The organism is Micromonospora sp. RP3T, assembly GCF_003027925.1.
GTDB lineage: Bacteria > Actinomycetota > Actinomycetes > Mycobacteriales > Micromonosporaceae > Micromonospora.
In genome coordinates this window covers 55164-164708 of sequence record NZ_PYPS01000005.1, presented here as the reverse complement: position 1 = coordinate 164708, position 109545 = coordinate 55164, and the positions used below count along the sequence as shown (strand labels likewise).

Sequence of the window (109545 nt, the reverse complement as noted above, 5' to 3'; positions counted from 1 at the left end):
CCCAGCTCGACGACGTGCAGTCCCGGCTGCGCTCGGCGATGAGCGAGCTGCCCAACCTGCCCGCCGACGACGTGGTCGCCGGTGGCAAGGAGGCCAACCGGGTGGTGCGGACGTTCGGCGAGGCGCCGGCCATCGAGCGGGTGCGCGACCACGTGGAGCTGAGCCGCGCGCTGGGTCTGGTCGACCACGAGCGGGGCGTGAAGCTGGGCGGCTCCGGCTTCTGGATGTACACCGGCGTGGGCGCCCGGTTGGAGTGGGCGCTGGTCAACTGGCTGATCGAGCGGAACATCGAGGCCGGCTACGAGTTCCTGCTGCCGCCGCACCTGCTGCTGGACACTGCCGGCTTCGCGTCCGGGCAGTTCCCGAAGTTCTACGACGACGTCTACCGCATGGACAAGCAGTCCGCCCCGCGCGGCCAGTTCCTGCTGCCCACCGCGGAGACGGCCATCCTCGGCGCCTACCAGGACGAGATCCTGGAGACGCCGAAGCTGCCGCTGAAGGCGTTCGCCTACACGCCGTGCTACCGGCGCGAGGCGGCCGGCTCGCACTCCGACGAGCGCGGCACGGTGCGCGGCCACCAGTTCAACAAGGTGGAGATCTTCCAGTTCACGCTGCCGGAGCAGGCCGGCGCCGCGCTCCGGGCGATGGTGGGTCACGTCGAGGGGCTGGTCGAGCAGCTCGGCCTGCACTTCCAGACCAGCCTGCTCGCCGCCGGCGACGCCAGCGCCTCGATGAAGAAGACGCTCGACATCGAGGTGTGGATGCCGAGCACCGGGAAGTACAAGGAGGTGTCGTCGGTCTCCTGGGCCGGCGACTACCAGGCCCGCCGCGCGGCCATCCGCTACCGGGAGCCGGGCGGCAAGCAGACCCGCTTCGTGCACACGCTCAACGGCTCGGCGCTGGCCACCAGCCGGCTGTTCCCGGCCATCCTGGAGCAGTGCCAGCAGCCCGACGGCTCGGTGGTGGTCCCCGAGGTGCTGCGCGACAAGCTCGGCACCGACCGCCTCACCCCGACTCGCTGACCGCCTTCCGCGCTGCGGCGTCGCTGCTCGCTGCGGCCACGCCGCTCGCGGGGGCCACGCCGCTCGCTGCGGCCACGCCGCTCGCTGCGGCCACGCTGTTAAGCGGGGCCCCCGCCTCTACCGGAGGCGTTAACAGGGGGCCCCGCCTTACCAGCAACCCCACCGCGAGCAGGGTGAGGGCCAGGGCGGCCAGGGGGGCGGGGCCAGCGCCGTCCAGGGTGCGCACCAGGGTCTGCTGCACGCGGGCGGCGGCTGTCACCACCGGGTCGCCGAACGCGTCGTGGCGGCCCAGGGCCAGCCGCACCTCGTACCAGCCGTACCAGGCGACGTAGCCGCCGGCGACCAGCAGCACCAGGCCGCTCAACCGGGACACCCACGCGCCGGCGCCGCGCAGCCCCGCCACCACCCGCCCGCGCAGCAGCGCCACGGCGAGCGCGGCCACGCCGACCACAAGCGCCATCCCGAGCGCGTACGCGCCGAACAGCGCCAGCCCGCGCAGCGGCGAGCCGGCCCGCAGGCTGGTCACCACGATCGCCAGGAACGGCGCGATCGCGCAGGTCAGTGACGTGAGCGCGTACGCCGCGCCGAACAGCGCCATGGACGGCCAGGTGCGGACGAGCCGGGGCGCGGTGCGCCACGGGCGGGGCGTGGGCAGCCGCCGGCCGGCGAGCAGCCACAGGCCGGCCAGTGCCAGCAGCACGCCGAGCGTCACGGTCAGCCAGGGCAGCCGGGGGCGCAGCCAGTCCGCCGCCGGCGCCACGGCCAGCCCGAACGCGCCGAAGACGGCCGCGTACCCGAGCGTCAGCCCGGCCGTCGCGGTGAGCGCGCGGCCGACCGCGCCGCGCCCGTCGCCGGGGCCGGCCACCAGTACCGACAGGTACGCGGGCAGCATCGCGAAGCCGCACGGGTTGACCGCGCCGAGCATGCCGGCGGTCAACGCGAGCAGCAGCGCGCCGGTCATCCCCGGGCCAGCGTCTCGACCTGCCGGGTCAGCGCCTCGCCGTCGAGGAAGCCCTGGTGGACGACCGTGCCGTCCCGGTCGACGATGACGAACGTGCTCTGCTCGGTCACCTTGAACCGGCGCCACAACGTGCCGGCGCGGTCGTCGAGCTGCGGCGTGCCGGCCAGGTCGAACTCGGCGACGAAATCCGTCATGGCCCGTTGCTGGCCGAGGCCGGCGACGCCGACGATCGGCACGGTGTCCCGGTAGGTCGGGGCGATCTCGGCGACCGTCCACGCCTGGCTGGCGCAGGTGGCGCACCAGGGGGCCCAGAACCACAGCACGACCGGTCGCCCGGCGAGGGCGGCGCCGGAGAACGCCGTACCGTCGAGTGTCTTCGCGGTGAACGCCAGCGTCCGCGGCACCCGGGCCGGCGGCGGCGACGGCGCACCGGTGGACGTGGTCGGGGCGGGCGCGGTCGGTGCGGCGGTGGACCCGGCGGTCGCCGCGCCGGCCGGCGTGGCCCGCTCGGGGCCGACCGCGCAGGCGGCCGGGCCGGCGAGCGTGGCGGCCAGCACGGCGGCGACGCCGAGACGGTGGACGGTACGGGGTGGCATCGGCGCCTCCTGGGTGGGACGGCTACTCGGCCTTGACCAGCCGGAGCGCGAGTTCGGGGCAGACCTTGACCGCCTTGAGCGCGCCCTCCCGCAGCCAGGTCGGCACCGGGGTGGGCGGGAAGGCCGGGTACCCGTTGCCGTCGAGCCGGATGAAGTCCGGCACCACGTGCGCGCAGAGCCCGTGCCCGTCGCAGCGGGACCAGTCCAGGGTGAGTTTCTGCGGGTTGCCGTCGGGCGCGCCGGGCAGGCCCATGGTGCCCTTGACGCGTTTGCCGCAGCCCTCCCCGGTGGCGTGCAGCCGCAGGTCGTCGGCGAACACCTCCATGGCGGACAGCGCGAACCGGGCGGTGCCGTCCGGGTGGCTGCACGCGCCGCGTCCCTTCACGTCGCCGGCCGCGGCCCGGACCAGCTCGATCGGCGCGCTGCCGGAGACCGCGAGGTCGACGGAGCGGGCCAGGTCGGGCAGGCCCATCTTGCACGGGCCGCACTGGCCGGCGGACTCCCCGGCCAGGTAGCGGACCACCTGGGCGGCCTCGCCGAGCGGGCAGGTGTCGGTGCCGAGCGGCACGATGATGCCGGCGCCGAGCGTGCCGCCGACCGCGGCCAGCCCCTTGCGGGAGACCTCGGCCCGCTCCGCCGCCTCGGCGGTGATCCACTTGCCGTGGTAGCCGCCCATCAGGATGCCCGGCCCGGGGGGCACCTCGCACAGGTCGAGGATCTCGCGCAGCGGGGTGCCGGCGGCACACTCCACCACGGCCGGCCGCTTCGCCGACCCGGTGACGGTGAGCAGCACGGTGCCCGGCTCGTCGTCGGTGCCCAGCGCCGCGTACTCGTACGGGCCGATCCGGGCGGCGACCGCGAGCTGGGCGTACGTCTCGGCGTTGGAGAGCAGGGTGGGCAGCCCGTTGACGCCGGAGTCGCTTGACCGTTTCTTGGTGCCGGGTGGGATGTGCGGCAGCCCGTTGATGCCGTTGACGAGCGCGCCGCCCTCGCCGGAGATGAACCGGTGCGGCACGGTCACGATGGTGGTCGGCACCGGCATCCGCCGTTCCTGCAACGCCTCGGTCAGTGAGGGCCGGCCCACGTCGTCGTCGGCCACCCCGATCACGATCTCCTCGGCGTCCAGCGCGAACGCGGCGAGCGCGGCGCCGTCCAGGACGAGGTGCGGGGCCCGGGTGAGCAGCACCTTGTCCTTCCAGCTCGCCGGCTCGCCCTCGGTGGCGTTGACCACCACCACGGCGGCGAGGTCCTGCCGTTCGGCGGACTCCAGCACGGCGCGCATCTTGCGGGCGAACGGGAAGCCCGCCCCGCCCTTGCCCTTGAGGTCGATCGCCTCGGCGAGCCGGAGCAGCGCGGCCGGCTCCATCGGGCCGATCGGGCCGTGCACCTCCTCGTGGGCGAGCAGGTCGAGCCGGCCGAACTCGGCGAACCCGGCGGTGAGCCGGGGCTCCCCGACGCAGGCGACCGGGGGGATGGCCGTCCGCTTCACCGGGCCTCACCCCGCAGCCCGGCCCAGTACGCCCCGTCGACCGCGTCCGCGTCGGCCTTGCGCCGGCGGCTGGGACGGCTGTCCTTGGTGGCCCGCATCGCCCGGCGGGAGGCGAGGTCGACGAGCGTGGGCGTGTCGTCGACGAACGCGTCGTCGTCGGCGGTGTAGCGGGCCGGCGGGCGCCAGTAGTCGGGCTCCTCCGGCACGTCCTCCTCGTCCCGGTAGCGTCGCCCGGTCCCGCTGCGCGGCTCCGCCGAGAGCGGGGTGCCGGAGATCGGGCCGGCCGAGACCGGACCGGCCGAGATCGGCTCGCTCGCCCAGCGGCGCGGGCTGTCCCACGGCTCCTCGGCCTCGTCGGTCGCGCGGGGCGGGGCGGAGTAGCGGGCCACCTCGGCGGGGGTGGCGTACCGGCTGCTGTCCGGCGGGGCGGAGTGTCGGCCCCCGGTGTCCGGCGGCGCGGAGTGCCGGCCGCCGTTCTCCGGCGGCGCGGAGTACTGGGCGGCGACCTCCTCGTCGACCCGGGACCGGCGGCTGACCCGTTCCTCGGTGTCGCGGCGGCGCCGACGGGACCGTTCCCCGTCGCGCCGGCCGGCGACCGGCTCCAGTTCCTCATCCCGGCTGGGACGCACCGGCTCGCGTTCGGAGTCGCGGACCCGGGTGGAGGTGGTCACCCGCTCGGTGTCCCGGCTCCGGGTGGACCGCCGGGCGGCCGGGACCTCCTGCGTGCGGGCGCGCCGCGCCGGCTCGGCCGGCTCCTCGGCGCGCCGCCGGGCGGCGGCGGCGCGGACCGGTTCCCGCAGCGATCCGGGCTCCGGCACCACCGGTACGGCGAACCGCTCCGGGTCCCGTTGCCGGGCGGTGCCGGCGGGCGCGGTCCAGGTGGCGGTGGCCTCGGCCCAGCGTCCGCCCCGACCCCGGCCGGTGGCGGTCTCGTCCTTGTCCGCGGTCTTCTTGCGGGCCAGCGCCGCGAACATGCCGGTACGCTCCTCGCCCTTGCCGGCCATCGCCTTGTTCAGCGCGGCGGCCTGGTGCTGCTCGCGGCTGCGTTTGCCGATGTGGACGGAGAGGCGCACCAGCAGCGCCATCACCACGAGCAGCACGCAGGCGAGGTAGCTGAGCACCACCCAGCTCTTCGCGGCCCGGCCGGCGTTGAGGCCGTGGAACAGCGCGAACGGCCAGGACACGTACGCCATGGAGTGCAGCGCGCGCCAGAACCACTTGGGACCGACGCCGGCGAACCGGACCCGGATCAGCCCGGTCCAGAGCACGCCCACCATGAGCAGCGCGGCGACGGTGCCCAGCCCGACGTAGAGACCGCTGCCGCCGAGGAACGGCACCACCGCGTCGGTCGGCCCGGCCCGGCCGATCGCGATCTTGGTGATGACGTGGAAGACCAGCCCGACCACGCCGAGCACGCCGGTGGCGCGGTGCGCGGACTGGAGCAGCACCCGGTGCCGGATGAGCAGCACCAGCCGGTCGGTGGCGAGCAGCCCCAGCATCACGGTGAGGCTGAGCGAGACCAGGGTGACCACCCCGGCGAAGAACTCGGTGAAGAAGAATCCGTACGCGTACATGGCGCCACCGGCGCCGGCCAGCTCCACACCTGCCCACGCGAGGCCGAGTGCGGAGGCGGTGAGTGCCACCATCGCGGACTTCGACACGGTCCGGACACCACGGCTGCTGGTGGTGGTCCGGACGGTCGTCGCCTTCTCGTTCTGCTGTGCCCGGGCCATCTGCTCCTCGATCGTCTCGCGGCGGCGCCCCCACCGGCCGACCCTGCTCCCACCTCAGGTACGGAGCGACGGCCCGGACGGATCACCTCCGGTGGCGAATTTCTCGACCGGTTCCTCGAACCATCCGGGCCCGACGCGCGTTATAGCGCCCCACACAACGACGGATGCCCATGCGTTGACATTTCTTGCAACATGCTCGTAACCTTGCGGAAAATTTCAGTACCGGCTGCAAGAAGCCGGCACTGAAGCCCTCCCCAGGCTCCACTCCCCCACATCCCCCGTCCCGTAGGAGTCCTGATGCAACGACGTCGACGCCGCGCCGCGGCGCTCGTCCTCGGCCTCGCCGCCGGCCTGCTCGTCCCGACCACGGTGGCGGCACCCCCGGCCGTCGCCGCCACGCCCGGCAGCAAGAAGGTCATCGTCCAGCTCTTCGAGTGGAACTGGACGTCGGTGGCGAGCGAGTGCACCAGCACGCTCGGCCCGAAGGGCTACGGCTACGTCCAGGTGTCCCCGCCGCAGGAGCACGTCAACAGCAGCCCCTGGTGGGTGTCCTACCAGCCGGTCAGCTACCGGATCGAGTCCCGCAAGGGCACCCGCGCCCAGTTCCAGTCCATGGTGAACACCTGCCACAACGCCGGCGTCAAGGTGATCGTCGACGCGGTGGTCAACCACATGTCCGGCCAGGAGAACGGCGGCACCGGTTGGGCCGGCACGTCGTACGGCCACTACAACTACCCGGGCACCTACTCCTCGGCGGACTTCCACTACTGCGGTCGCAACGGCAACAACGACATCGCCAACTACAACGACCGGTACGAGGTGCAGAACTGCGAGCTGGTCAACCTGGCCGACCTCAAGACCGAGTCGGACTACGTGCGCACCCGGCTCGCGACGTACCTCAACGACCTGCTCTCGCTCGGCGTGGACGGGTTCCGGCTGGACGGCAGCAAGCACATGCCGGCCGCCGACATCGCCGCGATCAAGGCCAAGCTGTCCCGGCCGGCGTACCTCGTGCAGGAGGTCATCTACGGCGCGGGTGAGCCGGTCCAGCCGACCGAGTACACCGGCAACGGCGACGTGCACGAGTTCCGGTACGGCAAGGACCTGGCCCGGATGTTCAACAACGAGCGGCTGGCGTACCTGAAGAACTTCGGCGAGTCCTGGGGCTACCTGCCGGGCGGCTCGGCGGTGGTCTTCACCGACAACCACGACACCCAGCGCGACGGCGGCGTGCTCACCTACCGCGACCGCGGCGAGTACGCGCTGGCCAACGCGTTCATGCTGGCCTGGCCGTACGGCACCCCGGCGGTGATGTCGAGCTTCACGTTCAGCAACAAGGACCAGGCCCCGCCCTCGGACGGCAGCAACAAGATCACCAACACCACCTGCTACTCGGGCTGGGAGTGCGAGCACCGCTGGGCGGCCATCGCCAACATGGTCGGCTTCCGCAACGCCACCGAGGGCGCCGCGGTCGCCAACTGGTACGACAACGGCTACCAGCACATCGCGTTCAGCCGGGCCGGCAAGGGCTACCTGACGATCAACGACGAGGACTCCGCGGTGAGCGGGCGGTCCTACTACACCGGGCTGCCGGCCGGCCGCTACTGCGACGTCATCCACGGCACGTTCAGCAACGGGTCGTGCAGCGGTCCGGTGATCACGGTGGACTCGTCGGGTTGGTTCGCCGCGACCGTCAACGCGCACGACGCCATCGCCATCCACGTCGGAGCGAAGGTGAGCTGACCTCGCCCGTACCGCCGAGTGAAGCCCCCGTGCCGGCAGTTTCCGGCGCGGGGGCTTCGTCTCGGTTAGAGTCGCTTTCGTGCACTATGACCATGTCACCGGGCGGCGGATCCCCGGCTGGTTGTTCGCCGCGCTCGGCGTACCGCTGCTGTTGGCCACCGCGCTGCTGGTCGGTCACGCGCTCACCGGCACGCCGGCGCCCACACCGGTCGGCGCCGGACCGGCCCCGACCGGGCCGGCGTCACCGCGGCCGTCGCCTGTGGAGTCCGTGCCGCCCGCCGCGCCCGCGCCCGCCGACCTGCCGGTGGTCACCTACGACCCGGCGCCGCGCGGCTTCCCCGCCGACCCGACGCCGGCCGACACCCGGCAGCTCCGCGAGGGCGCGCGGCCGGACCGGAAGATCCCCGCGTACGACGCGCCCGGCGGCCGTCCCCGGGCCTTCCTCGCGCCGACGATCAACGACGTCCCGCTGACCGTGCCGATCGTCGAGCGCCGCGCCGGGTGGACCGCGGTGCTGCTCCCCTCCGCGAACCGCACCGTCGCCTGGCTGCCGGAAGGCGGCTGGACCACGGTCGCGCTGCGCGACCAGATCGTGGTGGAACGCCGCACGCACCGGCTCACCTGGCTGCGGGACGGGCGCGCGGTGCACACCTGGCCGGTCAGCCTCGGCATGCCCGGACAGCTCACCCCGCTCGGGCGCACGTTCATCCTGGGCCGCACCCCGCCGCCGCAGGACGTCTACGGCGGCGTCGACATCTTCGCGCTCGGCGCGATCCCCGACGACCCGGACGCGGTGCCGACCGGCCTGCGCGGCGCGCACATCGGGCTGCACACCTGGTACAACGACGACACGCTCGGCAAGAACGTCACCAACGGCTGCATCCGGCTGACCCGCGCCGCCCAACGCCAACTCCTCGCCGAGCTGTCCCCCGGCACCGGCTTCGTGGTCGTCGACCGTCTCCCCTGACCGCCCCGCCGCCCGCTTGCCCGCTCGCCCGCTCGCCCGCTTGTTAGGCGGGGGCCCCGCTTAACACGTGGGTGTTAAGCGGGGCCCCCGCCTCTACCGAATGCGTTAAGCGGGGCCCCCGCCTTTCACCCCAGCAGCCAGCCGTTGGCTTCGGCCAGGCGTACCGCGTCGGCGCGGTTGCGGGCGCCGGTCTTGCCGATGGCCGACGAGAGATGGTTGCGGACGGTGCCCTCGGACAGGTGCAGCGTCGCCGCCAGCTCGGCCACCGTGCCGCCGCCCCGGGCCGTCCGCAGCACCTCGGTCTCCCGCTCGGTGAGCGGGCTCGCGCCGGTGGCCAGCGTCTCGGCGGCCAGCGTCGGGTCGACCACCCGCAGGCCGGCGTGCACCCGGCGGACCGCGTCGGCGAGCTGGCGGGCCGGGGTGTCCTTGACCACGAAGCCGTTCGCGCCCGCCTCCATCGCCCGACGCAGGTAGCCGGGCCGACCGAACGTGGTCACCACCAGCACCCGGCACCCGGGCAGCGCCGCCCGCAGCGCCGCCGCGGCGGCCACCCCGTCCAGGCCGGGCATCTCCACGTCGAGCAGCGCCACGTCCGGGTGGGTACGCAGCGCCTCCGGCACCACCTCGTCACCGCGGCTCACCTCCGCCACCACGGTCAGGTCCGGTTCCAGCGACAGCAGCGCGGCCAACGCACCCCGGACCAGCGCCTGGTCGTCGGCGAGCAGCAGCCTGATCGGCGTGGTCATCCGGGTGTCCTTCCGTCGGGGCCCGGCACCGTGACCCGGAGCAGGAAACCGCGCCCGCCGGCCGCCCGCGCCACCGTCACGGTGGCGTCCAACCGGGCCGCCCGTTCCCGCAGCCCGACCAGCCCGTGCCCGGCGCCCGCCGACTCGCCGGCCGGTCCCCGGCCGTCGTCGCGGACCTCCACCCCCGCCGGGTCCACCCGGATCACGCAGCGCCGCGCGCCGCTGTGTCGCACCACGTTCGTCACCCCTTCGCGGACCGCCCAGCCGAACAGTTCGTCCCGGTCCGCCGGCAGCTCCGGCACCGACTTCGGCAGCTCCGCGACGATGCCCGCGGCGGCCAGCGCCGACCGGGCGCCGGCCACCTCGGACGCCAGATCCACCCCGCGGTACGCCCCGACGGTGCCCCGCACGTCGGCCAGCGCCTCCCGGGCCAGCCGCTCCACGTCGGCGATCTCGACGGCCGCCCGCGCCGGGTCCAGCTCCAGCAGCCGGCCGGCAAGCTCGGCCTTCACCGCCACCACGGTCAGCGAGTGCCCGAGGATGTCGTGCAGGTCCCGGGCGGTGCGGGCGCGCTCCTCGGCCACCGCGAGCCGGCGGATCTCGGCCTGCGCGGCCTGGAGTTCGCCGTTGCGCTGGGCCAGCCGGCTCACCCCGAACATGGCGAACGAGGCGAGCAGCACCGCGAAGACGACAGTGCTCTCCGACTCCCAGCCGGGCACCAGGCGCGACGTAACCGGCGGGGTCGCCGCGGCCAGCACCACCACGACCAGCGCCTCCACCGACGGCAGCAGGAACACCGCGGCGGCGGCCACGAAGACCAGTGTGGTCAGCCAGTCGCCGCCGGTGCCCGGGATGCCGGCCAGGCCGATCGCGAGCAGCACCGCGATCAGCAGCCGGGCCCGGTCGGCCGGGATCGGGCGGTGCTGCTGCCGGCGGGCCCGACCCCACTCGAAGATCAGCACGTACGCCACGGCGAACACGATCACCGAGGCGAGCCCGAGCAGCCGCCGCCACAGCTCCGGCTGGTGCAGGGCGGTGACGAACGGGATGTTGAGGAAGAACAGCCAGACCGCCGCCAGCAGCCAGCCGGTGAACCGCCAGTGGCGGTTCACCGGCCGGGCCGGGGCGGTCGGCAACGTCACGCCCACCACGCTAGTGCCCGCCGCCCCGGTCAGACCCGGGTGGTGTCGCGGCGGAACAGGCGGGCCGCGCCGAGACCGAAGAACGCGGTCCAGGCGGCCACGTTGCCGACCGCCGCCCAGTCCACCCCGGTGCCGGTCAGCGGCGCGCGAGCGAGCTGACCGACCCCGTACACCGGGGTGAACTTGGCGATCTGCCGCATCACGTCGGGCAGCAGATCGAGCGGAACGAACAGGCCGCCCAGCATGGCCAGGATGGCCAGCGCCGGGCCCATGAACTGCATGACGTTCTCGGCCGGGGCGAGGTAGCCGACGAACAGACCGAACGCGGCGAAGACCAGCGAGCCGATCCACGCGGTCAGGCCGGACTCCAGCCACACGTGGACCGGCAACCGCACCCCGGAGGCGGCGCCGACGCCGAACTCGACGAGCACGCCGAGCAGCCCGAGCACCATCGCGGTGGCCACCTTCGTCGCCACGTACGCGGCCGGGCGCAGCGGGGTCAGCCGCAACTGCCGGCTCCAGCCCAGCGCACGCTCGGTGGCGACGGCCGCGCCGGCGCTGGTGGTGGCCACCATGGCCGCGTACACGGCCAGGCTGATCATGATCCAGCCGGTGACCGGCAGGCCGTTGTCGAGCGTGTCGCCGCGCGACGGCAGTCCGAACAGGAGGAAGAAGACCGCCGGCATGACCAGGATGAACATCAGCGTGCGACGGTTGCGCAGCACCCGGCGGATCTCGATGGCGAGCACAGCGGCGGAGAAGCCACCGAGGGCGGGCGGCCGGCGGTCGGCCCGGCGCGTGCCGGTGGTGGTGTCGGGTGAGGTGGTGGCGGTCATGCGAGGCTCCCGGGTAGGTCGGTCAGGCGGCGGTCAGGGCGAGGAACGCGTCCTCGAGGTTGCGTGAGGTGATCTCCAGGTCCCGGGCGTCGGTGCGGGTCAGCAGGTGCCGGGCGACGACGTCGGAGTCCTCGCTGTGCACGAGGATCGCGTCGCCGCGTACCTCGACGGAGCGGACGCCGGGCAGCGCGGCGAGCGCGGCCTGGTCGGCGCCGGGCAACGTGGCCCGCACCACCCGGCCGGCGGCCAGGTTCTTGATCTCGGCGGTGGTGCCGTCGGCGACCACCCGGCCGGCCCGGACCAGCACGATCCGGTCCGCGTACGCGTCGGCCTCGTCCAGGTAGTGGGTGGCGAACAGGACGGTCCGGCCGGAGCGGGCGTCGGCCCGGATCGCCTGCCAGAAGTCGCGCCGGCCCTCGACGTCCATGCCGGTGGTCGGCTCGTCCAGCACCATCAGGTCCGGGTCGGGCAGCAACGCCAGGGCGAACCGCAGCCGCTGCTGCTGGCCGCCGGAGCACTTGCCCACCGGCCGGTCGGCGATCTCGGCGATGCCGGCGCGCTCCAGCACCTCGGCCACCGGCCGGGTGTGGCCGTAGAAGTGCGCGGTCATCCGTACCGTCTCGGCGACGGTGAGGTCCTTGAGCAGCCCGCCGGTCTGCATCACGGCGGCGACCCGGCCGTGCCGGACGGCGTCGATCGGGCTGCCGCCGAAGAGCCGGACCGTGCCGGCGTCCGGTCGGGCCAGCCCGAGCAGCATGTCCACGGTGGTGGTCTTGCCGGCGCCGTTGGGGCCGAGGAAGGCCACCACCTCACCGGCTGTGATCCGCAGGCTGAGCCCGTCCACGGCGGTCACCGGGCCGTAGGTCTTGGTGAGTCCGGCCAGTTCCACGGCCGGTGCGGTGTCGGTCATACCCATGATGCTCCGACCCGCGACGCCCCGGCCCCCGGAGCGCCCGTCACCTCTCGCCCGTGACATTTGTCAGGTGTAAGCAGGGGCCCCCTGTTAACGCCTCCGGTATAGAAGGGGCCCCCTCTTGACGAGCCGCGTCGGGAGTGAGGGGCGCCGGGCCGGGTAACCCGCGGCATGGGCGTACCGACCGGACGCGTCGACACGATCGTGCTCATCCACGGGCTTTGGATGACGTCGCGAAGTTGGGAGCGCTGGGCCGACCGCTACACGGCGCGCGGCTTCCGGGTGCTCACGCCGGCCTGGCCCGGCATGGACCGCGAGGTCGAAGACCTGCGGGCCGACCCCACGCCGATCGCCGGCCAGCGGATCGCCACCATCGTCGACCACTACGCGACGATCATCCGGGAGCTGCCCCGACCGCCGATCGTCATGGGGCACTCGTTCGGCGGTCTGATCGCCCAACTGCTGCTGGACCGTCGGCTCGGCGCCGCCGTCGTCGGCGTACACCCCGCGCCGGTCAAGGGCGTGCTCAAGCTGCCGCTGAGCACGTTGCGCTCCGGGTTCTCCATCCTGCACAACCCGGCCAACCGGCACCGCGCGGTCCCGTTCACCGCCGAGGACTTCCGGTACGCCTTCGGCAACACGCTCACCCGGGCGGAGTCCGACGCGGCCTGGCAGCGGTACGCCGTACCCGGCGCCGGGCACGTGCTGTTCGAGGGCTCGTTCGCCAACCTGGACCCGGACTCGGCCACCGAGATCGACAAGAAGCGCAGCGACCGGGCACCGCTGCTGATCACCGCCGGTGGCGAGGACCACGTGATCCCGCCGTCGCTGGCCAGCAGTCTCGCCAACCTCTACCGCGCTTCCACCGCGATCACGGGCTACCGGGAGTTCCCGGGCAGGTCGCACTTCGTCGGCGGCGAACCGGGCTGGGAGGCGGAGGCCGACCACGCGCTGGAGTGGGCGGTCGAGGCGGCCAACGAGTTCTCCCCGACCGTGGTGAGTGAGGCACCCCGGCGCAACCGGGCCGGGTAGCGGTCACCGGGTGACCGCCACCCGGGGCAAGCTCACGCCATGAGTCTTGATCGCTCCGGGTCCAGAATCGACCACCTCAACGTCGCCGTGCCCGACCTCGCCGCCGCGGTGGCCTTCTACGAGCCCGTGCTGGCCAGCATCGGGATCAGCAAGATGCTCCAGATCCCGCCGAACGCGACCCCGAACCAGCCGACCGCCATGACCGGCTTCGGGCTGGCCGGGGTGAAGCCGTACTTCTGGCTCATCGACGGCGGCACGGTCGGCACGAACATGCACCTGGCCTTCACCGTCGACACCCGCGAGGACGTCGCCAGCTTCCACCGCGCCGCGCTCGACGCCGGCGCCACGTCACTGCTGACGCCCGCCGTGCATCCCGAGTACCACGACGACTACTACGGCGCCTTCGTGCGGGACCCGCACGGCATCAACCTGGAGGCGGTCTGCCACCGCTAGGACTCCCAGGAGTCGGAAATGTCGAGGAGTTCCAGGTCGGGTGGGGCCACCGCAGCCACCGTCGAGGCGTCCCGAGTCACCAGGTAACAGCGGTAGAGGACGGCGGTGGCGACGGCGTGGGCCACGTCGAGGGGCACCTTGCAGCTCGCCGCGATCCGGGCCACCCGCCGACTGGTCGGGCCGTCGTAGACCGCGACCTGGATGTCCCGGTCGGTGTCCAGAAGCAGATCGAGCAGGTCGGTCGCCGGCGTCCCGGCGAGCTGGAGCTGCGCCTGGCCCAGGCACAGCGCGGGGATCCACACGTCCTGCGTCGGGTCCTCCTGCGCGAGGGTCAACAGCGCCCCGGGCTCGACGCTGTCCCCGGAGGCGTAGGCGAGCAGGGCGGAGGTGTCCAGGACGAGCCCGTTCACGCCGCCGCACTTCCCTCGTCGTCGCCGAACTGGCGGAGCCACCGCATGTTCCGGTCGTGCTGCTCATCGGTGATGGGCGGTAGTTCCGCCAGCCGGCGGCGGGCGCGCTCGACGTCCGCGTCGGTCACCACGTAGCCGTGCTCGGCCCACCGGGCCCGCAGCCCGTCGGCACGCATCTTCCGCCGCAGCACGTCCGCGATGAACCCGGACGTCGTGCCCTGCGAACGCTCGACGTACTCGGCGACGTCGTCGGGCAGGCTGATCGTGATACGGCGCGTCATACTCTCAGCATAGTCGGCGCATACTCCGTTACCGGAGCGGCGCGCTGGGTAAGACGGAGCGATGAGGGCGAGTTTCCGGCTCGGCCGGGTCGCGGGCGTACCCGTCGGCGTCAACTGGAGTGTCCTGGTCATCTTCGTGCTGATCGCCTGGACGCTGTCGGCCAGCCTGTTCCCGCGCTCGTACCCCGGCCACTCCACGATCGCCTACGTCGCGGCCGGCCTGGCCGCCGCGGTGGTCTTCTTCCTCGGCCTGCTCGCCCACGAGGTGTCGCACGCGGTGGTGGCCAAGCGCAACGGCATCGAGGTCGAGGGCATCACGCTCTGGCTCTTCGGCGGCGTCGCCGAGCTGAAGGGCGAGGCGAGGGATCCCGGCGCCGAGCTGCGGATCGCCGGCGTCGGGCCGCTGGTCAGCCTGATCATCGGCGTGGTGTTCGGCGCGATCGCGGTAGCCGTCGCGGTGGCCGGCGGGCACGGTCTGCTGCTCGGCGCGCTTTCCTGGCTGGCCGGCATCAACGTGCTGCTGGCGCTCTTCAACGTGCTGCCGGCCGCGCCGCTGGACGGCGGCCGGTTGCTGCGGGCGGCGGTGTGGAAGGCCACCGGCGACCGGACCCGCGCCTCGGTGGTGGCCGCCGGCGCCGGCCGGGTGCTGGGCATCGTGCTGATCGGGCTCGGGCTGTGGCGGTTCCTCAGCGGCGCCGGTTTCGGTGGGCTCTGGCTGGCGCTGATCGGTTGGTTCCTGATCGGCGCGGCCGGGCAGGAGGAGCGGCAGGCGCGGGTCGGCGACGCGCTGCGCGGCGTCCGGGTCGGCGACGTCATGACGCCGCAGCCGCAGACCGCGTCCGGTGACCTGACAGTGGCCGACTTCGTCGACCACTACCTGTTCGCGTACCGGCACTCGGCGCTGCCGCTGACCGCCGACGGCCGACCGGTCGGTCTGGTCACCCTCGACCGGGTACGCGGCACCGCGCCGGACCGCCGCGCGTCCACCACGCTGGCCGAGGTGTCCTGCCGGGCCGACGAGCTGGTGCTCGCCCGCCCGGAGGAGCAGCTCACCGACCTGCTCCCCCGGCTCAACGAGTGCACCGACGGCCGGGCGCTGGTGGTGATCGACGACCAGTTGGTCGGGATCGTCTCGCCCAGCGACATCAGCCGCGCGGTGCAGCGCGGCAGCCTGCGTCAGCAGACGTCCACCGGTCGCTGACCGCCGCGCCGTGGGCCGTCAGTCGCGGGGGAAGTAGCGGTCCAGCTCCGCGGTGCGGAACTTCCCGGCCGGGTCGAACTCGCGCAGCAGCGCGACGAAGTCGGCGTGCCGGGGGTACGCGGCGGCCGGGTCCCGGTCGAACAGCTTGCCCCAGTGCGGGCGCGGCGCGAACGGGGCGAGCCGCTGCTCCACCTCGGCCAGCACCGGCGCGACCGCCGCCGGGTCGCCGATCCAGGTGAAGTGCAGCGCCAGCGTGTCCCGGCGGAAGTTCGGGCTCAGCCACAGTTCGTCGGCGGCCACCGTACGCAGCTCGCAGATCTGGAGCACGGCGGCGATCCGCTCGGCGACCGGGTCGAGCGCGGCGAGCGCCGCCGCCGCGTCGGCGCGGGCCACGTGCCACTCGGACTGCAACTCGTCGCCGCTGCTCGGGGTGAAGCCGAGCCGGAAGTGCGGCAGCCGCTCGTGCCACGGGCCGGGCTCGCCGAACTGGGCGGTGCAGTGCTCGGGTGACATGCCGGGCACCGGGTGCTGCGGCGTCTCGGCCGCCGCCGTGTCCAGCCAGTCGGCCGGCGGCGGCGCCTGGTCGGCGAGCTGCTTGATCCACACCTGGTCGAAGCGCGCCGACCGCCAGCCGGTGAACACGCTGACGCTGTACGCGGCGTCCAGCGCCTCGTCGAGCGCGGCGCGGGGCAGGCCGAGCCGGACGTACTGCCGCACCGTGAACGTTCCGACCACGTCGAGCGTGAGCCGGGTGACCACGCCCAGCGCGCCGAGGTTGACCACCAGGCCGGCGAACCGGCTGTCGGTCCGGTCGACGGTGAGCAGGTCGCCGTCGGCGGTGACCAGTTCGACCGCGGCGACGGCGGCGGCCAGGTTGCGGTTGGCGACACCGGAGCCGTGGGTGGCGGTGGCGACCGAGCCGGCCACCGAGATGTGCGGCAGCGAGGCGAGGTTCGCCAGCGCGTACCCCTGGGCGTGCAGTGTGGTGGCCAGGTCGCCGTGGCGCAGGCCGGCGGCGACCGTGACGGTGCCGCGGTCAGGGTCGAGCGCGACGGTGGGCGGCAACCCGTCCAGCGCGACCTGGACGCCCGTGGTGTCGCCCAGCCGGTTGAACGAGTGGCCGGTGCCGACGGCCCGGACCCGGTCCGCCCCGGCGACCAGCCGGCGCAGTTCGTCGAGGGAGGTCGGCCGGTGCCGGGTCCGGGCCGACCAACGGACGTTGCCGGCCCAGTTGGTGTCGGTCATGCGCTGCATCATCCGCCATCCGGCGCGGGCAGGGTTGCTTCGGGGTCGCAGCGGGAATCCTGGACGGATGAGCAGCTACCGCGACCCGAGCCTCCGCGGCGACGTGTACCCGTCGGAGGAGGAGATCGACCCGACCGGCGTCGGCCCCGACCCGACCGAGGCCGGTCCGGACCTGACCGCGCCGGTGCCGACGCCGGAACCCGAGCCGGACCCGGTGCCCCACCCGGGGCCACCGCCACGCGAGGGGCCGGGCCGGTCGATCATGACCCGGCATCTGGACGGCTCCGTCGAGGTGGCCATCGACCTGGACGGCGACGGCGTGGCCGACGTGGTGCAGGTCGACCTGGACGGCGACGGCGTCCCGGACCTGACGTACCTGGACAGCGACCGCGACGGCCGGCTCGACACGATCCGGCGGGCGCCGGCGGGCTGACGCCCTGCGGCCCTGGTCGCGGGTCCGCGCTCAGAGCTGCGGCATCACCTCGGCGGCGACCAGTTCCAGGTGGTCCAGGTCGGCCAGGTCGAGCACCTGGAGGTAGATCCGGCTGCTGCCCGTCCCGGCGTACCGGCCGAGCGTGTCGACCACCTCGGCGGGCGTGCCCGCCGCGCCGTTCGCGCGCAGTTCGGCGGGCTCCCGGCCGATCGCCTCGGCGCGCCGGGCCACCTCGGCGTCGTTCCGGCCGCAGCAGAGCACCAGCGCGTTGGACCAGGTCATCGTGGCCGGGTCCCGGTCGATCTCGGCGCAGGCGTCCCGCACCCGCCGGAACTGGGCCGTCGTGTCGTCGACCGAGGCGAACGGCATGTTGAACTCGTCGGCGTACCGGGCGGCCAGACCGGGCGTGCGCTTCGGGCCGCGACCGCCGAGCAGGACCGGCGGGCGGGGTCGCTGCACCGGCTTGGGCAGCGCCGGCGAGTCGGTGACCGGGTAGTACGTGCCGGGGAAGTCGAACGTGGCACCGGCCGGGGTGGACCAGAGACCGGTGATGATCGCGAGTTGCTCCTCCAGTCGGTCGAACCGCTCGCCCACCGGCGGGAACGGGATGCCGTAGGCGGCGTGCTCCTCGGCGTACCAGCCGGCGCCGATGCCCAGCTCGACCCGGCCGCCGCTCATCTGGTCGACCTGAGCCACGGTGATGGCGAGCGGGCCGGGCAGCCGGAACGTGGCGGCGCTCATCAGCGTGCCGAGCCGGATCCGGGTGGTGTCACGGGCCAGGCCGGCGAGCGTGGTCCAGGCGTCGGTCGGTCCGGGATCGCCGCTCACCGAGCCCATTTTCAGGTAGTGGTCGGAGCGGAAGAACGCGGCGAAGCCGGTCTCCTCCGCGCGTCGCGCCACGGCGAGCAACTGGTCGTAGCTGGCCCCCTGCTGGGGTTCGGTGAAGATCCGCAGTTCCATGCCCCGAGCATAGGGACACCCTTCATGCCCCCACAGACATATAACCGGTGTGGCATATTGGACGGGTGCCCGTGGACACCTTCGCCGTACTGGCCGAGCCCGCCCGCCGCCGCATCCTCGACCGGCTGCGCCGGGCGGAGAGCAGCGTCGGCGACCTGGTGGGCGCGCTGGGCATGAGCCAGCCGACCGTCTCCAAACACCTCCGGGTGCTGCGCGAGGCGGGCCTGGTCACCTGCCGCAGCGCGGCCCAACGGCGGATCTACCGGGTCGACACCGGGCCGCTGCGGGCGGTGGACGACTGGCTCGGGCCGTACCGGCTGATGTGGACCGAACACCTCGACGCCCTGGAGCGCCATCTCGACCGTCAGGAGTGACGATGCAACGTGACAGCTTCCGCCCCGGCCCGCTCGCCGACGTCGACCGGGTTCCGGTCGACGACCGGTGGGACCTGGTCCTCGTCCGCGGCCTGCGGCACCCGCCCGAACGGGTCTGGACCGCGCTGACCGACCCGGCGCAGCTCGCCGAGTGGGCCCCGTTCCTGGCCGACCGCGACCTGGGCAGCCCCGGCGAGACCACACTCCGCACGGTCGACGGCGACCGGGCGCACCCGGCGCCGGCCACGGTCCTGCGCGCGGACCCCCCGCGCGTGCTGGAGTACACCTGGGGCACCGCCCCGCTCCGCTGGGAACTGACGCCGACCGACGCCGGCACCACGCTCACGCTGCGGCACCGGATCGACCGGTCCGACCTGGCCCCGATGGTGGCCGCCGGCTGGCACCTCTGCCTGGACGTCGCCGGGCACCTGCTCGACGGCGACCCGGTCGGCCCGATCCGCGGCGCGGAGGCGAAGGAATTCGACTGGGCCGCGCTGCGCGACGCGTACGCCGAGCGCCTGGACCGTCCCTGAGCCTCAGGTCACGGGCGCGGCATCACCCACGACGTCGAAGGTCCGCCGGGCCGCCTCGACGGCGTCGTGCCGTTCGGCCGCCGACCACTCCCGCCTGGCCAGCGCGCGCCGGAAGTCCCGCCAGTCGCGCCCTGGCGAGCCCCCACTGCGGCGGAAGAACCGGGTCGCCTCCCCCTCGGCCAATCCCAGCCGGCGCTCCACCTCCGGCGCGATGACGCTGCCGCCCAGGGCGCTGCCGAGCAGGACGTACCGGCCGCCGACCGCCCGGGCGAGGGTGTCGAAGCGGAGACCCGACGAACCGGCGACCGGCCGGTCGGGCGCGACGCCGAGGGTGGCCAGGTCGGCGCGGAGCAACGCGGTGGCCCCGCCCAGCCGGGGGTCGAGCGGGAGCCCGGACCAGTCGGCGGCGGCGAGGTCCCGCTCCAGCGGCGACCAGGCGGCGAGCAGCCCGACCAGCGCGGCGGCCAGATCGCCTCGGGAGCGGATCCGGTCGGGCAGGCCGAGCCGCCGTTCCACGGCGGTGTGGTGGTCGCCTGTGCCGTCGCGCAGCGCGGCCAGCATCGGCGACGCCGCCGGGCGCCGGGACTGATCGGACATCCGGCGAGTATGCCCAGCCGGGCCGGGCGGCGCACCTCGCCACCGCCATCCGGGCCGGCCGTTCACCGATCCAGGTGGTCGGCGGGCGCGGCGAGCGGGCACCTCCTGTCGGTCGGCGGCGCGGTGTGCGTACCGGTGTCAGCGTCGTGTGCGCGCGCTGCCAGCGGCGCCCGCCATGGTCGGTGCCATGAGTTACGCATTCGAGGCGGAGGGCCTGGTCAAGCGGTTCGGTTCGACGACCGCGCTGGCCGGGATCGACCTCGCCGCACGACGGGGGACCGTGCTGGGGGTGCTGGGGCCGAACGGCGCCGGCAAGACCACCGCGGTACGCATCCTCGCCACCCTGCTGCGCCCGGACTCCGGGCGGGCCACCGTCGGCGGTCACGACGTGGTCGCCGACGCCGCCCGGGTCCGCCGGCTGATCGGCCTGACCGGACAGTACGCGTCGGTCGACGAGGACCTGACCGGTACGCAGAACCTGGTGCTGATCGGCCGGCTGCTGGACCTGAGCCGGCGCGACGCCCGGGCGCGGGCGGCCGAACTGCTCGCCTGGTTCGACCTGACCGCCGCCGCCGGACGGCCGGCCAAGACGTACTCCGGTGGCATGCGCCGCCGGCTGGACCTGGCCGCGAGCCTGGTCGGCCGCCCGGAGGTGATCTACCTGGACGAGCCGACGACCGGCCTGGACCCGGCCAAGCGCGAGGAGATGTGGGGGGTGGTCCGCTCGCTCGTCGACGACGGCTCGACGGTGCTGCTCACCACGCAGTACCTGGACGAGGCGGACGCGCTGGCCGACGAGATCTCGGTGATCGACCACGGCCGGGTGATCGCCCACGGCACGCCGGCCGAGCTGAAGCGCATCGCCGGCAGCCAGACCATCGTGGTCCGGCCGACCGAGCCGGAGCGGATCGGCGAGGTCGCCGACATCCTGCGCGCCGCCACCGGCGCCGAACCCGAACTGCCCCGGCCCGGCCTGCTCACCGTGCCGGTGGAGGGCGACGCGGCGTTCACCGCTGTCGTCCGCCGGCTCGACGACGCCGGCATCGGGGTGGTCGAGCTGGCGCTACGGCTGCCCAGCCTGGACGAGGTGTTCTTCACGTTGACCGGCCACGGCGCCGAGCAGCCCACGGAGGTGGCGGCATGACCACGACCACGCACCCGGCGGCGACGCCGCCCCGGACCCGTGCGCCCCGGGCCGGCGCCCGCCCGTTCGGGCTGGTCCGGCACAGCCTCGCGCTCGCCGGCCGCAGCCTGATCAAGACGCTCCGCACGCCGGAGCAGCTCCTCGACGTGACGCTCCAACCGATCGTCTTCGTGCTGATCTTCGTCTACCTGCTGGGCGGCGCGATCTCCGGCTCGCAGCATGAGTACCTGGAGTTCCTGCTCCCGGCGATCATGGTGCAGACCGTGCTGTTCGCGTCCGTCGCGACCGGCGTCAGCCTCAACACCGACATCGAGAAGGGCGTCTTCGACAGGTTCCGCAGCCTGCCGATCGCCCGGTCCGCGCCGCTCGTCGGCTCCGTGGTCGGCGACCTGGTGCGGTTCGTGGTCTCGATCGTGGTGCTGTTCACGTTCGGCTACGCCATCGGCTTCCGGATCGGCACCGATCCGCTGTCCACGCTGGCGGCGTGCCTGCTGACCATCGCGTTCGCGTTCGCGGTGAGCTGGGTCGGGGTGCTGCTCGGCGTGCTGATGCGCAGCCCGAGCGCGGTGCAGGGCACCGCGTTCCTGGTGATGTTCCCGCTGACGTTCGGCACCAACATGATGGCGCCCACCGACACGATGCCCGGCTGGTTGCAGTGGTGGGTCGGCGTGAACCCGGTGGCCGACGTGATGACCGCGGCGCGGGGCCTGATCCTCGGCGGCCCGGTCGCCGGGCCGGTGACCCGGTCACTGATCTGGACCGTGGCGATCATCGCGGTCTGCGCGCCGCTGGCCGTGCGGGCCTACCGGCGCCGCGCCTGACCGACCGTACCGGGCGGCCAGGGCCGCCGCCGCACGCAGTCAGCCACACCGAGTCGGGCCGCCGCCCCGCGAACGTCGGGCGGCGGCCGTCTCACCGGGCCGGGTCGCCGCTCGCCGGGGCGGCGGCCCGACTCAGGCCGTCCGGGGCCGGGTCACCGCTCACGGACGCCAGGGCGGCGGTCCGGCTCAGACCGTGCCCCCTGGCGTACGCGGCGGCGTACCCGTCGTCGCCCAGTTCGACGCGCAGCCGCTCGGCGAGCCGCTGCGCGTCCGGGTTGGACCGGTCCGGCCAGCCGCGCAGCGAGTCGGACGTGCCGAGCAGCTCGGCGGCCCGCTCGTACCGGCCCTCCGCCGCGGCGACCGCCACCCAGCCGACCGCGATGATCGCGATCACCGGCATGTCCCGGGCGGCGAGCCCCCGGGCGGTGGCCTCGGCCAGGCAGCCACGCGCACCCGGCACGTCGCCCCGGGCGAGCGCGAGGTTCGCCATCGCGGCCAACAGCAGCCCGCGGAACTGCGGCGCGACGAGCGGCGCCTCGTCCTGGCGGCGCATCGCCTCCGCGAAACACTCCGCCGCCTCGTCGAGCGAACCCTCGATCCGGGCGATGTCGCCGAGCATCATCAGCGCGAACGCGGCGTCCCGACCCTCCCGGTCGCCCACCCGCTCGGCCACGAACCGGCGCAGTTCCGCCTTGGCGCCGGCCACGTCCCCGGACCGGGCCCGGATGGCCGCCAGCCAGATCAACTGGAAGCCCGGCTCGGCGCTCGGGTTCAGCTCGCGGACCAGCCGCGCCGACTCCTCCAGCGCGGCCGTGGCCGCCGGGAAGTCACCGCGCTTGGTGAGCGCGTCGGCGTACTGGCTCAACACCATCGACAGGCTCCACCGTTCGCCGACCACCCGCAGCTCCGCGACCGCCCCGGTCAGGTCGCGCAGCATGCCCTCGGCGTCGCCGTCGTTCTCCCGGATCTGGCCGCGCATGGTGAGCAGCGTGCCGTCGGTCCACGGGTCGGGGTGCCCGCGGGCGCGGTCCACCGCCGCGATCCCGGCGGCGGTGTCGTCGGTGAACATCGACAGGGCCGGTTCGAGCAGCGCCACCAGCGGGTGCCCGGTCCCCTGCGCCGCGCGGACCGCGTCGGTCAGCTCCGCGATCCGCTCCGGCACGGGCTCGCGGGCGCTGTGGAACATCTCGGTGATCATGCGGATGGCGAGCACCACGGCCCGCTCCGCCGCCGGCACCGGGCCGGGCAACGCGAGCGCGCGGGCCAGCACGTCGCCGCCGATCCCACCGTCGTCCCCCCAGATGATCAGCGGCAGCGCCAGCCCGGCGCCGATCCGCAGCGCGGTGTCGGCGTCCCCGGCGTCGCAGGCGAAGTGCAGCGCGCCGACGATGTTCTCCCGTTCCGCGGCCAGCAGCCGCAGCCAGGGGAGCTGGCCGGCAGTGCGCAGGTGCGGCTCCGCGGTCACCACCAGGTCCCGGAAGTACGCGGCGTGCGCGGCCCGCGCCTCGGCGGCGACGCCGGCCGCGACGAGCCGCTCCAGCCCGTACTCCCGGATGGTCTCCAGCATCCGGAACCGCCCGTCGCCGACCACCTGGAGCAGCGACTTGTCGACGAGCGCGTCGAGCAGCGCGGCGGCGGCCGGGCCGGCGACGCCGGCCGCCGACTCGGCGGTGACCGAGGCCGGGAACACGGCGAGCCGCTCGGCGAGCCGGCGCTCGCCGCCGGTGAGCAGACCCCAGCTCCAGTCCACCACCGCGCGCAGCGTCCGGTGCCGGGGCAGCGCGGTCCGGCTGCCGCCGGTCAGCAGCCGGAACCGGTCGTCCAGGCCGGCCGCGACCTGCCGCGGCGACACAGTCCGCAGCCGCGCCGCGGCCAGTTCGATGGCGAGCGGCAGGCCGTCCAGGCGGCGGCAGATCTCCACCACGTCGGCGACGTTGTCGTCGGTCACCGTGAACCCGGCCCGCACGGCCCCGGCCCGGTCGCGCAGCAACTGCACCGAGGGGTACGCGACCGCGTCGGCCGGCGACACGTCCGCCGGCGGCAGGCGCAGCGGCGGTACCGGATCCAGCGCCTCGCCGACGATGCCGAGCGGCTCGCGGGACGTGGCCAGCACACGCAGCCCCGGGCAACGGCCGAGCAACTCCTCGGCGAGCCGGGCAGCCGCGTCGACGACGTGCTCGCAGTTGTCCAGCACGATCAACGTCTCGTCGGCGGCGAGCGCGTCGACCAGCCGGCCGAGCGTGTCGCGGGGCGGGGTCCGGGCCGGTTCCAGCGCCCGCTCCCGGCGACCGAGCGTGTCGAGCACGGCGCGGGGCACGTCCCCCGGGTCGGTGATCGGGGCCAGCTCGACGAGCCAGGCCCCACCCGGTACGCCGTCCGCCAGCCGGCCGGCCGCCACGCTCGCCAGCCGGGTCTTGCCGGCGCCGCCCGGCCCGAGCAGCGTGACCAGCCGGTTGCCGGCGAGCAGCCCGGTGAGCCGACGCAGGTCGTCGTCCCGCCCGACGAACGTGGTGAGCGCGGCGCGCAGGTTCCCCCGCCGCCCGGCGGGTGCCGGTGGCGGGGCCGCCTCGCCCCGCAACAACGCCAGGTGCGCGGCCCGCAGCTCGGGCGAGGGATCCACCCCCAGCTCCTCGGCGAGCCGCTCCCGGATCCGCTCGTACGCGGCCAGCGCCTCGGCGGGCCGGCCGGCGGCGGCCAGCGCCCGCAGGCGCAGCGCGGCCAGCCGCTCCCGCAGCGGATGCGCGGCGGTCAACTCGTCCAGCTCGGCCACCAGCAGCTCCGGCCGGCCGATCCGCAGCTCCGCCTCGATCCGGTCCTCCTGGGCGGTGAGCCGCAGCTCCGTCAGGCGCGCCACTGCGGCGTCCGCGTACGAGGCGTCGGCGACCTCGGCCAGCGCCGGGCCGCGCCACAGTGCCAGCGCGTCCCGCAGTGACCCGAGCGCCCGCTGCGGGTCGCCGTCGCGCAGCGCCTCCCGACCCTGGCGGGCCAGCCGCGCGAACCGCTCCGCGTCCACGTCGTCCGGGGCCAGGTCGAGCCGGTACCCGGTCGGGCCGCTGCGTACCCCGAGCCCGGGCACCGCGCGGCGCAGCCGGGACACCAGCGTCTGCACGGCGTTCGCGGTGTCGGCGGGCGGCGCGTCCGCCCAGAGCGCCTCGGCCAGCGCCGGCACGCTCACCGGGCGGCCCGGGTCCAGGGCGAGACGGATCAGCAGCGCCCGCAGCCGGGCGCCGGCGACGTCGACGGCCCGTTCGCCGTCGCGGACCTCCAGCGGCCCGAGGATCCCCACCCGCACGCCGTCACTCTCTCATCCGCGCGACCAGCCGTGCGCGGCGTGCCCGTGGCAGCCGCTGTCCATCTGGGCTACGCGTCGCCGCGGACGCGGGCGTGCAGGTGCATGTCGTGCCGTCCGTCCGGGTGGACGGCGGCGTTGCGCCTGGTGCCCTCGGCCCGGAAGCCGGCCTTGACGGCGACCCGGCAGGACGCCTGGTTGCGGGTCGAGTGGTCGAGTTCGAGACGGTGGAAGCCGGCGCCGAGCGCCCAGTCACTCACCGCCCGCAACGACCGGGAGGCCACGCCCGCGCCGCGGGCGGCCGGCACCACCCAGTACGCGCACACCGCCACCCCGTCCCCGAGATCCATGGCGCCCAGCACCATGCGCCCGAGCGGCTCACCGCCGCCGTCCGTCATCGCCCAGCTCGCCGCCGTCTCCTGGCGCCACGCCCGGCGGTAGTACGCGAACCAGTCGCGGACCTGGTCCTCGGAGTCGGGTCGGCGGGTGTGCCAGCGGCGGATCTCGGGATCCTGGTAGGCGGCGAGGAACGCCGACGCGTCGGACGCCTGCCACGGCCGCAGGACGAGGTCGTCGCCGACGGCGAGCGTCGGCTGCGGACCGGACGCGAGGGTGCCGGCGGGAATGGCGGGCGGCGTCGAGAGCGGAAATCTCACCCGCCCATCGTCTCCTCGACCGGCTCCTAGAATCGAGTGGTGAGCAGGATCGATCGGGCCAGCAGGACGATCGCCGCGACGCCGGCGACGGTCTACGACGCGCTTCTGCGCCGGGACGCGCTGGAGGCGTGGCTGCCGCCGGACGGCATGCGCGGGCGGATCGATCGGTGGGATCCCCGCCCCGGTGGCGGTTTCCGGATGGCGCTCACCTACCTCGACCCGACCGGCAGTCCGGGCAAGACGTCGGACGCGACGGACGTCGTCGACGTCGGGTTCGCCGACCTGGTCCGGTCGGAGCGGGTGGTGCAGACCGCGGTGTTCGAGGCCGACGACCCGGCGTACGCGGGGGCCATGACCCTGACCTGGCACCTGGCCGCGGCCGGCGACGCGACCGAGGTGACCGTCACCGCGACCGGCGTGCCACCCGGCATCGACCAGGCGGTGCACGAGGAGGGCATCGCGTCCTCGCTGGCCAACCTGGCCGCGTACGTCGAGTCGGCGCGCTGACGACCTGGACGCCGTCTCAGGCCGGCGGGGTGAACACCACGGCGAGGATGGCGACCAGCGACGCCGCCGAGATGACCATCGCGCCGAATGCCGGATCGACCGCCAGCGCCAGCACGACGCCGCAGACCGCCAGGCCCAGCGCGACCCCGACCACGCGCCGCTGCCGGGCGGACATCCGGGACCATGCCGTCGACTGTCGAGCCATGCCGTCAGCGTCCCACAGGGTCGGGCGATCGGCTGACCGGAGTTGCCCGCCCGGCGGGCTGGCGTGCCGGCCGGGCACCGGTCTCGGCGCCCGGCCGGCACCCGTCCGAACTACAGGTACGGGCGGGTGATCAGCTCGATGGCGTGGCCCCCGGGGTCCTTGAAGTAGACGCCCCGGCCGCCGTGCTCGTCGTTGATCTCACCGGGGCGACGCATCTGCGGATCGGCCCAATGCTCGACGCCCTGGTCGCACAGCCGCTGGTACGCCCGATCGAACAGGTCGTCGTCGATCAGGAACGCGTAGTGCTGCATCTGGATCTCCACCGGCGGCTCGGCGAACTGGAGCAGCACGCCGTCGGAGAGCTGCACGTTGGTGAACGGACCCCAGGACGGCGCCTCCGGCAGCTCCAGCAGCTCCCGGAAGAACCGGGCCGACGCGTGGCGGTCCCGGGCGGCGACGATGGTGTGGTTGAACGAAACGGTCATGCGGTTGACCTCACGGTGCTCGACACGAATGGGAACCATCGGTGCGCGAGCGGCGGGGAGGTCCGCGGGCCCGGCCTGGCGGGTGCTTGTGGCGCACCCGTGGCGCGGTCAGACCTCCACCGGATCACCAATCCGTGCATGGCCTCGGGCCGGTCCGGTGTTCACGAACGCTGACGCTAGTCGGCCCGGTCGACAGTCGCAATCGTCACGCCGGCCGGGTCCGCCGGCCGGGAGGCGCCGCGGCGTCGTACGACTCGCGCGCGTCGAGCAGTTCGTCCCAGTGCCGCTCGGTCCAGGCGCACGCCACCGCGATCGGTTCGAGCATGCTGCGGCCCACCGGCGTCAGCTCGTACTCGACGGTGCGTCCGGGGTGGACGGTGCGCGTCACCAGACCGTCCCGTTCCAGGGCGCGCAGCGAGCCGGTGAGCACCTTCGGGGTGACGCGGCGCAGCGGCACCCGCAGCTCGGAGAAGCGCCGTGGGCCGCCTTCGAGGCAGCGGATGATGAGCGCCGCCCACTTGTCGCCGAACCGGATCGGGTTGAGCGAGGACGGGCACAGCTCGTCGAACATGTCGGCGGGCAACGGTTGCCTCATGCGGCTCACGATAGCCGGTATCCCGGAGGTAACCAGGCCCGTCGATACCGTCGGCGCACCGGCCGGGCACAGGGCTCCGGCCCTGGTGAGAGGCATCTTCTCATGAACATCGTGATCTTCGGCGCCGGCGGTCGCGCCGGACGCCGGGCCGTGGCCGAGGCGCGGCGGCGCGGCCACCGGGTCACGGCGGTGGTACGCGACCCCGCCCGGCACCGCGACCCGATCGACGCGCCGGTGGTGGCCGGCGACGTCACCGACCCGGACAGCGTGGCGCGGGCCGCCGCCGGGCAGGACGCGGCGATCAGCGCGGCGGCGGACCTGACCGTGCCAGCGCAGGACTTCTTCCCCGCGTCGTCGCGCGCGCTGGCCGCCGGGCTCACCGAGGCGGGCGTACGCCGCCTGGTGGTGGTCGGTCTCGCACCGGTCCTGCCCGGGCCGTCCGGCGTGCCCCTGATGGACGAGCCCGGCTACCCGGACGAGTACCGCCCGTTCTTCCTCGGCCACGCGGCGGGCCTCGCCGAGCTGCGACACTGCGAGCTCTACTGGTCGTACGTGGCACCGGCGGGCGACTTCGACCACGACGGCGCCCGTACCGGCCGCTACGAGTTCGCCGCGCACGGCGATCCGGCCAGCCGGATCAGCTACCCGGACTTCGCGATCGCGCTGCTCGACGAGATCGAGGCGCCCCGCCACCCTCGGGGCACCGCGAGCGTCCGGGAGGCGTGAACCCCGAGCCGGCCGGGTCCCGTCCCGCCGAGATGGGTCAGCGTTCGCGGGTGAGGGCCGACAGGCCCCAGAGTTCGGCGATGCGTCCGTCGCGTACCCGAGTCAGTCCCCCTCCGCGCCGGCGGCCTCCCGCGCGTTCCGCTCCACCATGTCCCGATGGGCAGTCACGGCCGCCGGGTCCAGGTCCGGCACGTTCGTCATGGTGGGGAGCAGACCGACCATGCCGTCGATCAGCTCTCGGACGATGTCGGCGTGGCCGGCGTGGCGCTGCGTCTCGGCGGTCACGTGCACCAGGACGTGGTGCAGCGTCACCTCGCCGCCGTCGCCCCACCACGGCACCCGACCCACCGCGTCCAGCGGCAACGCCTCGATCGTGGCGTCCGCGTGCGCCCAGGACCGTCGGTACAGCTCGATGACGGACTCGCGCGAGTCGGTCGGCAGGGCCCACGTATCCCACGTCTCCTCGCCCGCCGGCCACTGAGGAACGGCATCGCTCGGCCGACCGAAGGTCTCACCGAAGTAGCCGAACTCGCCTCGGGCCGAGTGCTTGACCAGGCCCAGCAGGTTCGTGCCGGTGGGCGTCAGCGGGCGGCGGATGTCGTACTCGTCCAGCCCGTCGAGCTTCCACACCAGTACGCTGCGCGCCCCGCGCAGGTAGTCGAGCAGGTCGGCCTTGGGGTCGAAGATCGCCATGGCGGACAGCATGCGGCATCCGACTCCGGCGGCGCAGCCCCGGCCCCGACGATCGCCGCTAGGGTGGGTCGATGGCTGAACTGCTGGCGATCGTGCTGGTCGTCGGTGTCCTGGCGGCCGTCCTGGGGTGTCTCGCGTGGCTGGCGGCCCGGGTCCGTCGCCGGGGCGTCGGCGACAACGTCATGGGGCCGTTCGAGGAGATCTGGCATCCGGCCGCGCACCGCTTCCGGGCCGAGATCCAGGTGTACGAGGAACGCATGGCGCCACTGCCGCCGGCGGAGGGCCCGGGACGGCGGGGCGACGAGCCTGCGCGCCCCCGTGCGGCTGACCACTGACGCCCGCCTCCTGCCGCCGGAAGGACCGGCATGTGGGTGCATCTGTGGTCGCCCCCGCGACCACAGATGCACCCAGCGCCCTCCATCACCGCGCTTCGCGCGGGGCAGTGCGGTCCGCCCGCTGTCGGTAGCATCTCCATGTTTTGTCTACAACGGGGAGGACCATCCACGTGCGATGGAAGTTGTCGGCCGGCGTCCTGGTGGCGCTGGCTTTTCTGATTCCGGCGGCGCCTGCGGCGGCTCAGGCTCAGGTGCCCGGGCTGGATCCGGCCTGCCAGACGGTGGAGCGCAAGGTCTACAAGGATTTCCGCGAGCTCATCACCATCGATGTGGACACCGCCACCAACGCCGAGTTGCGGCTGTTGGGCTACCGGCTTCTGGCTGAGGCCCAAGCCGAATCGTTGCTCGTTCTGCCCAAGGCCATCGAGGACCGGCTGAACGGCACCGCGGATGATCTGCGCGCGTTCCTCAAGTCGGACGTGCAGGACCGCTGGCAGACGGACCTGCGCGTCAAGACGAACCAGGCCATGACCGGCGCCGGTCCCAACGTGCGGGCCGCGACGCAGAAGGCACTCGACGACGGGTCCATCGACGTCCTCCTGGCCTTCCTGAACACCGGCCTGTACGACGCCCGCGCGCTCGACTGCGCGGCGCAGCCGACGGCGACGCCGACGGTTCAGCCCACGCCGACGGCGAGCGCCTCGCCCAGCGCCTCGACGACGGTCGCACCGACCGCTGCCCCCTCCGTCAGCCCGGGTGCGCCCGGCGGCGAGGGCGGCGGGCTGCCGGTGACCGGTTCCGACACCGCGACCGTGGCCGCCATCGGCGGCACGCTGCTGCTCCTCGGTGGCGTGGGCTACGTGATCGGGCGGCGGCGCCGAGCCCGCTTCGTGGCATAGCACGCGCGACGCGCCCGGCCCGACACGTCGTCGGGCCGGGCGCGACCCGCGTCACCGTCATTGACCTGGGAGTTGGCGTGGTGGGGCGGGCGGGGTTCGAACCCGCGACCGAGGGATTATGAGTCCCCTGCTCTAACCGGCTGAGCTACCGCCCCGTCACCGCGCGTCGGATCGTAACCCGCCGATCGATCACCGGCCACCACCGCTCCGGCGCCGTGAGACGCCGTGACGCCACGATGGGCAACGCGAGAATAACAGCGCGCAGCGGAACGCCGAATCAACCCCGCAACTCGTCGAGCACCGCGCCGGCGGTGCGCCAGCCACTGGCCAACGCGCCCTGGATGGACGGGCTGTCGCGGTGGTCGCCGGCCACGAACAGGCCGTCGCCGAGCGCCACCGGCTTGCGCAGCCGACCCTGTGGCGGCGGGGCGGCCGGCAGCGCGTCGGGCACCGAGACGGTGGTGAGGTGGGTCCAGTCGGCGGTGGAGCGGCCGTAGAGGCGGTCCAGCTCGCGGCGGATCACCGGCTCGGGCGGGGCCTGCGGGCCGACCACGGACGTGGCCACCAGGTGCTGGCCGGCCGGCGCGTACGTCGGGGCGGCGTTGCTGATCACCACCGTGTTGACGACAAGTTCCCGGCGGTCGCCGTCGAGCAGCAGGATCGGCTCGTCCAGCGGCGGCGTGTCGGTGCGGTGGTAGTAGGTGGTGTACGCGTGCATGCGTACCCGCTCGACGGCCGGCAGCAGCGTGGCCGCCGCCGGCGGGTCGGCGGCGACCACGACGGCACGGCAGGTGATCTCGCCGGCCTCGGTGCGGACCCGGCCGGGCGCGACTGCGGTGACCGGCGTGCGCAGCGTGAGCTGCTCGGCGGGCAGCGGCGCGGCGACGGCTCGGGGCAGCGCGCCCATCCCCCGCGCGGGCAGGCCGATCCGGCCCCTGGCGAACGAGCGCAGGATGACCGCGAACACGTGGCTGGAGGTGGCCAGCTCGCGGTCGAGCAGCACGCCGGCCAGGAACGGCCGGATCAGCTCCTCGATGATCGCGTCGGAGAGCCCGGCCCGGCGTAGCGCCGTCTCGGTGCTGGTCTCCGTGGCGGTGAGCAGCCGCCCGACGGGCAGCGTGGCGCAGCCGGCGGCGAGCGCGGCCAGGCGCAGCCGGTCACGCAGCGATCCGACGCCGGCGGTCAGCGCGCCGGGCGCGCCGGTGGGCTCGCGCAGCGGGTTGACCAGTCGGGCCAGCCGGTCGCCGCGGCGTACCAGCACGCCGGAGGTGAACCAGCCGAGGTCGAGCGCGTCGAGGTCGAGCAGCGTGCCGAGCCGGGGGTAGGCGGTGTTGAGCACCTGGAAGCCGCGGTCCAGCAGGAAGCCGTCGACCTCGTCGGTGGCGACCCGGCCACCGAGCCGGTCGCCGGCCTCCAGCAGCCGCCACGACACGCCGGCGCGGTGCAGCCGGCGGGCGGCGGCGAGGCCGGCCAGGCCGCCGCCGACGATCACCACGTCGATGTCAGGCACGGTCCACCCCCGCTCCGGCCCGGTCGCCGTCGCGGTGCGACCGGGACAGCCGGCTGGGCCACCACACCTTCGGCCCGATGTCGTACGCGAGCGCGGGCACCAGCAGCGAGCGGACCACGATGGTGTCGAGCAGCACCCCGACGGCGACCGCCACGCCCAGCTCCACCAGCACGACGAGCGGCAGCACGGCGAGCGCGGAGAACGTGGCGGCGAGCACGATGCCGGCGGAGGTGATGACGCCACCGGTGACCGCCAGGCCGGCCAGCACCCCGGCGCGGGTGCCGCGCCGCACCGACTCCTCGCGGACGCGGCTCATCAGGAAGATGTTGTAGTCGATGCCGAGCGCGACCAGGAACACGAACGCGAACAGCGGGAAGGACTGGTCGACGCCGGGGAAGTCGAAGACGTACGTGAACAGCAGCGCGCAGAGGCCGAGCGTGGCCAGGAACGACAGCACCACGGTGGCGATCAGCAGCACCGGGGCGACCAGGGCGCGCAGCAGCAGCGCCAGGATGATCGCGATGACCAGCAGCACCACCGGGATGATCACGTTGCGGTCGCGGACGGACGCGTCGGCGGTGTCCACGTTGATGGCGGTGAACCCGCCGACCACGGCGTCCGCCCCGGGCACCGCGTGCACGGCCTCGCGCAGGTCCCGGATGGTCTGTTCGGCGCCGTTGCTGTCGGGCGGGTCGGCGAGCGTCACGTTGAGCTGCACCCGGCCGTCGACCACCTTCGGCGGCGCATTCGGGTCGGGTGGCGCGTTCTGGCCCTGCTGGCCGAGCGGCAGCACGGAGGCGACGCCCTTGACGCCCTGGGCCACCTGGGCGACCCGCTGCGCGGCGGCCTGCTCGGTGAAGATGGTGGCCGGGCTGCCGGTGCCGGCCGGGAAGTGCCTGTCGATGACCTCCTGGCCGGCCACCGAGTCGGTGCGCTGGGTGAAGAGCTGTGTCTGGCCGAGCGTGGTGGCGCCGAGCTGGGTCACCCCGATCGCGAGGGCCGCCAGCACCACGGCGGTGACGATCCAGACGGTACGCGCGCGGCGCGCCACGAAGCCGGCGATCCGCCCCCAGAGGCCGTGCTCGGTACGCGGGTCGGCGTCGTCGTGCCGGGGTCGCCGGGGCCAGAACGCCCACCGGCCGCCGAGCACCAGCAGGGCGGGCAGGAACGTCAGCATCACCAGCAGCGTGGCGGCGATGCCGACGGCGCTGACCGGGCCGAGCGCCCGGTTGGAGTTGAGGCTGGACAGCAGCAGGCAGAGCAGGCTGACGATGACGGTGGCGCCGGAGGCGATGATGGCCGGGGCGGCGCCCTTCCAGGCGGCCTTCATCGCGTCCCAGGGGCGTTCGTGCCGGTGCAGTTCCTCCCGGTAGCGGGCGATGAGCAGCAGCGCGTAGTCGGTGCCGGCGCCGAAGACGAGCACGGTGAGGATGCCCTGCGCCTGCCCGTTGAGCTTCACCACGTCGTGCTTGGCGAGCTGGTAGACGACGACGGCGGCCAGCGAGTACGACATCCCGGCGGCCAGCAGCGGGAAGACCCAGAGCACCGGGCTGCGGTAGACGATCAGCAGGATGATCAGCACCACGACCAGGGTGACCAGCAGCAGTGGCCCGTCGATGGCGGAGAACACCTCGATCAGGTCGCCGAGCAGGCCGGCCGGGCCGGCCACGTCGACGGTGAGCCCGTCGCGGTCCGGGCCGGTGATGGCCCGCAGCTGGTCGACCACGCTGCGAATCTGTTCACCCTCGGCGCTGTCGATCGGGACGATCACCTGGGCGGCCTGCTTGTCCTGGCTGACGACCGGCGGTGGCAGCGGGCCGACCACGCCGGGCACCTGGACGAAGCGGGCCGCGTCGGCCTGGATGCGCTGCTGGTCGGCGGCGGTGATGCCGCTGGTGCGCTCGTAGACGACCAGGGCCGGGGTGGTCTCCCGGTCGACGAAGCCGGCGGCGAGGTCCTGGGCGCGGGTGGCCTCGGCATCGGCCGGGAGGAAGGACGCGTTGTCGTTGGTGGCGACGTCGCCGAGCTTGCCGGCGTACGGGCCGGCGACGCCGCCGACGATCAGCCAGCCGAGCACCACCGCCACCGCGATCAGCGTCGCGGTCCAGCGGCTGCGTCCTGCGGCCATCTCCACCACCCTCGGATCGACGCAAAAATCGACGCAGCGGGAGTCTAGGTCGACCTCGACCATCCTGCCGCCCGAAACGGCGTTCGCGGGCGGAAACCGGGCGGCCGCACGGGAGCCGGCAATGAGAAACGCCCGTCGGCGTGGCCGACGGGCGTGCGGTAGAGCGAAGCTCCCCCGATTGGACTCGAACCAATAACCTGCCGGTTAACAGCCGGCTGCTCTGCCAATTGAGCTACAGGGGACCGTGCACCGCTCGGCTCGGATCTTCCCCGCGCCGTGCGACGGGAAAAGAATACAGGACATCGGGGGGTGACGCGCCAGGGGGTTTGCCGGCGGCGCAGAATCGGGATAAATCGTCATCTCGGCACAGGGAGGCATGAGCCGAGAGGAGGATGGGTAGTTAGCCACCAACAGAGTTCAGGGACGGAAGGAGCCGCCATGCGCGGAAAGATCATGTTTCTTGGCGGGCTGGCAGCGGGGTTCGTCCTGGGCGCCCGTGCCGGCCGCGAGAAGTACGAGGAGTTGGTGGTCCGCGGGCGTAAGGTGCTCGACCACCCGACCGTCCAGGAGGCGGCCGGCGTCGCGCAGGCTCAGGCGACCCGGCTCTACTCCGAGGGCAAGGACAAGCTCGGCCAGACCAAGATCGGCGAGAAGATCTCGACCGGCAACGGCAGCAAGCCGGGGCTGAGCGACGCCGACAAGCCGTTCGCCGGCACGCCGGCCGCGGTGGGCAGCAAGGCCGGCACCACCGGCACTGGCTCGACCGGCGTGACCGGTTCGACCACGACCGGCACGAGCACCAAGCCCAACGGCACGAGCAGCACCCTCTGACAGACCCGGACAGCGGGCCGGCTCACCCTCGGGTGACCGGCCCGCTCCCGTGTGTCCTCCCCCCACACGTCACGCCGCCGTGACGCCGGTGTGGCAGATTCTCCGGTGGGGAGGTGGACGATCACATGACGATGGTCGGACCGGAGACCGCGGACCAGGCGCGGCTGCTGCGACTGCTGCGCGACGACGGCCCCCGGTCCCGGGTCGAGCTGGTCGACGTCCTCGGCCTGCCCCGGGCGCGCTTCGCCGCCGAGGCGGACCGGCTGGCCGCGCAGGGCCTGGTGGAGACCGCCGGGCCGGCCGCGTCCCGGGGTGGTCGCCGCTCGTCGCTGCTGCGGGTGGGCGCGCAGGTGCGCTTCGGCGCGGTGCTCGTCGGCGACGGCCGGCTGCGGGTCGCGCTCACCGACGGTGAGCTGAACCCGCTTACCCGGATCGATGAGCCGGTCGACGTGCGGCTCGGCCCCGAGGCGGTGGTCGGCCGGACGGTCGAGCTGCTCGGCAAGCTGCGGGCCGAGGCCGGGCTGACCCGGCTGACCGGCGTCCGGGTGGCGCTGCCCGCGCCGGTGGCGGTCAGCGACGGCACGCCCGTCTCCCCGCCCGCGCTGCCCGGCTGGCACCGGTTCCCGGTACGCGACACGCTCGCCGCCGAGCTGGGCTGCCCGGTGCACGTCGACAACGACGCGAACGCGATGGCGCTCGGCGAGTCGCACGCCGGCACCGGCCGCCCGTTCGACGACTTCCTGTACGTCAAGCTCGGCGACGCGATCGGCTGCGGGCTGGTGCTCGGCGGCTCGCTCCACCGGGGCGCGACAAGCGGCGCCGGCGACATCGGGCATCTCCAGCTGACCGAGGACGGGCCGCTCTGCGCCTGCGGCAACACCGGCTGCGTCGAGGCGTACTGCGGGGATGCCGCGCTGGTCCGGGAGGCGGTGACGGCCGCGCGGGCCGGGCGCTCGACGGTGCTGGCGGAGCGGCTCGCGGCGACCGGCGCGCTGACGGTGGTGGACGTGGCCGCGGCGGCGACCGCTGGCGATCCGGCGGCGCAGACGCTGGTCCGGGACGCCGCCCGTCGGCTCGGGCAGGTGCTGGTCGGGCTGGTCAGCTTCGTCAACCCGGCCATCGTCATCATCGGCGGCGCGGCGCCCGGCATCGGGCCGGTCCTGCTCGCCGAGATCCGGGGCGTGGTCTACCGCCGCTCCACGCCGCTGGCCACCGGCAGCATGCCGATCGTCCTGCCCGACCTCGACGCCCCCACCGCCGCCCTGATCGGCGCCGCCCGCCTCATCAGCGACCAGGTCTTCACCACCCGTTGACCCCGAGCGCCACCGCGTCAGCGGCTCGTTGCAGCAGCCCGTTCCCTGCGTCGGCCCGCTGGCGCGAACAGCGGTGCGACGCCGCTCATTTACCTCTCGCGTCCTACGAACTTGATGGCGCAGGTGGGTCACGACGACAGGGCAGGCCAGGGGCAACGGCAGCGGCCGGACCAGCGGGACCCGGGCGGCCGGCGGCGGCCCCAGCGGGGCCGCGACAACCACCGGACCAGGGAGCTACGGCAACCGCCGGGCGAGTAGGCCCAGGGCGGCGGGCGGGTAGGGCGTGGCGGTTGGCGACTCGTCTGTGCCATCAAGTTCGTAGGCGCCGCGAGGAATGCCCCGGGGCCGCGCCCCGGGCTGCCGCGGCCGACGTGCCGGAGGGGCACGTCGGCCGGGCCCAGGGGTCAGTCGCGGCTGCTGAAGGCGGCGTCGAAGGCGGCGGTGGGGGCGTCGAAGGCGAGGCGGCGGACGAACTGGAGCGCCTCCGGCGCGCCGACCAGGCGGTCCATGCCGGCGTCCTCCCACTCGATCGAGATCGGGCCGTCGTAGCCGATCGCGTTCAACGCCCGGAAGCAGTCCTCCCACGGGACGTCGCCGTGGCCCGTGGAGACGAAGTCCCAGCCGCGCCGCAGGTCGGCCCAGGGCAGGTGGGAGGCGAGCCGGCCACGCCGGCCGTCGCCGGTGCGGACCTTCGCGTCCTTGCAGTCCACGTGGTAGATCCGGTCGGCGAAGTCGAAGATGAAGTTCACCGGGTCCAGTTCCTGCCAGACGAAGTGCGACGGGTCCCAGTTGAGCCCGAACGCCGGCCGGTGCCCGATCGCCTCCAGCGTGCGCTTCGTGGTCCAGTAGTCGTACGCGATCTCGCTGGGGTGCACCTCGTGCGCGAAGCGCACGCCCACCTCGTCGAAGACGTCCAGGATCGGGTTCCACCGGTCGGCGAAGTCCTGGTAGCCGCGCTCGATCATGGCGGGCGGCACCGGCGGGAACATCGCCAGCGTGTGCCAGATGGACGAGCCGGTGAAGCCGACCACGGTGCGTACGCCGAGCTTCGCCGCGGCCCGCGCGGTGTCCTTCATCTCCTCGGCGGCGCGGCGGCGCACCCCTTCCGGCTCGCCGTCGCCCCAGATCCGGGCCGGCAGGATGTCCTGGTGCCGCTCGTCGATCGGGTGGTCGCAGACCGCCTGCCCGACCAGGTGGTTGGAGATGGTGAAGACCTGGAGGTTGTGCTTGGCGAGCGTGTCCCGCTTCCGCTCGACGTACGAGTCGTCGGCGAGCGCCTTGTCGACCTCGAAGTGGTCACCCCAGCAGGCGATCTCCAGGCCGTCGTAGCCCCACTCGGCGGCGAGCCGGCAGACCTCGTCGAACGGAAGGTCGGCCCACTGGCCGGTGAAGAGCGTGATGGGTCGCGCCATTGTCGTTCTCCCCTGTCGTGATGGGGGATTCCGTTGCGGGCCGGGGCGAGGGCGACCGGGGGGACGGCGACGGCCGGCACCGGTGGACGCGTGAGCGTCTGCGCCCGACGGGTTGCGCCTCCCGACGGGTCACCGGCCACCTCGCGGTCGCCGTCCCCACTCTATGGCCTACCTCACGGCAGGGTCCAGCGCTGGTTGGCGGCCCCGGTGCAGGTCCACAGGTGCACCGGCGTGCCGTCGACCGAGTTGTTGCCGGACACGTCCAGACACTTGCCGGACTGCGGGTTGCGGACCGTGCCGTCGGTCCGCGCCGACCAGTTCTGCGCGCCGCTGCCGTTGCACGTGTAGAGCTGGATCTTCGTGCCGTCGGCGCTGCCGCCGCCGGCGACGTCCAGGCACTTGCCCAACGCCTTCACCGGCCCGTTCGGGGTCACCGTCCACGTCTGCGCCGTGGAGGAGTTGCAGGTGTAGAGCTGGATCTGGGTGCCGTCGGCGGTGGCCGCGTTGCGCACGTCCAGGCACTTGCCGGCCAGGCCCTTCACCGGGCCGGTGCCGGCCGTGCCGCCGCCCCGCACCAGCGTGAAGTCGTCCACGTCGAACAGCCCGGAACCGCTGCCGGTGAACGTCAGGTACACCGTCTGCGTTCCTGACGGCACCCCGCTCAGCGCGGTGGTGACGTCGGCGAACGTGGTCCAGCTCCCGGTGTTCGGCACCGCCACCTGGCCGAGCAGCGGGCCGGTCGGCGAGCCGGTGCGCACGCCGATGGTGCCGCCGGGCCCGCCGGAGACCACCCGGGCCCGCAGCGAGGTCACGCCGGTCAGGTCCAGGTTCTGGTACGCGGCCCAGTCGCCCGGGTCGACGTACCCGAGGGTCTGCCCGCCGTTGGCGCCGGCCTTGGCGAACGCGCTGACGCCGCTGGCCGAGCTGAACGCCTCGGCCTGGACGGTGGTGGTGCCGCCCGGCGGCGGGGTGCCACCCAGTTCCTTGATCCGGATGTTGCGGAACGACGCGTCGTCGCCGGTGCCGTGGTTCTGGATGCCGACGTGCCCGGCGAGCGACCGGACCGGGTCGGTGTTGGTGAAGTCGTTGACGCGCACGCCGTTGAGGAAGACCTGCAACCGCTCGCCCTCGACCAGGATCTCGTAGGTGTTCCACTCCCCCGCCGGGTTCAGCGCCGCGTCCCGCGCGGCCAGGTCGGCGGACTTGAAGCCGTAGATCGCCCCGGTGGTCTTGTCCGCCGAGTCGGTGGGGTCGATCTGCACCTCGTAGCCGTTGTTCACCGCCGAGTTCGGGTCGCTCGACGGTGGGAAGCCGACGAACACGCCGGAGTTGTCGTCGCCGGCCAGCCGCCAGTCCAGCTTGAGCGAGTAGTTCGTGAACTGCTTCGCGCTGTACCAGTAGAGACCCATGCCGCCGACCGAGGTGAGCGTGGCGTCGCTGTTGGTGAAGCTGCCCGGCCCGGCCTGGGACCAGCCGGTGGTGCCGCCGTCGTAGAGCGCGGTGTAGCCGGTCTCCGGCCGGCAGTCGGCCTTCGTGCGGCCGGCGGCGTAGCGGATGCCGCCGAGCAGGTGCGCCCGGAACGCCGCGTCGGCGTACGACGCCTGGGTGTGCCCGCCGCCGGTGTAGAACGACCGGCCGCCGCTGTACGTCTTGCACCAGGCGTGCGGGTGGTCGCCGCCCATCGAGCCCCCGGAGTACGTGGACTCGTCGAGGCTGGCCAGCACGTGCGCGGTGGAGCGCGCGTTGGTGCGGTAGTCGTACCACTCGTCGGTGCGGTTCCACCGCTGCGGCAGGTGCGCGGTGGCGGCGTGCGCCCGGTCCTCCACCTTGACGGTGGCCGGCTGGATCGCCGGGTGGGACGCGAACCAGGCGCCGACCAGGTTGCCGTAGAACGGCCAGTCGTACTCGGTGTCGGCGGCGGAGTGCACGCCGACGTACCCGCCGCCACCGCCGATGTACGACTCGAACGCGGCCTGCTGGGTCGCGTTGAGCACGTCGCCGGTGGTGTTGAGGAAGATCACCGCCTCGAAGCGGGCCAGGTTGGCGGTGGTGAACTGGGCCGCGTCCTCGGTCGCGGTGACGGTGAAGTTGTTCGCCGCGCCCAGGTCGCGGACGGTCTGCGTGCCGACCGCGATGGAGTCGTGCCGGAAGCCGGCGGTCTTGGAGAAGACCAGCACGTCGTACGGGGCGTCGGCGGCGCTCGCCGGGGTGGCGACGCTGGTGGCGGCCATGGCGGTCACCGCCACCAGCGCGATACGGAGGAGTCTCATCGGCGTTCTTCCTTCCCACCTCACGGCAGCGTCCACTTCTGGTTGGCCGCGCCCGTGCAGGTCCACAGGTGCACCGGCGTGCTGTCGGCCGAGTTGTTGCCGGACACGTCCAGGCACTTGCCGGACTGCGGGTTGCGGACCGTGCCGTCGGCCTGCGCCGACCAGTTCTGCGCGCCGCTGCCGTTGCACGTGTAGAGCTGGATCTTCGTGCCGTCGGCGCTGGCGCCACCGGCGACGTCCAGGCACTTGCCGTACGCCTTGACCGTCGAGTTCGGCGTCACGGTCCAGGACTGCGCGGCGGTACCGTTGCAGGTGTAGAGCTGGATCTGGGTGCCGTCGGCGGTGGCCGCGTTGCGCACGTCGAGGCACTTGCCGGCCAGGCCCTTCACCGGGCCGGTGCGCACGCTCGACGTGGTGAACGTGAACGCGTCCAGGTCGTAGAGCGCCCCGGTGCCGCCGGCGAACGTGAGGTAGAGCGTGGTGGTGCCGGCCGGCGGGTTGGTGATGGCGCCGGTGACCGTGGTGAACGAGTCCCAGGCGCCGGTGACCGGGACGGTGGCCGAGCCGAGCACGGTGCCGGTGGCGGAGCCGGCCCGCACCTGGAGCGTGCCGCCCGCGCCGGCCGAGGAGACCCGGGCGGTGAAGCCGGTGGCGTCGGCGAGCAGGTACGGCTGGAACGCGATCCAGTCGCCGTTGTTGATGTCGCCGACGGTCTTGCCGCCCTCGGCGGTGCCCTTGTCGAACGTGTTGATCCCGGACGAGGTCCTGAAGTGCTCGGCCTGCCGGTGCCGGGGCTGGAGCGTGTGCTGGGTGTGCGTGGTGAGGCCGCCGGCGTCGGTGTACTCGGCGTCGAAGATGGCGAAGATGTTCGCCGCGTCGTCGTGCTCGCCGTCGACCGGGATGGCGATCGTGCCGGTGCAGCCGGTGGCCGAGGTGATCTGGTGGCCGTGCTGGTCGTGCCCGAGCACGTAGGTCATCTTGACCTTGGTGCAGTCGATCGTGCCGTCCTCCGGGTCGGTGACGGTGATCCGGAACGGCACCGTGTCGCCGAAGGAGAACAGCTTGCCGTTGCCGGGCGTCTCGATGACCACTGTCGGCGCGGTGTTGCCCACGGTGATCGTGACGCTGGCGGTGCCGGTGGCGCCCTGCGGGTCGCGGACGGTCAGCGTGGCGGTGTAGCGGCCGTTCGCGGTGTAGGTGTGCGACGGGTTGGCCGCCGTGGAGGTGCCACCGTCACCGAACGCCCAGGCGTACGTCAGCGCGCCGCTCTCCGGGTCGGACGAGCCGGCCGAGGAGAACGCCACGGTCAGCGGCGCGGTGCCGGAGGTCTTGTCGGCGGCGGCGCGGGCTACCGGGGCGCGGTTGCCGCCGCCCAGGTAGTCGAAGCGGTACAACGCCGAGTTGGCGTCCCCGTTGAAGTAGCCGGTGCCGTAGTCGAGCACGTAGTAGGCGCCGTCCGGGCCGAACGCGGAGTCCATCACCTGCTTGCCGGTCCACGGGAACGCGTCGATGGTGCCGGGTGAGCCGTCCGCGTTGACGTGGATCGGCTTGATCCAGCCTCGGCCGAACTCGGTGGCGAAGAACTGCCCGTCGAAGGACTGCGGGAACTTGGTGGTGGACGGGTTCGCCGCGTCGTACCGGTAGACCGGTCCGCCCATCGGCGATTCGGAGCCGCCGCCGAACTCGGGCGGGCTGCCGGCGTCGCCGGCGTAGCGGATCCAGGCCGGCTTGGCGGCCGGCAGCGTGGTCAGGCCGGTGTTGCGGAACGAGTTGTTGGTCGGGCCGCCGGTGCAGTTGAACTTCGCGCCGGCGGTGCCGGTGGCGAAGTCCCACTCGGCGTACGTCTCGGCGGCCGTGTTGGTGCCGGTGCAGTACGGCCAGCCGTAGTTGCCCGGCCCGGTGACCCGGTCGAACTCGACCTGCCCGGACGGGCCGCGCGCCGAGGTGGTGCCGGCGTCCGGCCCGTAGTCGCCGACGTAGACGACGCCGGTGGCCTTGTCGACGCTCATCCGGAACGGGTTGCGGAAGCCCATGGCGTAGATCTCCGGGCGGGTCTTCGCGGTGCCGGGGGCGAAGAGGTTGCCGCTCGGGATCGAGTACGTGCCGTTGGCGTTGACCTTGATGCGGAGGATCTTGCCGCGCAGGTCGTTGGTGTTGCCGGCGCTGCGTTGCGCGTCGTACCCGGGGTTGCGGTTGGTCCGCTCGTCGATCGGGGCGTAGCCGGCGGAGTCGAACGGGTTGGTGTCGTCTCCGGTGGAGAGGTAGAGGTTGCCGGCGGCGTCGAAGTCGATGTCGCCGCCGACGTGGCAGCAGAGTCCACGGTCAGCCGGCACGTCGAGCACGTCGACCTTGCTGGTCTGGTTGAGCGTGAAGTCGGCGTTGAGCGTGAACCGGGAGAGCCGGTTGACGCCCTGCCAGGCGGAGAAGTCGGTGCCGGTGGCCGGCGCGTCCCCGGCCGGGGTGGACAGCGGCGGCGCGTAGTAGAGATAGATGTGCCGGTTGGTGGTGAAGCCGGGGTCGACGCCGACGCCCTGCAACCCCTCCTCGTCGTGGGTGTAGACCGGCAGCGTGCCGATGACGGTGGTGACGCCGGCCGCGTCGGTGCGGCGCAGCGTGCCGTTGCGGGCGGTGTGCAGGACCGACCGGTCGGGCAGCACCGCGAGGGAGATCGGCTCGCCGGTCTCGGCGACGCCGCGGGCGAGTTCGACCTGCTGGAAGTCGCTCGCCGAGATGGGGTGGGCGGACGCCGGGACGGGCGTCGTGGCCAGCGTGACGGTGCCGGCGGTGATCGCGAGCAGCAGCGCCGCGCCGGCGGCGAGCCGTCGTCGGGCCCGAGGGTGGTGGTGGGGGTGGCTGGACATGCCGTGCAGTCCTTCCTGACGCGCGCAGCCAGGACCGGGCGCGCGTCGCGCCGGATGCCGAAAGGGGGAGCGTTGTGCTGGCCACGACATTAGGACCTTTCGATCGACCTGTCCATAGCTTCTGATCGATCAGAAACTACTTTTGACGCGTGTCGACAAAAGTTAGTCCGGCGAGGTGGAGTAGCAGCGCCTTCACCTCGGTCGCCGCGACCCGGGAGCGGGCCGCGGCCGGGTCGGAGCAGAGCAGCACCGGCCCGTCCGCCGGGTCGGCGGGCAGCCGGCCGTGCGAGCCGCGCACCGCCCGCGCACCGGCGTCCAGCCCGACCACGCTCATCAGGTAGCGCATCCCCAGCTTCTTGCGGGCCAACGCCACCGCCGCCCGGCGCTTCGCGGCACCCGGGGCGAGCGGGTCGAAGAACAGCTCCGCCGGGTCGTAGCCGGGCTTGCGGTGGATCTCGACCAGCCGGGCGAAGTCCGGCGCCCGCGCGTCGTCCAGCCAGTAGTAGTAGGTGAACCAGGCGTCCGGCTCGGCCACCAGCACCAGCTCACCGGCGCGGGGATGGGCCAACCCGTACCCGGCCTGCCCGGCCGCGTCCAGCACCTCGGCGACGCCGGGCAGCGCGGCACAGCGCTTCGCCACCGCCGGCACGTCCGCCGGGTCCCGCACGTAGACGTGCGCCACCTGGTGGTCGGCCACCGCGAAGGCCGGTGACGTCCACGGGTCCAGGTATTCCATGCCGGCCTGCGTGTAGACGCGCAGCAGCCCTTCGGCGCGCAGCATCCGGTTCACGTCCACCGGGCGCGAGACGTCGGTGATGCCGTACTCGGAGAGCGCCACCACTGTCGCTTCACGCTCCCACGCCGCGTCCAGCAGCGGCCCGAGCACCGCGTCCAGCTCCGCCGCCGCGGCGGCGGCCTGCGGCGCGGACGGCCCGAAGCGTTGCAGGTCGTAGTCGAGGTGCGGCAGGTAGACCAGGGTCAGGTCGGGGGCGTGGTCGGCCAGGATCCGCTGCGCGGCCCGGCTGATCCACGCCGACGACGGCAGCCCCGCGCCCGGCCCCCAGTAGCTGAACAGCGGGAACGTGCCGAGCGCGTCGGTCAGCGTGTCGTGCAGCTCCGGCGGGTCGGTCCAGCAGTCCGGCTCCTTGCGCCCGTCGGCGTGGTAGACCGGGCGCGGCGTGACCGTCCAGTCGACGTCCGCGCCCATGGCGTACCACCAGCAGACGTTGGCGACCCGGTAGCCCGGCTCGACCCGGCGCGCCGCCTGCCACACCTTCTCGCCACCGACCAGCGCGTGGTGCTGCCGCCAGAGCAGCACCTCGCCGAGGTCCCGGAAATACCAGCCGTTGCCCACCACGCCGTGCCCGGCGGGCGGCTCACCGGTCAGGAACGTGGCCTGCGCCGAACAGGTCACCGCCGGCAGCACGGTGCCCAGCTCGGCGACGAAGCCGGCCTCGGCCACCGCGCGCAGCCGGGGCATGTGCGCCAGCAGACGCGGCGTCAGCCCGACCACGTCGAGCACCACCAGCCGGCGGCTCACGAGGGCACCCCCGCCACCGTGGCCAGCCCCAGGTTGGTCAGCTCGTCGCGGGCGAAGGCCAGTTCGGCGGCGATGCCGGCGGCCAGCTCCGCGTCGCCGCGCGGCCGCCGCGCCACCGGCAGCACCCCCCAGGTGTACGTCTCCACGTCGAGGTGGTCGCAGCCGGCGGCCGGACCGGCGAACAGCGCGGCGAGCGCGGCCCGCAGCACCGGCACCGTGGAACGCAGCGGCGGCTCAGGTGGGGCGTGCAGCGGCACGTGGTAGTGCACCCGCCACGCCCCGGGCAGCCGCGCGTCCAGTGCCGCGCCCAGGTCGTCGGCGGCGTACGCCGGGTCGGCCGGATCGGGGGCGTCGGCGCAGCCCGCCGCGCGGGTCTGGTGCAGGAACCGTGGCTCGACGAAGCGGCGTAGCGCATCGGTCGCGCCGGCCGGGTCGGGGGCCTCGACGGCGGCGGAGACCTGCACCTTGACCACCGGCAGGCCGGCGTCGCGCAGCCCGGCCAGCGCGTCGGCCGGCGCCTCCCAGGCGCACGCCAGGTGCGCCAGGTCCAGGCAGATCCCGAGCCGCTCGGTATCCATGGCTGACAATACCGTGCGGGCCTGTCCCGTGGACTCCACCAGACATCCCGGTTCCGGCTCGAAGCCGACCCGGACCACCCGGCCGGTGTCCCGCTGCACGGCGGCCAGCCCGGCGGCGAGCGCGTCGAGCATCCGCCGCGCCGACTCGGCCCGGCCGGCGTCCCACGGCGTTCGCCAGGCCACCGGCAGGGTGGAGATCGAACCGCGCGCCGCGTCGTCGGGCAGCAGGTCGGCCAGCACCCGGGCCAGGTCCAGCGTGTACGCCAGCCGCGCCGGGGTGGTCCAGTTCGGGTGGTACACCGCGCCCTTGACCACCGGGGCGTGGAACGCCGCGTACGGGAAACCGTTGAGCGTGACCACCTCCAGCCCGCGTACGGTCAGCTCGTGACGCAGCCGGCGCCGGGCGGCCGGGTCGGCGGCGAGCGCGGCGGCGGCCGGGGCGGCCAGCCACAGTCCCAACCCGAGCAGGTCGGCGTCGAGGTCGCGGCGTACCGCGACCGCGTACGTGTCGAGCTGGGCGAGGATGCCCGGCAGGTTCTCGGCGGGGTGGACGTTGGTGCAGTAGCCGAGATGGACGGTGCTGCCGTCGGCGTGCCGCAGCCGCATCACTCGCCCCCGCGCCGGATCGAGTTGCCGGCGAACGTGGGCGCGGGCGCGTCCACGTCGCTGAGGTCGAGCCGGCCGGACTGGCCGTAGAACTCCACCGGGTTGCGCCACAGCACCCGGTCCACGTCGTCGACGTCGAACCCGGCGGCCAGCATCGCCTCCCCGGTGGCGCGGGTCAGCAGCGGGTCGGAACGCCCCCAGTCGGCGGCGGAGTTGACCAGGATCCGCTCCGTCCCGTACGTCCGCAGCAGCTCGACCATCCGGGGCGGCGACATCTTCGTCTCCGGGTAGATCGAGAAGCCCAGCCAGCAGCCGGTGTCCCGGACCAGCTTCACGGTCACCTCGTTGAGGTGGTCGACGAGCACCCGCCCGGGGGCGATGCCCGACTCGGCGACCACCGCGAGCGTGCGTTCGACGCCGCGCGCCTTGTCCCGATGCGGGGTGTGCACCAGCGCGGGCAGGTCGTGGGCGACGGCCAGTGCGAGCTGACCGGCGAACGCGGCGTCCTCGGCCGGGGTCATCGCGTCGTAGCCGATCTCGCCGACCGCGACCACGCCGTCCTTGTCCAGGTAGCGCGGCAGCACGTCGAGCACCGGCCGGCAGCGCGGGTCGTTGGCCTCCTTCGGGTTCAGTGCCACTGTGGCGTGGTGCCGGACGCCGAACTGCCCGGCCCGGAACGGCTCCCAGCCGACGAGCGAGTCGAAGTAGTCGACGAAACTGTCCACGCTGGTACGCGGCTGGCCCAGCCAGAACGACGGCTCGACCACCGCGCGCACCCCGGCGGCGGCCATCCGCTCGTAGTCGTCGGTGGTCCGGGACGTCATGTGGATGTGCGGGTCGAAGATGCGCATGTCACGCCTCCGTGATGGGGATGGTGAGCCGGTCCAGCAGGTCGGCGGCGTCGGCGGGCATGCTCCGGCCGGCGGCGTGCCGCTCGGTGGCGTACGCGGCCAGCATCTGCGCCAGCTCACCGTCGGCCCGGTCGGTCAGGCTGTCGACCACGGCCAGCGGCACGCCGGTGAACACGCACTTGAGCACCGCCTGCCGCCAGGCCGGCTGTTCCAGGTGTCGGGCGTAGGGGCCGAGCGCGGCGGCGACCAGCCGGGTGTCGTTGGTGCGGATCGCGTCGTGCAGCAGCGGCACGCACTCCGCCCCGATCGGCAGCAGCGGCAGCGCCCGCAGCACGGCCCGTTTCTCCGCCGCGTCGCCCTCCCGGTAGAGCGTCTCGGCCGCGCCGGCGTGCCCGGTGGGCAACGCGGTGAGCAGCGACGCGCGGGCCGCCTCGTCGACCGTCCAGCCGGGCGGGTCGGGCACCGGCCCGCGCCCGCACCGCCGGGCGGCGGCGGCGAAGTAGCGCGGGATCGCCGCGGGTTCGGTCGCGACGCGGCGCCGCGCCGCGTCCAGCCACTGCGGATCGGGTACGCCCCGCAGCGCGGCGCGCAGTCGGTCGGGTGTCATGCCGTCTCCCTCTGCCGGGTGGTGGATGGTGGTCGCCTCACCGCCCCTCGCCGCGCCGGGCGGCGGCGCGCAGGAAGTCGAGTGAGCGGGCGGCGACGGTCGGGGCGGCGTGCGAGTGCCGGGGCAGTTCCACCGCGACCAGCCCGTGGTAGCCGGCGTCGGCCAGCGCGGCCAGCACCGGCGGGAAGTCGATCTCCCCGGTGCCGAACTCCAGGTGCTCGTGCACGCCCCGGCGCATGTCGTCGATCTGGACGTTGACCAGGTGGTCGGCGACCGCCGCCACGCAGTCGGGCACCGGCAGCGGCTCCAGGCAGCGGCAGTGTCCGATGTCGAGCGTGAGGCCGAAGCCGGGCGGCGCGTCGAGCGCGTCTCGCAGCCGCCGCCAGCCGGCGATGTCCTCGACCAGCATGCCCGGCTCGGGTTCGAAGCCGAGCGGCACGCCGGCCGCCGCCGCCTCGGCGCAGACCGTGGCGCAGCCGGCGACCAGGCGCTCCCACGCGACCGACGGCGGCACCTCCGGCGGGCGTACGCCGGCCCAGCAGGAGACCGCCTCCGCGCCCAGGTCGGCGCCGATCCGGACCGCCCGGCGGAGGAACTCGATCCGGCGGGCGCTGTCGTCGTGCAGCAGCGTCGGGGCGTGCTTGTGCCACGGGTCGAGCAGGTAGCGGGCGCCGGTCTCGATCACCACGGCCAACCCGAGCGCGTCCAGCCGGCGGCGTACGGCGGCGACCCGGCCGGCCAGCCCGCTGGCGAACGGGTCCAGGTGGTCGTGGTCCAGGGTGAGCGCCACACCCACGTAGCCGAGGTCGGCGAGCACCGCGAGCGCGTCGTCGAGCCGGTGGTTGGCGAAGCCGTTGGTGCCGTACCCGAATCGCAGCCGGCCCGGCTCGGGCGCGGGCCGGCGGGGCGCGGCGGCCGGGGTCACGGTGGTCATGTCGGCGAGACCAGCCGGGCCAGGCGGCGGCCCAGCGGGGCGGCGGCGGCCACCGCGAGGCCGAGCAGCCCGACGCCGGCGCGGGCGGTCAGCGCGCCCTGCAACGCGGGCAGCCCGGTGATGCCGGCGCCGACCGCGGCGCGCACCCGGGCCGGCGACGGGTCGGCGAGCACCCGGGCCTGCGCCCGCCCGTACCGCACGGCGTAGCCCGCGGCGAGCACCGCCGGCACCAGCGCACCGAGCCGAAGGAAGGGCCCCCTCTTAACGCATTCGGTAGAGGAGGGGGCCCCGCTTAACACGGTCGGCCGGCCCGGGGCGGCGAGCGCGATCAGCGCGGTGCCGGCCAGGGTGAGGCCCGGCAACCGCCGGTCCGTCGCCCCGGTCACCTCGCGGCGGGACAGCGCGGTGACGGTCCAGGTGTGCGCGGCGACGGTAAGCGCCGCCGGCACCGCCCGCAGCAACGCCGGCCCGACGCTCCCGCCCGACCCGCCGGCACCCCGGCCGCAGCCGGTGCCGGGCCACCGGTCGCCGCCTGCGGCGCGTCCCCGGGCGGTCGGAGTCGTGGTCGCGCCGAGCAGGACGTCCAGCCCTCGGCACGCGGCCATCACGGCGGGACCGGCCGTGGTGTCCTTCGCGCTCAGGTCGTACCCCCAGATGGTGGCGGCCAGACCAACCGCGACGGTCCCCGCCTGCCGGCCCCCGGCGGCGGTGGCGACGGCGAGACCGGCGGCGGTCAGGCCGCCGGCCAGGCCGAGCGCGACGGCCGGGCGGACCCGGCCGGACGGGATCGGCCGCTCCGGGCGCTCCACCGCGTCGAGCCGCCGGTCCGCCCAGTCGTTGGCGGCCATCCCGGCCCAGTAGAGCAGCACCGACGCGCCGGCCAACGCGGGCGTACGCCGGCCGAGCGTCCCGGCCGACGCGGCGCCGGCCAGCACGTCCCCCGGCACGGAGAGCGCGGCCGGCGCGCGGACCAGCTCGGCCAGGTCGGCGAGCCGGGTCACCGGGCCGCCTCCGCGTGCAGGCCGGCCACGAAGTCGCGCAGCACCGCCCACTGCTCGCCGAGCGCGTGGCCGGTGTCGCCGAGCGGATCCTTGAAGAAGAACGCCAGCTCGGCGAGGGGGCCCCGGCGGCCGGCGGCGTGCGCGGCGGCGGTCAGCCGGGCCAGGTCGAGCACCAGCGGGGCGGCCAGCGCCGAGTCGCAGCCGTGCCAGGTGAACTCCATCCGCATCCCGGTGCCCAGGAAGCCGGCGAACGTGACCAGGTCCCAGGCGGTCTTGAAGTCGCCCAGCTCCTCGACGTAGTCGATCCGGGTGCTGCCCTGTGGCAGGTAGCCGAGCGTCTCGGCGAGCACCCGCTGCTTGCTGCCCACCTTGGCGGCGTTGGCAGCCGGCTCGGCCAGCGTCGCGCCGTCGCCGCCGCCGAGCAGGTTCGTCCCGGACCAGGACCGCACCGCCAGGTGCCGCATCGCGAACATCGGCGCGAGCACCGACTTGAGCAGCGTCTCGCCGGTCTTGCCGTCGTGCCCGGCGTACGGCAGGCCGCGCTCGTCGGCCAACGCGGCCAGTGCCGGCAGCCGGGCCCCGGTGGACGGGGTGAAGTCGACGTACGGGCAGCCGGCGGTGAACGCCGCGTACGCGTACCGGGAGCTGGCCGGCAGCACGTCGAGCGCGGTGCGCAGCGCGGTCAGGTCGTGGTGGGCCGGGTGCGGGGCGGGCGCCGGCTCGGTGGCGGCCACGTTGACCACCACCACCCGGTCCAGGTCGTACCGGCGGCGGAAGTCGGTCAGGTCGTCGACCACGGCGGCGATCCGCGCGGCCGGGTCGCCCTCGGTCGGCACGGGTCGCAGCGCCGCCTCGACGTCGGCCAGCTCCGGCGCGACGGCGTCGGCGAGCCGGCCGGGCAGCACGCCGGCGGCGGCGAGCGCCTCGGCGCGTTTGGTCAGCGGGGTGGCGACCACGTCGTGGCCGCCGAAGACGAGGTCGGCGAGGCCCGGCAGCGCGGGACCCCGCAGGTCGGGCAGTTCGGTGACGCAGCCGGTCGGTGCGGTGAGCCCGGCCCGTAGGGCGAGCGCCCCGACCACGCTCGTGGTCGCGACCGAACCACGTGCTCCCACCAGCCAGACACCCGTACGCATCGCGTTACCTCCCCAGGTCGGTGCCGGTCCACCGGTGCGGCCGGGGAATCCCGGTCCGGCCGCACCGGAGGGCCGTGCTGGTCGTGCCCCCCCCCGGAGGACTCCGGTGGCACGCTCCCCGACGCCGGCCTCGTGCCCGCCGCGGGGCGCAACCGCGGTGGGCCCTCGCCGGCCGGCGCCGGAAGGGTGTCGGCGGCGCTTCCGCGCCGCGCGGGTTGGGCGGGGTGTTAAGCGGGGCCCCCTCCTCTACCGGAGGCGTTAAGCGGGGCCCCCTCCTTGCACTCGACCCAGGCGGCGGTGGCGGCGGAGCGCTCGACCGCGTCCAGGACGAGCTGCACCTGCAACGCGTCGGCGAACGACGGGGTCGGGTCGGTTGCGGTGGCGACCGCCTCGACGAAGTCGCGCATCTGGTGCGTGAAGGAGTGCTCGTAGCCGATGATGTGGCCGGGCGGCCACCACGCGTCCAGGTACGGGTGCTCCGGCTCGGTCACCAGGATCCGGCTGAAGCCCTGCTCGGCGGCGGGCCGGGTGGCGTCCAGGAACTCCAGTTCGTTGAGGCGTTCCAGGTCGAACACCACGCTGCCGCGCGAGCCGTTGATCTCGACCCGCAACGCGTTCTTGCGGCCGGTGGCGAACCGGGTCGCCTCGTACGTGGCGAGCGCGCCGCCGTCGAGCCGGGCCACGAAGACCGCCGCGTCGTCCACGGTGACCTCGCCCATGCCCCGGCCGTTGCCGTCGGCCTGCGCGGCCAGGCCGCTCGACCCGGCCGGCAACGGCCGCTGCCTGACGAACGTCTCGGTGAGCGCGCTGACGCCGGTGACGAGCTGCCCGGTGACGTACTGGGTGAGGTCGATGATGTGCGCGCCGATGTCACCCAGCGCGCCGGAGCCCGCCCGGTCCTTCTGCAACCGCCACACCAGCGGGAACTGCGGGTCGACGATCCAGTCCTGGAGGTAGACCGCCCGGACGTGCCGGATCTCGCCGAGCCGCCCGTCGGCGACGAGCTGCCGCATCAGGGCGACCGCGGGCACCCGCCGGTAGTTGAAGCCGCACATCGCGCGGACCCCGGACGTCCGGGCCCGGGCCGCGGCGGCGGTCATCTCCCGCGCCTCGGCGACGGTGTTGGCAAGCGGCTTCTCGCACAGCACGTGCTTGCCCGCGGCCAACGCGGCGAGCGCGATCTCGCGGTGGCTGTCCCCCGGCGTGCAGATGTCCACCACGTCGATCTCGTCGGACTCGACGAGTCGCCGCCAGTCGGTGGTGTACCCGTCCCAGCCGAGCCGGTCGGCGGCCTCGGCCACCTTCGGTTCGTCCCGGCCGCAGACGAGTGCCATCCGCACCCGCGCCGGCAGGTCGAACACGCGGTTCACGGTGCGCCACGCCTGCGAGTGCGCGGCGCCCATGAACGCGTAGCCGACCATGCCGACCCGCAGGATGCTGTCGTGACTGGACAAGCTGGGTCTCCCCCCGTGTGTGTCAGAACCCGAGCTTCAGGTAGTCGCCCGAGTTCTCCTTGGTGATCGTCTCGGAGGAGAGCACGATCTCCTTCGGTACCTGGAGTTCCACCAGGTCGGACATGCCCTTGCCCTGCCCGATCAGCCGGGCCAGGGAGATGGCCGAGGAGGCCATCGACGGGCTGTAGGTGACGGTGGCCTTCAGCACCGTGTTGTCGGCGGCGATGTCCTCCATGGCCTTCTTCGAGCCGGCGCCGCCGACCATGAAGAACTCCTTGCGGTTGGCCTGGGTGACGGCGGCGAGCACGCCGATGCCCTGGTCGTCGTCGTGGTTCCAGACCGCGTCGATCTTCGGCAGTGCCTGGAACAGCCCGGTGGCGGCCTGCTGGCCGGAGTCCACTGTGAACTCGGCCGGCCGGCGGTTGGCCACCTTCAGCCCGTACGAGGCGAGCGTGTCGGCGAAGCCCTTGGAGCGTTCCTGGGTCAGCTCCAGCGACTCGATGCCGGGGATCTCGCCGATCACCGGGTTGCTGACGCCCTTCGCCTTGAGCTGCTCGGCGATGTAGGTGGCGGCGGCCACCCCCATGCCGTAGTTGTCGCCCTTGATCTGGAGCCGGTAGGCCCGCGCGTCGGGGAACGCCCGGTCCAGGTTGACCACCGGGATACCGGCCTTCATCGCCTCCAGGCCGAACGCGTTGAGTTCCTTGCCGTCGTGCGGCAGCAGCACGATCACGTCCGGCTTCTGGGAGATCAGCGTGGACAGCGCCGCCCGCTGGGCCGCCGCGTCCGCGCCGGCCTCCACCGACTTCAGCTCCACGTCGGAGTACGCCCCGGCCTGCGCCTTGGCGTTGTTGGTGATGGCGGCGATCCAGCCGTGGTCGGCGGCCGGGGCGGAGAAGCCGATGGTCACCTTCTTGCCCGGTTCGGCGGCGCCGCCGGTCGATGCGGCCTTGGTCTGCGCCTCGGTCGGGGACTGCTCGTTGCTCGTGCAGCCGGCGAGCAGCACCCCGGCGGAGACGGCGGCCCCGCCGAAGAGCAACCGACGGCGTGACAGGTCACTGGGCATGACGGCCTCCTGATGAGGTGGTGGGGGTGGTTTCGGGTGTGGTGGGCCGGGCCACCGTCTGCGCGACGGCGGCCTGGCGGTGCGGTGGGTCAGGTGGTGGTGGCCCGGTTGCGGGCGAGGAACTGGGTCAGGCTGCGGAACTGCACCTGCTGGACCAGGACGGCGGCGACGATGATGCCGCCCTTGACCATGTTCTGCGCCTCGGCGGAGAGGTTGTTGATGGCGAACAGGTTGGTGATCGTGGAGAAGATGATCACCCCGAGCAGGGAGCCGATGATGGTGCCCCGCCCGCCGCTGAGCAGCGTGCCGCCGATGATCGCGGCGGCGATCGCGTCCAGCTCGTAGAGGTTGGCCATCGCCGCCTGGGCGGAGGTGGCCTGCGCGGTCAGCATCACCGCGGCGATGCCGCAGCAGAGGCCGGAGAGCGCGTAGAGCAGCACGGTGTGCCGGCGTACGTTGATGCCGGCGAGCCGGGCCGCCTCCGGGTTGCCGCCGACCGCCACCGTGCGACGGCCGAACGTGGTCCGGTTGAGCAGCACCCATCCGGCCGCCACCACCGCGATCAGGATGTAGACCAGCAGCGGGATGCCGAGCACGTTGGTGGTGGCGATGCCGTTGATGAACGAGCTGGTGGAGACCTGGGTCTGCTTGTCGGAGATCTCCGCCGCCAGCCCTCGGGCGGCCACCAGCATGGCCAGCGTGGCGATGAACGGCACCAGCCGCCCGTACGAGATGAGCAGGCCGTTGACCACGCCGACGGCCAGCCCGACGGTGAGCGCGCTGAAGATCATGCCGCCGGCGCCGTAGCTCTGGGTGGCGAGCGTGGTGGACCAGACGCCGGCCAGCGCCACGATCGCGCCGACCGACAGGTCGATGCCGCCGCCGATGATCACGAAGGTCATGCCGACGGTGACCACGCCGACCACCGAGGCGAGCTTGAGGATGGTGAGCGTGTTGCCCCACACCCAGTTCGGGTCGCCGTACAGGTCGGGGCGGGTCAGGATGCCGATGACCACCAGCACCACGAGCGTGGCCAGCAGGCCGAGGTTGCGCTTCGCCCCCTCCCCGCCGTCGCCGCGCCACCAGGAGAGCCGGGCCTGCGCGTCGACCTTGGCGGTCTCCGCCCGGTCCACCGGCGGCGACTGCGCGGGCAGCGTGGTGTGGGTATCGCTCATGCCGGTGCGCCTTCCATGAGGGACCCCGCCATCACGAGGTCGAGCACGGTGTTCTCGTCGAGTTCGCCGGCCGGGGCCTCCCGGACCACCCGGCCCTCCCGCATCACCAGCACCCGGTCGGCCAGTCCCAGCACCTCGGGCACCTCGCTGGAGACCAGCAGCACCCCGACGCCCCGGGCGGCCAGGTCGCGGATCACCTGGTACAGCTCGGCGCGGGCGCCCACGTCCACGCCCCGGGTCGGCTCGTCGAGCAGCAGCAGCCGGGTGTCCCCGAGCAGCCACCGGCCGACCACCACCTTCTGCTGGTTTCCGCCGGACAGCGTGCGCACCGGCCGGCGGACGTCCCGGGGGCGCAGCTCCAGCGCGGCGGCGATCCGGTCCGCCTCGGCCCGCTCCCGTCCGACGTCGGTGAAGCCCAGGCGGGCGTACCTGCCGAACGTGGCGAGCGTGACGTTGCGGTAGATCGGCTCGCCGAGCAGCAGCGCCTGACTCTTGCGCTCCTCGGGGGCCATGCCCATGCCGGCCCGGACCGCCGCGCCCACGCTGCCGGGCCGCAGCGCCTTGCCGGCCAGCCGGACCGTCCCGGCGTGCGCCCGGCGGGCGCCGAAGATGGTCTCCATCAGCTCGGAGCGGCCGGAGCCGACCAGCCCGGCGATCCCGACGATCTCCCCGGCCCGCACGCCGAGCGAGACGTCCGCGAACTCGCCGTGCCGGGTCAGCCCGTCCACCCGGAGCAGCTCCGCGCCGGCCCCGTCGTCGGCCGGGCGCTGCGGGAAGACGTACTCGATGGTCCGCCCGGTCATCCGGGCGACCAGGTCGCGGGTCGGGGTGTCGCGGGCCGGCAGGCTCGCCGCCGTGGTCCGGCCGTCCTTGAGTACGGTCACCCGGTCGCCGATCTCGCGGATCTCCTCCATCCGGTGCGAGATGTAGATGACCGCGATGCCCTGCGCGGTGAGTTCCCGGATGATCCGGAACAGGTTGCCCACCTCGTCGTGGGCCAGCACCGCGCTCGGCTCGTCCATGATGATCAGTCGGGCCTCGTGGGACAGCGCCCGGGCCATGCTGACGATCTGTTTGCCGGCCGCCGGCAGGTGCCGCACCAGCCGCCCGGGCGGGATCTCCGGGTGGCCGAGCCGGGCCAGGATCTGCCGGGTCCGCCGGGCCATGTGCCCGCGCCTGACGAAGCCGAGCCGGCGCGGCTCGTGGCCGAGGAACGCGTTCTCCGCCACCGACAGGTCGTCGACCAGGTCGAGTTCCTGGTAGATGGTGGCGATGCCGGCGCGCATGGCGGCCTGCGGATTGGCGAACGCGGCCGGTTCGCCGCGCCACACCACCTCGCCGGAATCCGGCCGGTGTACGCCGGCGAGCACCTTGATCAGGGTGGACTTGCCGGCGCCGTTCTGCCCCAGCAGGCAGTGCACCTCGCCGGCCCGCACCTCCAACTGCACGCCGTCCAGCGCGCGTACGCCGGGGAACGTCTTCACCACGTCGGTGAGGCGCAGCACCACCTCGCCCGCGACGGCGTCGGCGGGCGCCTCGACCAGCGGCTCCTTCATGCTCACCTCGACCTCCTCTCGCCCCGTCATGCGGTGCTGGCCGGGCATGCCCTCACGGCCCTCGCTCCGCTCGGTGCGCCCCGTCATGCGGCTTCCCCGAACGCGACGTCGCTGGCGAGCACGGCCGCGCCGGCGACGCCGGCGCGCGGGCCCAGCTCGGAGAGGACGACCGGCAGGTTGCCGGTGGCCAGTGGCAGCGAGCGGCGGTAGACCACGCTGCGGATCTCGGCGAGCAGGATGTGGCCGAGCTGGGCGAGCCCGCCGCCGATCACGATCATGGACGGGTTGGTGAAGCTGACCAGCCCGGCCAGCACGCTGCCGACCCGCCGGCCGCCGTCGCGGATGAGCTGGATGCAGGTGACGTCGCCCTCGATCGCGCCCTGCGCCACGTCCAGCGCGGTGACCGCGCCCCGGGCGGTGAGCCGCTCGACCAGGGCCGGTGAGACCTCGGCGCGGGCCGCGGCGGTCGCCTCCCGGGCCAGCGCCGCGCCGCTGAACACCGCCTCCAGGCAGCCGAGGTTGCCGCAGGAGCACATCGGGCCGTTCGGGTCGACCTGGATGTGGCCGATGTCGCCGGCGCAGCCGTCGGTGCCCCGGTAGACCTCGCCGTGCAGGTAGATGCCGCAGCCGATGCCGGTGCCGATCTTGATGAAGAGGAAGTCGTCGACCGAGTGGGCGACGCCGCCGTGCCGCTCGCCGATCGCCATGATGTTGACGTCGTTGTCGACCACGGCCGGGCAGCCGTGCTCGCGGGTCAACAGCTCGCGGACCGGGAAGCGGTCCCAGCCCGGCATGATCGGCGGCGAGACCGGCACCCCGTCGCGGAAGCTCACCGGGCCGGGCACGCCGATGCCGATCGCGTCGAGCCGCTCGTACGCGCCGTCCACCTTGGCCTTGTGCAGCAGGTCGTTGACCCGTTGCAGGGTCACCTTCGGGCCGGAGCGGATGTCGGCCGGTTCGGTGTACGCGGTGACCGGCTCCAGCCGGCCGTTGACCACCTCGACGTCGATCGAGCTGGCGCCCAGGTCGACCGAGGCGAAGCGCAGGTGCGGGCTCAGCTCGACCAGGGTGGAGCGGCGTCCGCCCCGGGAGGCGGCCAGCCCGGCCTCGGCCACGTAGCCGAGGGAGACCAGCCGCTCCAGCTCGGCGAGCAGCCGCGGGCGGGGCATCTGGAGGCGGTCACCGAGCTCGGCGCGGGAGATCGCGCCCTGGTCCCGGAGCAGTCGCAGGAGCCGTACGTGCAGGGGATCGACCGTCCGCACCGGCAGTCACCTCCGCATCGGAGTCGTTCACATCGACGCAACGCCGAGGTGTTGTGTCCGACACAGTAGGAGCCTTCCGGGTCGCGTGTCCATAGCTTCAGCGCATTTGGCGAAAACTTCTGTCCGTATGAACAAAAGCGCCTTCCGGATCATGAAAACGCGCCGCCCCGCCCGGTTCGACCGGGCGGGGCGGCGGCGTTCGAGGTCAGCGTGGTGCGGGCGCGTTGCGCTTCTTCCGCAGCTTGCGGTCGTCGCGCAGCTCGACGTAGGGCTCCTTGTCCTCGGGGAGACCGGCGGCGATGGCGCGGCTGCGCTCCAGCTCGGCGTCGAACTCGGCGCCGAGCAGGATGGCCACGTTGCTCAGCCAGAGCCAGACCAGGAAGATGATCACGCCGGCCACCGCGCCGTACGTCTTGTTGTACGAGCCGAAGTTGCTCACGTAGAGCGCGAACAGGCCGGACACCACCAGCCAGAGCACCACGGCGAGGATCCCGCCCGGGCTGACCCAGCGGAAGCCGCCGTGCCGGGCGTTCGGCGAGGCCCAGTAGAGGATCGCGAACATCAGGCTGACCAGCATCAACAGCACCGGCCACTTGGCGATGTTCCACACCGTGACCGCGGTGGAGCCGAGCCCGATGGCGTTGCCGGCCTGCTCGGCCAGCCCGCCGGTGAACACCACGATCACGGCGCTGATCAGCAGCATCACGCCGATCACCGCGGTCACCCCGAGCCGGATCGGCAGCGTCTTCCAGATCGGCCGCCCCTCCGGCACGTCGTAGATGCTGTTCGAGGCGCGCATGAACGCGGCGACGTAGCCGGAGGCCGACCAGAACGCGGCGACCAGACCGATCACCGCCGCGATGCTCGCCAGCCCGCCGGACTGGCCGGCCTGGTCGATCGCGCTCTCGATGATCTTCCGGGTGTTCTCCTCCGGCACCGCCTGGCCGACCGTGTCCCGGACGCCGTTGGTGGCCCGCTCGCCGAGCAGACCGAGCACGGAGATCAACACCAGCACGCCGGGGAAGATCGAGAGCACACCGTAGTAGGTGAGCGCGGCGGCCCAGTCGGTCAGGCTGTCGTCCGAGAACTCCCGGACGGTCCGCTTGAGCGTCGCCACCCAGCCCGGACCGGTCAGGTCGGTCGGGCTGTCCGGACCGTCGTCCGGCCCCACCGGCCCGGTGCGCTCGCGCCCCTCGCGGGCGGAAGACTCGTCGCTGGCCATCGCACCTCCCTCGTCGTCGTGTCGTCACTGCACGACTTGCCCCGAGGTCGGGTCCGATAACCAGCCACCCCCCGGAGAACGGTTCGAAGATCGGTGAGCTGGTCAGTCGGCTGCTCGACTCGTTGGAGCACATCGGCTCCAATGAACCCATGCCGACGCGTCGTGGCAAGCCGACCACCAGGAACCGTCCGAGGTTCGGCTCACCCACCCCGAAGCGGCACTGGAAAGCCGCAGGCCAGGCTGCGACCAGCCCTCGATCATTGCGCCCCTCCCGGCCAGGACGTGTTCCCTCCGGGCCCGCCGACGTCAAACGCCACCGGTGGCGGCGCCCGCTTGCCATCGGGGTTGCCCTGTTGGTGCTGTTCGTGGCCGTCGGGCCGCACGCGAGCCTCTGGTGGGACGGAAAGCTAGCTGATGACTACACCCTGTGGGGCATCCCCGTCGTCTGGGTGGCGCGGGCGGGCAAGGTGATCCAGGTGGGGGCCGGCCTCGTCGCCGTGTTCGACCTGCTTACCGCGGAATGGTCAACAGCATGGGCGAGGCGCGCGTCGGTCGGTGCGGCTCAGCGCGAGGTGCTTGCGCGGCATTGGAACCGGCTTGAGATGATCGCGAGGGACCTCCGGCAACAGGACTTCCGCGGGAGTCCGTTCATGGATCAAGGGCTGACCCCGGTTGGCTTTTTCCTGCTGAGTTCGCCGCCGAGGCGGGTGCCGCGGAACGTGCGGCTTTCCTTGCCGGCATACCGGGATTTCCACCGACGGGTCGTCGAACAGGTCGAACACGAGCACCTGTGCGAGAAGCCGCACAAATTGCTGTGCGATGAGCAGTCCGCGTTCTTGATACGCAACGTGGACAGACTCGCGATGGGACAGCTTTCCCGCGTCGAACGGGCCATCGTCACCAGTGCGGACGCCCGCCGGGTGGTCGGCACCAGTGACACGATCATTGCTGTCTTGACGCTTCTGGCCGGCGGCAGCTTCGTCAGTGCCGGCCTGGTGGGCGCGTTCCATCAGGTGGCCGGGATGCTGCTGCTGGTCCTGGCCCTTGCCCTGGCCGCGATAGTCGGCATCCTTGTAGGGGTCAGCGGCAACGGGTGGCTGCCGGTTCAGACCATGTGGTATCGGGCGCAGAAACGCCTGGCGAATTTCCTCGAAGATCAATCAAAGAAGTCTCCGCCGTTTGTCGCGGTGAAGGTGGCGGCGTTGTGCATGTTCCTTTTCGGCGCTGCGCTGGACTTGCTCGCGTCGTGACGGCAGGGGCGGCACACGACGATCGCCGGGGCACGGCGGGAGGCGAGCCGGAGCCTTCCCGACCCGCCGTCCCGCCGCCCCGGTGTCGGTCAGCGGGCGGGTAGCCGGTCGACGAACGCGTGCCAGGCGTCGGGCGCGAAGGCCAGCACCGGGCCGGCCGGGTCCTTGGAGTCGCGTACCGCGACCCCGCCGGGCCGGGCGTCCGCCACCTCCACGCAGTTGGCGCCCTGGCCGTTGCTGCGGCTGCTCTTGCGCCACCGGGCGTTGCTCAGGTCCATGTCTCCGCCACCTCCGTCAGGAATTCGAGGGACTGCTGGTGTGACAGTGCCTCGCCGCGGATCGACTCCCACACCTCGACCATCCGCCGCACGTGGTCGGCGCGGTCGATCACCTGCGCGTGGAGCTGCCCGTCCTGATAGACCACGTCCTCGCCGTGCGGCGGGGTGGCGATCACGAACGGACCACTCAGGCCAGGGTAGGCCCCGACGGTGAGCGGCACAACGTGGATCCGCACCCGGGGCAGCCCCGTGCCGGCCTTCACCAGGTGGCGCACCTGCTCGCGCATCACCTCCGCCCCGCCGACGCTCCGGCGCAGCACGTGCTCGTCGACGACGAAGGTGAGCAGCGGGGGCCGCTCGCGGGTCAGCAGCGCCTGGCGGTCCAGCCGCATCGTCACCTGCTGCTCCACCTCGTCCGGCGCGAACAGCCCGTCGCCCGAGAGCAGCGCGCGGGCGTACCCCTCGGTCTGGAGCAGGCCCGGCACGCAGAGCGGCTCGAACGAACGCAGCGCGGTGGCGTCCGCCTCGATGCCGGGCCAGTCGCGGAACCACGGCACCACGGCCTCCCGGCCGATCCGCCGCTGGATGCGCTCGAAGCGCCCGTCGCTGCCGAGCACCGCGTCGCAGCGGCGGGCGAAGTCCAGGCTCGGGCGGCGCTCGCAGGTCTCCACCTTGGCCACCAGCGCGCCGGAATACGTCAGCGCCTCGGCCAACGACGTCTGGGACATGCCGTTGGCCGCGCGGGCGAGCCGTAACTCCTCCGCGAAGTGCTCCAGCATGGACGACAGTTCCACGGACAGCCTCCGTACATCCTCGACACACCCGGGAGCCGGCCGGCGGACGCGCTGGTCGTCGCCGTGCCGGACGCCCCACCGTAGTCACCCCGTCACCAGACTGTCACGCAGCGGAACCGCTCACGGGATCGGACGGCGGGCGGAACCAGGCCGGGGGCGTCGGCGCACGACGAGGTCCGCCGACGCCCCTCCCCACTGCGACGGAGGTACGCCCATGCCCCGGTACCGTCCGCACGTCGCGGCCCGCCCGTCCTGGCGCTGCCGGATCTGCGGCGCGGCGTGGCCGTGCTCCCCCGCCCGGCTGGCGCTGCTCGGTGCGTTTCGCGAGGACCGGATCGGGCTGCTGATCCATCTCGGGACGCTGCTGTGCGAGGCGACCGCCGACCTGACCGCCGCCCGGGACGGCACCGCTCCCCAGGCCCTGACGCAGCGCTTCGTCGGCTGGGCACGAGCCCGCTGAACGAGATCGGGTGGGCGCGACCACGACGCGACCGGCCTCGGGGCCGATCCCGATGCTTGACTCTCACACCGTGTCAGGGCCGAAGGTGAGGGGACCATGTTCAGTATCGGAGAGTTCGCCGGCCTGGGCCGGGTGTCGGTGCGCATGCTGCGCCACTACGACGCCATCGGCCTGGTGCGTCCCGCCCACGTCGACCCGCACAGCGGCTACCGGTTCTACACCGCCGTGCAACTGCGCCTGCTCAACCGGGTGACCGCCCTGAAGGACCTGGGCTTCACCCTGGCGCAGGTGCAGACGCTGATCGACGAGCAGGTGGATGCCGCCGAGCTGCGCGGCATGCTGCGCCTGCGCCGGGCCGAACTGGCCACACGCATGCGGCAGGACACCGCCCGCCTGGCCCAGGTCGACGCGCGACTCCGCATGATCGAGAGCGAGGGACACATGGACACCGGAGACGTCGTCCTGAAGAGCATCCCGGCGGTCCGGGTGGCGCAGTTGTCCGGCACCGCCGCCGGCTACGACCACCCGACGTCGATCACCGAGAACCTCACTCCGCTCTATCCGCGACTGATGGAGTTGCTGGAGCGGCACCGGGTGGACATCACCGGCGCTCCGATCGCCTGGTACGAGCCGGCGCCGACGGAGCCGGGCGACGAGACGATCCGGGTGCACGCGGCGGTCCCGATCGGCACCGCCGAGGGGGGGTGCCCGGCCGCCGGGTTCGAGGTGGTCACGCTTCCCCCCATTGCGTACGCCGCGACCGCGCTGCACCACGGCCCCATGTCGGAGGCGTTCCGGACCGGGCAGAAGATCGCCAACTGGATCGACGACCACGGCCACCGAATGATCGAGCCGGGCTTCGCCCGCGAGGTCTACCTGGACTGCCCGCCGGACCTCGACCGATGGGTGACCGAGATGCAGGTGCCGGTACGCGTCGCGACGGCGCGCTGAGAACACACCGGTCTACGTTGACCCCCCACAGCGAACCACCACCGAGGGCTACCGCCTGATGACGAACCGGGGTGGCTGTCTCTTCGTCGCGGCCGATCTGTTCTACGCCGCCGGTGGTTACGATGAGCGCTTCGAGGGCCGGGGCGATGAGGACAACGAGTTCTTCGAGCGGATCGCGGCGAGGGCCGACATTCCTCAGTGGGGATACGATCTCGTCCATCTGCACCATGCGCGGCCCGTCATGGATCAGGACGGCCGCCGCCCCAACGAGTGGTTGTCGGCGGCAGCGGAGGGCAGGCCCCGGGACATCGGTCGCCCTGACCTCTACTCGGCGAACAACCAGCGGCTTGCCGCGGAGGAGCAGTCATGAGTGACACGGCGATGCTCGACATCGAGGAGTTGGCCCGGGTCGTGGCCGGTTCGGCACGCGGGCGACCCAGGGTGCTGGTGGGCATCGACGGATCGGGAGCGTCAGGCAAGAGCACCCTCGCGGCTCAGCTCGGCGAGGTGCTCGTCGGTGCGGCGATCGTGCACGTGGATGACTTCTATCTTCCGCCGGAGGAGCACGGCAGCCGGGGGGATGCGGTAGGACCACTCTTCGACCTGCCCCGCCTGGGGCGGCAGGTCGTGAGGCCCGCGGCGGCCGGCGAGGCGCTGCGCTATCAGCGGTACCACTGGGACATCGCTGCGCTGGCCGATTGGATAGACGTCCCGGCCGAAGCCCCGGTGATTGTCGAGGGTGTCTTTTGCCTTGCGGCGGAACTGCGGGAAGCCTACTCGTACACCATCTTCTGTCGTGCTGATCCGGCTGTGCGACTTCGTCGTGGCCTGGACCGTGACGGGCCGGAGGCCAAGTCGCAGTGGGTCGATGAGTGGATGCCGGCCGAGGACGCGTACGCGAGTGCACAGGCGCCCGAGGAATTCGCACAGCTCGTGGTGGACAGCACCCTCGGTGGGGACGGCGTTCCCCGTTTCCACCTCGTTCGCGGCAGGTGATTCGTCGGCGTCCTCGCTACGGAGCCAAGGCCTCCACAGCGAAGTTGACGGCGGGATCCTCGTCGGGGAAGCGCAGCGGGTGCACGTCCGGCAGTCCGTCCGTGAAGTAGCTGGTCTTGTCAGTGGCGAGTGGTTCGACGTGCTTGAACCCCGCAGCGCTGACCAGACGGGTCATGATGCCCGCGGTGAGGAGGCTGCGATGTTGACCCCACTGGTGTGAGATGCGATTGATGCTGCGCGCCCAGTTGAGTCCGTCGGGGACCCAACGGTGCATACGGGTGTCGGCCACGACGACGGGATCGGTCTCCGCGGCCGAGCAGTCGAGCAGCCGAGCAGTCGAGCAGTCGAGCAGTCGAGCAGTCGAGCAGTCGAGCAGTCGAGCAGTCGAGCAGTCGAACGACCGTCAGGGCGTCCGGTGAGACGATCCGGAGCGGCGCGCCGGGACGCAGTATCCGTCGACACTCGGCGAGCACGCGAGGCAGGTCGTCGAAGTAGAGGTGCTCCATGACGTGCTCGGCCAAGATCGCCGTGACGCTTCCGCTGTCGGCGGGGATGCCCAGTAACAGGTCCGCCGGGTGCACTCGCGTGGTGGGCGCTCGGCGCGATGGCAGCCTGCGGAGTGGCAGGCCTGGTGGGAGTGCACGGCTCGGCCGAGCCGGCACCAGCCTGGGTGTTCAGCGCACTGGTGGCGGCACTGACCCTCGGCTTCCCGCTTCTCATCGGGATCGCCACCGCGCTCAGCGACCAGGGCGACGCCCGGCTGGTCAGCGGTCTTCGCGCGACATTCGTCACTGGTTACGTCATCGGTCTGTGCCTCGTGCCCGTCGCCAGTCTCGCCGACGCCCAAGGGCTGCACATCGACCCCCTGGCGGTGGCGGGCGGCTTCGCGGTGCTCATCGGCGTCTCCGCCTGGTTCGTTCGCCTGCCCGGCAGCGACCGGGACGCGGTCACGGTAGAGGCGACCACCGACGCCGCGCCGATGCGGCGCCGGATCGTCGTCGTGGCCTCCCTGGCCGTGCTGATGTTGATCGCGGCGGACACGCTCCGCCTGGTCTATCTCCCTCTGCATGTCGTCGGGGACGGCATCGCGCCGCAGTGGATCTCCGTGCTGTTCCTGGCCTGCGTCCTGGCCGAGCTGCCCATCCTGCCGCTGCTGGGGCGCCTGACAGACCGCCACGGCAGCAGCAAGGCGTTGATCGTCATCTGCGCGCTGGGGTTGACCTCTTTCGGGATGCTGGCCGCCGGTGGTGGCATCGCCTTCCTGGTCGCCTCCCAGATCGTCTACGCGCCGTTCGCGGCCGGAGTGCAGAGCGTCGCCATGGTGCACCTGGGCGGCATCGTGCGCGGCGGACTCAGCGCCGGAGCGGGCCTGTTCGCCGCGATCATGCAGCTTGGCGCGCTCACCGGGGTCGCGGCACCGCTTCTGGTTCCGGGCTACAGTGGCTGGATCTTCCTCCTGCCGGCCGGTTTCTGTGCGATGGCGCTGCTGATGATCGCGCTCGCGTCTCCGGCCGCCGGTCAAAACGCCGACGCTCGGGTTGCCGGCCCTTGACTCAGCACCTCCGAGGCAAGGACACGCGGCGCCAGGACGTTCCTGGTGGACATGCGCGGCGCACCGGGCCAGCCGCCCGGATGCACGCCGGACCGGGAGACCGTCGCCGAACTGGCACCAACCGCGTCATCACCACCGGGCCGCCGGGGACCCGACCCCGCGCCGGTCCCGGTCAGGCGTCGGCGGGTGTGGTGGCGGCGCGCGCCTCGGCCACCAGGCGGCCGGTCTCGGCGACCACCGCCTCGTCGTCGGCCGGCGTTCCCGGGTCGTAGCGGACCGTCCAGGTCAGACCGTCCACCCCCGGCACCCGCCGGGCCGCGATCCGCCCGGCGCCGCCGGGCACCGGGTGGTGCGCGGTGTACGCCACCGAACCGGTGACCCGCGTCCGCACCTGGTGCGGCAGCTCCCCCGGATCGAGCAGCAGGTACGTCTCGGCCGGGGCGTCGGCGACCACCAGGTAGCCGTCCCGCTCGGTGAAAGGCTCGGCCGGCGTGACGGTGAGTTCCCGGCCGGACCACACCGCCTTGAGGACGTCGTGCCAGCCGAGGCGCTCCCCCCGGCCGGGCAGCCAGAGCCCCCGATTGCTGGCGATCACCACGCCGTCGCCCTCGCCGTTGCCGGCGGCGGCCCAGGCGAGCACCCGCTCGTCGGCGGCGAGCGGCGGGCGGTCGGCCGGCGGCAGCTTCGAGCGGCGGCGGAAGAGTCCCATCACAGTCCTCCGGCGGCCTGCTCGCGCAGGGCCCGCGCGTGTTGTTCGAGCGAGAGCAGCTCCCCGAACAGGGCGAAGTATTCGTCCTTGTTGCTCACCGGGTTGACCCGCTGGATCTTCGACTTGAGGTCGCGGATCCGGCCGGTGACCGAACTCCACTGCAAGTGGGCCATGGTCACCGAGACGTACCTCGGGTCGGGCTCGCCGTCGATGCGCAACGGCTCCACCGCCAGCTCCCCCACCAGCGCCTGGGCGGCCAGGTCGGCGCAGGCGTCACGGACCCGCTCGATCCAGACCGCGCCGCCGGTGGCGCCGGCCGCCCCGCCGGCCTCGGCGACGGCGACACGCACCGCGGCGTGCACCGGATGCTGGTAGTCGCCGGCCTCGACCGCGTCGAACATCGGGCCGGCCAGCACCGGCTCCTGCAACGCCAGCTTCAGCGCCTCCCGCTCCACCATGGAGCGGGGACTGTCCACGGCGGGCGTGGCGGGGCCGGGGCGCGTCGGCGCGGGCCGACCGTTGGCCGGCTGCCCGTTGCCGGCGGTCAGCACGGCGCGCTGCACCGGCTCGATCTCCATACCGAGGTCGCCGGCGAGCTTGCGGACGTACTCCGGGCGTTTCTCCCGGTCCTTGATTTTCGCGACCAGCGGCGCGGCGCGGCGCATCGCCTCGACCCGGCCGTCGACGGTGTCGAGGTCGAACCGGTTGATGACGTGCCGGAGCGCGAAGTCGACGAGCGGCTCGCGGCGGGCCACCAGGTCGCGGACGGCCAGATCGCCCTTGGCCAGCCGCAGGTCGCACGGGTCCATGTTGTCCGGGCTGACCGCGATGAACGTCCGCCCGACGAAGCGTTGGTCGTCCTCGAACGCGCGCAGTGCGGCCTTCTGGCCGGCGGCGTCGCCGTCGAACGTGAAGATGATCTCCCCGGCCCGCTCGTCGCTGTCGAAGAGCACCCGGCGCAGCACCGAGATGTGGTCGCCGCCGAACGCCGTGCCGCAGGTCGCCACCGCGGTCGGGACGTCGGCGAGGTGGCAGGCCATCACGTCGGTGTAACCCTCGACCACCACCACCTTGCCCTGCTTGGCGATCTCCCGCTTGGCCTGGTCGATGCCGTAGAGGACGTGCGACTTCTTGTAGATCGGCGTCTCGGGGGTGTTGAGGTACTTCGGGCCGTCGTCGTCGTCGAACAGCTTGCGGGCGCCGAAGCCGATCACGTCGCCGGTGATGTCCCGGATCGGCCACATCAGGCGACGGCGGAACCTGTCGATCAGCGAGCCCGACCGGGCCGGGCGGGACAGGCCGCCGGTGACCAGCTCGTCGTGGCTGAAGCCCTGTTGGCGCAGGTGCCTGGTGAGCAGGTCCCACCCGTCGGGGGCGAAGCCGCAGCCGTAGCGCTCGGCGGCGGCCCGGTCGAAGCCCCGCCGGGCCAGGAACTCGCGGGCCGGGCGGGCGCCGGCGGTGGTGAGCTGGGCCCGGTAGAACTCGACGGCGGCGGCGTGCGCGGCCACCAGGCGCTGCCGCTGCCCCTGCTGCGGCCGGGCGCGCGGGGTGGACCGGTCGTCCTCGACGTAGCGAAGCTGGATGCCGGCACGGGCGGCGAGGCTCTCCACCGACTCGATGAAGCCGAGATGCTCGGCGTCCATCAGGAACTTGATCGCGTCGCCGCCGACCCCGCAGCCGAAGCAGTAGAACACGTTGCGGGCGGGCGACACGTTGAACGAGGGGCTCTTCTCGTCGTGGAACGGGCAGAGCCCCTTGAGGTTGCCGCCCCCGGCCGACTTGAGCGTCACCACCTCGGAGATGACGTCCGCGATGGAGGTGCGCTCGCGGACCAGCGCGATGTCCTCGTCCCGGATCCGCCCCGCCATGACCGCCCACCTCCTCGGCGTACATCCTGCCCTGCCGGACCGACGATCCGGCGGCCGGGGGGACGGACGTGTGGCGGACGCCGCCCGCCCCGCCGGCCTCACGCCGAACGGCCGGCCCCGGCCGCGGCGTCGCCGATCCGCGGGAACGGTTCGATGGAGAAGACCACCTCGACCGGCACCTCGAAGTACGCGGCGATGCGCAGCGCCAGGTGCAGGCTGGGCCGGAACTCACCGCGTTCCAGATAGCCGACGGTCTGGTAGTGCACCCCGAGCGCGTCGGCGAGCTGCCGGCGGGAGATGCCCCGTTCGGCGCGCAGCACCGCGATCCGGTTGTGCACGGTCTCGCTCATCGCCGCCCTCTCATCCGACCCGCTGCATGGCCCGCTCCCGCCGGGCCGCGACCCGCGAGCCGGACTCCCGGCGGGCCATCCGACGCAGCACCACCGGGGCCAGCACCAGCCCGAGCACCGCCCAGGCGCCGAGCACGCCCAGCGTCTCCAGGTGCCGCCAGGAGCCGCCCAGCTCGACCGCCGCCAGGTCGGCCGGGAGCAGCGCCGAGCGCATGCCCAAGCCTAGCCAGTAGAGCGGGAAGACCTGGGCGACGCCCTGGAGCCAGCCGGGCAGGCCGTTGATCGGGTAGAAGATGCCGGAGAGCGCGATCAGGCCGAAGATCGGCAGCACCACCAGGCCCATGTTGCGCGGGTTCTCGATCACCGAGCCGATCACCGCGCCCAGCGGTAGCGTCGCCACCAGCCCGAGCGGCACCACCCAGGCCAGGGTGAGCCAGGCGCCGGGGTCGCCGAGCCGCAGCCCGTCCAGGAAGAACAGGCCGGGCACGAGCTGGATGACCACGCCGATCAGCGAGATCGCCGAGATCAGCACCAGCTTGCCGACCAGGTAGCCGAGCATGCCGTTGGGGATCGCCTTGGCCCGCAGCAGCGTGCCGTCCTCCCGGTCGACGATGAGCTGCTGGGCCAGCCCGAGCAGGCCGCCGAAGAGCAGGCCCATGCCGAGCGCGCTGGGCAGCGTCCGGGCGCCGAGCGAGAAGTCGGTGCCGGGCACGGTCGAGCCGCGCATGAAGAACATGGCGACCAGCAGCACCGCCGTGGGGAAGAAGTAGTTCCACAGGTCCTGGCCGTTGGTGAACGTGGCGCGCAACTCGATCAGGCCGCGCCGCAGCCCGGCCCGGAGCGCGGTGGTGGTCGGGGTCATCGCGTCGCCTCCTGCTGCCACACCCGCTCGGCCCGGCCGGTGCGGATTCCGGTCTCCTCCTCGTGCACCAAGGCCAGGTACGCGTCCTCCAGACTGGCCCGGCGCACCTCCAGCTCCCGCACCCGGTCGCCGTGCTCGCGGAGCAGGTCGCGCAGGAACGCGGTGGCGTCGGCGGTGGCGTGCACGTACCGCTCGCCGTCGCGGGTCCAGCGGACCTCGGCGTCGGAGGCGACGCGGCGGGCCAACTGGTCCGGTGACCCCTCGGCGACGATCCGGCCGCCGGCCAGGATGAGGATGCGGTCGGCCAGCTTCTCCGCCTCGGCCAGGTCGTGCGTGGTCAGCACGATGGTGGTCTCGTCGAGGTCGGTGAGGCGGTGCACCAGCTCGTGGAACTCGCGCCGGGCGGCCGGGTCGAAGCCGACCGTCGGCTCGTCCAGGAACAGCAGCTCCGGCCGGCCGACGATGCCGACCGCCACGTCGAGCCGGCGGCGCTGCCCGCCGGAGAGCCGGGCCACCCGGGTGTCGGCGTGCCCGGTCAGCCCCACGGTGGCCAGCAGGTCGTCGACCGGCCAGGGGCGCGGCGTCCGGTCGGTCGCGTACGGCGCGTAGAAGTCGCCGAGATGGCTGAGCAGCTCCCGGACCCGCCACTTGCCGTGGTCGCGCCAGGACTGGAGCACCACGCCGAACCGGGCGCGCCAGCGTTCGTCGCCGTGGGCCGGGTCGACGCCGAGCACCCGGACCGTGCCGGCGGAGGGCAGCCGGAAACCCTCCAGGATCTCGATGGTGGTGGTCTTGCCGGCGCCGTTGGGCCCGAGCAGGGCGACCACCTCGCCGCGCCGGGCGGTGAGGTCGACGCCGTGCAGCACGTCGACGGCGCCGTAACGCATGCGCAGGTCGCGGACGTCGAGGACCAGATCCTCGTCGGGAGGCCGGGGGGCCGCGACCGCCCCCGGGAGTTCGACCGCAGTCATACCTCGAAATGTAGCACTCCTACTACATTTCGAGGGAGACCCACTCACTCGCGCGGACGGTGCAGCCACCGCGTCACCGGCGGCGGGTCCTCCTCCTCGTACGAGCGGGCCGCGCGCACCGCGGCGGCCAGGCCGGACCGGCGGGGCCGGGCCCCCGCGCGCAGCACCGGATCGGCGGCCATCTCCCGGACCAGGGCCACCGCCAGGCCCAGCATCACCACCACGAACGGCAACGCGACCAGGATGGTGGCCTGCTGCAACGCGTCCAGGCCGCCGACGAGCAGCAGCGCCGCCGCGACCGCGCCGATGAGCACGCCCCACAGCACCACCACGCCCCGGTGCGGGCGCAGCGCACCCCGCGAACTCAACGAACCGAGCACCAGCGAGGCCGAGTCGGCGCTGGTCACGAAGTAGAGCGCGATCAGCACCATGGCGAGCACGCTGGTCACCGTGGCCAGCGGCAGCGCGTCCAGCAGGCCGAACAACGCCTGCTCCGAGCCGGCGCCCACGTCGGCCACCAGGTCCCGGGTGCCGGTGGCCTGGGTCCGCAACGCGGTCCCGCCCATCACCGCGAACCAGACCGCGCTGGCGCCGCTGGGCACCAGCAGCACCCCGATCAGGAACTGCCGGACCGTACGCCCGCGTGAGATGCGCGCGATGAACGTGCCCACGAACGGCGCCCAGGAGATCCACCACGCCCAGTAGAAGATCGTCCAGGAGCCCAGCCAGGCCGGGTCGGAGAACGCGCCGGTGCGCGTCGACATCCGGACCAGGCCGCTCAGGTAGTCGCCGACCGCGGCCGGCAGCACCTCCAGCGTGTAGACCGTCGGGCCGACCACGAACACGAACAGCATCAGCGCGACGGCGATCAGCACGTTGGTGGTGGACAACCACTTGACGCCCCGGTGCAGGCCGGAGAAGGCCGACAGCACGAACGCCAGGGTGAGCGCGCCGATGATCACCAGCTCGACCGTCCGGCTGTCCCGCACGCCGGTGACCAGGTCCAGGCCGGCCGCCACCTGGAGCGCGCCGAGCCCGAGGCTGGTCGCCGAGCCGAACACCGTGGCGAACACGGCCAGCAGGTCGATCGCGCGCCCGGCCGGGCCGTACGCCCGGTCGCCGAGCAGCGGCACGAACGCGGACGAGATGCGGTTGCCCCGCCCCTTGCGGAACGTCGAGTACGCCAGCGCCAACGCCGCGATGGCGTAGATGCCCCACGGGTGCAGTGTCCAGTGGAAGAGCGTGTACTGCATGGCGGTGGCGGCGGCGGCACCGGTCTGCGGCTCGACGCCGGAGGCCGGCGGCGGCGCCGCGTAGTGCTGGATCGGCTCGGCGACGGCGAAGAAGACCAGACCGATGCCCATGCCGGCGCTGAACATCATGGCGATCCACGCGAGCCCGTTGAACTCCGGCTCGTCGTCGTCGGCGCCCAGCCGGATCCGGCCGAACCGGGAGGCGGCGACCACCACCGCCAGCACCAGGAACGCGTCGGCGGCGACCACGAAGAACCAGCCGAACGTGCCGATCGTCCAGTTCAGCCCCGCCGCGCCGAACGACGCCAGGGAACCACTGGCGAACACGCCCCAGAGCACCACGGCCAGCACACCGGCCACGCCGAGCCCGAGCACCACCCGGTCGGGCGACCGCGTCGCGAGCTGCTCCCCCACCTGTTCCGCCATGCCCCCATCCTGGGCGGCGCTGGTGTCGCGGCGCGGTGGAACGCGCAGGAAGCCCGGATCAGGCGGGGACGGCGGCCTCCTCGGCCTCGACCTCGGCGTTCCAGGCCGACTTGGTGGAGCGCCAGCCCTCGTCGTCCAGGCCACGCCGCCAGTAGCCGGAAATGGACAGGCCGGCCCGGGGCACGCCGCGCTCGACCCGGAGCAGGCGGCGCAGCTCCTTGACCGCGCCGGCCTCGCCGTGCACGAACGCGTGCACCCGGCCGGGCGGGAACTCCAACGCTCGGACCGCCTCGACCAGCGCCGCGCCGGCGGGGCGGCCGGCCCGGTGCAGCCAGCGCAGCTCCACCGCGCCGTCGCTGGCCAGCGGCAGCTCGTCGGCCGGCCCCTCGACCTCGACGAAGACCCGGGCCGGCGCGCCGGCCGGCAGTCGCTCCAGCGCGGCGGCGATGGCCGGCAGCGCGCTCTCGTCACCGGCCAGCAGGTGCCAGTCGGCGGTCGGGTCCGGCGCGTACGCGCCGCCGGGCCGGGTGAACAGCACCCGGTCGCCGGGGCGCAGCCCGGCCGCCCACGGGCCGGCCAGCCCCTCCTCGCCGTGGTGCACCACCTCCACGGTCAGCTCGCCGGCGACCGGGTCGAACGCCCGCACCGTGTACGCGCGCAGCCGCGGCCACTGCGCCGCCGGGAACTCGCGTTTGACGGTGGCCAGGTCGGTGGGGTGCGGATAGGTCACCCCGGCCGGCGGGAAGACGAACTTCACGTAGTGGTCGGTGTACGCGCCCACCGGCAGGCCGGTCAGCTCGTCACCGCCGAGCACGAGCCGGATCAGGTGCGGGGTGGGCCGCGTGGTCCGGACGACCGTGGCGGCGGTGAGCGACTTCGGGCGATCCGTCATGCGACTGAGGCTACCCTCACTTCCCGGCCGGGCCGGGCGGGCGGTCAACTCGCCGACACCAACCGGGCGTGCCAGGCCAGCGCGGCCGGATCGGTGAGCGAGGCGACCTGGTCGATCACCACGCGCAGCCGCGCGGCGTCGTCCGGGGCGTCCCGCCAGAGCGGCGCGAAGACCTCGTCGAGCACGTCCGGCGCCCGGTCGAGCAACGCGGCGACCAGCTCGGCGAGGAGTTCCTGCTGCCGGTCGTAGCGGCCACTGGCACCCGGCCGGCGCATCACGTATCGCAACGCGATGCCCTTGAGCAGCGCGCACTGCGCCCGGATCCGGCGCGGCACCACCAGGTCGGCCGCGTAGCGGCGGTGCGGGCCGGGGCCGTGCCGCGCCTCGGTGGCGGCCACCACGCTCGACACGAACCGGCCGGTGAGCACGCTGGTGGTGGCCTTCAACGCGGCGAGCGCCCGGTGGCTGCCGTCGTACGCGGCGAGCGGGGCGAGCACCGGATCGGCCAGCAGCTCGGCCAGCACCCCGCCCAGGTCCTCCGGGGCCTCGCCGGAGTAGGCCGCCGCCACGTCGGCGCAGAGCGCCCGCTGCTCGTCCTCCTCGGCCAGCAGCGGTCGCAGGTCGACGTAGCCGCCGTGGATGCCGTCCTCGACGTCGTGCACCGAGTACGCCACGTCGTCGGCCCAGTCCATCACCTGGGCCTCCAGGCAGCGCCGGTCGCCGGGCGGGGCGCCGGCGCGCAGCCAGTCGAAGACCGGGCGGTCGTCGGCGTACACGCCGAACTTGCGCTGGCCGGGGCGGCGTGGCCACGGGTACTTGCCGACCGCGTCGAGCGCGGCCCGGGTCAGGTTCAGCCCGGCGGACCGCCCGTCCGGGGTGAGCACCTTCGCCTCCAGCCGGGTGAGCACCCGCAGCGTCTGCGCGTTGCCCTCGAAGCCGCCGCAGCCGGCGGCCAGCGCGTCGAGCGCGTCCTCGCCGTTGTGGCCGAACGGCGGGTGACCCAGGTCGTGGGCCAGCCCGGCGGTGTCCACCACGTCGGGGTCGCAGCCGAGCCGGGCGCCCATCTCGCGGGCGATCTGCGCCACTTCCAGCGAGTGGGTCAGCCGGGTACGCAGGAAGTCGTCGGTGCCGGCGGCGTGCACCTGGGTCTTCGCGGCGAGCCGGCGGAACGCCGCGCAGTGCAGCACCCGGGCCCGGTCCCGCTCGAACGGCGACCGACCGTACCCGGTGTCCTTCGGCGCCTCGGCGACCAGCCGCGCCGCGTCGTCGGTCAACGCGGGGGGAGAACGCAGAACTCGTTGCCCTCCGGGTCGGCGAGCACCGTCCACCCCGCCTCGCCCTGCCCGACGTCGACGTGCCGCGCGCCCATGTCGACGAGCCGTTCCACCTCGGCCTCCAGGTCGGTCGGGCGCAGGTCGACGTGCAGCCGGTTCTTGCCCTGCTTCGGCCCGGAGACCGGGACGAAGACGAGGCCGGGGAGCGTGTCGGGCGTGCGGCGGATCTCCACCTCGTCCGGCTTGTCGGTGATCACCTGGTAGCCGAGCGCCTCGGCCCACCAGCGGGCGAGCCGGGACGGATCCCGGGCGTCGACGGTCAGGTTCTCCCAGACGGCGGTCATGCGGCCACCCCTCCTGATCGACACGTGGCGGAAGCTCAGGTTACGCCCGGATGGCCGGAAAGGCGCGCCGGGCGGGGCCGCCGGTGGTCACCGGCGGCCCCGCCCGGGACGTGCTCAGCGGGAGTCGGAACCGGTGGTGCTGACGGCCGCGCGGCCGGCCTCCAACCGGGCCACCGGCACCCGGAACGGCGAGCAGGAGACGTAGTCCAGTCCCACCTGGTGGAAGAAGTGCACCGAGTCCGGGTCGCCGCCGTGTTCGCCGCAGACGCCGAGCTTCAGCCCGGGCCGGGCCGCCCGGCCCTCCTCGGCGGCGATCCGGACCAGCCGGCCGACGCCGTCGGCGTCGATCGACTCGAACGGGGAGATGCCGAAGATGCCCAGTTCCAGGTAGCGCCAGAAGAACGCGCCCTCCACGTCGTCGCGGGAGAAGCCCCAGGCCATCTGCGTCAGGTCGTTCGTGCCGAAGGAGAAGAACTCGGCCGCCTCGGCGATCTGCCCGGCGGTCAGCGCCGCCCGGGGCACCTCGATCATGGTGCCGATCAGCACCTCGACGCCGCTGTCGCCGACCACCTCGGCGATGATCTTCTCGGCCTCCGCGCGTACCGTCTCCAACTCCTGGACCGCGCCGACCAGCGGCACCATGATCTCCGGACAGGCCGTGCCGCCGTCGCGGGTGACCGCGACGGCGGCCTCCGCGATCGCGCGGACCTGCATCGCGAACAGGCCGGGGATGACCAGGCCGAGCCGGACGCCGCGCAGGCCCAGCATCGGGTTCTCCTCGTGCATCCGCCGGACGGCGGAGAGCAGCGCCTCCTCCTTGGCCACGTCCTCGCCGCGCTCCTGGGCGACCGCGACGTTGACCGCGAGCTGCTCCAGCGGGGGCAGGAACTCGTGCAGCGGCGGGTCGATCAGCCGCACCGTGACCGGCAGGCCGTCCATCTCCCGGAAGATCTCCACGAAGTCGGCCCGCTGGAGCGGCAGCAGCGCGGCGAGCGCGTCGTCGCGCTCCCGCGCGTCGGAGGCGAGGATGAGCCGCTCGACCAGCTCCCGGCGGTCGCCGAGGAACATGTGCTCGGTGCGGCACAGGCCGATGCCCTCGGCGCCGAAGCGCCGGGCCCGCGCCGCGTCCGCACCGGTGTCGGCGTTCGTCCGCACGCGCAGCCGCCGCGCCGCGTCGGCGTGCGTCATGATCCGGTGTACGGCGCGGACCAGCGGGTTGTCGATGTGCTCCGGGTCGAGGCTGCCCTCGAAGTACTGCACCACCTCGGACGGCATGACCGGCACCTCGCCGAGGTAGACCTTGCCGGTGGTGCCGTCGATCGAGACCACGTCACCCTCGCCGACGGTGTGCCCGCCGACGGTGAACTTCTTCGCCGGGACGTTCACCTCCAGCTCGTCGGCGCCGGAGACACAGGTCTTGCCCATGCCCCGGGCCACCACCGCGGCATGGCTGGTCTTGCCGCCGCGCGAGGTGAGGATGCCCTTGGCCGCGATCATGCCGTTGAGGTCGTCCGGGTTGGTCTCCCGGCGGACCAGGATCACCGACTCCCCCTCGGCGGCCAGCTCGACCGCGCGGGCCGAGGTGAAGACCACCTTGCCGGAGGCGGCGCCCGGGGACGCGCCGATGCCCTTGGCGACCGGCGGGACGTCGTGGTCGAGCTGGAAGCGCGGGAACATCAACTGGGCGAGCTGCGCGCCGTTGACCCGGTGCAGCGCCTCGTCCAGGTCGATCAGGCCCTCGTCGACGAGCTGCCCGGCGATGACGAACGCGGCGGCGGCGGTGCGCTTGCCGACCCGGGTCTGGAGCATCCAGAGCTTGCCACGCTCGATGGTGAACTCGATGTCGCAGAGGTCCTTGTAGTGCTCCTCCAGCCGGGCCATGATGCCGAGCAGCTCGTCGTAGGAGCGCTTGTCGAGCTGCTCCAGCTCCTGCAACGGCACGGTGTTGCGGATGCCGGCCACCACGTCCTCGCCCTGGGCGTTGGCCAGGTAGTCGCCGTAGATGCCCTGCGCGCCGCTGCCCGGGTCGCGGGTGAACGCGACGCCGGTGCCGGAGTCGGGGCCGAGGTTGCCGAACACCATGCTCACCACGTTGACCGCGGTGCCCAGGTCGGCCGGGATGCGTTCCTGCCGGCGGTAGAGGATGGCCCGCTCCGCGTTCCACGAGTCGAAGACCGCCCGGATGGCCAGGTCGAGCTGCTCGCGCGGCTCCTGCGGGAACTCCCGCCCGGTGTGCTTGGCGAAGATCTTCTTGTACGCGTCGACCAGCCCACGCAGGTCGTCGGCATCCAGGTCGAGGTCGTTCCGCGTGCCCTTGGCGTGCTTGGCCTCGTCCAGCGCGTGCTCGAACTCCTCGCCGGGCACCTCGCAGACGGTCTTGCCGAACATCTGGATCAGCCGGCGGTAGGAGTCCCAGGCGAACCTGTCGTTCCCCCCGGCCTGGGCGCTCAGCCCGACGACGCTGCGGTCGTTGAGGCCGACGTTGAGGACGGTCTCCATCATGCCGGGCATGGAGAACTTGGCGCCGGAGCGTACCGAGACCAGCAGCGGGTCGTCCGGGTCGCCGAGGCGGCGGCCCATCTCGCGTTCCAGGGACTCCAGGTGCGCCTCGATCTGGCCGGCGAGCCCGTCCGGCTCGCGCCCGGTCGTCAGGTACGCCTGGCAGGCCTCGGTGGTGATGGTGAAGCCGGGTGGGACGGGCAGGCCGAGGTTGGTCATCTCGGCCAGGTTGGCGCCCTTGCCACCGAGCAGGTCCTTGAGGTCCTTGTTGCCCTCGGCGAAGTCGTAGACGTACTTGTGCTCGACCGTTTCCTGCGTTGCCACCAGAGCCTCCCACGCGCGCCATTGACACTTAACGAAGGTTCAGTTCGGACATACCCCGGGAGCCACCACCGGCAATCCCGGCTCGTCAGCGATCGGTGGGCGAAGGTTAAGCGAACTTCGCAGGACCTGGGACCGTTCGGTGACGATCGGCACAAGAGTCACCACTGCCCACGTCCGTACCGGTTTTTGGGAACGCTTCCACGCGCACGATCACGCAATTCCGATTCCCCTCGTACCCTTGACGGCACCGGATATCGCCGAACCTGACCTTTGCCATATCCCGCGCAAATACACCCCTCGGAGCCGTCGTCGTGCCGACCAACCCCACAGCACCCGAGACCGGGCCGCAGCCATGCCCCCGGCCCGCCGACGCGCCCGCCCCGGCGCCCGGCGTCGGCCTGCCCGCCGCGCCGGCCACCGCCGCCGAACTGGCCCGCGTCGCCGCCGACCGGGCCGCCGGGCAGCTCGCCCCGCCCGCGCCGGTCCGCCTCCACGACGTGGTGCCGGCGCCCGCGCAGGCGCGGCCCGACCCGGCCGGCGACTTCACGCTGCCGCCGGACGCGGCGATCCGGGTCAGCGCCGCCGGTCGGCACGTGGCCGAGCAGCTCGCCGGCTGGCTGCGCCCGGCCACCGGGTTCCCGCTCCCGGTGACCGACCACACCGGTCCGGACCGGCACGCCCCGCTGACGCTCACGCTGTCGCCGGCCACCCCCACCGCCGGGACGGACGGCGACGACCCGGACCGCGACCCGGCGCTCGGGGACGAGGGCTACCGCCTCGACGTCACCGCCGCCGGCGTCCGGATCACGGCGAACACGCCGGCCGGGTTGTTCCACGGCGCGCAGACGCTGCGGCAGCTCCTGCCCCCGGCGGTCGAGAGCGCCACCCCGGTCGCGGAGCGCTGGGCGGTGCCCGGCGGCACCATCGTCGACCGGCCACGCTTCGCCTACCGGGGCGCGATGCTCGACGTCGCCCGGCACTTCTTCGGCGTCGAGGAGGTGCTGCGGGTGGTCGACCACCTGGCCCGGTACAAGCTCAACCACCTGCACCTGCACCTCACCGACGACCAGGGGTGGCGGATCGCCGTCGACTCCTGGCCCCGACTCGCCGAGGTCGGCGGCGCCACCGGCGTCGGCGGCGGCCCCGGCGGCTGGTACACCCCTGACGACTACCGGCGGATCGTCGCGTACGCCGCCCGCCGGCACGTGACGGTGGTGCCCGAGATCGACCTGCCGGGGCACACCAACGCGGCGCTTGTCGCGTACCCCGAACTGGCCCCGGGCAAGACCGCGCCACCGCCGTACACCGGCACCGACGTCGGGTTCAGCTACGTCGACCACACCGACGAACGGACGTACGCCTTCGTCGCCGACGTGTTCGGCGAGCTGGCCGCGCTGACCCCCGGCCCGTGGCTGCACCTCGGCGGCGACGAGGCGTTCAAGGTGCCGGCGGAGCGCTACCGCGCCTTCGTCGAGCGGGCCCAGACCCTGGTCGCGGCCACCGGGAAGACGGTCGTCGGCTGGCACCAGCTCGCCCCGGCCGCCCACGTCGACGGGCGCGTCCTCCAGTGGTGGGGCACGAACGGCGAAGACCCCGCAACCGCCGACGCGGTACGTCGTGGCGCCCGACTGATCCTCTCCCCCGGCAACCACGCCTACCTGGACATGAAGTACGCCCCGGACACGCCGATCGGGCACGACTGGGCGGGCCTCGTCGACGTGCGGCGCGCGTACGACTGGGATCCCGGCAGCCACGTCCACGGCGTACCGGCCGAGGCCGTGCTGGGCGTGGAGGCGCCGCTGTGGACCGAGTCGGTCACCACCCGCGCCGAGATCGAGTTCATGATGTTCCCGCGCCTGCCCGCCGTCGCCGAGCTGGGCTGGTCGCCCCGCTCGACGCACGACTGGGCCGGGTTCCGGGAGCGGCTCGCCGGCCACGGCCCGCGCTGGACCGCCGCGGGGATCACGTTCCACCTTGCCCCCGAGATCCCCTGGCCGGCCCGGCCCGAGGGATCGTCGGCGGGCACCGCCGGGCGGGCGCCGACCGCGGCGTGACCGGTCAGCTCCGGGCGCGCTCCCGGAGCACGGTGGCGGTCCGCTCGTCGGCCGGATAGAACGACTCGATGGACAGCTCGGCCAGTGTGACGTCCAGCGGCGTACCGAAGGTCGCGACCGTGCTGAGGAAGCACAGCTCCCCGCCGTCGTGCCGCACCCGCAGCGGCACCACCAGCTCGTCCGGGCCGGGCTGGTCCACGGACCGGTCCGGCCCACCGCCCGGATAGCCGCGCAGCTCCTCCTCCAGCGCGGCCAACTCCGCGTCCCCGGTCAGCTCCACCTGCCGGGCCAACCGGTTGAGCAGGTGCCCGCGCCACTCGCCGAGGTTGACGATGTGCGGGGCCAGCCCGTCCGGGTGCAGGCTGGCCCGCAGCACGTTCACCCGGCCGGCCAGCAGCTCGGGCGCCACCCGCTCGGTGAGCACCGCCAGGCTGTCGTTGGCGTCCACCAGGTGCCACCCCCGGTCGACCACCGCCGCCGGGTAGGGCTCGTGGCCGCCCAGCACCTGCCGGACCGCCGCGCGGACCGCGGCCATCCGGGGCGCGGCCAGCGCGGTCTCCGGGTACGCCGGGGCGTAGCCGGCGGCCAACAGCAGCCGGTTACGTTCCCGCAGCGGCAGGTCGAGCGGATCGGCCAGCCGCAGCACCATCTCCCGACTGGGCCGGGAGCGCCCGGTCTCGACGAAGCTCAGGTGCCGGGTCGACACCTCGGCCCGGATGGACAGCTCCAGTTGACTGAGCCGGCGCAGCTCCCGCCATCGACGCAGCGACTCGCCGGCGGAGGGGGCGCCGACCGGGGCGGCCGGGCGCGGGGTGCGGTACGTGGACATCGGGCCCCCGTCTGCGGGAATGGGCGGTTCGGCACCACCCTGCCCGACACCGCACGCCGCGTCGATTACCCCGGAGGTCATGCCGGTGGGCCCTACCCGCGAGGTAATCGACACGCCGGCCCGGTCGGCGGCAGAGTTCCCGGCGTCACCGACCGACGAAGGGACCACACCATGAACGCGTACGCCGAGCTGGTCGACCGCTACCTCGCGGTCTGGAACGAGACCGAGGCCGACGCCCGCGCGGCCGGGGTCGCCGCCCTGTTCGCCCCCGACGCCACCTACGTCGACCCGCTGGCCGACGTGCGCGGACACGAGCAGATCGCGGCGGCCGTCGCCGGGGTCCAGCAGGCCTTCCCCGGTCACGTGCTGCGCCCGCACGGTCCGGTCGACGGCCACCACAACCTGGTCCGCTTCGGCTGGGAACTGGTCCCGGCCGGCGGCGGCGAGTCCGTCGCGGTCGGCTTCGACGTGGTCGTCCGCGACCCCGACGGCCGGGTGCGCGCCGTGCACGGTTTCCTGGACAAGGTCCCCACCCCCGCCTGACCCCGTTGATCATGAAGTTGGCGGCGGTCGCGGTCCGATTTTTCGCCGTCAACGTCATGATCGGCGGAGGTATGGGGTCGGCTGGGCGGGGTGTCCGGATCGGGTGGATGGGCCGGGGGAATCGCCGGCCCGGTCGGGGGGTTGTACATGACTCACCGGCCAGGAGCCCGGGACCGGAGCAGGCAGCCGGGAATGGCGGGCCCCGGCCGGTGGTTACACCCCCGAGCCGCCGAGCAGGTCGCCACCGCTGACCGCCGGCCGGCGCAGACCTCCCCCCTGCGGCACCGCGTGCCGCACACCCCCGAACCGCAGAGGAGTCGCATCATGCGTACCGATCTGATCCGCAAGACCGCGCTGATCGTCGCCGGGATCGCCGCCACCGCCGGTGGCATCGCCGGCCCCGCCATCGCCGCCCAGGCCACCCCCGCCGAGCGCGCCGCTGCTGTGGTCGCCGACCGCAAGAGCGGCGAGCGCGAGCTGGGCGTGCGCTACGAGGCCCAGCCCAACTTCTACTTCTGCGGCCCGGCCGCGGCCCGCAACGCGCTCAGCGTGCAGGGCAAGAACATCGACGTGGCCGCCATGGCCAAGGAGATGGGCACCACCGAGGCCGGCACCAACTCCATCAACGACATCACCCCGGTGCTGAACAAGGAGACCGGCAAGGACGTCTACAGGTCCACCGAGATCCCGGTCGACAAGGCCGGTGACAAGGTCGACAAGCTGCGCGCCGACGTCGTGCGCGCGGTGGACGACGGCCGGGCCGTGGTGGCCAACATCGCCGGGACCGCCACCGACACCGACGGCACCGTGCACTCCTTCGAGGGTGGCCACTACATCAGCGTGGTGGGCTACCGCGACGGCGGGAAGGTCGTGACGATCGCCGACTCGGCGAACCCGGACCAGGCCTCCTACCGGATGGACGTGGAAGCCCTGGCGCACTGGATCGCCAGCCGCGGCTACAGCTCCTGACCGCAGGACGATGACGAAGGGCCCGACCCCGTGGGGGTCGGGCCCTTCGGCGTACCGGGATCAGCCGCCGGAGTCGTCCAGCTCGGCGCCCTCCGGCGGGGTGTCGTCGTCGCGGCTGGCCAGCCAGCCGTCGGGCAGGAAGACCTTGCCCGGGGAGTTGGTCCGGCCGCGTGGCTGCCCGAGCGTCTCGACCGGGAAGGGCACCTCCGGGTCGAGCTTGCCGAGCAGGTCGTCGAGCTGGGCCAAGCTCTCGATCATGGCGAGCGAGCGGCGCAGCTCACCGCCGATCGGGAAGCCCTTCAGATACCAGGCCACGTGCTTGCGGAAGTCGGTGCAGCCGTCCCGTTCACCCCGGGCCGGGTTGCGGGCCCCGGCGACGAACTGCTCCACCAGCAGCTCGGCGTGCCGCCGCATGGTCACCGCGACCTCGCCGAGCGTGGGCAGCCGCCGGTCGGTGCGCCCCTCGAACGCGGCCTCCAGGTCGGCGAAGAGCCACGGCCGGCCCAGACAGCCACGCCCCACCACCACGCCGTCCACGCCGGTGTGGGCGACCATCCGCAACGCGTCGTCGCCCTCCCAGATGTCGCCGTTGCCGAGCACCGGCACGTCCAGCGCCGCCTTGAGCGTGGCGATCGCGTCCCAGTCGGCGGTGCCCGAGTAGCGCTGTGCCGCCGTACGCCCGTGCAGGGCGACCGCCGCGACGCCCGCGTCCTGGGCGGCGAGCCCGGCCTCGACGTACGTCAGGTGGTCGTCGTCGATGCCCTTGCGCATCTTGACCGTGACCGGCACCCCGGCCGGTGACGCGGCGTCCACCGCGGCCCTGACCAGCCGGGCGAAGAGCCGGCGCCGCCACGGCAGGGCCGAACCGCCGCCCCGGCGGGTCACCTTCGGGACCGGGCAGCCGAAGTTGAGGTCGATGTGGTCGGCGAGGTCCCGCTCGACCACGATCCGCACGGCGGCGGCGGTGATCTCCGGGTCGGTGCCGTAGAGCTGGAGGCTGCGCGGGTGCTCGTCGGCGCCGAAGGCGATCATGCGCAGCGTCTTCGGGTTCCGCTCGACCAGCGCGCGAGTGGTGATCATCTCGCAGACGTAGATGCCGCCGCCCTGCTCACGGCAGAGCCGCCGGAAGCCGACGTTGGTGATCCCGGCCATCGGCGCGAGCACCACCGGCGGCCACACCGCATACGGCCCGATCTTCAGCTCACTCACCCCCCGAGTGTAAGGAGGGGCCCCCGCTTAACGCTTTCTGCATAGGCGGGGGCCCCGCTTAACACGGCGCATATCACAGCGCCGGTGCGAGCTCGGGGGTTTCCACAAGCGGACGGTTGCCCACAGGACATGGGCGACGGGCAGCGCGAACGCCCGCCCGTCGCCCACGCTTGCCGCATGGTCGATCACCCGCCCCGGCTGGCGGAGGTCGCGCACCGCCAGCATGACCTGGTCACGCGCGTCCAACTGCTGGAAGCCGGCTACGACGACATGTTCATCTACCGGCAGACCCGCCGAGGTCGCTGGCAACGCGTGCTGCCGGCGACGTACGCCCTGGTCACCGGCGTGCTGACCGACGAACAGCGACGGATCTCCGCCGCCCTGTACGCCGGCCGGGGCGCCCAGCTGACCGGGCTGTCCGCGCTCTCCTGGTACGGCTTCCGATACAGTCCGCGGACCACCGACGTGCACCTGCTCGTCCCACACGGGACGAGCCGTAAGTCGACCGGTCACGTGCGGGTGTCCCGCGCTCTGTCACTCGATCCGAAGGCGCGGCCGACCGACCATTACCCGGTCTGCTCGCCCGCGAGGGCCGTCGTCGACGCCGCCCGTGACCTGCGCGACCTGCGGACGGTGCGAGCGATCGTGGCTGAGGCCGTCCAGCGGAGCTTCACCGACCTGGCCGCGCTGGACGAGGAGATCATCCGGGCCAGGCGCAGCCGTACGGCGCTGGTCCGGAAGGCCTTCCACGAGGTGACCGCCGGCACCCGCTCCGCGCCGGAGGCCGAACTGCGGGACTGCCTCGCCGGGAGCCGGCTGCTCCCGGCGATCGTCTGGAACCCACGGTTGACGACCGGTGATGGGAACACGCTCCCGACACCCGACGGTTACCTCGCCGAGTCGGCGCTGGCGCTGGAGGTCGACTCGCGGGAGTACCACTTCAGCCCGGAAGGCTGGGCACGCACGCTCGACCGCCACAACGAGCTGAGCCGGCTCGGAGTGATGATCCTGCACTTCACCCCGGCGCAGATCCGGCGCGAGCCCCAGCGGGTACGCCGGACGGTGGAGCAGGCGCACGCTTCCCGCCAGGGCCTCGTCGCGATGATCGCGGTCCATGCCGCCCCGGCGGCGGGGTGTTAAGCGGGGGCCCTTCCTCTACCGAAAGCGTTAAGAGGGGCCCCCGCCTTACACCACTCAGCAGCCGGGGAGGCGCTCGATCAGGTAGCGCTCCACCTGGTCCAGGGAGATTCGCTCCTGGGCCATGGTGTCCCGGTTCCGGACCGTCACCGCGTTGTCGTCGAGCGTGTCGAAGTCGACGGTGACGCAGAACGGCGTGCCGATCTCGTCCTGGCGGCGGTAGCGGCGGCCGATCGCCTGCGAGTCGTCGAACTCGACCACCCAGCGCTTACGCAGGTCGGCGGCGAGCTGCTTGGCCTTCGGCGAGAGCGCCTCGTTGCGGGACAGCGGCAGCACCGCCACCTTGACCGGGGCCAGCCGCGGGTCGAAGCGCATCACGGTGCGCTTGTCCACGCCGCCCTTGGTGTTCGGGGCCTCGTCCTCGTCGTACGCCTCGAGCAGGAACGCCAGCACCGCGCGGGTGAGGCCGGCGGCCGGCTCGATCACGTACGGCATCCAGCGTTCCTGCTTCGTCTGGTCGAAGTACGACAGGTCGACGCCGGAGTGCTTGCTGTGCGTGGAGAGGTCGAAGTCGGTGCGGTTGGCGATGCCCTCCAGCTCGGCGAACTCGGTGCCGCCGAAGCGGAACTTGTACTCGATGTCGACGGTGCGCTTCGAGTAGTGGGAGAGCTTGTCCTTGGGGTGCTCGTAGAAGCGCAGGTTCTCCTCGGACAGGCCGAGGTCGAGGTACCAGTTCCAGCGCTCCTGGAGCCAGTATTCGTGCCACTGCTCGTCGGTGCCCGGCTCGACGAAGAACTCCATCTCCATCTGCTCGAACTCGCGGGTGCGGAAGATGAAGTTGCCCGGGGTGATCTCGTTGCGGAACGACTTGCCGGTCTGCGCGATGCCGAACGGCGGCTTCTTGCGGGCGACCGTCTCCACGTTCTTGTAGTTGACGAAGATGCCCTGGGCGGTCTCCGGGCGCAGGTAGTGCAGGCCCTCGTCGCTCTCCACCGGGCCCAGGTAGGTCTTCATCAGGCCGTTGAACATCTTGGGCTCGGTGAAGGTGCCCTTGTTGCCGCAGTTGGGGCAGTTCAGCTCCGTCAGCGAGGTCAGCGGCTTGCCGTGCTTGGCCTCGTACGCCTCTTCCAGGTGGTCGGCCCGGAACCGCTTGTGGCAGGACTGGCACTCGGTGAGCGGGTCGACGAACTCGGCGATGTGGCCGCTGGCCTCCCAGACCTTGCGGGCCAGGATGACCGCCGAGTCGAGGCCGACCACGTCGTCACGCTGCTGGACCATGCTCCGCCACCACTGCCGGCGGACGTTCTCCTTCAGCTCGACGCCGAGCGGACCGTAGTCCCACGCCGACCGGGTGCCCCCGTAGATCTCACTGGAGGGGAAGACGAAACCCCGGCGCTTGGCGAGGCTGACGACGGCGTCGATACGGTCGGCTGGCATGTTTCCTCCTACGCCGGCTGGCGGTCGGCGCGGTCGAGATGGATGGAACCGGGCTGTTCGGGACCACGGTACGACCGCCGCTGCCCCGAGCCCAGTAGAATACCGGGGGTCGGTCAGCTCACCCCGCAGACCTCCATGCCGCCGGTCTGCCGGTCGGGCGCGAGCGTGACGGTCTGCGCCTCCCGCCGCCCACCGGCCAGCGTGACGTCCACCGGCACGGTCAGCGTGGTGGTGTCGACCTTGCCCACCCGGTAGCCGGAGATCTGCGGCTCGGTGGCGGCCCGCCGCTCGAACTCCGGCCGGGACTCGCGTCGCCGGGCGTCGTCGCAGAGCCGGTCGTACGCCTTTGACCACTCCCGGGCGACAAGCGCCTGGTAGTAGTCGTCGGTGACGGCCCGGCCCTGCTCGCCGACCGCCTGCACGTTGCTCACCGCCAGCCCGACCACTGCCGCGCCGCCCCCGCCGCAGCAGAGCACCACGGCCAGCGCGCCGACGCCGAGGCCGAGCCAGAGGCGGGCCCGCCCGCCCTCGGTGGGCGGGGCGGCGAACGGCGGCGCGACGCCGGGACCGGGCGGCGGCGCGGGCACGCCCGGCTCCGCCGGGGCGGCCGGCGGCGTGCCGGGCGGCACGGGTGGCGGGGGCGGCGCGGCCGGTCCGGGAGCGGTCATACGCGCCAGGGTAGTGCCCCCGGACTCAGCGGTACGGGCCTGCGGCACGATCACTGGCGACGACGACGATCTCGCCCTGCGGGGCGGCGTTGGCGAGCGTCTCGTACGCCGACGGCTCGTCCACCGAGCGGGCGAGCAGCGGCACGGCGGTGACCTTGACGTCGAACCCGCCCAGCGCCCGCCGGTACGCCCCGACCGACTCCCACTCGGTGAGCAGGCACCAGTGGGCCGGGTCGTCGAGCGCCCGGAGCAGTTCGCCGCGCAGGTAGCCGGGGCGGGCGGCGAGCGCGGCCAGCGCGGCGTGCGCCTCCCGGGTGAACTCGTCAGCCGTTTCGGCGTCCACCACGAACCGGTTGGTGACCAGCACGGCGTTCCTCCTCGTAGAGTTTGTGGCATGCAGCGTACGCAGAGTCCCGTGCTGTCCCGGTTGGCCCGGCTCAACCCGACGACGGTGTTCCTCGCCGCGCTGGTGCTGGTGCTGGTCGGCCTCTTCGCGCCCGGCCCGGCCGGTGGCGTCCTGCTGTTGGTGCTGGCGGCCGGGCTGGTCGGGTTGATGTCGGTCACCTGGCCGGTGCAGCGGCCGGCGACCCGGGTGCTGCGGCTGGTGATGCTCACCCTGTTGATCGCGGTGGCGCTGGCGAAGCTGACGGTCGGCTGAGCCGCTCCGGGCCGGGCCGACCCGCGCTGACATGCAAGCATGCGTTTTTGACAATAATTTTCGTTATCGCGGACAGTTGCTCCATGACCGCCCGTGCCACCCCCCGCGTCCTGACCGCCGCCACCGCCGCCCTGCTCGCCCTGGGCGGCCTCAGCGCCTGCTCGGACGGCGGCGACGGCGGCGGTAAGGACCCGGACCGGGTCGACGTGGTGGCCGCGTTCTACCCGCTCCAGTTCCTGACCGAGCGCATCGGCGGCGACCGGGTCGTGGTCGGCAACCTGACCAAGCCGGGCGCGGAGCCGCACGACCTGGAGCTGAACCCCCGCCAGGTCGGCCAGGTGGTCGACGCCGAGCTGATCGTCTACCTGACCGGCTTCCAGCCGGCGGTGGACGAGGCGGTCGAGCAGAACGGCGGCGACCGCGCGTTCGACGTGGCCGGTGTCGCCCCGCTGCTCGACGCCGCCGCCGGCGGCCACGACCACCAGGGCGAGGCCGGCCACGAGGAAGCCGGCCACGAGGAGGAGGGCGGCGGCAAGGACCCGCACCTCTGGCTCGACCCGACCCGGCTGGCCACCGTCGGCGACAAGCTCGCCGAACGCCTCGGCGCGGTCGACCCGGACCACGCCGCCGACTACACCGCCCGGGCCGGCGCGCTGCGCGCCGAGCTGACGAAACTCGACACCGAGTACGCCGAGGGCCTGCGCACCTGCCAGCGCCGCGAGATCGTGACCAGTCACACCGCCTTCGGTTACCTGGCCGAGCACTACAAGCTGGAGCAGATCGGGCTCACCGGCCTCACCCCGGAGGCCGAGCCCTCCCCGCAGCGGCTCGCCGAGGTCGCGCGGGAGGCCCGGGAGCACCAGGCCGGTACGATCTTCTTCGAGACGCTGGTCAGCCCGAAGGTCGCCGAGACGATCGCCCGGGAGGTCGGGGCGAAGACCGCGGTCCTGGACCCGATCGAGGGCCCGCCCGCCGAGGGCGACTACCTGTCGGCCATGCGCGCCAACCTGCAGACCCTGCGAACCGCCCTGGACTGCTCATGACCTCATCACCCGTGATCGACATCGCGCACGCCACCGTCGGCTACGACGGCCGGCCGGTGCTGCGGGACGTCTCGCTGACGCTGACCGCCGGCGAGGTGGTCGCCGTACTCGGCGCCAACGGCTCCGGCAAGTCGACGCTGGTCCGCGCCGCGCTCGGCCTGGTGCCGCTCGGCGCCGGGTCGGTCACCCTGTTCGGCACGCCGCAGCGCCGCTTCCGGCAGTGGCACCGCATCGGGTACGTCCCGCAGCGGCTCGGTGCCGGCGGCGGGGTGCCCGCCACGGTGGCCGAGGTGGTGGCGTCCGGGCGGCTGGCCCGCCGGGGCGTGCTCCGGCCAGCGGGGCGGGCGGACCGGGAGGCGGTGGCGGCGGCGCTGCGCGCGGTCGGGCTCGCCGACCGGGCCGGCGACCCGGTCGCCACGCTCTCCGGCGGCCAGCAGCAGCGCGCCCTGATCGCCCGCGCGCTCGCCGGCGGCCCGGAGCTGCTGGTGCTGGACGAGCCGACCGCCGGCGTGGACGCGGCCAGCCAGGAGGCGTTCGCCGGGGCGCTGCGCGGCTTCCGCGACGGCGGCGGCACGGTGCTGCTGGTCGCCCACGAGCTGGGGCCGCTGCGCCCGCTGATCAGCCGGGCCGTGGTGGTGCACCAGGGCGGGATCGCCCACGACGGCGCGGTGCCCGAGCCGGCCGGCCACCACGCCGACCCGGACCACGAGCACGTGCACCCGCACTGCGACGAGGAGCCCGCCGGGCTCTGGAGGAGCATCTGAGATGGACCTCTTCCAGTACGACTTCATGCTCCGCGCCCTGGTCGGCGCGCTGGTCATCGGCCTGGCCGCGCCGGCGCTCGGCATCTACCTGGTGCAGCGCCGGCTGGCGCTGATCGGCGACGGCATCGGGCACGTGGCGCTCACCGGCGTCGGCGCCGGGCTGCTGCTCAACCGCTCCCCGGTGCTGGTGGCGGTGCTCGCCGCCACGCTCGGCGCGGTCGTCATCGAGCTGGTCCGCGCGTACGGGCGCACCTCCGGCGACCTCGCGCTGGCGCTGCTGTTCTACGGCGGCATCGCCGGCGGCGTGATGCTCGTCGGCCTCTCCGACGCCAGCAGCGGGTCGCTCAACGCGTACCTCTTCGGGTCGCTGACCACCACGTCGCAGGGCGACCTGGTCACCATCGGCGTGCTCGGCGCGGTGCTGCTGGTGACCATGCTGGTGCTGCGCCCGGCGCTGTTCGCGGTCTGCCACGACGAGGAGTACGCGCGCGTCTCCGGCCTGCCGGTGCGGGCGCTGAACCTGCTCATCGCGGTGGGCACCGCGGTGACCGTGACCATCGCCATGCGGGCGGTCGGGGTGCTGCTGATCAGCGCGTTGATGGTGGTGCCGGTGGCCACCGCCCAGCAGGTGACCCGCGGTTTCCGGTCCACCATGACGGCGGCCATGGCGTTGGGTCTGTTCGCGGCCGGGGCCGGGGTGTGGGTGGCCGCCACTGCCGACACCGCGCCGGGCGCCTCGGTGGTGCTGGTGGCGATCGGCTCGTTCCTGGTGGTGGCGCTGTTGGCGGCCGGCGTGCGGGCGCGGCGGCGGCGCCGTGGCCGGGCCACGCCGACTCCCGCGCCGGTCGAGCCGGCCGAGCACGAGGTGCTGCTCGGATGAGAGCGCCCCAACCGGCAGTGGTTATCGTTACGGGGTGACCGGGACCAACGGGTACGACGCCTTCGAGGGCGCGGGCGAGCTGCTCCGCGCCCTCTCGGCCCCGATCCGGCTCGCCATCGTCAGCGAGCTGGCCGAGGGCGAGCGCTGCGTGCACGAGCTGGTCGAGACGCTCGGCGCCCCGCAGCCGCTGGTCTCCCAGCACCTGCGCGTGTTGCGCGGCGCCGGGGTGGTGCGCGGCTCGCGACGCGGCCGGGAGATCGCGTACGCGCTCGTCGACGAGCACGTCGCGCACATCGTGGCGGACGCGGTCAGCCACGCCGGGGAGGGACCGGCATGAGCACCGGCACGCCGCGTACCACCCGGCAGCGCAGCGCGGTGAGCGCGCTGCTGGACGAGGTCGAGGGCTTCCACAGCGCCCAGGACCTGCACGCCATGCTGCGCCGACGGGGCGACCGGATCGGGCTGACCACGGTCTACCGGACGTTGCAGGTGCTCGCCGACGCCGGCGAGATCGACGTGATGCGCCCGCCGGGTGGCGAGCACCTCTACCGGCGGTGCAGCGACGACGGGCACCATCACCACCTGGTCTGCCGGGGCTGCGGTCGTACCGTCGAGGTGGCCGGGCCGGCGGTGGAGAAGTGGGCGGACCGCATCTCCGCCGAGCACGGCTTCACCGAGGTCAGCCACACCCTGGAGATCTTCGGGACCTGTCCGGCCTGCGCCGGCCGGTAAATCCGACCGGTGCCGCCGTGGCCGCGCCGTGGCAGGCTGTCCGGCGTGAAGATCTACGCCGACCGTTTTCCGACCGCCCTCCGCCAGCTCCTGACCGACCTGCTCGTGGTCGTCTGGGTGTACGCGGCGATCCGCTTCGCGCGCTGGCTGCACGACCTGGTCGAGAAGCTCGCCGTACCCGGGCAGAAGCTGGAGGGCGCCGGCGGCGGCCTCGCCGACAACCTGGCCGACGCCGGCGGCAAGGTGGGCCGGGTGCCGCTGGTCGGCGACGAGCTGACCGCGCCCTTCACCCGGGCCGCCGACGCCGCGCGCGCGATGGCCGAGGCCGGCCGGGACCAGCAGGAGCTGGTCGGCCAGTTGGCGCTCGCGTTGACCGTCGCGGTGCTGGTGTTCCCGCTCGGCCTGGTGCTGTTCGGCTGGCTGCCGCTGCGGGTGCGCTGGATGCGCCGGGCCGGCGCGGCGAAGGCCATGTCCGCCGCGCCCGCCGGCCGGGACCTGCTGGCGTTGCGCGCGCTCGCCGGTCAGCCGCTGTCGAAGCTCCAGCGGATCGCGCCGGACGTGGCCGAGGCGTGGCGGCGCGGCGACGACGCCACCGTCGACGCGCTCGCCGCGCTGGAGCTGCGCGGACTGGGGTTGCGCACCGGCCGGTAGGGTGTCCCGGTGCTGTACTTCCTGATCGTCGTGGCCGTGCTGCTGCTGGCCTACGCGGGCGTGCTGGTGAGTTTCGTCCGCAAGGGCCGCAAGATCCCGCCGGCGGCCTACCTGGTGCTGGCCGCCCTCAACGGCCTGATCCTCGCCGCGGTGATCGCCTGGGCCATCGCCCGCCGCTGAGCGGGTGGGTTAAAAGGGGGCCCCGCCTCTACCGAAAGCGTTAAGCAGGGGCCCCTCCTTTCACAGTCGGCGGCGGACGTCGTCGGCGGTGGAGGGGCCGGGGGTCCAGGGGGCCACCCAGGGGAGGTCGGTCGGTGGGGTGATCACGCCGGCCTCGACGGAGGCGTAGCGGCCGGCGACGATCCGCTTCGCGGCGGCCACGTCGACCGAGTCGGTGTTCGACCAGAGGCCGGTGAACAGCTCGTCGACGCGCAGCCGCGCCTGGCGGCAGAACAGGTCGGCCAGCTCGATGTTCTCCGGGTGGTCGAGCCGCTCGGCGTACGCCCGGACGCAGACCGCCGACATCGCGAACAGCTCCGCGCCGATGTCCACCACCCGGCCGAGGAACGCCTGCTTGCGCTCCATCTTCCCCTGCCACCGGGACATCGCGTAGAACGTCGACCGGGCCAGCTTGCGGGAGGTCCGCTCGACGTGCCGCAGGTGCCCGGCCAGCGGCCCGAACTCCTGGTACGCCCCGGGTGCCTGCCCCTTACCGACCGCGAGCGTGGGCAGCCACTTCGCGTAGAAGGCACCGGCCCGCGCGCCGGCGGCGGCCTTGCGGCCCAGCCCGGCGTCCGGATCGATGATGTCGCCGGCCACCGAGAGGTGCGCGTCGACCGCCTCGCGGGCGATCAGCAGGTGCATGATCTCGGTGGACCCCTCGAAGATCCGGTTGATCCGCAGGTCCCGCAGGAGCTGCTCGACCGCTGCCGGCCGTTCGCCCCGGGCTTCGAGCGAGTCGGCCGTCTCGTAGCCGCGCCCGCCCCGGATCTGGATCAGTTCGTCGGCGATCCGCCACGCCATCTCGCTGGCGTAGAGCTTGACCAGCGCCGCCTCGATCCGGATGTCGTTGCGGTCGTCGTCGGCGAGCAGGCAGGACAGGTCCAGCATGGACTCCATGCCGTACGTGGTGGCGGCGATGAACGACAGCTTCTTGGCCACCGCCTCGTGCTCGCCGACCGGCCGGCCCCACTGGACCCGGTCGGCGGCCCACTCCCGGGCCACGTTGAGCGCCCACTTGCCGGCGCCCACGCACATCGCCGGCAGCGACAGCCGGCCGGTGTTCAGCGTGGTCAGCGCGATCTTCAGGCCCTTGCCCTCGCCGCCGATCACGTTCTCGGCCGGCACGAACACGTCGTGGAACCGGGTGAGGCTGTTCTCCAGGCCGCGCAGCCCGACGAAGGAGTTGCGCCGTTCCACAGTGATGCCCTCGCTGTCGCCCTCCACCACGAACGCGGTGATCCCGCCGCGCCGTCCCTCGGTGGCCGGCACCCGGGCCATCACCACCAGCAGGGTGGCGACCGTGCCGTTGGTGGCCCAGAGCTTCACCCCGTTGAGCCGGTAGCCGGTGCCGTCGGAGGTCGGCTCGGCGGTGGTGGCCAGCCGGGCCGGGTCGGAGCCGACGTCCGGCTCGGTGAGCAGGAACGCGGAGACCTCGCCGGCGGCCAGCCGGGGCAGGAAACGGTCCTTCTGCTCGGGCGTGCCGAACATCTTCAGCGGCTGCGGCACGCCGATCGACTGGTGCGCCGAGAGCAGCGCGCCGATCGCCGGGCTCACCGAACCGGCGAGCATCAACGCCCGGCAGTAGTGCAGGTTGCTGAGCCCGAGCCCGCCGTACTTCCGGTCGATCTTCATGCCGAACGCGCCGAGCCGGGCCATGCCGTGGAACACGTCGTCCGGGATCCGCGCGTCGCGCTCGATCGCCGCGCCGTCCACCTCGGCGCCGAGGTACGCCCCGAACGCGTCGAGGAACTCCGCCGCGCGGGCCACGTCGGCCGGGTCGGACCGGGGCCACGGCTCGATCAGGTCGAGCCGGAACCGGCCGAGGAAGAGTTCCTTGCCGAAACTCGGTCGGTCCCAGGCCGCCTCGCGGGCCGCCTCGGCGACCTGGCGGGCCTCCTTCTCGGAGACCTGGCCCGCCTCGGTGGGCAGCGGCCCCACCCCGTCGGCGTTGTGCTGTGTCGTGGTCACGGCTGCCTCCTGGATGGTCGGTCCGGCTGCGGTCGACGCGCTCGACGAAAACGACGCTACCCCCGGGTGTTACCCAGGGGTAGCGTCGCGTGCACGTCCGATTTGGCGGACCGTCAGTCGCCGGCCAGCGTCTGCGGGTCGTCGTCATCGTCGTCGATGTCGTCCTCACCCCAGTTGCGCCGCGCGAACGGCAGGATCGCCCAGAACGTCAGGAACCAGAGCGCGGTGACGGCGCTGAGCACGAACGCGATCGGCCGGGGCAGCACGAAGTCGGTGATCAGCAGCACGGCGCTGACCATCGCGATCAGCATGAAGAACAGGCCGCCGGTGGCCATCCGGTGGGCGAAGCGGACCAGCTCCGGCTTGCGGCCCTGCCGGAACAGCGCCCGGTGGAACGCGACCGGCGAGATGATCATCGCGGTGGCCGCGGCGGCAGCCAGCAACGCCACGATGTAGACGTCACGCTGGAACTCGGTGGTCCGGGTGAACCCGTTGCTGAACGGCAGGGTCAGCAAGAAGGCGAAGAGGATCTGCACGCCGGTCTGCGCGACGCGCAGCTCCTGCAACAGGTCGGCGAAGTTGCGCTGCCAGCGCTGCTTCTCGGATTCCTTGGACACTCGCGAACCTCCGGTGAAGACGGCACGGCCGGCGGGTGAACGCCCGCCGGCAGCAGCGCCTGTGCCCGATTCGGGCGCTCGCGAAACCGGCTCACGATCCCCGGCGGATCCGCCCCGCGTACCGGGCTTCCAGCTCCGCGTTGTGCTCGTCGCCGCCGGTGATGTTGGCGGACAGGTAGACCGGTGGCCGCTCCCCCGCCGCCACCAGCCGGGCCACCACCTCGACGGTGATCTGCTGGGCCAGCAGCGCGGCGGTGATCGACGAGACCGCGCCGACCGCGCCACCGCCGGGCAACGGCAGCGTGGCGTCGCCGTACGGGGCGCCGTTGTCCAGCACCACGTCGGCGAAGTCGGCCAGCTTCCGCCCGGACGGGTGCCGCGAGGTCATCCGCGCCGAGTGTCGCGCCGAGGTGATCGCCACCAGCCCGTGCCCGCGCTGCTTCACGATCGACGCGAACTCGACCATCGCCCCGTTCACACCCGAGTTGGAGGCGAGCACGAACACGTCCGGCGGCCGGATCGGGGCCAGCTCGTAGAGCCGGTGCGCCACCGCCGGCTCGCGTTCCAGCTTCGGGCCGAGCATGTCGGCCGGCTCGCCGCCGTGCAGGACCAGATCGCGCAGCGCGATGCGGTTGGTGGGCACCAGCCCGCCGGCGCGGCCGGCGATCTCCATGGCGAGCGCCTCGGAGTGCCCGGTGCCGAACGCGTGCACCACCCCGTCGGCACGCAACGCCGCCACGATCAGATCGGCCGCCCCGGCCACGTTCGCCCGCTGCTCGGTGGCCACCCGCCGCATCGTCGACGTAACCGTCTCCAGGTACGCCTCGGCGCTCACCGTCATGCCTCCTCCGTCCCTCGGATCCGGGCCAGGACCGCCTCGGCCAGCGGGCCCGGAGCCTCGTCGGGAATCCAGTGGCTGACGCCGGACAGGGTCACGAACCGGTAGTCGCCGGTGACGTGTCCCGCGCACGCCTCGGCGGCGGTCCGGCCGATCGCCACGTCCTTGTCGCTCCAGACGTACGTGGTCGGCACCGCCACCGGGCCGACCGCCTTCATGTCCGACCCGCTCATCGCGCGGTACCAGTTCAGCGCCGCGGTGAGCGCTCCCGGCTCCCGCATCGGGTCGGCGTACCGGGCGACGGTGGCCGCGTCGCCGACGCCGCGCAGCATCCGGCGCAGCACGGCGCCGTGCAGCGCCAGCAGCACCTTCTCCGCCTTGCCCGGCATCCGGAACAGCGCCATGTAGGCGGACTTGGCCTTCTGCCGGGGATCGTTGGCGAGCGCGTGGCCCATCGCGGCCGGGTGCGGCACCGACACCGCGGTCAGCGTCCGCACCCGCTCCGGGTGCGCCGCCGCGAGGCCCCAGGCCACGATCGCGCCCCAGTCGTGGCCGACCAGGTGCGCGGCGGTCACCCCGAGCGCGTCCAGCACGGCCGCCGCGTCGGCCACCAGCTCCGGGATCCGGTACGCCTCGACCGCCGCCGGCCGCGCGCCGGGCGAGTAGCCGCGCTGGTCGAGCGCGTACGTGCGCAGCCCGGCGGCGTGCAGCGCGGGCGTCACCGCGTCCCACTCGCCGGAGTGCTGTGGAAAGCCGTGCAGCAGCAGGACGGGGTCGCCGCCCTCGGGGCCGCCGGTGCGTACCTCGAACGTCAGATCTCGCGTCTCGACCCGCATGATCGCCAGCCTACCGACAGTCGCCCTGCTGGGCCCGGCCCCGACGTCGGTGCTAGCGTCTGCGACGAGACAACTTCACATCCGACAGGGGAGCGCACAGCGCTGAGAGTGCGGGCCGGTGCCCGCAGACCCTCGAACCTGATCTGGGTAATGCCAGCGCAGGGAGTTCGGTCGACCTCCAGCCGCGTCGACGTCCGGCAATCCGGGCGCGGCGTGCGTCTTCTCCTGGTTCCGCACCACGAACTGGGAGCCACCATGAACCACACCGACAGCAACCGCTGGCGTACCGTCGACATCGTCGTCGCCTCGGTCATCGCCGTCGCCTTCGGCGTCGTCTTCTGGGCCTGGGGCCTGCTCTGGAGCGCCACCGACGCGGCGTTCGCGTTCTTTCCGCCGGCGCAGGCGGTGCTCTACGGCGTGTGGCTGATCCCGGCGGTGCTCGCCGGCCTGATCATCCGCAAGCCGGGCGCCGCGCTCTACTGCGAGACGGTGGCCGCGATCGTCTCCGCGCTGCTGGGCAGCCAGTGGGCGGGCATCGTGATCCTCCAGGGCCTGATGCAGGGCATCGGCGCGGAGTTGGCGTTCGCCGCGTTCCGCTACCGCTCGTTCAAGCTGCCGGTGGCGGTGCTGGCCGGCGCGCTGACCGGCCTGGGCGCGGCGATCTTCGACTTCGTCTACTGGAACAAGGCGTACGAGCTGACCTCCTACCGCCTCCCGTACGCGCTCATCACGATCGTCAGCGCCACCGTGATCGCCGGCTTCGGCGCCTGGGTGCTCACCCGGGCGCTGGCCAACACCGGCGTCCTGGACCGCTTCCCCGCCGGCCGGGACCGTGCCCTGGTCTGATCGGGTCCCACCGTTGATCAAGGAGTTCGCGTCGGCGGCGGGCGGTTTCCCGGACGCGAACTCCTTGATCAACGAGGCTGGGGAGGGGGTGGCGCGGTGAGCGGGGTGGTTCTGCGGGGGTTCGGGTGGCGGCACGGGGGACGGAAACGCTGGGCGGTGCGCGGGGTTGACCTGCGGGTCGAGAGCGGGGAGCGGGTACTGCTGCTGGGGGCGTCGGGAGCCGGCAAGAGCACGCTGCTGGCGGCGCTGGCCGGGCTGCTGCCCGAGGACTCCGGCGAGCAGGAGGGCACCGTCGAGATCGACGGGCTGGACCCGCGCAAGGCGCGCGAACGCGTCGGCGTGGTGTTCCAGGACCCGGAGACCCAGCTCGTGATGGCCCGCTCCGGCGACGACGTCGCGTTCGGGCTGGAGAACCGCGGGGTGCCGGCCGAGGAGATCTGGCCCCGGGTCGACGAGGCGCTGCGCCGGGTCGGCTTCCCCTACCACCGGGACCGCCCGACCGCCGCGCTCAGCGGCGGCGAGCAGCAGCGGCTGGCACTCGCCGGGGCGCTCGCGCTGCGGCCGGGGCTGCTGCTGCTCGACGAGCCGACCGCCAACCTCGACCCGGCCGGCGCCGCGCTGATCCGCCATGCCGTCACGGACGCGGTCGACGCGGACACCACGCTGATCCTGGTGGAGCACCGGGTCGCGGAGGCGCTGCCGCTCGTCGACCGGGTGGTGGTGCTGGAACCGGGTGGCGGCGTACGCGCCGACGGGCCGCCCGACGTGGTCTTCGCCGCGCACGGCGAGGCGCTGGCCGCCGCCGGGGTCTGGGTGCCCGGGCACACCGTGCCGCCGCGACACGCCACCGCGCCGGCCGGCGACGTGCTGCTCACCGCCGACCGGCTCGGCCTGCCGCCCCGGCTGGCCCCCACCGACCTCCGGGTACGCGCCGGCGAGGCGCTCGCCGTCCTCGGCCCGAACGGCGCCGGCAAGTCCACGATGGCGCTGCTCCTCGGCGGCCTGCTGCGCCCCGGCACCGGCACGGTCACCGCGGCCCCGGAACTGGCCGGGCGGGACGCGCGCACTCCCCCGCACCGCTGGCGGGCGCCGGCGCTGGCCCGCCGGATCGGCTCGGTCTTCCAGGACCCGGAGCACCAGTTCGTCACCGGTACGGTCCGCGACGAACTGGCGCTCGGCCCGCGCCGGACCGGGCAGTCCGAGGCGTCGGTCACCGCCACCGTGGACGCGCTGCTGCACCGGCTGCGACTGGACCGGCTGGCCGGCGCCAACCCGTACACCCTCTCCGGTGGCGAGGCGCGGCGGCTGAGCGTGGCGACCGCCCTGGCCACCGCGCCCCGCCTGCTGATCTGTGACGAGCCCACGTTCGGCCAGGACCGGCGCACCTGGCGGGAACTGGTCGACCTGCTCGCCGAGCTGCGCGACGCCGGCCACGGCGTGGTCACGGTGACCCACGACGCGGACTTCGTCGCCGCGCTGGCCGACCGGACGCTCACCCTGGACCGTCCGGCCGGATCCGACGAGCCGGACCGCCCGGCCGGATCCGACGAGCCGGACCGCCCGGCCGGATCCGACGTGCCGGGCCGTCCCGGTTCGGCGCGGCGTCCGGTACCGCCGGGCCGAGGGGCGGGTGCGCCGTGATCGACCTGGAGCCGGTGGCGACGCCGGGCGCCCCGCTGGCCCGGCGCAACCCGGTGGCGAAGCTGGCCGCCGCGATGGTGTTCACCATCGTGCTGGTGGCGACGCTGGACCCGGTCGCGCCGGCCATCGCCATCGCGGTCGAGCTGGCCGTGCTGCCGCTGTTCGGGGTCCGCTACCGGGTGCTGGCCCGCCGGGCGTGGCCGCTGCTGGCCGCCGCCGTCGGCATCCTGGTCACGCTGGTGCTCTTCGCCGCCGACCGGTCCGGTCCGGTGCTGGTCGAGGCCGGGCCGGTGCTGGTCACCCAGGGCGTCCTGGTCACCGCGCTCGGGCTGGTGCTGCGCATGCTCGCGGTGGCGCTGCCCGGCATCATCGTGTTCGCCACCACGGACCCGACCGAACTGGCCGACGCGCTGATCCAGAACGCGAAAGCGCCGGCCCGGTTCGCCATCGGCGCGCTGGCCGCGTTCCGGCTGGTGCCGCTCCTCGAACAGGAGTGGCGGATGATCAGCATGGCCCGCCGGGCCCGGGGCGTGGACGCCGGCCGCAACCCGGTGGCCAAGCTGCGGCTCTTCGCGTCCACCGCGTTCACGCTGCTGGTCGGCGCGATCCGGCGCGGCACCCGGCTGGCCGTGGCGATGGACGCCCGGGGCTTCGACGCGGGCACCCCGCGTACGGTGGCCCGCCGACAGCGCTTCACCCGCGCGGACGCCCTGCTCGTGCTCGCCGCCGCCCTGCTGGCCGGCGCCGCCCTGACCACGAGCATCCTCCTGGGCACCTTCCGCCCCCTGATCGGCTGACCCCCACCGCAGCCCGTTGATCATGAAGTTGCTTAGTGGAGATCTTGGAAGGAAAGTGCCCCGGGAGGGGCCGGAGGCTTCCAAGATCTGCGAGTCAGCTGCGCCGAAAGGCGTAGAACCGGGCCTGGCCGGCGCGCTGACCGCGCCCTGCGGATCGGGGATCGCGGCGGTCGACGGGAGCGGCCTTCGGCGGGGTCGGGCGGGGCGACACCGGATCGATCGGCATCGCACCGGGCAAGCCCTCGACCGGCAGGGCGACGCCCGGCAACGACGTGGCACCGGGCAGGGGCGCACCGGGCGACGCTCCATCCGGCACCACCGGACCGGACCGGAGCGAACCGGGCAGCGCGCCGCCTGGCAACACGCGGTCCGGCACCACCGCACCGGACCCAACCGGGTTGGGCGACGCGCCGCCGGGCAGCAGCGCCATCGGGGTGGACGGCGTCCGGCCGAGCGCGTCGACGTCCGTCGGCTGGGCGTCCGGCCGGGACGGTGACGGTTTGCGGGACTTCTTCGGGTTGCGCTTCGCGGGCATCCGCGGGCCTCCTGTCTGTCGGGCGCGCCGACCACGGTCGCGCCGGGGGCGCGCCGTATCGGGACGCGCCGAGCGGGTGCGATCCGGTGCGATCCGACCGCGACAGACACCGCGAACGACGGCGGCGGGACGGGATGCGGACGCCCGGAGCAGGACGGGTCCGCGGCATCTGCGGCGGCGGACCGGCTCGGAGGAAGGGCGTCAGTTGCGCATGCCGACACGTTAACCCGACGCCACCGAACGCCGCACCCGAATTACTGACACCATCGTCGGCATGCTTGTCGCGTTCTCCATCACCCCGCTCGGCGTGGGTGAGTCAGTGGGCGACCCGGTCGCCGACGCCGTCCGGGTGGTCCGCGAGTCCGGGCTGCCGAACCGGACCGATGCCATGTTCACCACCGTCGAGGGTGAGTGGGACGAGGTGATGGCGGTGGTGAAGCGGGCCGTCGACACCGTCGCGGCCCAGGCGCCCCGGGTCAGCCTGGTGCTCAAGGCCGATCTGCGTCCCGGCGTGACCGACGCGTTGACCGCGAAGGTGGCGCACATCGAGGCGCGTCTCGCCGAGGGGTGAGACGCGCCGCCACCGCCTCCTCACCCGCCGTCGCGGTGTGATCCCCTCACGCCACGACCGCGATACGGTCGCAGGACGGTAACGAGGACGGCCGCGGTCAGCGGCGCGGACGAGAGGTGGCGGTACGCATGGCAGAGCAGGCGACGGCGCAGATCGGGGTCACCGGTCTGGCCGTGATGGGTCGCAACCTGGCCCGGAACCTGGCCCGCAACGGCTTCGCCGTGGCGGTGCACAACCGGTCGCCGGAGCGGACCCGCAGCCTGGTCGCCGAGCACGGTGACGAGGGCACGTTCGTGCCGTCCGAGTCGCTCGCCGACTTCGTCGCCTCGCTGGAGCGGCCCCGCGCGGTGATCGTGATGGTGAAGGCCGGCGCGCCGACCGACGCCGTGATCGACGAGCTGATCCCGCTGCTGGAGGAGGGGGACATCGTCGTCGACTGCGGCAACGCGCACTTCGCCGACACCCGCCGCCGCGAGGAGGCGCTGCGCACGCACGGGCTGCACTTCGTCGGCACCGGCGTCTCCGGCGGCGAGGAGGGCGCGCTGCGCGGCCCGAGCATCATGCCGGGCGGCTCGGCGGAGTCCTACCAGAAGCTCGGGCCGATCTTCGAGAAGATCGCCGCGCAGGTCGAGGGCGCGCCCTGCTGCCGGCACGTCGGCCCGGACGGCGCCGGCCACTTCGTGAAGATGGTGCACAACGGCATCGAGTACGCGGACATGCAGCTCATCGCCGAGGCGTACGACCTGTTGCGGGCCGGCCTGTCGGCGAGCCCGGCGGAGATCGCGGACATCTTCCGGGAGTGGAACGGCGGCGAGCTGGAGTCGTTCCTGATCGAGATCACCGCGGACGTGCTCGGGCACACCGACGCGGCGACCGGCCACGCGTTCGTGGACGTGGTGCTCGACCAGGCCGAGCAGAAGGGCACCGGCCGCTGGACCGTGCAGAGCGCGCTGGACCTGGGCATCCCGATCACCGGCATCGCCGAGGCCACGTTCGCCCGTTCGCTGTCCGGTCACGCGGACCAGCGCGAGGCGGCCCGTCGCGTGTTCGCCGACGCCGGCGAGAAGTGGCAGGTGGAGGACCGGGACACGTTCGTCGAGGACGTGCGCCGCGCGCTGCTGGCCAGCAAGATCGTCGCGTACGCGCAGGGCTTCGACCACATCCGCGCCGGCAGCCGGGAGTACGACTGGAACATCGACCTGGGCGGCACGGCCACCATCTGGCGGGGCGGCTGCATCATCCGGGCCCGCTTCCTGGACCGCATCCGGGAGGCGTACGACGGCGAGCCGGAGCTGGCGACGCTGCTCGTCGCGCCGTGGTTCGCCGACCGGGTCAGCGCCGGTGTCCCGGCCTGGCGGCGGGTGGTGGCCGACGCGGCCCGGGCGGGCGTGCCGACCCCGGCCTTCGCGTCGTCGCTGGCCTACTTCGACGCGCTGCGGGCGCAGCGGCTGCCGGCCGCGCTGATCCAGGGGCTGCGGGACAACTTCGGCGCGCACACCTACCACCGGGTGGACCGGGACGGCGCGTTCCACACCCTGTGGGCCGGCGACCGCTCCGAAGTGGAGGGCTGAGCCCCACCACGCTCACCCGGCCGGCGGCCCGGGTCCACCGCGCGGCGTCGATCGCGCCGGGTCGGGGCCGTCGCCGGGTCACCGGGCCCAGTCCGCCGCCGGCTCACCGGCGGCCAGCTCGCCGATCTCGCCGGAACGGACGGTGGGGGTGTGTCCGAGGTCGGCGCACCACCGCTCGGCCACGCCGGCGCACAGCTCGGCGACCGCCTCCCGGCGGCTCGGCTCCACCAGGTCGGCGGCGGCCAGGGCGGCCGTCATCTCGTACCGGAGATCGCGCATCTTCCACCCCCGTGGCGGCGCGTCCCGGCGGCGCGCCCTGCGCCGATGGTAAAGCGGAACGCCCCACGGATGCGGGGCGTTCCGCCGATGGCCGGCCGACGCCGGCCGGCAGGTCAGAAGAACCGACGCCGCTTGGCCTTCTGCGGCCGGAGCAGGTCCGCGCCCTTGGTCAGCAGGCGGCTCACCCCGGTCGGCCCGCGACGGGCCTCCAGCGTGTGGCTGAGCCGGCGGGCGCCGGCCGCCGCCAGCGGCACGGCGACCGCCATGACCGCCCACTGCCCGATCCGCTTCTGAATCATGTGGTTCACCTCCGCGTTTGCTGTTGTCCCTACCGGTACCCAGCGCGTCGCCTCGGTAAGCGTGAGCTCAGACTCCCGGGGCCACCGGGTTGGGCAGCGCGCCGCCGAAGCGGCGGTCCCGCTGGGCGTACAGCTCGCAGGCGTACCAGAGATGACGGCGGTCGAAGTCGGGCCAGAGCGTGTCCAGGTAGACCAGCTCCGCGTACGCGGTCTGCCAGAGCAGGAAGTTCGAGATGCGCTGCTCGCCGGAGGGACGCAGGAACATGTCCACCTCGGGCACCTCGGGGTGGTAGAGGTAACGCGCCACCGTCTTCTCGGTGACCTTGTCCGGATGAAGCCTGCCGGCGGCGACGTCCCGGGCGATCGCGGCGGCGGCGTCGGCGATCTCCGCCTGGCCGCCGTAGTTGACGCAGAACTGGAGCGTCAGCGTCGAGTTGTCCCGCGACATCTCCTCGGCGGTCTGCAACTCGGAGATGACGCTCTTCCAGAGCCGCCCGGCCCGGCCCGACCACACCACCCGGACACCCAGGTCGACGAGCTGGTCCCGGCGGCGGCGGATGACGTCACGGTTGAAGCCCATCAGGAAGCGGACCTCGTCCGGCGAGCGACGCCAGTTCTCGGTGGAGAACGCGTACGCGGACAGGTACGGAATGCCCATCTCGATCGCGCCCTCGACGGTGTCGAACAGGCTGTGCTCGCCCTGCTCGTGCCCCTTGGTGCGGGGCAGCCCCCGCTCCTTGGCCCAGCGGCCGTTGCCGTCCATCACGATGGCGACGTGCTTCGGCACGGCGGCGGGCGGCAACGCCGGCGGCCGGGCACCGGACGGGTGCGGGGTCGGCGGCACCGGCTCGCGGCGGCGCGCACTCGTCGATCGGATCACTCGGTCATCTCCCTGTTCACACCAGCGACGGCGGGTCCGGCGCCGGTGCGCGGCGGGACCACACCCGGCCCCGCGCCGCCGGGCGGCGGGACCGCGCCGGGCGCCGGGGCACCCCGGTCGACCAGCGGCAGCGAGCGTAGCGCGCGCTCCAGATGCCACTGGAGGTGCGCCGCGACCAGCCCACTGCACTCCCGGCGTACGCCGTTCTCGGCGGCGTCGGCGTACGCCCAGTCGCCGGTGGTCAGCGCGGACATCAGCACGAACGTGGCCGGCGCGGGGTGGGCGGCGCCGGGCGGCCGGCAGTCCGGGCAGACGGCGCCGCCGGCCGGCACCGAGAACGCGCGGTGCGGACCCGGTTCACCGCAGACCGCGCAGGCGGCCAGCGCCGGCGCCCAGCCGGCGAACGCCATGCCGCGCAGCAGGTACGCGTCGAGCACCAGCGTGGTGGCGTGATCGCCGCGGGCCAGGGACTTCATCGCGCCGAGGGTGAGCTGGAACAGCCGCAGCGACGGCTCCCGCTCGACCGGGGTCAGCCGTTCGGCGGTCTCGGCGATCGCGCTGGCCGCCGTGTAGCGGGGGTAGTCGCCGAGGAACCGCTTGCCGTACAGCTCGATCGCCTCGACCTGGCTCACGGTGTGCAGCGAGCTGCCCTGGTTGCCCTTGGGGTCGCCGGCGAGTTGGAGGTCGACGTGGCCGAACGGCTCCAGCCGGGCGCCGAACCTGCTGGTGGTGCGTCGGACGCCCCGGGCCACCGCGCGCAACCGGCCGTGCCGGCGGGTGAACAGTGTGATGATCCGGTCGGACTCGCCCAGCTTCTGCACGCGCAGCACCACCGCGTCGTCGCGGTAGAGCTGTCGGCGGTACCCGGCCATCGGTCCATTCTCCTCGGGGTGCGATCTCAGGGTCGGCTCGGGGTGGACCGGTGGGCGATCCCGGATGTGGCGGTCACCCGGCCGGCCCTAGTGTGCTGGCCATGGCTTCGCTCCGAACGGCGCTCCGGCCGCGCGGCACCGCTTCCCGCCCGCGCGGCACCACTTCCCGCCCGCGCACGGTGGTGGCGGCGACCGCGGCCGCCGCGCTCATCGTGCTCGCCGGGTGTGACACCCTCTCGTTCCGCCGGCTCGACTACGACCAGACCGAACGCGTGAAGATCACCCGGATCACCGTGGACGGCGACGGCTCCGGGGACGTCATGGTGCGCGCCACCGGCCCGGTCGACCAGGTGCAGATCAAGCGCGTGGTCCGCTACCAGGGCGGCGAGCCGGACAGCCGGTACGAGATCAAGGGCGACGAGTTGGTGCTGCCCACCGACTGCGGGCAGCGGTGCAGCATCGCCTGGGAGGTGACCGCCCCGCCCGGCGTGGCGGTCCGGGGCGGCACCGGCTCGGGCAACGTCGACCTCAACGAGGTCGGGGCGGTGGAGTTCACGCTCGGCTCCGGTGACCTGACCGTCAACGGAGCCGGCGGCGAGGTCCGCGCCTCCAGCACGTCGGGCAACATCCGGCTGACCGAGGCGGCCGGCCCGGTCCGGCTGCGGGCCAGCTCCGGCGACATCGAGGCCCGTCGGCTCGCCTCCGCGGTCGACGCGGAGGCGACCTCGGGCAACCTGACCGTCGAGCTGGACCAGCCGGCCCCGGTCCGGCTGCACGCCAGCAGCGGGAACGTCGACCTCGCCGTGCCGGCCGGCCGGTACCGGGTGCGGGCCGACGCGAAATCCGGCGACACCGACGTGCGGGTGTCGAACGACCCCGGCGCGTCCCTGCTGCTCGACGTGACCGCCACCAGCGGCAACGTCACCGTCAGCAGCCGCTGAGCCGGCCGCCGCTCAGTCGCCGGCGCGGGTGCCGGACGACCCGGCGGCGCGGCCCGTGGACGACCCGGCGGCCCGGTCCCGGGGCGCGTCGGTGTCGGCGGGCGGCCCGTCGGGTCGGTCGGTCGTCGGCCCGGAAGCTCGACGGGGCGCCGGCACCCGGGCTCCGGCGCCGACCAGCCGGCTCGCCGCGCCGGCCGGGGCCGGGCTGGCCGGCGCGTCCGCCGCCCGCGCCGGCACGGTCCGTCGTGGCCGACCGGGCACCAGTTCCGGGGTACGCCGGGCAGCTACGTCCTCGACCCAGCCGACCAGCAACGTCACCACGCCGACGAGGACGAACACCAGTCCCACCCGCAGCCACAGGCCGACCGGGTCCCGCGTCGACCAACCGATCAGGCCGACCAGCGGGGTGAGCGCCACCACGAAGGGCATGTGCCAGAGGTAGACGGTCAGCGCCCGCCGGTTCACCACGGTCACCGCCCGGCCGAGCACCGGGAACCGGTCGATCCACGCCGCGCCCGTGGGCGCCCGGCCGATCGCCACCAGGATGAACGCGGTCGCCCAGAGCGCGTTGCCCAGCGGGATGTCGTTGATGTCGTAGCCGCGCGGCCCGGGATGGGTGACGATCCAGGCCAGACCGGCCACGCCGAGCGCGCCGGCGACCGGCAGCAGCACCCGGTTGCGCATCCGGCGCAGCAGGCCGTCGTGGTGGGCGAAGCCGAGCAGCCACGCGCCGAAGTAGAGGCCGAACTCGCGCAGCACCGTCGGCGGGTTCAGCAGGATGCCGAACTCGACGGCGGCGAGCAGCGCGTACGGGGCGACCAGCGTGGGCAGCGGCGCGCGGCGGAACAGCCACAGCGCCACCGGCGAGGCGAGCACGAACCAGAGGTAGTCCCGCAGGTACCAGATCGGGCTGAGCGCCAGCCCGCCCCAGTAGTTGGCCGGCGGGTCACTGATCGGGAAGAGCCAGAGCAGCACCTTCGGCTCGAACGTCAGCCCGGTGAGCAGCATCGCCGGCACGAAGACCGCGGCGAGCACCCAGAGCGAGGGCAGCAGCCGACGCAGCCGGCGCCCCACGGCGGACACACCGCTGCGGTCCAGGGAGGCAGCCATCAGCGACCCGGCCAGGGCGAACATCACCGCCATCGCCGGGAACACCAGCGTGAGCGTGGCGTAGCCGGTGACGTGGTAGGTGACGACACGCAGGATGGCCAGGAAGCGGAGCAGGTCGAGGTAGCGGTTTCGCATCAGCTCGCAGCGGGGTCCGGGGGCAGAGACAGAAGTCCCTACCCTGCTCCCGCCGCCTGTGAAACGTGTAAGAACGCCCACGGAACGTGAGATGCCCCATAAGACTGACTGATCCGGCCCTCAGAAGCCGAGCTTGCGCAACTGCTTCGGGTCGCGCTGCCAGTCCTTCGCCACCCGCACGTGCAGGTCCAGGTAGACCCGGGTGCCCAACAGCTCCTCGATCTGCCGGCGCGCGGTGGTGCCGACGTGCTTGAGCCGGCTGCCCCGGTGACCGATGACGATCGCCTTCTGGCTGGACCGCTCCACGTAGAGATCCGCGTAGATCTTCGTGAGGTTGCCCTCCGGGATCATCTCCTCCACCACCACGGCGATGGAGTGCGGCAGCTCGTCCCGGACCCCCTCCAGCGCCGCCTCCCGGACCAGCTCGGCGACGAGCACCTGCTCCGGGTCCTCGGTGAGCATGTCGTCCGGGTAGAGCTGGGGCGACTCCGGCAGGTAGCCGGTCATCACGTCGACGAGCGTGTCGACCTGGTGGCCGGAGACCGCGCTCACCGGTACCACGGCCGCGAACTCGCCCAGCTCGCTCACCGCGAGCAGTTGCTCGGCCAGGCGCTTCTTGTCCACCAGGTCGGTCTTGGTGACCACGGCCAGCACTGTCGCCTTGAGGCTGGCCAGCTCGCCGGTGATGAACCGGTCGCCCCGGCCCACCGGCTCGTTCGCGGGCACGCAGAGGCCGATCACGTCGACCTCGCTCCAGGTCTCCCGGACCAGGTCGTTGAGGCGCTCGCCGAGCAGCGTGCGAGGACGGTGCAGGCCGGGCGTGTCGACCAGCACGAGCTGCGACTCCGGCCGGTGCAGCACCGCCCGGATGACGTGCCGCGTGGTCTGCGGCTTGCTCGACGTGATGGCGATCTTGGTGCCGACGATTGCGTTGGTCAGCGTCGACTTACCGGCGTTCGGCCGGCCGACGAAACAGGCGAAACCGGCCCGGTACGGGCGATCCACGGGGGCGGTCACTCGACCACCGTGCCGAGCACCGAACCGTCCGGCGCGGCCACGTGGATCGGCGCGTCGGCGGAGAGGTCACGCACCGCGGCGTGCCCGGCGCCGTCCAGCGTCGACGCCTCGGTCACCACCACCGCGGCCTCCAGCCGGCTCGCGCCCGCGGCCACCGCCGAGGCGACCGCCAACTGGAGCGCGGTCAGGGTCAGCGACGGCAGCGCCACGCTGGCCGCCGCGTACGTCCGGCCGTCCTGGTCGCGGACCGCCGCGCCCTCCACGGCCCCCACCCGACCCCGGGCGCCCCGGGCCAGCACGACCAGCTTGCCGTCCTCGGCGCTCAGCTCGGCCGGATCGGCGGGGGTGGGCCGGGCGGCCGGCACGGCGGGTGAATCAGGCATCGGCGGGTTGCCTCTCCTCGGAACGGTTGTGGTTGCCACGGGACTCGGTCGGATCGGGCCGCCCCGCGCCGTCCGGCGCGGAACCCGGCTCGGACCGGCTCACCAGCACGGTGTCGATCCGGTTGCGTCGGCCGGTGGTGCCCTCGGCGATCAGCCGCAGACCGGCCACCTCGGCCTCGGCGCCCGGGATGGGCACCCGGCCGAGCGCCTGGGCGAGCAGGCCACCGACCGTCTCCACCTCGTCGGTGGGCAGGTCGGTGTCGAACAGCTCGCCCAGATTCTCCACCGGCAGCCGGGCGGTCACCCGCACAGCCCCGTCCGGCAGATGCTCCACCGGTGGGCGCTCGACATCGTACTCGTCGGTGATCTCACCGACGATCTCCTCCAGGATGTCCTCGATGGTGACCAGCCCGCCGGTGCCGCCGTACTCGTCGACCACGATGACCAGGTGGTTCCGGGCCGCCTGCATCTCGGAGAGCAGGTCGTCCACCGGCTTGGACTCCGGTACGAACGTCGCCGGGCGCATCAGCTCGGCCACCGGCATCTGCCGCGCCCCCCGGTCACCCTGGGTCCGCCGGATCAGATCCTTGAGGTAGAGCACGCCGAGCACGTCGTCGACGTTCTCGCCGATCACCGGGATACGGGAGAAGCCGGACCGCAGGAAGAGCGCCAACGCCTGCGCGAGCGTCTTACGCTCCTCTATCCACACCATCTCGGTACGCGGCACCATCACCTCACGGGCGATCGTGTCGCCGAGCGCGAAGACCGAGTGGATCATCTGACGCTCGCCGTGCTCCACCACGCCGCGCTGCTCGGCCAGGTCGACCAGCTCACGCAGTTCCACCTGGGTGGCGAACGGCCCCTCGCGGAAGCCCTTGCCCGGGGTCACCGCGTTGCCGATCAGGATCAGCAGCGACGCCAGCGGGTTGAGCGCGCGCCCCAACCAGCGCACCAGCGGCGCGACCGCCCGGCCGACCGCGTAGGCGTGCTGCCGGCCCAGCGTGCGCGGCGCGACACCGACCACCACGAAGCTGACCACAGTCATCGCCCCGGCGGTGACCAGGGCCGCCCGCCAGCCGGCGCCGAACGTGTCCACCGCCACCAGCGCGACGAGCGTGGTGGCGGTCAACTCGGCCAGCAGTCGGAGCAGGAGCAGCAGGTTGAGGTGGCGGACCACGTCGCCGGCGACCGCCTGGAGGGCACGCGCGCCGCGTGCCCCGTCGCGGGCCAGCTCGGCCGCGCGCGCCGGGGAGACCGCCGCCAGCGCCGCCTCGGTCATCGCGATCAGGCCGGCGAGCACCACCAGCCCGGCCCCGAAGAACAGGAGCTGAAGATCGGGCAGGCCGGCCGGGGCCGCCGCCGCGAGAGTGACCATCACCGGGACCGGGTCGACCGCCAGCTGGCCAGCAGCCGGGCCTGGAGACCGAACATCTCCCGCTCCTCCTCGGGCTCGGCGTGGTCGTAGCCGAGCAGGTGCAGCACGCCGTGCACGGTGAGCAGGTGCAGCTCGTCGGCGGCGGAGTGCCCGGCGGTGGCCGCCTGCTTGGCGGCCACCTCCGGGCAGAGCACGATGTCGCCGAGCAGGGCCGGCTCGCCGCCGGCCGGGCTGCTCTCGCCCGGGCCGTGGTCGACGCTCCCCTCGTCCATCGGGAACGCGAGCACGTCGGTCGGGCCGTCACCGCCCATCCAGCGGTGGTTCAGCTCCGACATGTATTCGATGTCGACCAGCAGCACGGAGAGCTCGGCGAGCGGGTTGACCCCCATCTCGTCGAGGGCGTGCCGGGCGACGGCGAGCACGGCGTCGGTGTCGACGGCGACACCGGACTCGTTGGCGATCTCGATGGACAACTGTCTTCCTCTGGTGGTTAGCGGCGCCGACCGGCCCGGCCGCCCTGGGCGGTCCGCCCCGGCACGGCGTGCACGCTCTGCGCCTGCTGGTTCTCCCGCTCGGCGTCCCAGCGGGCGTACGCGTCGACGATCTCACCGACCAGCTTGTGGCGGACCACGTCGGAGCTGGAGAGCTGCGCGAAGTGCACGTCCTCGACGTTGTTCAGGATCTCCCGGACCACCCGCAGGCCGCTGCTCGTCCCGCCGGGAAGGTCCACCTGGGTGATGTCGCCGGTGACCACGATCTTGGAGTTGAAGCCGAGCCGGGTGAGGAACATCTTCATCTGCTCGGGCGTGGTGTTCTGCGCCTCGTCCAGGATGATGAAAGCGTCGTTGAGCGTGTTGTGGGTGACCAGGAAGTTGTCGGTCACGTAGAGCGAGTCCTCCGCAGCGACCTGGATGCACATCGTCTCCTGCACCCCGGCCGGGATGATGGAGTCGATGAACCGCATCGGCCGACCGCCGCCGTGCTCGTCGTAGACCCGGCGCTTGCGCGACAGGCGGAACGGCGCGACGTCGGCCGGAAGACGGATTTCCACGACGTAGGCGTCGGAACGGTACGGAACCGGGTGCCCCTTCGCCAGACCGGGCTTGCGGCCCTCGGCCGGACGGACCCGCGCCGTGGCCACCCCGCCGAGCGACTCGACCAGGTGGACCACGTCGTCCGCCAACTGGGCGGACGTGGTCGTGTACTGCACCCGGCAGGTGCGCCCGGCCTGGACGACCGGCCCACCGTCGGTGTCCAGCAGCCCCTGCAGGACCGCCAGCCGGACGCCGACGCTGTTGTTCAGGTAGACCTCGGGGACGAACTTCGTGCCCGAGGTGGCCCCGGCCAGCCCCAGCTCCCGGACAGCCGCCGTCACCGGGTTGACCACGATGACGCCGCCGCGATGCCCGTTGACGTGCCGGAGGACGTAGTCGTAGTCGTTCTTGCGGACCAGCTCGATGTCGGCCAGCGCCTCCTCCAGCGCGACCGCCAACTCCGCGTCGGCGGTGCAGAAGGCCGGCGTGGTGCGGCACGAGATCGACCCGTCACCCAGCAGCAGCCCGAGCGCGTACGGGTCGAGCGGAACCGCCCGCGGCTCCATCTGCACCGGCGCGACGAGCGGCAGCTCGTAGCGGCGGGTGTGGCCCCGCCACTCCTTGCCGATCATCTCCTGCGTCTCGATCGTCCGCCGCCGGCCGCGCCGCTTGTCATCCGGCGTGGCGACGGTCCACAGGTGCTCGCCGCAGCAGAGCGTGGACGCGCCGTCCTGGGTGGTGACCCGGAAGACCTGCTTCGGGCCCTGGGGATAGATGCCGATCACCGGCGTGGGCGTCCCGTTCGAGCCGATGACCAGGTCACCGACCTGGAGCGAGCCGAACGGCCGGAAGCCCTCCGGGGTCAGCACCCGCGCGTCGTACGGCTGTGCCCGGCCCCTCATGTATGCCAGCGGTGCGACCTCGATCGTGCCGGCGGCCATCAGCTTCGGGATGGACTCCGGGTCGAGCATGTCGTGCAGCGCGTCGTAGAGCGGGCGCAGGTAGGGGTCGATCTTCTCGTTCAGCGTGCCGGGCAGGAAACCCAGCCGCTCGCCCGCCTCGACCGCCGGCCGGGTCAGGATGATCCGGTTGACCTGCTTGGCCTGGAGCGCCTGAACCGCCTTCGCCATCGCCAGGTAGGTCTTGCCGGTGCCGGCCGGGCCGATGCCGAACACGATGGTGTGCGAGTCGATCGCGTCGACGTAGCGCTTCTGCCCGAGCGTCTTGGGACGGATGGTGCGACCGCGCCGGGAGAGGATGTTGAGCGTCAGGACCTCGGCGGGCCGCTCGGCGCCGCCCTGCTCGAGCATGCCGACGGTACGCCGAACGGCGTCTGTGGTCAGGGTCTCGCCTTTCTCGATCAGTTCGAGGAGCTCACTGAAGAGACGCTCGGCGAGGGCGTTGTCGGCGGGCGCACCGGTGATGGTGATCTCGTTGCCGCGCACATGGACGTCGCTGTTGACCGAGCGTTCGACGAGACGCAGGATCTCGTCGCCCGCGCCGAGCAGGTTCACCATGATCTTCTGGTCTCCGACCGTGATCCTGGTCTGCACCCGGGGCGGGTCGGGAGGTGGGGTGCCGGTCATAGGTCGGGCCCGTCGGGCCCTGCGCCACCTGCTCTCCGATCTCGGCGCCGGGCCCTGCTGGCGCGGCGTACGGTGGCTTCCATCGTATCGGGTCGGCACCGTACGCACCGCGCCCATTTCCGGTGCCCTGCGGTCAGCCGCCGGCGCGGAAGTCGTACCCGCCGAACGCCTCCTGCCGCCGGGTGAAGCGGTAGGTCGCCCAGTGCATCCGGACCACCGCGCCCCGCTCGTCC

Annotated in this window: 111 protein-coding genes, 2 tRNA genes, 4 pseudogenes and 1 riboswitch (2 of these 118 running past the window's edge); of the genes and pseudogenes, 41 read left to right on the top strand and 76 right to left on the bottom strand. The window is 73.3% G+C overall.

The features are described 5' to 3' along the window. Window positions 1-1022: the 3' portion of a serine--tRNA ligase gene (gene serS / locus C8054_RS06505; RefSeq protein ID WP_107155808.1), read on the top strand. Its footprint begins 265 nt before the window's first position; the window shows 1022 of its 1287 coding nt (coding positions 266-1287); the start codon falls outside the window, past its left edge; the stop codon is at window positions 1020-1022. Here serS and C8054_RS06500 read toward each other — a convergent pair. Genes C8054_RS06500 through C8054_RS06485 form a run of 4 tightly spaced genes read right to left on the bottom strand, consistent with a single transcriptional unit; the run spans window position 1006 to window position 5801 of the window. Continuing rightward, a complete protein-coding gene (locus C8054_RS06500) occupies window positions 1006-1983 on the bottom strand; it encodes a cytochrome c biogenesis CcdA family protein (protein ID WP_107155807.1) in 978 nt (325 codons plus the stop codon). The genes serS and C8054_RS06500 overlap by 17 nt on opposite strands. After that, a complete protein-coding gene (locus tag C8054_RS06495; protein ID WP_107155806.1) occupies window positions 1980-2579 on the bottom strand; it encodes a redoxin domain-containing protein in 600 nt (199 codons plus the stop codon). Before C8054_RS06495 ends, C8054_RS06500 begins: the two co-directional genes overlap by 4 nt. Before the next feature lie 22 nt (window positions 2580-2601). Continuing rightward, the gene (locus tag C8054_RS06490; RefSeq protein ID WP_107155805.1) at window positions 2602-4068 is read right to left on the bottom strand and encodes an NADH-quinone oxidoreductase subunit NuoF family protein; all 1467 of its coding nucleotides are present in this window, start codon (window positions 4066-4068) and stop codon (window positions 2602-2604) included. Beyond that, complete coding sequence (locus tag C8054_RS06485) at window positions 4065-5801, bottom strand: ferric reductase-like transmembrane domain-containing protein (RefSeq protein ID WP_107155804.1); 1737 nt, start codon at window positions 5799-5801, stop codon at window positions 4065-4067. Before C8054_RS06485 ends, C8054_RS06490 begins: the two co-directional genes overlap by 4 nt. Window positions 5802-6098: 297 nt before the next feature. Between C8054_RS06485 and C8054_RS06480 the strand changes: the two genes are divergently transcribed. Both C8054_RS06480 and C8054_RS06475 read left to right on the top strand, forming a co-directional pair. Further along, window positions 6099-7544: an alpha-amylase family protein gene (locus tag C8054_RS06480; protein WP_107155803.1), complete on the top strand. Its 1446-nt coding sequence runs from the start codon at window positions 6099-6101 to the stop codon at window positions 7542-7544. A 79-nt stretch (window positions 7545-7623) separates the two neighbouring features. Continuing rightward, a complete protein-coding gene (locus C8054_RS06475; protein ID WP_107155802.1) occupies window positions 7624-8511 on the top strand; it encodes a L,D-transpeptidase in 888 nt (295 codons plus the stop codon). Between the two features lie 125 nt (window positions 8512-8636). On the opposite strand, the gene C8054_RS06470 is transcribed toward C8054_RS06475, so the two are convergent. From C8054_RS06470 to C8054_RS06455, 4 genes are read right to left on the bottom strand one after another with little or no spacing between them, the layout of a single operon-like run. Then, window positions 8637-9257 carry a response regulator transcription factor gene (locus C8054_RS06470; RefSeq protein ID WP_107155801.1) on the bottom strand — a complete coding sequence of 207 codons (621 nt, stop codon included), beginning with the start codon at window positions 9255-9257 and terminating at the stop codon, window positions 8637-8639. Then, on the bottom strand, window positions 9254-10399 hold the full coding sequence (locus C8054_RS06465; RefSeq protein ID WP_107155800.1) for a sensor histidine kinase: 1146 nt from the start codon (window positions 10397-10399) through the stop codon (window positions 9254-9256). The genes C8054_RS06470 and C8054_RS06465 overlap by 4 nt, the downstream gene beginning before the upstream one ends. A 29-nt stretch (window positions 10400-10428) precedes the next feature. Next, entirely contained in the window at window positions 10429-11235 is an 807-nt protein-coding gene (locus C8054_RS06460; protein WP_107155799.1) for an ABC transporter permease, read from the bottom strand. A 22-nt stretch (window positions 11236-11257) separates the two neighbouring features. Continuing rightward, window positions 11258-12145, bottom strand: a complete 888-nt coding sequence (locus C8054_RS06455) for an ABC transporter ATP-binding protein (protein ID WP_107155798.1) — start codon at window positions 12143-12145, stop codon at window positions 11258-11260. 174 nt (window positions 12146-12319) lie between these two features. Between C8054_RS06455 and C8054_RS06450 the strand changes: the two genes are divergently transcribed. Further along, on the top strand, window positions 12320-13180 hold the full coding sequence (locus tag C8054_RS06450) for an alpha/beta hydrolase (RefSeq protein ID WP_107155797.1): 861 nt from the start codon (window positions 12320-12322) through the stop codon (window positions 13178-13180). A 39-nt stretch (window positions 13181-13219) separates the two neighbouring features. Next, complete coding sequence (locus C8054_RS06445; RefSeq protein ID WP_107155796.1) at window positions 13220-13633, top strand: VOC family protein; 414 nt, start codon at window positions 13220-13222, stop codon at window positions 13631-13633. Here the strand turns inward: C8054_RS06445 and C8054_RS06440 are convergent. Together C8054_RS06440 and C8054_RS06435 are read right to left on the bottom strand one after the other, a co-directional pair. Beyond that, entirely contained in the window at window positions 13630-14043 is a 414-nt protein-coding gene (locus C8054_RS06440) for a PIN domain-containing protein (protein ID WP_107155795.1), read from the bottom strand. The genes C8054_RS06445 and C8054_RS06440 overlap by 4 nt on opposite strands. Further along, on the bottom strand, window positions 14040-14324 hold the full coding sequence (locus tag C8054_RS06435) for a hypothetical protein (protein WP_107155794.1): 285 nt from the start codon (window positions 14322-14324) through the stop codon (window positions 14040-14042). Before C8054_RS06435 ends, C8054_RS06440 begins: the two co-directional genes overlap by 4 nt. A 61-nt stretch (window positions 14325-14385) precedes the next feature. Between C8054_RS06435 and C8054_RS06430 the strand changes: the two genes are divergently transcribed. After that, a complete protein-coding gene (locus C8054_RS06430; RefSeq protein WP_107155793.1) occupies window positions 14386-15525 on the top strand; it encodes a site-2 protease family protein in 1140 nt (379 codons plus the stop codon). Window positions 15526-15543: 18 nt separating this feature from the next. Here C8054_RS06430 and C8054_RS06425 read toward each other — a convergent pair whose 3' ends face one another. After that, a complete protein-coding gene (locus tag C8054_RS06425; RefSeq protein ID WP_107155792.1) occupies window positions 15544-16770 on the bottom strand; it encodes an FAD-binding protein in 1227 nt (408 codons plus the stop codon). A 67-nt stretch (window positions 16771-16837) separates the two neighbouring features. On the opposite strand from C8054_RS06425, the gene C8054_RS06420 reads away from it, so the two are divergent. Further along, window positions 16838-17203, top strand: a complete 366-nt coding sequence (locus tag C8054_RS06420) for a hypothetical protein (RefSeq protein ID WP_107155791.1) — start codon at window positions 16838-16840, stop codon at window positions 17201-17203. A gap of 30 nt (window positions 17204-17233) precedes the next feature. Here C8054_RS06420 and C8054_RS06415 read toward each other — a convergent pair whose 3' ends face one another. After that, window positions 17234-18163, bottom strand: a complete 930-nt coding sequence (locus tag C8054_RS06415; protein WP_107155790.1) for an LLM class F420-dependent oxidoreductase — start codon at window positions 18161-18163, stop codon at window positions 17234-17236. A gap of 65 nt (window positions 18164-18228) precedes the next feature. On the opposite strand from C8054_RS06415, the gene C8054_RS06410 reads away from it, so the two are divergent. Further along, window positions 18229-18537: a helix-turn-helix transcriptional regulator gene (locus tag C8054_RS06410; protein WP_107155789.1), complete on the top strand. Its 309-nt coding sequence runs from the start codon at window positions 18229-18231 to the stop codon at window positions 18535-18537. Window positions 18538-18539: 2 nt separating this feature from the next. Next, window positions 18540-19070 carry an SRPBCC family protein gene (locus tag C8054_RS06405; RefSeq protein ID WP_107155788.1) on the top strand — a complete coding sequence of 177 codons (531 nt, stop codon included), beginning with the start codon at window positions 18540-18542 and terminating at the stop codon, window positions 19068-19070. Window positions 19071-19073: 3 nt separating this feature from the next. On the opposite strand, the gene C8054_RS06400 is transcribed toward C8054_RS06405, so the two are convergent. Then, window positions 19074-19667, bottom strand: a complete 594-nt coding sequence (locus C8054_RS06400) for a biliverdin-producing heme oxygenase (RefSeq protein WP_107155787.1) — start codon at window positions 19665-19667, stop codon at window positions 19074-19076. Between the two features lie 187 nt (window positions 19668-19854). Here C8054_RS06400 and C8054_RS06395 point away from each other — a divergent pair, with 187 nt between their 5' ends. Both C8054_RS06395 and C8054_RS06390 read left to right on the top strand, forming a co-directional pair. Continuing rightward, window positions 19855-20811, top strand: coding sequence for an ATP-binding cassette domain-containing protein (locus tag C8054_RS06395; protein ID WP_107155786.1), 957 nt, complete (start codon window positions 19855-19857; stop codon window positions 20809-20811). Beyond that, window positions 20808-21632: an ABC transporter permease gene (locus tag C8054_RS06390; protein ID WP_107155785.1), complete on the top strand. Its 825-nt coding sequence runs from the start codon at window positions 20808-20810 to the stop codon at window positions 21630-21632. Before C8054_RS06395 ends, C8054_RS06390 begins: the two co-directional genes overlap by 4 nt. Window positions 21633-21723: 91 nt before the next feature. Here the strand turns inward: C8054_RS06390 and C8054_RS06385 are convergent, their stop codons facing one another. Continuing rightward, the gene (locus C8054_RS06385) at window positions 21724-24924 is read right to left on the bottom strand and encodes a BTAD domain-containing putative transcriptional regulator (protein ID WP_107155784.1); all 3201 of its coding nucleotides are present in this window, start codon (window positions 24922-24924) and stop codon (window positions 21724-21726) included. A 68-nt stretch (window positions 24925-24992) separates the two neighbouring features. Beyond that, the gene (locus C8054_RS06380) at window positions 24993-25577 is read right to left on the bottom strand and encodes a GNAT family N-acetyltransferase (RefSeq protein ID WP_107155783.1); all 585 of its coding nucleotides are present in this window, start codon (window positions 25575-25577) and stop codon (window positions 24993-24995) included. A 39-nt stretch (window positions 25578-25616) separates the two neighbouring features. On the opposite strand from C8054_RS06380, the gene C8054_RS06375 reads away from it, so the two are divergent. Then, on the top strand, window positions 25617-26084 hold the full coding sequence (locus C8054_RS06375; RefSeq protein WP_107155893.1) for an SRPBCC family protein: 468 nt from the start codon (window positions 25617-25619) through the stop codon (window positions 26082-26084). Between the two features lie 16 nt (window positions 26085-26100). On the opposite strand, the gene C8054_RS31680 is transcribed toward C8054_RS06375, so the two are convergent. The 3 genes from C8054_RS31680 to C8054_RS06365 form a co-directional block, all read right to left on the bottom strand. Then, entirely contained in the window at window positions 26101-26289 is a 189-nt protein-coding gene (locus C8054_RS31680) for a hypothetical protein (protein ID WP_146179878.1), read from the bottom strand. A gap of 110 nt (window positions 26290-26399) precedes the next feature. Further along, the gene (locus tag C8054_RS06370) at window positions 26400-26774 is read right to left on the bottom strand and encodes a VOC family protein (RefSeq protein ID WP_107155782.1); all 375 of its coding nucleotides are present in this window, start codon (window positions 26772-26774) and stop codon (window positions 26400-26402) included. 205 nt (window positions 26775-26979) lie between these two features. Next, window positions 26980-27369, bottom strand: a complete 390-nt coding sequence (locus C8054_RS06365; protein WP_107155781.1) for a helix-turn-helix domain-containing protein — start codon at window positions 27367-27369, stop codon at window positions 26980-26982. Window positions 27370-27471: 102 nt separating this feature from the next. On the opposite strand from C8054_RS06365, the gene C8054_RS06360 reads away from it, so the two are divergent. Continuing rightward, window positions 27472-28095, top strand: coding sequence for an NAD(P)-dependent oxidoreductase (locus C8054_RS06360; protein ID WP_107155780.1), 624 nt, complete (start codon window positions 27472-27474; stop codon window positions 28093-28095). 102 nt (window positions 28096-28197) lie between these two features. Here the strand turns inward: C8054_RS06360 and C8054_RS06355 are convergent, their stop codons facing one another. Beyond that, window positions 28198-28788, bottom strand: a complete 591-nt coding sequence (locus C8054_RS06355) for a DinB family protein (RefSeq protein ID WP_107155892.1) — start codon at window positions 28786-28788, stop codon at window positions 28198-28200. Window positions 28789-28859: 71 nt separating this feature from the next. On the opposite strand from C8054_RS06355, the gene C8054_RS06350 reads away from it, so the two are divergent. Next, a complete protein-coding gene (locus C8054_RS06350) occupies window positions 28860-29123 on the top strand; it encodes a hypothetical protein (protein ID WP_107155779.1) in 264 nt (87 codons plus the stop codon). Between the two features lie 170 nt (window positions 29124-29293). Continuing rightward, a complete protein-coding gene (locus tag C8054_RS06345) occupies window positions 29294-30022 on the top strand; it encodes an LPXTG cell wall anchor domain-containing protein (protein ID WP_107155778.1) in 729 nt (242 codons plus the stop codon). A 78-nt stretch (window positions 30023-30100) separates the two neighbouring features. On the opposite strand, the gene C8054_RS06340 is transcribed toward C8054_RS06345, so the two are convergent. The 4 genes from C8054_RS06340 to C8054_RS06325 form a co-directional block, all read right to left on the bottom strand. Beyond that, window positions 30101-30177: transfer RNA gene (locus C8054_RS06340), tRNA-Ile, on the bottom strand. Between the two features lie 122 nt (window positions 30178-30299). Continuing rightward, window positions 30300-31532, bottom strand: a complete 1233-nt coding sequence (locus tag C8054_RS06335) for an FAD-dependent oxidoreductase (protein WP_107155777.1) — start codon at window positions 31530-31532, stop codon at window positions 30300-30302. Continuing rightward, a complete protein-coding gene (locus tag C8054_RS06330; protein ID WP_107155891.1) occupies window positions 31525-33660 on the bottom strand; it encodes an MMPL family transporter in 2136 nt (711 codons plus the stop codon). The genes C8054_RS06335 and C8054_RS06330 overlap by 8 nt, the downstream gene beginning before the upstream one ends. Window positions 33661-33829: 169 nt before the next feature. After that, window positions 33830-33902, bottom strand: a tRNA-Asn gene (locus C8054_RS06325). Between the two features lie 196 nt (window positions 33903-34098). On the opposite strand from C8054_RS06325, the gene C8054_RS06320 reads away from it, so the two are divergent. Both C8054_RS06320 and C8054_RS06315 read left to right on the top strand, forming a co-directional pair. Further along, window positions 34099-34491: a hypothetical protein gene (locus C8054_RS06320; RefSeq protein WP_107155776.1), complete on the top strand. Its 393-nt coding sequence runs from the start codon at window positions 34099-34101 to the stop codon at window positions 34489-34491. 125 nt (window positions 34492-34616) lie between these two features. Next, the gene (locus tag C8054_RS06315) at window positions 34617-35804 is read left to right on the top strand and encodes an ROK family transcriptional regulator (protein ID WP_107155775.1); all 1188 of its coding nucleotides are present in this window, start codon (window positions 34617-34619) and stop codon (window positions 35802-35804) included. A gap of 404 nt (window positions 35805-36208) precedes the next feature. Here C8054_RS06315 and C8054_RS06310 read toward each other — a convergent pair whose 3' ends face one another. The 16 genes from C8054_RS06310 to C8054_RS06235 all read right to left on the bottom strand — a co-directional run bounded on the left by C8054_RS06310 (window position 36209) and on the right by C8054_RS06235 (window position 57332). Further along, entirely contained in the window at window positions 36209-37216 is a 1008-nt protein-coding gene (locus C8054_RS06310) for a sugar phosphate isomerase/epimerase (protein ID WP_107155774.1), read from the bottom strand. A 173-nt stretch (window positions 37217-37389) separates the two neighbouring features. Further along, complete coding sequence (locus tag C8054_RS06305; protein ID WP_107155773.1) at window positions 37390-39486, bottom strand: ThuA domain-containing protein; 2097 nt, start codon at window positions 39484-39486, stop codon at window positions 37390-37392. A gap of 20 nt (window positions 39487-39506) precedes the next feature. Next, the gene (locus tag C8054_RS06300) at window positions 39507-42347 is read right to left on the bottom strand and encodes an RICIN domain-containing protein (RefSeq protein WP_107155772.1); all 2841 of its coding nucleotides are present in this window, start codon (window positions 42345-42347) and stop codon (window positions 39507-39509) included. Window positions 42348-42483: 136 nt separating this feature from the next. Then, window positions 42484-43887, bottom strand: a complete 1404-nt coding sequence (locus C8054_RS06295) for an alkaline phosphatase family protein (RefSeq protein WP_107155771.1) — start codon at window positions 43885-43887, stop codon at window positions 42484-42486. After that, window positions 43884-45071: a metabolite traffic protein EboE gene (eboE, locus tag C8054_RS06290; protein WP_107155770.1), complete on the bottom strand. Its 1188-nt coding sequence runs from the start codon at window positions 45069-45071 to the stop codon at window positions 43884-43886. Before eboE ends, C8054_RS06295 begins: the two co-directional genes overlap by 4 nt. Next, the gene (locus C8054_RS06285) at window positions 45071-45922 is read right to left on the bottom strand and encodes a TatD family hydrolase (RefSeq protein ID WP_107155769.1); all 852 of its coding nucleotides are present in this window, start codon (window positions 45920-45922) and stop codon (window positions 45071-45073) included. The genes eboE and C8054_RS06285 overlap by 1 nt, the downstream gene beginning before the upstream one ends. 1 nt (window position 45923) lies before the next feature. Then, the gene (locus C8054_RS06280) at window positions 45924-46529 is read right to left on the bottom strand and encodes an EboA domain-containing protein (protein ID WP_107155768.1); all 606 of its coding nucleotides are present in this window, start codon (window positions 46527-46529) and stop codon (window positions 45924-45926) included. Window positions 46530-46566: 37 nt separating this feature from the next. Further along, window positions 46567-47463, bottom strand: a complete 897-nt coding sequence (locus C8054_RS06275; protein WP_107155767.1) for a sugar phosphate isomerase/epimerase — start codon at window positions 47461-47463, stop codon at window positions 46567-46569. After that, on the bottom strand, window positions 47460-48464 hold the full coding sequence (locus C8054_RS06270; protein WP_107155766.1) for an SCO3242 family prenyltransferase: 1005 nt from the start codon (window positions 48462-48464) through the stop codon (window positions 47460-47462). The genes C8054_RS06275 and C8054_RS06270 overlap by 4 nt, the downstream gene beginning before the upstream one ends. Continuing rightward, on the bottom strand, window positions 48461-49597 hold the full coding sequence (locus tag C8054_RS06265) for an inositol-3-phosphate synthase (protein WP_107155765.1): 1137 nt from the start codon (window positions 49595-49597) through the stop codon (window positions 48461-48463). Before C8054_RS06265 ends, C8054_RS06270 begins: the two co-directional genes overlap by 4 nt. Before the next feature lie 227 nt (window positions 49598-49824). After that, a complete protein-coding gene (locus C8054_RS06260) occupies window positions 49825-51051 on the bottom strand; it encodes a Gfo/Idh/MocA family protein (protein WP_107155764.1) in 1227 nt (408 codons plus the stop codon). A 22-nt stretch (window positions 51052-51073) separates the two neighbouring features. Continuing rightward, window positions 51074-52117, bottom strand: a complete 1044-nt coding sequence (locus tag C8054_RS06255) for a substrate-binding domain-containing protein (RefSeq protein WP_107155763.1) — start codon at window positions 52115-52117, stop codon at window positions 51074-51076. A gap of 89 nt (window positions 52118-52206) precedes the next feature. Next, entirely contained in the window at window positions 52207-53292 is a 1086-nt protein-coding gene (locus C8054_RS06250) for an ABC transporter permease (RefSeq protein ID WP_107155762.1), read from the bottom strand. After that, window positions 53289-54848: a sugar ABC transporter ATP-binding protein gene (locus tag C8054_RS06245; protein ID WP_107155890.1), complete on the bottom strand. Its 1560-nt coding sequence runs from the start codon at window positions 54846-54848 to the stop codon at window positions 53289-53291. Before C8054_RS06245 ends, C8054_RS06250 begins: the two co-directional genes overlap by 4 nt. A gap of 83 nt (window positions 54849-54931) precedes the next feature. Then, the gene (locus tag C8054_RS06240; protein ID WP_107155761.1) at window positions 54932-56110 is read right to left on the bottom strand and encodes an ROK family protein; all 1179 of its coding nucleotides are present in this window, start codon (window positions 56108-56110) and stop codon (window positions 54932-54934) included. Window positions 56111-56315: 205 nt separating this feature from the next. Next, complete coding sequence (locus tag C8054_RS06235; protein ID WP_107155760.1) at window positions 56316-57332, bottom strand: YihY/virulence factor BrkB family protein; 1017 nt, start codon at window positions 57330-57332, stop codon at window positions 56316-56318. Window positions 57333-57685: 353 nt separating this feature from the next. On the opposite strand from C8054_RS06235, the gene C8054_RS06230 reads away from it, so the two are divergent. Further along, window positions 57686-58582: a hypothetical protein gene (locus C8054_RS06230; protein ID WP_146179877.1), complete on the top strand. Its 897-nt coding sequence runs from the start codon at window positions 57686-57688 to the stop codon at window positions 58580-58582. An 89-nt stretch (window positions 58583-58671) separates the two neighbouring features. Here the strand turns inward: C8054_RS06230 and C8054_RS06225 are convergent, their stop codons facing one another. Continuing rightward, window positions 58672-58860: a DUF397 domain-containing protein gene (locus C8054_RS06225; protein WP_107155758.1), complete on the bottom strand. Its 189-nt coding sequence runs from the start codon at window positions 58858-58860 to the stop codon at window positions 58672-58674. Beyond that, a complete protein-coding gene (locus C8054_RS06220) occupies window positions 58851-59654 on the bottom strand; it encodes a helix-turn-helix transcriptional regulator (protein ID WP_233219513.1) in 804 nt (267 codons plus the stop codon). Before C8054_RS06220 ends, C8054_RS06225 begins: the two co-directional genes overlap by 10 nt. A 214-nt stretch (window positions 59655-59868) precedes the next feature. Between C8054_RS06220 and C8054_RS06215 the strand changes: the two genes are divergently transcribed. The 4 genes from C8054_RS06215 (at window position 59869) to C8054_RS06200 (ending at window position 62061) form a co-directional block, all read left to right on the top strand. Next, a complete protein-coding gene (locus C8054_RS06215; protein WP_107155757.1) occupies window positions 59869-60114 on the top strand; it encodes a flavin reductase in 246 nt (81 codons plus the stop codon). A gap of 96 nt (window positions 60115-60210) precedes the next feature. Continuing rightward, a complete protein-coding gene (locus tag C8054_RS06210; RefSeq protein WP_107155756.1) occupies window positions 60211-61065 on the top strand; it encodes a MerR family transcriptional regulator in 855 nt (284 codons plus the stop codon). Window positions 61066-61123: 58 nt separating this feature from the next. Continuing rightward, window positions 61124-61435 carry a galactosyltransferase-related protein gene (locus C8054_RS06205; protein ID WP_107155755.1) on the top strand — a complete coding sequence of 104 codons (312 nt, stop codon included), beginning with the start codon at window positions 61124-61126 and terminating at the stop codon, window positions 61433-61435. Next, window positions 61432-62061, top strand: a complete 630-nt coding sequence (locus C8054_RS06200; protein WP_107155754.1) for a uridine kinase — start codon at window positions 61432-61434, stop codon at window positions 62059-62061. The genes C8054_RS06205 and C8054_RS06200 overlap by 4 nt, the downstream gene beginning before the upstream one ends. A 16-nt stretch (window positions 62062-62077) precedes the next feature. Here the strand turns inward: C8054_RS06200 and C8054_RS32570 are convergent, their stop codons facing one another. Beyond that, window positions 62078-62350: a hypothetical protein gene (locus tag C8054_RS32570; protein ID WP_233219512.1), complete on the bottom strand. Its 273-nt coding sequence runs from the start codon at window positions 62348-62350 to the stop codon at window positions 62078-62080. 157 nt (window positions 62351-62507) lie between these two features. Further along, window positions 62508-62642, bottom strand: a pseudogene (locus C8054_RS33335) (methyltransferase domain-containing protein); the annotation flags it as partial. Between the two features lie 38 nt (window positions 62643-62680). On the opposite strand from C8054_RS33335, the gene C8054_RS06190 reads away from it, so the two are divergent. Further along, window positions 62681-63613, top strand: a complete 933-nt coding sequence (locus C8054_RS06190; protein ID WP_146179876.1) for a hypothetical protein — start codon at window positions 62681-62683, stop codon at window positions 63611-63613. 172 nt (window positions 63614-63785) lie between these two features. Here C8054_RS06190 and C8054_RS06185 read toward each other — a convergent pair whose 3' ends face one another. The 10 genes from C8054_RS06185 to ppdK all read right to left on the bottom strand — a co-directional run bounded on the left by C8054_RS06185 (window position 63786) and on the right by ppdK (window position 75385). Continuing rightward, window positions 63786-64322, bottom strand: coding sequence for a hypothetical protein (locus C8054_RS06185; protein WP_107155751.1), 537 nt, complete (start codon window positions 64320-64322; stop codon window positions 63786-63788). Beyond that, the gene (dnaG, locus tag C8054_RS06180; RefSeq protein WP_107155750.1) at window positions 64322-66190 is read right to left on the bottom strand and encodes a DNA primase; all 1869 of its coding nucleotides are present in this window, start codon (window positions 66188-66190) and stop codon (window positions 64322-64324) included. Before dnaG ends, C8054_RS06185 begins: the two co-directional genes overlap by 1 nt. A gap of 98 nt (window positions 66191-66288) precedes the next feature. Continuing rightward, window positions 66289-66540, bottom strand: coding sequence for a helix-turn-helix transcriptional regulator (locus C8054_RS06175; protein ID WP_107155749.1), 252 nt, complete (start codon window positions 66538-66540; stop codon window positions 66289-66291). Between the two features lie 10 nt (window positions 66541-66550). Next, complete coding sequence (locus C8054_RS06170; protein WP_107155748.1) at window positions 66551-67402, bottom strand: ABC transporter permease; 852 nt, start codon at window positions 67400-67402, stop codon at window positions 66551-66553. Beyond that, window positions 67399-68373, bottom strand: a complete 975-nt coding sequence (locus C8054_RS06165) for an ABC transporter ATP-binding protein (protein WP_107155747.1) — start codon at window positions 68371-68373, stop codon at window positions 67399-67401. Before C8054_RS06165 ends, C8054_RS06170 begins: the two co-directional genes overlap by 4 nt. A 44-nt stretch (window positions 68374-68417) precedes the next feature. After that, window positions 68418-70052 carry a BCCT family transporter gene (locus tag C8054_RS06160; RefSeq protein ID WP_107155746.1) on the bottom strand — a complete coding sequence of 545 codons (1635 nt, stop codon included), beginning with the start codon at window positions 70050-70052 and terminating at the stop codon, window positions 68418-68420. Between the two features lie 58 nt (window positions 70053-70110). Then, window positions 70111-70944 (bottom strand): siderophore-interacting protein, encoded by an 834-nt coding sequence (locus C8054_RS06155; protein WP_107155745.1) that lies wholly within the window; start codon window positions 70942-70944, stop codon window positions 70111-70113. A gap of 44 nt (window positions 70945-70988) precedes the next feature. After that, window positions 70989-72218 (bottom strand): deoxyguanosinetriphosphate triphosphohydrolase, encoded by a 1230-nt coding sequence (locus tag C8054_RS06150; protein WP_107155744.1) that lies wholly within the window; start codon window positions 72216-72218, stop codon window positions 70989-70991. After that, window positions 72215-72562, bottom strand: a complete 348-nt coding sequence (locus C8054_RS06145; protein WP_107155743.1) for a VOC family protein — start codon at window positions 72560-72562, stop codon at window positions 72215-72217. The genes C8054_RS06150 and C8054_RS06145 overlap by 4 nt, the downstream gene beginning before the upstream one ends. Window positions 72563-72676: 114 nt before the next feature. Then, on the bottom strand, window positions 72677-75385 hold the full coding sequence (gene ppdK / locus C8054_RS06140; protein WP_107155742.1) for a pyruvate, phosphate dikinase: 2709 nt from the start codon (window positions 75383-75385) through the stop codon (window positions 72677-72679). Between the two features lie 311 nt (window positions 75386-75696). Here ppdK and C8054_RS06135 point away from each other — a divergent pair, with 311 nt between their 5' ends. Continuing rightward, the gene (locus C8054_RS06135; RefSeq protein WP_107155741.1) at window positions 75697-77439 is read left to right on the top strand and encodes a beta-N-acetylhexosaminidase; all 1743 of its coding nucleotides are present in this window, start codon (window positions 75697-75699) and stop codon (window positions 77437-77439) included. 4 nt (window positions 77440-77443) lie between these two features. On the opposite strand, the gene C8054_RS06130 is transcribed toward C8054_RS06135, so the two are convergent. After that, on the bottom strand, window positions 77444-78268 hold the full coding sequence (locus tag C8054_RS06130; RefSeq protein WP_107155740.1) for a helix-turn-helix domain-containing protein: 825 nt from the start codon (window positions 78266-78268) through the stop codon (window positions 77444-77446). A 171-nt stretch (window positions 78269-78439) separates the two neighbouring features. Between C8054_RS06130 and C8054_RS06125 the strand changes: the two genes are divergently transcribed. Beyond that, entirely contained in the window at window positions 78440-78811 is a 372-nt protein-coding gene (locus C8054_RS06125) for a nuclear transport factor 2 family protein (RefSeq protein WP_107155739.1), read from the top strand. A 324-nt stretch (window positions 78812-79135) separates the two neighbouring features. Beyond that, the gene (locus C8054_RS06120) at window positions 79136-79780 is read left to right on the top strand and encodes a C39 family peptidase (RefSeq protein ID WP_107155738.1); all 645 of its coding nucleotides are present in this window, start codon (window positions 79136-79138) and stop codon (window positions 79778-79780) included. Window positions 79781-79840: 60 nt separating this feature from the next. Here C8054_RS06120 and dusB read toward each other — a convergent pair whose 3' ends face one another. Continuing rightward, window positions 79841-80989, bottom strand: coding sequence for a tRNA dihydrouridine synthase DusB (gene dusB / locus C8054_RS06115; protein ID WP_107155737.1), 1149 nt, complete (start codon window positions 80987-80989; stop codon window positions 79841-79843). A gap of 177 nt (window positions 80990-81166) precedes the next feature. On the opposite strand from dusB, the gene C8054_RS06110 reads away from it, so the two are divergent. Next, on the top strand, window positions 81167-82129 hold the full coding sequence (locus C8054_RS06110; protein WP_107155888.1) for a type IV toxin-antitoxin system AbiEi family antitoxin domain-containing protein: 963 nt from the start codon (window positions 81167-81169) through the stop codon (window positions 82127-82129). A 54-nt stretch (window positions 82130-82183) separates the two neighbouring features. Here the strand turns inward: C8054_RS06110 and C8054_RS06105 are convergent, their stop codons facing one another. From C8054_RS06105 to C8054_RS06095, 3 genes are all read right to left on the bottom strand, one after another. Further along, entirely contained in the window at window positions 82184-83563 is a 1380-nt protein-coding gene (locus C8054_RS06105) for a glycine--tRNA ligase (protein ID WP_107155736.1), read from the bottom strand. Window positions 83564-83676: 113 nt separating this feature from the next. Continuing rightward, complete coding sequence (locus C8054_RS06100) at window positions 83677-84150, bottom strand: hypothetical protein (protein ID WP_107155887.1); 474 nt, start codon at window positions 84148-84150, stop codon at window positions 83677-83679. 106 nt (window positions 84151-84256) lie between these two features. Beyond that, complete coding sequence (locus C8054_RS06095; protein WP_107155735.1) at window positions 84257-84598, bottom strand: antibiotic biosynthesis monooxygenase; 342 nt, start codon at window positions 84596-84598, stop codon at window positions 84257-84259. 27 nt (window positions 84599-84625) lie between these two features. On the opposite strand from C8054_RS06095, the gene C8054_RS06090 reads away from it, so the two are divergent. The 8 genes from C8054_RS06090 to C8054_RS32240 all read left to right on the top strand — a co-directional run bounded on the left by C8054_RS06090 (window position 84626) and on the right by C8054_RS32240 (window position 89139). Beyond that, a complete protein-coding gene (locus C8054_RS06090) occupies window positions 84626-84889 on the top strand; it encodes a DUF6703 family protein (RefSeq protein WP_107155734.1) in 264 nt (87 codons plus the stop codon). A gap of 83 nt (window positions 84890-84972) precedes the next feature. Beyond that, on the top strand, window positions 84973-85932 hold the full coding sequence (locus tag C8054_RS06085) for a metal ABC transporter substrate-binding protein (protein WP_107155733.1): 960 nt from the start codon (window positions 84973-84975) through the stop codon (window positions 85930-85932). After that, entirely contained in the window at window positions 85929-86696 is a 768-nt protein-coding gene (locus C8054_RS06080; protein ID WP_107155732.1) for a metal ABC transporter ATP-binding protein, read from the top strand. Before C8054_RS06085 ends, C8054_RS06080 begins: the two co-directional genes overlap by 4 nt. Window position 86697: 1 nt before the next feature. After that, a complete protein-coding gene (locus tag C8054_RS06075) occupies window positions 86698-87576 on the top strand; it encodes a metal ABC transporter permease (RefSeq protein WP_107155731.1) in 879 nt (292 codons plus the stop codon). Between the two features lie 34 nt (window positions 87577-87610). Continuing rightward, window positions 87611-87913, top strand: coding sequence for a metalloregulator ArsR/SmtB family transcription factor (locus C8054_RS06070; RefSeq protein WP_107155730.1), 303 nt, complete (start codon window positions 87611-87613; stop codon window positions 87911-87913). After that, window positions 87910-88308: a Fur family transcriptional regulator gene (locus C8054_RS06065; protein WP_107155729.1), complete on the top strand. Its 399-nt coding sequence runs from the start codon at window positions 87910-87912 to the stop codon at window positions 88306-88308. Before C8054_RS06070 ends, C8054_RS06065 begins: the two co-directional genes overlap by 4 nt. Window positions 88309-88353: 45 nt before the next feature. Next, window positions 88354-88959: a hypothetical protein gene (locus C8054_RS06060; protein WP_107155728.1), complete on the top strand. Its 606-nt coding sequence runs from the start codon at window positions 88354-88356 to the stop codon at window positions 88957-88959. A gap of 9 nt (window positions 88960-88968) precedes the next feature. Next, the gene (locus tag C8054_RS32240; RefSeq protein ID WP_199199561.1) at window positions 88969-89139 is read left to right on the top strand and encodes a hypothetical protein; all 171 of its coding nucleotides are present in this window, start codon (window positions 88969-88971) and stop codon (window positions 89137-89139) included. A 60-nt stretch (window positions 89140-89199) separates the two neighbouring features. Here C8054_RS32240 and C8054_RS06055 read toward each other — a convergent pair whose 3' ends face one another. The 4 genes from C8054_RS06055 to C8054_RS06040 all read right to left on the bottom strand — a co-directional run bounded on the left by C8054_RS06055 (window position 89200) and on the right by C8054_RS06040 (window position 93440). Continuing rightward, complete coding sequence (locus C8054_RS06055) at window positions 89200-91149, bottom strand: acyl-CoA dehydrogenase family protein (RefSeq protein ID WP_107155727.1); 1950 nt, start codon at window positions 91147-91149, stop codon at window positions 89200-89202. A gap of 113 nt (window positions 91150-91262) precedes the next feature. Next, on the bottom strand, window positions 91263-91766 hold the full coding sequence (locus C8054_RS06050) for a DUF6328 family protein (RefSeq protein ID WP_107155726.1): 504 nt from the start codon (window positions 91764-91766) through the stop codon (window positions 91263-91265). A gap of 91 nt (window positions 91767-91857) precedes the next feature. Further along, window positions 91858-92607 carry a sugar isomerase domain-containing protein gene (locus tag C8054_RS06045; protein WP_107155725.1) on the bottom strand — a complete coding sequence of 250 codons (750 nt, stop codon included), beginning with the start codon at window positions 92605-92607 and terminating at the stop codon, window positions 91858-91860. Continuing rightward, window positions 92604-93440 (bottom strand): alpha/beta fold hydrolase, encoded by an 837-nt coding sequence (locus C8054_RS06040; RefSeq protein WP_107155724.1) that lies wholly within the window; start codon window positions 93438-93440, stop codon window positions 92604-92606. Before C8054_RS06040 ends, C8054_RS06045 begins: the two co-directional genes overlap by 4 nt. 76 nt (window positions 93441-93516) lie before the next feature. Then, window positions 93517-93623: riboswitch (TPP riboswitch) on the top strand. A gap of 72 nt (window positions 93624-93695) precedes the next feature. On the opposite strand from C8054_RS06040, the gene C8054_RS06035 reads away from it, so the two are divergent. The 3 genes from C8054_RS06035 (at window position 93696) to C8054_RS06025 (ending at window position 96724) form a co-directional block, all read left to right on the top strand. Next, a complete protein-coding gene (locus C8054_RS06035; protein ID WP_107155723.1) occupies window positions 93696-94286 on the top strand; it encodes an ECF transporter S component in 591 nt (196 codons plus the stop codon). Between the two features lie 96 nt (window positions 94287-94382). Beyond that, complete coding sequence (locus C8054_RS06030; RefSeq protein ID WP_233219511.1) at window positions 94383-95927, top strand: ABC transporter ATP-binding protein; 1545 nt, start codon at window positions 94383-94385, stop codon at window positions 95925-95927. Continuing rightward, window positions 95924-96724 carry an energy-coupling factor transporter transmembrane protein EcfT gene (locus C8054_RS06025; protein ID WP_107155722.1) on the top strand — a complete coding sequence of 267 codons (801 nt, stop codon included), beginning with the start codon at window positions 95924-95926 and terminating at the stop codon, window positions 96722-96724. The genes C8054_RS06030 and C8054_RS06025 overlap by 4 nt, the downstream gene beginning before the upstream one ends. A 94-nt stretch (window positions 96725-96818) precedes the next feature. Here the strand turns inward: C8054_RS06025 and C8054_RS06020 are convergent, their stop codons facing one another. Continuing rightward, window positions 96819-97259, bottom strand: coding sequence for a hypothetical protein (locus C8054_RS06020; protein WP_107155721.1), 441 nt, complete (start codon window positions 97257-97259; stop codon window positions 96819-96821). Between the two features lie 274 nt (window positions 97260-97533). Here C8054_RS06020 and C8054_RS06015 point away from each other — a divergent pair, with 274 nt between their 5' ends. Further along, entirely contained in the window at window positions 97534-97830 is a 297-nt protein-coding gene (locus tag C8054_RS06015) for an MTH1187 family thiamine-binding protein (protein WP_107155720.1), read from the top strand. Between the two features lie 128 nt (window positions 97831-97958). Then, window positions 97959-99401, top strand: a complete 1443-nt coding sequence (gndA, locus tag C8054_RS06010; RefSeq protein WP_107155719.1) for an NADP-dependent phosphogluconate dehydrogenase — start codon at window positions 97959-97961, stop codon at window positions 99399-99401. A 78-nt stretch (window positions 99402-99479) separates the two neighbouring features. Here the strand turns inward: gndA and C8054_RS06005 are convergent, their stop codons facing one another. From C8054_RS06005 to recO, 4 genes are all read right to left on the bottom strand, one after another. After that, on the bottom strand, window positions 99480-99680 hold the full coding sequence (locus tag C8054_RS06005) for a thioredoxin reductase (protein ID WP_107155718.1): 201 nt from the start codon (window positions 99678-99680) through the stop codon (window positions 99480-99482). Between the two features lie 113 nt (window positions 99681-99793). Continuing rightward, window positions 99794-99979 (bottom strand): hypothetical protein, encoded by a 186-nt coding sequence (locus C8054_RS06000; RefSeq protein ID WP_107155717.1) that lies wholly within the window; start codon window positions 99977-99979, stop codon window positions 99794-99796. 67 nt (window positions 99980-100046) lie between these two features. Next, window positions 100047-100823 carry an isoprenyl transferase gene (locus C8054_RS05995; protein ID WP_199199577.1) on the bottom strand — a complete coding sequence of 259 codons (777 nt, stop codon included), beginning with the start codon at window positions 100821-100823 and terminating at the stop codon, window positions 100047-100049. A gap of 32 nt (window positions 100824-100855) precedes the next feature. After that, window positions 100856-101731 (bottom strand): DNA repair protein RecO, encoded by an 876-nt coding sequence (gene recO / locus C8054_RS05990; protein ID WP_107155715.1) that lies wholly within the window; start codon window positions 101729-101731, stop codon window positions 100856-100858. Window positions 101732-101832: 101 nt separating this feature from the next. On the opposite strand from recO, the gene C8054_RS05985 reads away from it, so the two are divergent. Continuing rightward, complete coding sequence (locus C8054_RS05985; RefSeq protein WP_233219510.1) at window positions 101833-102672, top strand: DUF4097 family beta strand repeat-containing protein; 840 nt, start codon at window positions 101833-101835, stop codon at window positions 102670-102672. A gap of 12 nt (window positions 102673-102684) precedes the next feature. On the opposite strand, the gene C8054_RS05980 is transcribed toward C8054_RS05985, so the two are convergent. The 9 genes and pseudogenes from C8054_RS05980 to C8054_RS05950 form a co-directional block, all read right to left on the bottom strand. After that, the gene (locus C8054_RS05980; RefSeq protein WP_107155714.1) at window positions 102685-103917 is read right to left on the bottom strand and encodes an acyltransferase; all 1233 of its coding nucleotides are present in this window, start codon (window positions 103915-103917) and stop codon (window positions 102685-102687) included. Window positions 103918-104037: 120 nt separating this feature from the next. Then, entirely contained in the window at window positions 104038-104934 is an 897-nt protein-coding gene (gene era, locus C8054_RS05975) for a GTPase Era (RefSeq protein ID WP_107155713.1), read from the bottom strand. Next, window positions 104931-105317 (bottom strand): cytidine deaminase, encoded by a 387-nt coding sequence (locus tag C8054_RS05970; protein ID WP_107155712.1) that lies wholly within the window; start codon window positions 105315-105317, stop codon window positions 104931-104933. Before C8054_RS05970 ends, era begins: the two co-directional genes overlap by 4 nt. Next, on the bottom strand, window positions 105310-106716 hold the full coding sequence (locus C8054_RS05965) for a hemolysin family protein (RefSeq protein WP_199199575.1): 1407 nt from the start codon (window positions 106714-106716) through the stop codon (window positions 105310-105312). The genes C8054_RS05970 and C8054_RS05965 overlap by 8 nt, the downstream gene beginning before the upstream one ends. Beyond that, entirely contained in the window at window positions 106692-107165 is a 474-nt protein-coding gene (gene ybeY / locus C8054_RS05960) for an rRNA maturation RNase YbeY (RefSeq protein ID WP_107155710.1), read from the bottom strand. Before ybeY ends, C8054_RS05965 begins: the two co-directional genes overlap by 25 nt. A 17-nt stretch (window positions 107166-107182) precedes the next feature. Beyond that, window positions 107183-107545, bottom strand: a pseudogene (locus C8054_RS32565) (PhoH family protein); the annotation flags it as partial. Between the two features lie 312 nt (window positions 107546-107857). After that, a pseudogene (locus C8054_RS32560) lies at window positions 107858-108292 on the bottom strand (LAGLIDADG family homing endonuclease); the annotation flags it as partial. Window positions 108293-108616: 324 nt separating this feature from the next. Continuing rightward, window positions 108617-109312, bottom strand: a pseudogene (locus C8054_RS32555) (PhoH family protein); the annotation flags it as partial. Window positions 109313-109445: 133 nt separating this feature from the next. Then, window positions 109446-109545: the final stretch of a serine hydrolase gene (locus tag C8054_RS05950; RefSeq protein WP_107155708.1), read on the bottom strand. It continues 1277 nt past the right edge of the window; only the last 100 of its 1377 coding nucleotides appear in the window; its start codon lies beyond the right edge, outside the window; its stop codon occupies window positions 109446-109448.

What these genes read in the sequence shown, in the direction of transcription:
- C8054_RS06500 (WP_107155807.1), bottom strand. Translation starts at nt 1,983, where the DNA reads ATGACCGGCGCGCTGCTGCTCGCGTTGACCGCCGGCATGCTCGGCGCG.
- C8054_RS06495 (WP_107155806.1), bottom strand. Translation starts at nt 2,579, where the DNA reads ATGCCACCCCGTACCGTCCACCGTCTCGGCGTCGCCGCCGTGCTGGCC.
- C8054_RS06485 (WP_107155804.1), bottom strand. Translation starts at nt 5,801, where the DNA reads ATGGCCCGGGCACAGCAGAACGAGAAGGCGACGACCGTCCGGACCACC.
- C8054_RS06480 (WP_107155803.1), top strand. Translation starts at nt 6,099, where the DNA reads ATGCAACGACGTCGACGCCGCGCCGCGGCGCTCGTCCTCGGCCTCGCC.
- C8054_RS06470 (WP_107155801.1), bottom strand. Translation starts at nt 9,257, where the DNA reads ATGACCACGCCGATCAGGCTGCTGCTCGCCGACGACCAGGCGCTGGTC.
- C8054_RS06460 (WP_107155799.1), bottom strand. Translation starts at nt 11,235, where the DNA reads ATGACCGCCACCACCTCACCCGACACCACCACCGGCACGCGCCGGGCC.
- C8054_RS06455 (WP_107155798.1), bottom strand. Translation starts at nt 12,145, where the DNA reads ATGACCGACACCGCACCGGCCGTGGAACTGGCCGGACTCACCAAGACC.
- C8054_RS06450 (WP_107155797.1), top strand. Translation starts at nt 12,320, where the DNA reads ATGGGCGTACCGACCGGACGCGTCGACACGATCGTGCTCATCCACGGG.
- C8054_RS06445 (WP_107155796.1), top strand. Translation starts at nt 13,220, where the DNA reads ATGAGTCTTGATCGCTCCGGGTCCAGAATCGACCACCTCAACGTCGCC.
- C8054_RS06435 (WP_107155794.1), bottom strand. Translation starts at nt 14,324, where the DNA reads ATGACGCGCCGTATCACGATCAGCCTGCCCGACGACGTCGCCGAGTAC.
- C8054_RS06430 (WP_107155793.1), top strand. Translation starts at nt 14,386, where the DNA reads ATGAGGGCGAGTTTCCGGCTCGGCCGGGTCGCGGGCGTACCCGTCGGC.
- C8054_RS06425 (WP_107155792.1), bottom strand. Translation starts at nt 16,770, where the DNA reads ATGACCGACACCAACTGGGCCGGCAACGTCCGTTGGTCGGCCCGGACC.
- C8054_RS06420 (WP_107155791.1), top strand. Translation starts at nt 16,838, where the DNA reads ATGAGCAGCTACCGCGACCCGAGCCTCCGCGGCGACGTGTACCCGTCG.
- C8054_RS06415 (WP_107155790.1), bottom strand. Translation starts at nt 18,163, where the DNA reads ATGGAACTGCGGATCTTCACCGAACCCCAGCAGGGGGCCAGCTACGAC.
- C8054_RS06405 (WP_107155788.1), top strand. Translation starts at nt 18,540, where the DNA reads ATGCAACGTGACAGCTTCCGCCCCGGCCCGCTCGCCGACGTCGACCGG.
- C8054_RS06400 (WP_107155787.1), bottom strand. Translation starts at nt 19,667, where the DNA reads ATGTCCGATCAGTCCCGGCGCCCGGCGGCGTCGCCGATGCTGGCCGCG.
- C8054_RS06395 (WP_107155786.1), top strand. Translation starts at nt 19,855, where the DNA reads ATGAGTTACGCATTCGAGGCGGAGGGCCTGGTCAAGCGGTTCGGTTCG.
- C8054_RS06390 (WP_107155785.1), top strand. Translation starts at nt 20,808, where the DNA reads ATGACCACGACCACGCACCCGGCGGCGACGCCGCCCCGGACCCGTGCG.
- C8054_RS31680 (WP_146179878.1), bottom strand. Translation starts at nt 26,289, where the DNA reads ATGGCTCGACAGTCGACGGCATGGTCCCGGATGTCCGCCCGGCAGCGG.
- C8054_RS06370 (WP_107155782.1), bottom strand. Translation starts at nt 26,774, where the DNA reads ATGACCGTTTCGTTCAACCACACCATCGTCGCCGCCCGGGACCGCCAC.
- C8054_RS06365 (WP_107155781.1), bottom strand. Translation starts at nt 27,369, where the DNA reads ATGAGGCAACCGTTGCCCGCCGACATGTTCGACGAGCTGTGCCCGTCC.
- C8054_RS06360 (WP_107155780.1), top strand. Translation starts at nt 27,472, where the DNA reads ATGAACATCGTGATCTTCGGCGCCGGCGGTCGCGCCGGACGCCGGGCC.
- C8054_RS06355 (WP_107155892.1), bottom strand. Translation starts at nt 28,788, where the DNA reads ATGGCGATCTTCGACCCCAAGGCCGACCTGCTCGACTACCTGCGCGGG.
- C8054_RS06350 (WP_107155779.1), top strand. Translation starts at nt 28,860, where the DNA reads ATGGCTGAACTGCTGGCGATCGTGCTGGTCGTCGGTGTCCTGGCGGCC.
- C8054_RS06330 (WP_107155891.1), bottom strand. Translation starts at nt 33,660, where the DNA reads ATGGCCGCAGGACGCAGCCGCTGGACCGCGACGCTGATCGCGGTGGCG.
- C8054_RS06320 (WP_107155776.1), top strand. Translation starts at nt 34,099, where the DNA reads ATGCGCGGAAAGATCATGTTTCTTGGCGGGCTGGCAGCGGGGTTCGTC.
- C8054_RS06315 (WP_107155775.1), top strand. Translation starts at nt 34,617, where the DNA reads ATGACGATGGTCGGACCGGAGACCGCGGACCAGGCGCGGCTGCTGCGA.
- C8054_RS06310 (WP_107155774.1), bottom strand. Translation starts at nt 37,216, where the DNA reads ATGGCGCGACCCATCACGCTCTTCACCGGCCAGTGGGCCGACCTTCCG.
- C8054_RS06305 (WP_107155773.1), bottom strand. Translation starts at nt 39,486, where the DNA reads ATGAGACTCCTCCGTATCGCGCTGGTGGCGGTGACCGCCATGGCCGCC.
- C8054_RS06300 (WP_107155772.1), bottom strand. Translation starts at nt 42,347, where the DNA reads ATGTCCAGCCACCCCCACCACCACCCTCGGGCCCGACGACGGCTCGCC.
- eboE (WP_107155770.1), bottom strand. Translation starts at nt 45,071, where the DNA reads ATGCGGCTGCGGCACGCCGACGGCAGCACCGTCCATCTCGGCTACTGC.
- C8054_RS06285 (WP_107155769.1), bottom strand. Translation starts at nt 45,922, where the DNA reads ATGCGCATCTTCGACCCGCACATCCACATGACGTCCCGGACCACCGAC.
- C8054_RS06280 (WP_107155768.1), bottom strand. Translation starts at nt 46,529, where the DNA reads ATGACACCCGACCGACTGCGCGCCGCGCTGCGGGGCGTACCCGATCCG.
- C8054_RS06275 (WP_107155767.1), bottom strand. Translation starts at nt 47,463, where the DNA reads ATGACCACCGTGACCCCGGCCGCCGCGCCCCGCCGGCCCGCGCCCGAG.
- C8054_RS06265 (WP_107155765.1), bottom strand. Translation starts at nt 49,597, where the DNA reads ATGCGTACGGGTGTCTGGCTGGTGGGAGCACGTGGTTCGGTCGCGACC.
- C8054_RS06255 (WP_107155763.1), bottom strand. Translation starts at nt 52,117, where the DNA reads ATGCCCAGTGACCTGTCACGCCGTCGGTTGCTCTTCGGCGGGGCCGCC.
- C8054_RS06250 (WP_107155762.1), bottom strand. Translation starts at nt 53,292, where the DNA reads ATGAGCGATACCCACACCACGCTGCCCGCGCAGTCGCCGCCGGTGGAC.
- C8054_RS06245 (WP_107155890.1), bottom strand. Translation starts at nt 54,848, where the DNA reads ATGAAGGAGCCGCTGGTCGAGGCGCCCGCCGACGCCGTCGCGGGCGAG.
- C8054_RS06235 (WP_107155760.1), bottom strand. Translation starts at nt 57,332, where the DNA reads ATGGCCAGCGACGAGTCTTCCGCCCGCGAGGGGCGCGAGCGCACCGGG.
- C8054_RS06225 (WP_107155758.1), bottom strand. Translation starts at nt 58,860, where the DNA reads ATGGACCTGAGCAACGCCCGGTGGCGCAAGAGCAGCCGCAGCAACGGC.
- C8054_RS06215 (WP_107155757.1), top strand. Translation starts at nt 59,869, where the DNA reads ATGCCCCGGTACCGTCCGCACGTCGCGGCCCGCCCGTCCTGGCGCTGC.
- C8054_RS06210 (WP_107155756.1), top strand. Translation starts at nt 60,211, where the DNA reads ATGTTCAGTATCGGAGAGTTCGCCGGCCTGGGCCGGGTGTCGGTGCGC.
- C8054_RS06205 (WP_107155755.1), top strand. Translation starts at nt 61,124, where the DNA reads ATGACGAACCGGGGTGGCTGTCTCTTCGTCGCGGCCGATCTGTTCTAC.
- C8054_RS06200 (WP_107155754.1), top strand. Translation starts at nt 61,432, where the DNA reads ATGAGTGACACGGCGATGCTCGACATCGAGGAGTTGGCCCGGGTCGTG.
- C8054_RS06185 (WP_107155751.1), bottom strand. Translation starts at nt 64,322, where the DNA reads ATGGGACTCTTCCGCCGCCGCTCGAAGCTGCCGCCGGCCGACCGCCCG.
- dnaG (WP_107155750.1), bottom strand. Translation starts at nt 66,190, where the DNA reads ATGGCGGGGCGGATCCGGGACGAGGACATCGCGCTGGTCCGCGAGCGC.
- C8054_RS06175 (WP_107155749.1), bottom strand. Translation starts at nt 66,540, where the DNA reads ATGAGCGAGACCGTGCACAACCGGATCGCGGTGCTGCGCGCCGAACGG.
- C8054_RS06170 (WP_107155748.1), bottom strand. Translation starts at nt 67,402, where the DNA reads ATGACCCCGACCACCACCGCGCTCCGGGCCGGGCTGCGGCGCGGCCTG.
- C8054_RS06165 (WP_107155747.1), bottom strand. Translation starts at nt 68,373, where the DNA reads ATGACTGCGGTCGAACTCCCGGGGGCGGTCGCGGCCCCCCGGCCTCCC.
- C8054_RS06160 (WP_107155746.1), bottom strand. Translation starts at nt 70,052, where the DNA reads ATGGCGGAACAGGTGGGGGAGCAGCTCGCGACGCGGTCGCCCGACCGG.
- C8054_RS06155 (WP_107155745.1), bottom strand. Translation starts at nt 70,944, where the DNA reads ATGACGGATCGCCCGAAGTCGCTCACCGCCGCCACGGTCGTCCGGACC.
- C8054_RS06145 (WP_107155743.1), bottom strand. Translation starts at nt 72,562, where the DNA reads ATGACCGCCGTCTGGGAGAACCTGACCGTCGACGCCCGGGATCCGTCC.
- C8054_RS06130 (WP_107155740.1), bottom strand. Translation starts at nt 78,268, where the DNA reads ATGTCCACGTACCGCACCCCGCGCCCGGCCGCCCCGGTCGGCGCCCCC.
- C8054_RS06125 (WP_107155739.1), top strand. Translation starts at nt 78,440, where the DNA reads ATGAACGCGTACGCCGAGCTGGTCGACCGCTACCTCGCGGTCTGGAAC.
- C8054_RS06120 (WP_107155738.1), top strand. Translation starts at nt 79,136, where the DNA reads ATGCGTACCGATCTGATCCGCAAGACCGCGCTGATCGTCGCCGGGATC.
- C8054_RS06110 (WP_107155888.1), top strand. Translation starts at nt 81,167, where the DNA reads ATGGTCGATCACCCGCCCCGGCTGGCGGAGGTCGCGCACCGCCAGCAT.
- C8054_RS06105 (WP_107155736.1), bottom strand. Translation starts at nt 83,563, where the DNA reads ATGCCAGCCGACCGTATCGACGCCGTCGTCAGCCTCGCCAAGCGCCGG.
- C8054_RS06090 (WP_107155734.1), top strand. Translation starts at nt 84,626, where the DNA reads ATGCAGCGTACGCAGAGTCCCGTGCTGTCCCGGTTGGCCCGGCTCAAC.
- C8054_RS06085 (WP_107155733.1), top strand. Translation starts at nt 84,973, where the DNA reads ATGACCGCCCGTGCCACCCCCCGCGTCCTGACCGCCGCCACCGCCGCC.
- C8054_RS06080 (WP_107155732.1), top strand. Translation starts at nt 85,929, where the DNA reads ATGACCTCATCACCCGTGATCGACATCGCGCACGCCACCGTCGGCTAC.
- C8054_RS06075 (WP_107155731.1), top strand. Translation starts at nt 86,698, where the DNA reads ATGGACCTCTTCCAGTACGACTTCATGCTCCGCGCCCTGGTCGGCGCG.
- C8054_RS06065 (WP_107155729.1), top strand. Translation starts at nt 87,910, where the DNA reads ATGAGCACCGGCACGCCGCGTACCACCCGGCAGCGCAGCGCGGTGAGC.
- C8054_RS06045 (WP_107155725.1), bottom strand. Translation starts at nt 92,607, where the DNA reads ATGACGGTGAGCGCCGAGGCGTACCTGGAGACGGTTACGTCGACGATG.
- C8054_RS06040 (WP_107155724.1), bottom strand. Translation starts at nt 93,440, where the DNA reads ATGCGGGTCGAGACGCGAGATCTGACGTTCGAGGTACGCACCGGCGGC.
- C8054_RS06035 (WP_107155723.1), top strand. Translation starts at nt 93,696, where the DNA reads ATGAACCACACCGACAGCAACCGCTGGCGTACCGTCGACATCGTCGTC.
- C8054_RS06020 (WP_107155721.1), bottom strand. Translation starts at nt 97,259, where the DNA reads ATGCCCGCGAAGCGCAACCCGAAGAAGTCCCGCAAACCGTCACCGTCC.
- C8054_RS06015 (WP_107155720.1), top strand. Translation starts at nt 97,534, where the DNA reads ATGCTTGTCGCGTTCTCCATCACCCCGCTCGGCGTGGGTGAGTCAGTG.
- gndA (WP_107155719.1), top strand. Translation starts at nt 97,959, where the DNA reads ATGGCAGAGCAGGCGACGGCGCAGATCGGGGTCACCGGTCTGGCCGTG.
- C8054_RS06005 (WP_107155718.1), bottom strand. Translation starts at nt 99,680, where the DNA reads ATGCGCGATCTCCGGTACGAGATGACGGCCGCCCTGGCCGCCGCCGAC.
- C8054_RS06000 (WP_107155717.1), bottom strand. Translation starts at nt 99,979, where the DNA reads ATGATTCAGAAGCGGATCGGGCAGTGGGCGGTCATGGCGGTCGCCGTG.
- recO (WP_107155715.1), bottom strand. Translation starts at nt 101,731, where the DNA reads ATGGCCGGGTACCGCCGACAGCTCTACCGCGACGACGCGGTGGTGCTG.
- C8054_RS05985 (WP_233219510.1), top strand. Translation starts at nt 101,833, where the DNA reads ATGGCTTCGCTCCGAACGGCGCTCCGGCCGCGCGGCACCGCTTCCCGC.
- C8054_RS05980 (WP_107155714.1), bottom strand. Translation starts at nt 103,917, where the DNA reads ATGCGAAACCGCTACCTCGACCTGCTCCGCTTCCTGGCCATCCTGCGT.
- C8054_RS05970 (WP_107155712.1), bottom strand. Translation starts at nt 105,317, where the DNA reads ATGCCTGATTCACCCGCCGTGCCGGCCGCCCGGCCCACCCCCGCCGAT.